Origin of the sequence: Streptomyces sp. CB03238 (genome assembly GCF_002099185.1) — a bacterium.
Lineage (GTDB): Bacteria > Actinomycetota > Actinomycetes > Streptomycetales > Streptomycetaceae > Streptomyces.
On record NZ_NBCN01000013.1, the window covers coordinates 113,034 to 211,392 of the forward strand.

73 protein-coding genes and 3 pseudogenes (1 of these 76 running past the window's edge) are annotated in these 98,359 nt (G+C 70.7%); 25 read left to right on the top strand and 51 right to left on the bottom strand.

Annotated elements, in window-relative coordinates:
* The 7 genes from BKD26_RS24370 to BKD26_RS24400 all read right to left on the bottom strand — a co-directional run.
* On the bottom strand, positions 1–1,192 hold the 5' portion of the coding sequence (locus BKD26_RS24370; RefSeq protein ID WP_084902004.1) for a tryptophan halogenase family protein. Its footprint begins 323 nt before the window's first position; the window shows 1,192 of its 1,515 coding nt (coding positions 1–1,192); its start codon is at positions 1,190–1,192; its stop codon lies off the left edge, out of view.
* Between the two features lie 11 nt (positions 1,193–1,203).
* Complete coding sequence (locus BKD26_RS24375; RefSeq protein ID WP_277622409.1) at positions 1,204–2,028, bottom strand: tryptophan 2,3-dioxygenase family protein; 825 nt, start codon at positions 2,026–2,028, stop codon at positions 1,204–1,206.
* Complete coding sequence (locus BKD26_RS41515) at positions 1,952–2,800, bottom strand: alpha/beta hydrolase (protein WP_084902009.1); 849 nt, start codon at positions 2,798–2,800, stop codon at positions 1,952–1,954. The genes BKD26_RS24375 and BKD26_RS41515 overlap by 77 nt, the downstream gene beginning before the upstream one ends.
* Before the next feature lie 32 nt (positions 2,801–2,832).
* Positions 2,833–4,044 (bottom strand): cytochrome P450, encoded by a 1,212-nt coding sequence (locus BKD26_RS24385; RefSeq protein WP_084902011.1) that lies wholly within the window; start codon positions 4,042–4,044, stop codon positions 2,833–2,835.
* A gap of 28 nt (positions 4,045–4,072) precedes the next feature.
* The gene (locus tag BKD26_RS24390; protein WP_241518805.1) at positions 4,073–4,573 is read right to left on the bottom strand and encodes a flavin reductase family protein; all 501 of its coding nucleotides are present in this window, start codon (positions 4,571–4,573) and stop codon (positions 4,073–4,075) included.
* Positions 4,574–4,662: 89 nt separating this feature from the next.
* A complete protein-coding gene (locus BKD26_RS24395) occupies positions 4,663–4,956 on the bottom strand; it encodes an acyl carrier protein (RefSeq protein ID WP_179166673.1) in 294 nt (97 codons plus the stop codon).
* Positions 4,943–6,442, bottom strand: coding sequence for an AMP-binding protein (locus BKD26_RS24400; RefSeq protein WP_084902019.1), 1,500 nt, complete (start codon positions 6,440–6,442; stop codon positions 4,943–4,945). Before BKD26_RS24400 ends, BKD26_RS24395 begins: the two co-directional genes overlap by 14 nt.
* A 505-nt stretch (positions 6,443–6,947) precedes the next feature.
* Here BKD26_RS24400 and BKD26_RS24405 point away from each other — a divergent pair.
* The 7 genes from BKD26_RS24405 to BKD26_RS24435 are packed head-to-tail and all read left to right on the top strand — an operon-like array spanning position 6,948 to position 15,037.
* A complete protein-coding gene (locus tag BKD26_RS24405) occupies positions 6,948–8,138 on the top strand; it encodes a cytochrome P450 (RefSeq protein ID WP_084902021.1) in 1,191 nt (396 codons plus the stop codon).
* Positions 8,139–8,180: 42 nt separating this feature from the next.
* Positions 8,181–9,038, top strand: coding sequence for a fumarylacetoacetate hydrolase family protein (locus BKD26_RS24410; protein ID WP_179166674.1), 858 nt, complete (start codon positions 8,181–8,183; stop codon positions 9,036–9,038).
* Entirely contained in the window at positions 9,035–10,066 is a 1,032-nt protein-coding gene (locus BKD26_RS24415) for a polyprenyl synthetase family protein (RefSeq protein WP_084902026.1), read from the top strand. The genes BKD26_RS24410 and BKD26_RS24415 overlap by 4 nt, the downstream gene beginning before the upstream one ends.
* 1 nt (position 10,067) lies before the next feature.
* The gene (locus BKD26_RS24420) at positions 10,068–11,087 is read left to right on the top strand and encodes a UbiA family prenyltransferase (RefSeq protein WP_084902029.1); all 1,020 of its coding nucleotides are present in this window, start codon (positions 10,068–10,070) and stop codon (positions 11,085–11,087) included.
* Between the two features lie 17 nt (positions 11,088–11,104).
* Complete coding sequence (locus BKD26_RS24425; protein WP_084902032.1) at positions 11,105–12,859, top strand: prenyltransferase/squalene oxidase repeat-containing protein; 1,755 nt, start codon at positions 11,105–11,107, stop codon at positions 12,857–12,859.
* Positions 12,856–14,148 (top strand): NAD(P)/FAD-dependent oxidoreductase, encoded by a 1,293-nt coding sequence (locus tag BKD26_RS24430; RefSeq protein WP_084902034.1) that lies wholly within the window; start codon positions 12,856–12,858, stop codon positions 14,146–14,148. Before BKD26_RS24425 ends, BKD26_RS24430 begins: the two co-directional genes overlap by 4 nt.
* Positions 14,149–14,170: 22 nt before the next feature.
* Entirely contained in the window at positions 14,171–15,037 is an 867-nt protein-coding gene (locus BKD26_RS24435; protein WP_084902037.1) for a TauD/TfdA family dioxygenase, read from the top strand.
* Positions 15,038–15,107: 70 nt separating this feature from the next.
* On the opposite strand, the gene BKD26_RS24440 is transcribed toward BKD26_RS24435, so the two are convergent.
* The 5 genes from BKD26_RS24440 to BKD26_RS24460 form a co-directional block, all read right to left on the bottom strand.
* A complete protein-coding gene (locus BKD26_RS24440) occupies positions 15,108–15,326 on the bottom strand; it encodes a helix-turn-helix transcriptional regulator (RefSeq protein ID WP_073755313.1) in 219 nt (72 codons plus the stop codon).
* Positions 15,327–15,417: 91 nt separating this feature from the next.
* Positions 15,418–16,713 (bottom strand): cation:proton antiporter, encoded by a 1,296-nt coding sequence (locus BKD26_RS24445; RefSeq protein WP_084902039.1) that lies wholly within the window; start codon positions 16,711–16,713, stop codon positions 15,418–15,420.
* A 701-nt stretch (positions 16,714–17,414) separates the two neighbouring features.
* On the bottom strand, positions 17,415–18,791 hold the full coding sequence (locus tag BKD26_RS24450) for a vanadium-dependent haloperoxidase (protein ID WP_241518806.1): 1,377 nt from the start codon (positions 18,789–18,791) through the stop codon (positions 17,415–17,417).
* A 409-nt stretch (positions 18,792–19,200) separates the two neighbouring features.
* Positions 19,201–19,953 (bottom strand): alpha/beta fold hydrolase, encoded by a 753-nt coding sequence (locus BKD26_RS24455; RefSeq protein ID WP_084902044.1) that lies wholly within the window; start codon positions 19,951–19,953, stop codon positions 19,201–19,203.
* 19 nt (positions 19,954–19,972) lie between these two features.
* Positions 19,973–20,773, bottom strand: a complete 801-nt coding sequence (locus BKD26_RS24460) for a winged helix-turn-helix domain-containing protein (protein WP_143662703.1) — start codon at positions 20,771–20,773, stop codon at positions 19,973–19,975.
* Positions 20,774–21,055: 282 nt separating this feature from the next.
* Between BKD26_RS24460 and BKD26_RS24465 the strand changes: the two genes are divergently transcribed.
* Genes BKD26_RS24465 through BKD26_RS24475 form a run of 3 tightly spaced genes read left to right on the top strand, consistent with a single transcriptional unit; the run spans position 21,056 to position 23,489 of the window.
* Entirely contained in the window at positions 21,056–21,514 is a 459-nt protein-coding gene (locus BKD26_RS24465; protein ID WP_084902048.1) for a hypothetical protein, read from the top strand.
* A 53-nt stretch (positions 21,515–21,567) separates the two neighbouring features.
* Positions 21,568–22,176: an ImmA/IrrE family metallo-endopeptidase gene (locus BKD26_RS24470; protein WP_107417972.1), complete on the top strand. Its 609-nt coding sequence runs from the start codon at positions 21,568–21,570 to the stop codon at positions 22,174–22,176.
* Positions 22,173–23,489: an MAB_1171c family putative transporter gene (locus tag BKD26_RS24475; protein ID WP_084902053.1), complete on the top strand. Its 1,317-nt coding sequence runs from the start codon at positions 22,173–22,175 to the stop codon at positions 23,487–23,489. Before BKD26_RS24470 ends, BKD26_RS24475 begins: the two co-directional genes overlap by 4 nt.
* Here BKD26_RS24475 and BKD26_RS24480 read toward each other — a convergent pair.
* From BKD26_RS24480 to BKD26_RS24510, 8 genes and pseudogenes are all read right to left on the bottom strand, one after another.
* Positions 23,404–24,663, bottom strand: coding sequence for an MFS transporter (locus BKD26_RS24480; protein WP_084902056.1), 1,260 nt, complete (start codon positions 24,661–24,663; stop codon positions 23,404–23,406). The two genes, BKD26_RS24475 and BKD26_RS24480, sit on opposite strands and share 86 nt — an antisense overlap.
* Positions 24,664–24,704: 41 nt before the next feature.
* Positions 24,705–25,685, bottom strand: a complete 981-nt coding sequence (locus tag BKD26_RS24485; RefSeq protein ID WP_241518807.1) for a TauD/TfdA family dioxygenase — start codon at positions 25,683–25,685, stop codon at positions 24,705–24,707.
* Between the two features lie 16 nt (positions 25,686–25,701).
* A complete protein-coding gene (locus tag BKD26_RS24490; RefSeq protein ID WP_084902060.1) occupies positions 25,702–38,058 on the bottom strand; it encodes a non-ribosomal peptide synthetase in 12,357 nt (4,118 codons plus the stop codon).
* Between the two features lie 134 nt (positions 38,059–38,192).
* Positions 38,193–44,138, bottom strand: coding sequence for an amino acid adenylation domain-containing protein (locus BKD26_RS42090; protein ID WP_347105451.1), 5,946 nt, complete (start codon positions 44,136–44,138; stop codon positions 38,193–38,195).
* Positions 44,139–44,283: 145 nt separating this feature from the next.
* A pseudogene (locus BKD26_RS42095) lies at positions 44,284–48,414 on the bottom strand (amino acid adenylation domain-containing protein); the annotation flags it as partial.
* A gap of 134 nt (positions 48,415–48,548) precedes the next feature.
* Positions 48,549–49,934, bottom strand: a complete 1,386-nt coding sequence (locus tag BKD26_RS24500) for a serine hydrolase domain-containing protein (protein WP_347105437.1) — start codon at positions 49,932–49,934, stop codon at positions 48,549–48,551.
* Between the two features lie 141 nt (positions 49,935–50,075).
* Positions 50,076–50,804, bottom strand: a complete 729-nt coding sequence (locus BKD26_RS24505) for a response regulator transcription factor (RefSeq protein ID WP_084902065.1) — start codon at positions 50,802–50,804, stop codon at positions 50,076–50,078.
* A complete protein-coding gene (locus BKD26_RS24510; protein ID WP_179166675.1) occupies positions 50,792–52,768 on the bottom strand; it encodes an FtsX-like permease family protein in 1,977 nt (658 codons plus the stop codon). The genes BKD26_RS24505 and BKD26_RS24510 overlap by 13 nt, the downstream gene beginning before the upstream one ends.
* A gap of 175 nt (positions 52,769–52,943) precedes the next feature.
* Here BKD26_RS24510 and BKD26_RS24515 point away from each other — a divergent pair, with 175 nt between their 5' ends.
* From BKD26_RS24515 to BKD26_RS24550, 8 genes are all read left to right on the top strand, one after another.
* The gene (locus tag BKD26_RS24515; RefSeq protein ID WP_084902157.1) at positions 52,944–54,284 is read left to right on the top strand and encodes a sensor histidine kinase; all 1,341 of its coding nucleotides are present in this window, start codon (positions 52,944–52,946) and stop codon (positions 54,282–54,284) included.
* The gene (locus BKD26_RS24520) at positions 54,272–54,943 is read left to right on the top strand and encodes a response regulator transcription factor (protein WP_084902070.1); all 672 of its coding nucleotides are present in this window, start codon (positions 54,272–54,274) and stop codon (positions 54,941–54,943) included. The genes BKD26_RS24515 and BKD26_RS24520 overlap by 13 nt, the downstream gene beginning before the upstream one ends.
* A 129-nt stretch (positions 54,944–55,072) precedes the next feature.
* The gene (locus BKD26_RS24525; protein ID WP_084902072.1) at positions 55,073–56,086 is read left to right on the top strand and encodes a TauD/TfdA family dioxygenase; all 1,014 of its coding nucleotides are present in this window, start codon (positions 55,073–55,075) and stop codon (positions 56,084–56,086) included.
* Positions 56,083–57,087, top strand: a complete 1,005-nt coding sequence (locus BKD26_RS24530; RefSeq protein WP_084902075.1) for a TauD/TfdA family dioxygenase — start codon at positions 56,083–56,085, stop codon at positions 57,085–57,087. Before BKD26_RS24525 ends, BKD26_RS24530 begins: the two co-directional genes overlap by 4 nt.
* Before the next feature lie 77 nt (positions 57,088–57,164).
* Positions 57,165–58,469 (top strand): glycosyltransferase 87 family protein, encoded by a 1,305-nt coding sequence (locus BKD26_RS24535; RefSeq protein ID WP_241518808.1) that lies wholly within the window; start codon positions 57,165–57,167, stop codon positions 58,467–58,469.
* A complete protein-coding gene (locus tag BKD26_RS24540) occupies positions 58,466–59,236 on the top strand; it encodes an FkbM family methyltransferase (protein WP_241518809.1) in 771 nt (256 codons plus the stop codon). The genes BKD26_RS24535 and BKD26_RS24540 overlap by 4 nt, the downstream gene beginning before the upstream one ends.
* A gap of 27 nt (positions 59,237–59,263) precedes the next feature.
* Positions 59,264–60,460, top strand: a complete 1,197-nt coding sequence (locus BKD26_RS24545; RefSeq protein WP_084902080.1) for a glycosyltransferase family 4 protein — start codon at positions 59,264–59,266, stop codon at positions 60,458–60,460.
* 57 nt (positions 60,461–60,517) lie between these two features.
* Positions 60,518–61,264 carry an ABC transporter ATP-binding protein gene (locus BKD26_RS24550; RefSeq protein WP_084902162.1) on the top strand — a complete coding sequence of 249 codons (747 nt, stop codon included), beginning with the start codon at positions 60,518–60,520 and terminating at the stop codon, positions 61,262–61,264.
* A 43-nt stretch (positions 61,265–61,307) separates the two neighbouring features.
* Here BKD26_RS24550 and BKD26_RS24555 read toward each other — a convergent pair whose 3' ends face one another.
* From BKD26_RS24555 to BKD26_RS24630, 16 genes and pseudogenes are all read right to left on the bottom strand, one after another.
* Positions 61,308–62,471 carry a pyridoxal phosphate-dependent aminotransferase gene (locus tag BKD26_RS24555; RefSeq protein WP_084902083.1) on the bottom strand — a complete coding sequence of 388 codons (1,164 nt, stop codon included), beginning with the start codon at positions 62,469–62,471 and terminating at the stop codon, positions 61,308–61,310.
* Positions 62,468–63,493 (bottom strand): isocitrate/isopropylmalate family dehydrogenase, encoded by a 1,026-nt coding sequence (locus tag BKD26_RS24560; RefSeq protein WP_084902086.1) that lies wholly within the window; start codon positions 63,491–63,493, stop codon positions 62,468–62,470. The genes BKD26_RS24555 and BKD26_RS24560 overlap by 4 nt, the downstream gene beginning before the upstream one ends.
* A 37-nt stretch (positions 63,494–63,530) precedes the next feature.
* Positions 63,531–64,130 carry a 3-isopropylmalate dehydratase small subunit gene (leuD, locus tag BKD26_RS24565; RefSeq protein ID WP_084902088.1) on the bottom strand — a complete coding sequence of 200 codons (600 nt, stop codon included), beginning with the start codon at positions 64,128–64,130 and terminating at the stop codon, positions 63,531–63,533.
* Positions 64,118–65,560 (bottom strand): 3-isopropylmalate dehydratase large subunit, encoded by a 1,443-nt coding sequence (gene leuC / locus BKD26_RS24570; RefSeq protein ID WP_084902091.1) that lies wholly within the window; start codon positions 65,558–65,560, stop codon positions 64,118–64,120. Before leuC ends, leuD begins: the two co-directional genes overlap by 13 nt.
* The gene (locus tag BKD26_RS24575) at positions 65,557–66,732 is read right to left on the bottom strand and encodes a pyruvate carboxyltransferase (RefSeq protein ID WP_084902094.1); all 1,176 of its coding nucleotides are present in this window, start codon (positions 66,730–66,732) and stop codon (positions 65,557–65,559) included. Before BKD26_RS24575 ends, leuC begins: the two co-directional genes overlap by 4 nt.
* 57 nt (positions 66,733–66,789) lie before the next feature.
* A complete protein-coding gene (locus BKD26_RS24580) occupies positions 66,790–68,028 on the bottom strand; it encodes a cytochrome P450 (RefSeq protein WP_084902096.1) in 1,239 nt (412 codons plus the stop codon).
* A gap of 40 nt (positions 68,029–68,068) precedes the next feature.
* Positions 68,069–68,284 (bottom strand): MbtH family protein, encoded by a 216-nt coding sequence (locus BKD26_RS24585; RefSeq protein ID WP_084902097.1) that lies wholly within the window; start codon positions 68,282–68,284, stop codon positions 68,069–68,071.
* Positions 68,285–68,295: 11 nt separating this feature from the next.
* On the bottom strand, positions 68,296–68,718 hold the full coding sequence (gene panD / locus BKD26_RS24590; protein ID WP_084902100.1) for an aspartate 1-decarboxylase: 423 nt from the start codon (positions 68,716–68,718) through the stop codon (positions 68,296–68,298).
* 1,265 nt (positions 68,719–69,983) lie between these two features.
* Positions 69,984–70,118, bottom strand: a complete 135-nt coding sequence (locus tag BKD26_RS42100) for a hypothetical protein (protein WP_277622410.1) — start codon at positions 70,116–70,118, stop codon at positions 69,984–69,986.
* A 16-nt stretch (positions 70,119–70,134) separates the two neighbouring features.
* Positions 70,135–70,429, bottom strand: a pseudogene (locus BKD26_RS24600) (RNase A-like domain-containing protein).
* A 9-nt stretch (positions 70,430–70,438) separates the two neighbouring features.
* Positions 70,439–70,996: a hypothetical protein gene (locus tag BKD26_RS24605; protein ID WP_143662705.1), complete on the bottom strand. Its 558-nt coding sequence runs from the start codon at positions 70,994–70,996 to the stop codon at positions 70,439–70,441.
* Between the two features lie 17 nt (positions 70,997–71,013).
* Entirely contained in the window at positions 71,014–71,409 is a 396-nt protein-coding gene (locus tag BKD26_RS24610; RefSeq protein ID WP_143662706.1) for an RNase A-like domain-containing protein, read from the bottom strand.
* A gap of 252 nt (positions 71,410–71,661) precedes the next feature.
* A complete protein-coding gene (locus tag BKD26_RS24615; protein WP_084902108.1) occupies positions 71,662–71,901 on the bottom strand; it encodes a hypothetical protein in 240 nt (79 codons plus the stop codon).
* 106 nt (positions 71,902–72,007) lie between these two features.
* A complete protein-coding gene (locus tag BKD26_RS24620; RefSeq protein ID WP_241518810.1) occupies positions 72,008–72,610 on the bottom strand; it encodes a hypothetical protein in 603 nt (200 codons plus the stop codon).
* Positions 72,611–73,402: 792 nt separating this feature from the next.
* Complete coding sequence (locus BKD26_RS24625; protein WP_084902110.1) at positions 73,403–74,728, bottom strand: class I SAM-dependent RNA methyltransferase; 1,326 nt, start codon at positions 74,726–74,728, stop codon at positions 73,403–73,405.
* A gap of 54 nt (positions 74,729–74,782) precedes the next feature.
* Positions 74,783–76,834 carry an APC family permease gene (locus BKD26_RS24630; protein ID WP_084902113.1) on the bottom strand — a complete coding sequence of 684 codons (2,052 nt, stop codon included), beginning with the start codon at positions 76,832–76,834 and terminating at the stop codon, positions 74,783–74,785.
* Between the two features lie 382 nt (positions 76,835–77,216).
* On the opposite strand from BKD26_RS24630, the gene BKD26_RS24635 reads away from it, so the two are divergent.
* Positions 77,217–77,885, top strand: coding sequence for a TrkA family potassium uptake protein (locus BKD26_RS24635; RefSeq protein WP_064071475.1), 669 nt, complete (start codon positions 77,217–77,219; stop codon positions 77,883–77,885).
* On the top strand, positions 77,885–78,562 hold the full coding sequence (locus tag BKD26_RS24640) for a TrkA family potassium uptake protein (RefSeq protein WP_084902114.1): 678 nt from the start codon (positions 77,885–77,887) through the stop codon (positions 78,560–78,562). Before BKD26_RS24635 ends, BKD26_RS24640 begins: the two co-directional genes overlap by 1 nt.
* 475 nt (positions 78,563–79,037) lie before the next feature.
* Here BKD26_RS24640 and BKD26_RS24645 read toward each other — a convergent pair whose 3' ends face one another.
* The 8 genes and pseudogenes from BKD26_RS24645 to BKD26_RS24680 form a co-directional block, all read right to left on the bottom strand.
* On the bottom strand, positions 79,038–79,823 hold the full coding sequence (locus tag BKD26_RS24645) for a DUF3159 domain-containing protein (RefSeq protein WP_084902118.1): 786 nt from the start codon (positions 79,821–79,823) through the stop codon (positions 79,038–79,040).
* A 3-nt stretch (positions 79,824–79,826) separates the two neighbouring features.
* Positions 79,827–80,225 carry an OB-fold nucleic acid binding domain-containing protein gene (locus tag BKD26_RS24650; protein ID WP_073755380.1) on the bottom strand — a complete coding sequence of 133 codons (399 nt, stop codon included), beginning with the start codon at positions 80,223–80,225 and terminating at the stop codon, positions 79,827–79,829.
* 34 nt (positions 80,226–80,259) lie between these two features.
* The gene (locus BKD26_RS24655; protein ID WP_084902120.1) at positions 80,260–80,946 is read right to left on the bottom strand and encodes a response regulator; all 687 of its coding nucleotides are present in this window, start codon (positions 80,944–80,946) and stop codon (positions 80,260–80,262) included.
* On the bottom strand, positions 80,943–83,501 hold the full coding sequence (locus BKD26_RS24660) for a sensor histidine kinase KdpD (RefSeq protein WP_084902123.1): 2,559 nt from the start codon (positions 83,499–83,501) through the stop codon (positions 80,943–80,945). Before BKD26_RS24660 ends, BKD26_RS24655 begins: the two co-directional genes overlap by 4 nt.
* Positions 83,502–83,629: 128 nt before the next feature.
* A pseudogene (locus BKD26_RS41525) lies at positions 83,630–83,909 on the bottom strand (ABC transporter ATP-binding protein); the annotation flags it as partial.
* A 153-nt stretch (positions 83,910–84,062) separates the two neighbouring features.
* A complete protein-coding gene (locus tag BKD26_RS24670) occupies positions 84,063–84,827 on the bottom strand; it encodes a DUF3710 domain-containing protein (protein WP_084902124.1) in 765 nt (254 codons plus the stop codon).
* A gap of 1 nt (position 84,828) precedes the next feature.
* Positions 84,829–85,341 (bottom strand): dUTP diphosphatase, encoded by a 513-nt coding sequence (gene dut / locus BKD26_RS24675; protein WP_073755384.1) that lies wholly within the window; start codon positions 85,339–85,341, stop codon positions 84,829–84,831.
* Positions 85,341–85,916 carry a PaaI family thioesterase gene (locus BKD26_RS24680; RefSeq protein ID WP_084902127.1) on the bottom strand — a complete coding sequence of 192 codons (576 nt, stop codon included), beginning with the start codon at positions 85,914–85,916 and terminating at the stop codon, positions 85,341–85,343. Before BKD26_RS24680 ends, dut begins: the two co-directional genes overlap by 1 nt.
* A 58-nt stretch (positions 85,917–85,974) precedes the next feature.
* On the opposite strand from BKD26_RS24680, the gene BKD26_RS24685 reads away from it, so the two are divergent.
* The gene (locus BKD26_RS24685) at positions 85,975–86,472 is read left to right on the top strand and encodes a DUF3093 domain-containing protein (protein ID WP_084902129.1); all 498 of its coding nucleotides are present in this window, start codon (positions 85,975–85,977) and stop codon (positions 86,470–86,472) included.
* A gap of 21 nt (positions 86,473–86,493) precedes the next feature.
* Here BKD26_RS24685 and BKD26_RS24690 read toward each other — a convergent pair whose 3' ends face one another.
* The 4 genes from BKD26_RS24690 to BKD26_RS24705 form a co-directional block, all read right to left on the bottom strand.
* Positions 86,494–87,420: a hypothetical protein gene (locus tag BKD26_RS24690; protein ID WP_084902132.1), complete on the bottom strand. Its 927-nt coding sequence runs from the start codon at positions 87,418–87,420 to the stop codon at positions 86,494–86,496.
* Positions 87,421–87,432: 12 nt separating this feature from the next.
* Positions 87,433–87,729 carry a DUF4193 domain-containing protein gene (locus tag BKD26_RS24695; protein WP_003955561.1) on the bottom strand — a complete coding sequence of 99 codons (297 nt, stop codon included), beginning with the start codon at positions 87,727–87,729 and terminating at the stop codon, positions 87,433–87,435.
* A gap of 394 nt (positions 87,730–88,123) precedes the next feature.
* Positions 88,124–89,347 (bottom strand): ATP-binding protein, encoded by a 1,224-nt coding sequence (locus tag BKD26_RS24700; RefSeq protein WP_084902134.1) that lies wholly within the window; start codon positions 89,345–89,347, stop codon positions 88,124–88,126.
* Positions 89,348–89,350: 3 nt separating this feature from the next.
* On the bottom strand, positions 89,351–90,004 hold the full coding sequence (locus BKD26_RS24705; protein ID WP_084902137.1) for a response regulator transcription factor: 654 nt from the start codon (positions 90,002–90,004) through the stop codon (positions 89,351–89,353).
* A 338-nt stretch (positions 90,005–90,342) separates the two neighbouring features.
* Between BKD26_RS24705 and BKD26_RS40475 the strand changes: the two genes are divergently transcribed.
* The gene (locus BKD26_RS40475) at positions 90,343–90,513 is read left to right on the top strand and encodes a hypothetical protein (RefSeq protein ID WP_179166677.1); all 171 of its coding nucleotides are present in this window, start codon (positions 90,343–90,345) and stop codon (positions 90,511–90,513) included.
* Between the two features lie 230 nt (positions 90,514–90,743).
* Here the strand turns inward: BKD26_RS40475 and BKD26_RS24710 are convergent, their stop codons facing one another.
* The gene (locus BKD26_RS24710; RefSeq protein ID WP_084902139.1) at positions 90,744–91,553 is read right to left on the bottom strand and encodes an inositol monophosphatase family protein; all 810 of its coding nucleotides are present in this window, start codon (positions 91,551–91,553) and stop codon (positions 90,744–90,746) included.
* 9 nt (positions 91,554–91,562) lie between these two features.
* Positions 91,563–92,726 (bottom strand): ferrochelatase, encoded by a 1,164-nt coding sequence (locus BKD26_RS24715; RefSeq protein ID WP_241518811.1) that lies wholly within the window; start codon positions 92,724–92,726, stop codon positions 91,563–91,565.
* A gap of 150 nt (positions 92,727–92,876) precedes the next feature.
* Between BKD26_RS24715 and BKD26_RS24720 the strand changes: the two genes are divergently transcribed.
* Both BKD26_RS24720 and BKD26_RS24725 read left to right on the top strand, forming a co-directional pair.
* Entirely contained in the window at positions 92,877–94,139 is a 1,263-nt protein-coding gene (locus BKD26_RS24720; RefSeq protein WP_084902142.1) for an MFS transporter, read from the top strand.
* On the top strand, positions 94,087–95,418 hold the full coding sequence (locus BKD26_RS24725) for a D-arabinono-1,4-lactone oxidase (RefSeq protein ID WP_084902145.1): 1,332 nt from the start codon (positions 94,087–94,089) through the stop codon (positions 95,416–95,418). The genes BKD26_RS24720 and BKD26_RS24725 overlap by 53 nt, the downstream gene beginning before the upstream one ends.
* 19 nt (positions 95,419–95,437) lie before the next feature.
* Here BKD26_RS24725 and BKD26_RS39295 read toward each other — a convergent pair whose 3' ends face one another.
* Positions 95,438–96,256, bottom strand: coding sequence for a hypothetical protein (locus BKD26_RS39295; RefSeq protein ID WP_241518812.1), 819 nt, complete (start codon positions 96,254–96,256; stop codon positions 95,438–95,440).
* A 500-nt stretch (positions 96,257–96,756) separates the two neighbouring features.
* Between BKD26_RS39295 and sepH the strand changes: the two genes are divergently transcribed.
* A complete protein-coding gene (sepH, locus tag BKD26_RS24735) occupies positions 96,757–97,797 on the top strand; it encodes a septation protein SepH (RefSeq protein WP_084902149.1) in 1,041 nt (346 codons plus the stop codon).
* Positions 97,798–98,359 lie beyond the last annotated feature (562 nt).

Here is a 98,359-nt window from a genome sequence, read left to right on the forward strand (position 1 = left end):
CCGCGGCGTAGTAGTGCAGCACGAGGAACTCCCGTACGCCGTCCATGACATGGCCGACCTGCCGGTTGTACGCCCGCCGGAGCCGCTCGTCGTCCCGGCCGTCGGGGAAGTGCCGCACCAGCTGCTCGATGCCGTTCTGGATGAAGAAGATCCCGGTCGACTCGAGCGGCTCGACGAACCCGCTGGACAGGCCGATCGCCACGCAGTTCCCGGCCCAGGACCGGGCGCTGCGCCCGATCCTCATCCGGATGTGGTTCGCCGTCACGTCGTCCGCCTCCGGGCCGACGAACTCCCGCAGCGTCCGCTCCGCCTCCTCCGGTGAGCAGTAGTCGCTCGCGTACACGTACCCGGTGCCGAGCCGGTCGAGCAGCGGGATCGTCCAGATCCACCCGGCGGCCCGGGCCGTGGCCGTCGTACACGGCCGCATGCCCCTCCTGGCGACGTCCACCGGCACCCGCAACGCGACCGCGCTGTCGTTGGGCAGGCTGTCCTGGTACGACAGGAACGGCACCCCAAGGGCCTTGTTCAGCAGCATCCCGCGGAAGCCGGTGCAGTCGACGAACAAGTCACCGGCGAGCTCGCCGTGTTCCTTGGTGAGGACGTCGCGGATGTGGCCGCGTTCGTCGAGGCGGACGTCGAGGACGTCGTCGACGACGTGCCGGACGCCGCGCCGGGTGCCGTACCCGCAGAGGAAGCGGGCCAGCAGCGTGGCGTCGAAGTGGTAGGCGTACGGGAACTGTGTGGAGTCCTCCCCCGCCATGTCGAACAGGGTGCCGTCGAGGTACTTGGGCGAGCTCCGCGCGTCACACAGCGCGGCCAGTACGGAGGCGTCCCGGTCGAACCGGTCCCCGGGCCGCAGGTGCTGCCACCAGTCCGCGAGCGAGAAGCCGTTCACCGTCCGCGGGCGCTCGAAGGGGTGGTAGAAGTAGTGGCCCCTGGCCCGCCAGTCCTCGAACCGGATGGCGAGCTTGTACGAGGCGTGGCATTCCGGCATCCACTCGTGCTCGGCCAGTCCCAGGAACCGGAAGAAGTGCCGCACGGTGCTGAACGTGGCCTCGCCCACGCCGATCGTCGACACCTGCTTGGATTCGACGAGCGTCACCTGGATCCGCTCGCCGAACGCCGCCTTGAGGTAGGTGGCGGTCATCCATCCCGCGGTTCCGCCACCGACGATTACCACATGTGACATCATTTTCCCTCTTCTCAGCCCGCGCTCTGCGCGAGGGGGGCGTGCACCTGCTCGCGGTGCGTGCGCAGTTCGGAGAACGGCTGGGTGATCCGGCGCAGCAGGTGGTCGACCCCGTCGGTGGCACCCGTGCCGGGCCGGCCACCGAGCATCTTGGACGTGAGGCCGAGATGGGCCACCTTCCATCGCCAGTACCCGTTGCCGATGTCGAGCAGCCCCTCGGCGACCCGGTGGAGTGCCCCCGCACCGGTCCCGCGCCGGCACACCTCGGCGACGGTGGTGCCGAGGTGCGTCACCGCGGTCGCGAAGGCCTCGTACAGCGTGCCCGTGCGCCGCTCATCGCCGATCAGCCGGGCGAGCGTCCTGAACTGCTCGGACTGGGCTCCGCTCGCGGTGCCGAGGTAGGGCCGGAACGCGGCGAAGTGGCGCAGCGGCAGCCGCTCCAGCACGATCACCTGGTCGTGCAGCACCCGTAGCACCTCGCTCGCCCGCTGCAGGTACTCCGCGCTCAGCTCCAGGTCCTCGGCGCCGCTCGCCGACGACAGCGTGCCGGCCACGGCCTCCAGGTCGGCGACGACCTGCTTGAGCCACAGCTCGCACGACTGGTGCGCGACGATGAAGAAGTGTTCCGCCAGCAGCACCGCACGATCGGCCGTGGGCGGCGTCCGGGTGCGCTGCAGTGAGAGCAGGGTGTCCGTGCGCAGGTAGTCGGAGTAGGTGAAGGCGGTCATGAGTCTCTCCACGTCGCGGTTCCCTGGGCGTCGTTCATGCCGTTTCGGTGAGCACCCGGCGCAGGGTGGCGGCGAATGCCTCGGGTTCGCCCTGGAAGCCGGTGTGGTCACCGGGGAAGTCGACGACGTACGTGCCGAGTCGCCCGGCCAGTGCGACCGCGGCCCGGTGGGACAGCTGCCCCTTGGACGTGGTGCCGCCGCCCACCGCGACAGGGGCGGAGGCGGCCCGCAGCGCCGCGATGTCCGGGGCATAGCAGGCGGTGGGGCGGAAGATGTGCAGGAAGAAGCGGTCGAGGATGGCCCGGACGTCGTCCGGCGGGGTGAACGAGTCGAGGTCGGTGACCTCGTGCCGCCCGCCGCCGGGTGGCCGGGAGAACCGCTCGACACCGGTCAGGGCCGCGTACTTCTTCAACGCCTCGTTGCGGCCCACGTTCACGTAGGTGTCGTACACCTCGTCGGCCGCGGCACGCAGCTGGGCGCTGTCGGGCAGCAGTTCCATCAGCGGGGGTTCGTGGGCCACCAGGGCGCGGACCTGTTCGGGGTGCCGGGTGAGCAGGTCGAGGCCGATGGCGGCGCCTCCGCTGTTGCCGAACACGTAGGCCGGTTCGGTGCCGAGGGCGGACAGCAGGCGGTGGACGTCGTCGGTGAGCACCTCGAGCGTCCCTTCCCGCGCCGGGTCGTCGACGGTGCTGCGCAGGATGCCGCGCGGGTCGTAGGTCACGACGGTGTGGTCCTCGGCGAGCAGGGGCGTGATCGTCGCGAACCCTCTGCTGCCCATGGGGGCGCCCACCAGCAGGAGCAGTGGGCCGGAGCCGTGGGTCTCGTAGCACAGGCGTGCGCCCGGGACGTCCAGCGTGTGGGTGGTCGAGTCGGTGTTCGCCATAATCGGCTCTTCCTTTCCTTCCGTCTCCAAGGTCAGGCCCAGCGCAGGTGGAGGGGGAGCCGCCTGGGGCCGAAGATCCCTCGTGGATCGTGGAACTCGACTCCGGGGCCGGCCGTGAAGTCGCTCCAGCGGCCGAGCATCGCCTCCAGGGCGATCCGGGCTTCCAGCCGGGCCAGTGGGGCGCCGAGGCAGAAGTGGATGCCCTGCCCGAAGCTCAGGTGCGGATTGGGCCGGCGGCGGAAGTCGAAGCGGTCCGGCTCGTCGAACTGCCGCTCGTCCCGGTTGGCCGAGGCCAGCCAGGTGACCACCACCTGGTCCGCCGGAACGGTGTGCTCACCGATCCGGGCCTCCCGGGCGGTCCTGCGCGTGGTCGGGGCCAGCGGTGCGCGGTAGCGCAGTACTTCCTCGATCAGGGTGGGCAGGCCGCTCGGATCGGCGCGCAGCGCCGCGGCGGCCTCGGGGTGGTCGGCCAGGCACAGCACGGAGTTGCCCAGCAGCACCGTGGTCGTGATGTGGCCGGCGAGCAGCAGCAGGCTCACGAACCCGACCATCTCCGCGTCGTCCAGGCGCTGCCCGTCCACCTCCGCGGCCACGAGCCTGCTGATCAGGTCGTCCTTGGGCGCGGCGCGGCGGGAGCGGATGTGGTCCAGGGAGTAGGGGTTCATCTCGCGCATGACGGTCGCCATGGACCGCACGCGCTGCTCGTTGGGCACGAGGCCGGACTGGCCCTCCGGTGACACCAGGGCCTCGGCCCAGCGCCGGAACGTGGCGCGGTCCTCGGCGGGGATGCCCAGGAGCTCGGTGATGACGATCACCGGCAGGGGATAGGCCAGGCCGGAGATCAGCTCGGTCCGGTCCGACCCCTTCATGGCGTCCAGCAGCTCGCCGGTGATGGCGGCGATACGGGGCTCGAGCCGGGCCACCACGCGGGGGGTGAACGCCTTGGCGACCAGGGTGCGCAGCTTGCGGTGCTGGGGCGGGTCCATCCGGACGATGTTGCCCCGGGAGAAGAGGTCGACGTCCTCCTGGGCGGAGGTGAGGCCGCTGAAGTCGGACGAGAAGGTGTCGGGATCACCGAGCACCTGAACGGCCTCGGCGTACCGGAAGACATACCAGACGCCGGTCTCCTGGTCATGGCTGACAGGGTCCTCCGCCCGCATCCGCCTGAACCAGGCCAGTGTCGTCTCGATGTCGTCGAACTGCTGGGCGGCGGCCGGTCCGACGGCACGTTCGGTCCCGGTCATGGGCGGCACCTCTCCTCCTGATCGTTGGTCATGGGCCGGCCGGTTCACGGGTGTCGGCCGACCACGCCGAGAACCGCCGCATCCCGTAGAGGAGCGGCACGTCCGGCAGGACCTCGACGCCCGCCACCCGTCCGACGGCGACGGTGTGGTCGCCGACGGTGAAGAGCCCGGCGACGGCGCATTCGGCCACGGCCAGGGCGTCCCTCTCCAGCCAGGGCAGCCCCTGCCCCCGGGTCGGCCGCCAGCGGACCTCGGCGAAACGGTCCGCCACGGGGGACGAGAAGATCTCCGCGGTGCGGCGCGCCCGGGCGTTCAGGAGGTTCACGGCGAACCAGTCGCGCCTCCGGATGGCGTCCAGGGTGCTGCTGTGCGACGTCAGGCACACGAGCAGGGTCGGCGGGTCGAGGGTGACACTGCTGAGCGAGGAACACGTGGCTCCGCGTGGCGACATGTCCCCGTCGGTGCTGGTCACGACGGCCACACCGGTGGGGAACGAGCTCATCAGGGACCGGTAGTCGTCCGCGTCCACGTGGTGTCGTGTGTCGCGGAGAGGGAGAGGGGCGGGAACGGCGGCGGGAAGGGGTTCCACGGAATGCGGCCTCCGCTGGAGCATGGTGGTTACGGTTTCCCCGCGGTGTCCGGATTCCCCGCGGTGTCCGGGCTTCCCGCCGCGACCAATTCCGCGAGGGAGCACAGTGAACTGAAAGCGCCGGGAGGATTGTCGGGGTCCCATGCGACACGGAATTCACTTTCGATCCTGTCGAGCAGAATCACCAGCGTGAGCGAGTCGACTCCGAGGCTGAACAGCGATGCGTCCCTGTCCACCGGCTCACCGGCGGGAGGCTCGTCCCAGACTTCCCTCAGCAGGGATTCCAGACGGGCCAGGACGTGAACGGCTTCAGTCTTCTCCATGCACATTCCCCCTGTCACTGCCGGCTGCCCGGTTGCGGAGATTCCGCCGGTCGACCTTTCCGGCGGCATTGCGCGGCAGACTCGCAACGACCTCGAAATGAACGGGGCGTTTGTACCGGGCGAGATGCCGGCGTGCGAGTTCCCGCAGGGAGGCGTCGAGCGCCGTGGTGTCGTCATCCGCCGCGACCACATAGGCGAACGGAAGCTCGCCCCACTCCTCGCTCGGTGTCCCGACGACGCAGGCCTCGCGCACGGCGGGATGGCCGAGGAGCACGCGCTCGACTTCCGTCGGGAAGATTTTCTGGCCGCCACGGATGATGACGTCCTTCACGCGCCCCGTGAGGTGGACGTACCCCTGCTCGTCGACCGTCCCGAGGTCGCCCGTACGCACCCAGCCGTCCCGCAGGGCTTCTTCCGTGGCGCCGGGATCGTTCCAGTACCCGTTCATGACGCCGGGACTGCGCACCCACAGTTCGCCGTGGCGGCTCCTGATGGCCGTGCCCATGAGGGCCCGGCCCACGGACGCGGCCGGGCCCCGGGCTTCTCCGGTCGTGTAGTCCTGGTCGGAGGGCGAGAGCGTCGCGACGACTCCCCCGGCTTCCGTCAGACCGTACGCCTGGCGGAAGGCGCATCCCCACGCCGCCCGCGCCTCCAGGAGCAACGGCCGCGGCATCGGCGCCGCGCCGTAGACGACCTCCCGGAGGCGGCCCAGGCCGGTTCGTGAGGGCCCTTGGGCCTTCAGGACGAACCTGAGCATGTCCGGTACGAGGAACAGATGCGTCACCTGTGCGCGGCGGATCGTGGCGAGGCACTCCAGCGGGGTGAACATCCGCATGAGCGCCACCGTCGCACCGGCGGCCATGTACATGAGCGGGAACACCATCGCCCCGTGGGACAGGGGGCCGCAGTGCAGGAAGACGATGTCCGTCTCCGGCGTGACCTCGGCCAGGTATCCCAGGGTCACCGAACGCAGCGAGCGGTGGTCGACACAGACGCCCTTGGGCCGGCCCGTGGTCGCCGAGGTCTGCAGGACGAAGAGCAGCTCGTCGTCGGGGACCTCACGCTCCGGGAGGCGGGGCCGGCACGAGACGGCCTCCGCGTAGGCGCTGCTTTCGTACAGCAGGACGGGGCAGTCGAAGGGGTGGCCTGCCGTCCCCGGGAGTCCCTTTTCCCCGACGACGGCGGAAACGCCGTACTCCGCGACGACGGTGGCCACTTCGTCCGCGACGGCCCCGTAGTGGACGGGGACCGCCGCCGCCCCGATCTTGCCGAGGGCGAAGTAGGTCTCGAGCACCTCGAGGCGGTTGTGCGAGACGACCGCGACCCGGTGGCCGCGCTCGACGCCCATGGCCAGGAAGGTGGTGGCCAGGCTGTCGGTCCGGCGGTCCAACTCGGCGTAGGTGACCTGTCGTTCACCGTCGAGGATCGCGACCCGGTCTCCGTGGCGCTGCCGGCCCCTCTCCAGAAGCTGTTCCATCCAGGACATGACGAGATCTCCCCCCTGACTCGGCCTGATTCCCGGCGCAACACCTCTGGGTGGATATCTCGCCAGTTGATCGCCAGTCGATCGCCAGTGGCACGTTGCCGGACAGCTCCCCGCGCCAACAACCCTCATTTTGCGGGGGTACCTTCGCAGCGGTACATCTGCTAAAGGGATCGCTTGCCGGGTGGAGGGTGATCGAGGGGGCGGGACTTTAACATACGTACCGACCCATAGGTACCCCCTCAAAATCAGGGTTGTTGTGGCCAACGCTGTCCGGCAACGTGCCTTTGGTACACAAGCGATCCAAGCGTGAGTCGATTCCGGCGTGGCCGCATCGCAACCGGGCGATGCGGCCACGCCATCATCACGCTTGTCCATTCGTTGCGGGGGACACTGATGACGTCGCGCACGTCCGTGCTGCTCTTCCGGCCGGCTTCGGGTGTGACCTCCTCCCGATCGCCTTTCTTCATTCCGTCATAGGCCGCACCGCACAGATCGGAATGACGCCATGGACCACATACTCGACTACCCACACGCGGCGGACCACGCGGGCGACCTGCCACCGGAGCTGGACGAGCTGCGGGCGCGGGAGCCCGTCTCCCGCGTCCGCCTCCCGGACGGCAGGACCGCCTGGCTCGTGACGCGTCACGACGACGTGCGCACCGTGCTCTCCGGTGAAAAGTTCACCCGCGACATGTCGGCGGTGAGCGGCGCGGCGGCCACCGACCCGGGCCCCGGCACGATGCGTACCGTCAACATGGACGGCCGTCCACACCTCGAACTGCGGGGACTGGTGTCGAAGGCGTTCGGCGTACGGCGGATCGACGGCATGCGGCCGCGGGTCCAGGAACTGACGGACCAACTGTTCGACTCCTTGGAGGAGGCGGGGCCGCCCGCGGACCTGGTCCGGCACGTCGCCGCTCCCCTGCCGGCCCTCGTCATCTGCGAGCTGCTCGGATTCCCCACCGAGGACCATGCCGCGCTCAGCCGGTTGTGCGACCGCATCACCACGGTGGGCGGCGGCCTCGACCAGTCGGCGTGGCTGGAGCTCAGCGCCTTCGTCGACCGCACCGTCCGGGCCAGGCGCGCGGAGCCCGGACAGGGCGGCGCGTCGGATCCCGATGTGCTGAGCGTGCTGATCCGCGCCCACGACGAGGCACGCCTCACCGAGGAGGAGCTGGTCTCCCTCACCGTCGTCATCCTGGCCGGCGGGCTGGAGACGACGCAGACCGCGATCAGCGCCGGACTGCTCAGGCTCTTCCGCAACCCCCAGCAACTGCAGAGGCTGCGCGACGACCCCGGACTCCTCGATCCGGCGATCGAGGAGATCCTCCGCTACCAGCCGGTCGTCGATCTCAACCGCCTCCAGATGGCGACCGAGGACGTGTGGCTGAGCGGTCGGCTTGTGTCGGCGGGCGACCTCGTGCAGATATCCATCAACTCCGCCAACCGCGACGACCAGCTCTTCCCCGAGGCGGCGCGGTTCGACATCGCGCGGCAGCCGAACCCGCACCTCGCGTTCGGCCACGGAGCGCACCACTGTCTCGGCGCGGCCCTGGCGCGGCTCGAACTGAGGACGGTGTTCTCGACGATACTCCGGCGCTTCCCGGGACTCTGCCTGGCGGAGCCGCCGGAGAGCCTGCGCTGGCGGGGCGGCCACGTGACGTTGGGCCTGGAGGAACTGCCAGTGAGCTGGTGAGGCCCTCCTCGCGCCCCCATGGCCAGGAAGGAACGTTCCATCATGCTTGTCTGCAGATACAGCGACGGTGGTCGGCGCGGATACGGCCGCGTCGACCGTGATCACGACGGTGACCGCGTGGTCCCCGTCGCGTACGACGGCCCGACCGGGCGCTGGGTGCCGCGCGTGGGCCGCGCACGCCCGGTCGGTGAGGTCACGCTCCTGCCGCCCGCCGAACCGACCAAGATCGCGTGTATCGCCCTCAACCACACGTCCGGCGGCGGGCCGGCTGCCGGGGGCGGGCGCCCGGCGGGCGCCGCCTCCTCCGCCGTCCTGCTGAAGCCGCCGTCGTCACTGGCCGGCCCCGAGGACACCGTCGGCCATCCGGGAGCCGCCTGGGAGCTGAAGCACGAGGCCGAGCTGGCCGTCGTGATCGGGGTGCGCTGCAAGCGGGTTCGCCCTGAGTACGCGGCGGAGGTCGTGGCGGGCTACACGTGCGCGAACGACCTGACGGCATACGCGAAAGCCCCCTCGGGCGCGGGCGACGGTTCCGCGCCCGCGGCGTACCCGCCCGTCTGGGCGAAACACTTCGACCGCTTCACGCCCCTGGGTCCCTGGCTGGCGACGGACCTGGACCCGGCGGGCGTCGGGATCACCTGCCGGGTGGACGGCGAGACCAGGCAGCGTGGCAGCACCAGCGACCTCATCACCCCCGTCCACGAGGTCATCGGCGTGGTCAGCGAGCACATGACGCTGGAGCCCGGTGACGTGATCCTCACCGGGACGCCCGCGGGCTCCGGACCGCTGTCGCCCGGCGACCGGGTCGAGGTGTCGATCGGGGGCATCGGCACGCTCCGCAACACCATCGCCGTGGCCGTCGCAGATCACGCAGCGAGTGAAGAAAGGCCGTGCGAACGATGACGACGACTGACTACGAACCCCACATAGGCAGGACAGGCCTGCCGGACTTCCCCGCGTCGCCCGCCGGGCACGACCTCCTGCACCGGGATCTGCTGAGAGTCTGGGGCGGACAGGACGACCAGTTGGGCCGGATCGCCGAGTACGCCCTGGTGCCGCCCGGGAAGATGCTCCGCCCGCTGCTGGTGCTCGAATCGGCGCGGTGTGTCGGAGGCCGTCCGGAGGACCTCACCGAACTGGCCCTGGCCGTCGAGTACCTGCATGTGGCCACCCTCATCCACGACGACATCATCGACGGCGACGACATGCGCCGTGGCCGCCCTTCCGTCCAGGCCGCCTTCGGTGTGCCCTCGGCCATCGTCGCCGGCGACGGGCTGATCCTGGAGACCTTCGCCGCGTTGACCGGCACGCGGCCCGAGGGTGTCCCGGACGCCGCCGTCGTGGCGGTGGTCTCCGTACTGGCCAGGGCCGGAGTGAGCCTGTGCCGCGGCCAGTTGCTGGAGTCGGAGTACGTCGGCGACCTGAACTGCACCGTGGACCAGTACCTGGTGATGGCCCGGCTGAAGACCGGTGTGCTCTTCGAGTCGGCCTGCCGCATCGGGGCGCTCCTCGGCACCGACCGGCCCGAGTGGATCGACGGCCTGGGCGTGTTCGGGGAGCAGCTGGGCACCGCGTTCCAGATCCGGGACGACCTGCTGGCGTTCGACGACTCCTCCGCGCTCCTCGGCAAGCCCCGCGAGAGCGATCTGCACAACCGCCGCCCCACCCTGCCGGTGCTGCTGGCGTACGAGCGTGCCGGCGACGACGACCGGAAGGAGCTGGAGAGCGTCTTCCGCGACGAACGCCCCCATGACGACGCCTACGCGCTGGTGCGTGAGGTCGTGGAGAGGACCGGCGCCCGTGAGGAGGCCGGGGACCACGCCGCGCGGATGATCGGCCGGGCCAAGGACAGCCTCACGGGGCTGCCCGCGGGGAAAGGCCCCGACACCCTGGGAGCCATCGCGGACTACGCGTCCGGGAGAAGGTTCTGACATGGGACGCGGCAGCCGTTTCGGGAACGTCCTCGCCGCGCACGTGCGGACGTGGCGCCCCTACACCCTCTGGTACGTCGGTCTGGTCGGCCTGGCCGGCGCGGCCCTGGCCGCCGACCGGCACACGCCCGGGCGCCTGGCCGCGGCATGGCTCGTGCCCACCCTGGTGTGGCTGGCGGCGCACTATCTGGGCGACTACCTCGATCGCGACCTCGACGCGATCAGCAAGCCCCAACGCCCCATACCGTCGGGCCGGCTGCGACCCTCCACCGCGGTCGTCTGCGGCGTGGTCCTGACCTGCGGCGGGCTGGCCGTCGGCTTGAGCGTCAACGGGCTCACGGTCTTCCTGCTGGCCGGCGGGGTCGGCGGGGCGATGGCGTACAACGGGTTCTTCAAGGCGCGGGGGCTGTGGGGAAACGTGGTCCGCGGCGCGCTCACCGGCGCGGCCTTCGTGTTCGGCGCGATGATGGCCGTACGGACGCCACCGCTCGAACTGCTGCTGTTCGTGGTGGTGTTCTGGGCCCACGACGCCGCGTCCAACCTCGTCGGGACGCTGCGGGACGTCGCCGGGGACCGCGAGGGCGGATACGTCACCTTCGCGGTGCGCCACGGGCTGCGGCGGGCGGCGGGCACCGCGGCGGCCCTCTACGCCCTGGCCGTCGCGACGGCGGTGGCGGGGACGTTCCTCGTGCCGCGCGACCGGGCGGCGTACCTCCTCGGGATCCTGCTCGCCGCGGTGCTCGGGGCGTGCGCCTTCCGGCTGCTGTACGCCGCGGGGCGTGCCCTGAGCTCGCGCACCGCCCTCCGCTCCCACGAAGTGCTCGTCGTCGAGCGGCTCGTCCTGGCCGCCGCCCTGCTGGTGCCGGGCCTCGGACTGCCCACGGCGCTCGGGCTCCTCGTACCCGTACTCGTCGTCACTCTCACCACTCAGCGTGTGATGCGGTCCCGGCACGAGTTCTCGCCGGACGGCCGCGCACACTCCGCCGACGGCCCCGCGGCTCCGCCCGCCTTCCAGCACTAGAGAAGGAGGACACCCCCATGTGCTCAGCTGTGGACGGTCGCTCCGAGAAATCGGTCACGAAGTCGGTCGAGAAGTCGGTCGCGAAGGCCGCCGAGGCCCTGTTCGAGGTGCAGCGGGCCGACGGCTCCTGGCCCAACCGGCGGCCCACCGCCGTGCTCGGTACGGCCGGCGCGCTGGCCGCGCTGCACTTCGCCGACCGCGAGCGCTCGAACGACCTCATCGAACGGGGAGCCGCCTGGCTGGCGGGCGCCCAGAACGCCGACGGCGGCTGGGGCGGGGTCGCCGGTGCCTCCACCCAGCTCGTGCCCACCGTGATCGCGGCGGCGTCGCTGCACCTGGTGTCCCCGAACACCTCCCGGGAACCCGTACAGCGGGCCCTGGACCTGGTGAAGTCCTACGGCGGGACCGAGGCGCTCACCGATCCGGGCATGGCCCACATGGCCGCGACGTTCCTCGCGCTCGCCGGGCTCCAGGACCCGCACGCCTCCCGGCGTATCCCGCTCGAACTGCTCCTGCTGCCCCAGCGGCTGTGGCGACGCCGCCTGTCCTTCCGCGTCGCGCCCTTCATCGCGATGGCCTTCATCCAGGCGCGCCACCGCCCGCCGGAAGCGCGGCTCCAGCGCCTGCTGAACCGGCTGGCCAGGCCCGCCGGGCTGCGCACGCTCGCGCGGGTGGAACGAGGCGAGAACGCCCGCGGCGGCTACGGCGGGGACAACTGGCTGGCCGCGGTGGTGTGCCTGGGCCTGACCTGTGCCGGGGCCCCGCGCCGCGCGGTCCTCGACGCCGTCGACTACCTGCGGGCGAACGTGCACCCCGACGGGTCCTGGCACATCATGCAGGGCCTCGACCTGATCGGCGGGTCGTACGTGGCACGCGGGCTGGCGGACGCCGGCTACCGCGCCGACCCCCGGCTGGTGCGGGCGAGGCAGTGGCTGCGCGGCTGTCAGCAGGAGGAGGCGTTCGAGGTCTACGGCGCTCCGCCCGGTGGCTGGGGCTGGGAGGGGCCGCGAGGATGGCCCAACTTCCTCGACAGCGCCAACGTGCTGGCCGCGCTCGCGGCCGGCGGCGAGGCGGGCGAGGGCGACGCGGGCGACGCACACCTGCGCCGCGGGCTGCGCTGGCTGGCCTCGCGGCAGGACCGCCAGGGTTCCTGGGGGACCTTCGTCCCCGACACCACGCTCCCCAACGACGGCCCCTGCCCCTACGTCACCGCACAGTGTGCCGAGGTCCTGCTCGACGGCGGTGTCTCCCGTCGGCACCCCGTGGTACGCAAGGCACTCGACTGGCTGCTCGCCCACCAGCGTTCCGACGGCAGCTATGAGGCGCTGTGGTACCGGGGGCTCACCCCGGGTACCGCCATGGCGCTCGTGGCCCTCAGCCGCGCCGGACTCGCCGGCCACCCCGTCGCCCGGCGCGCCCGCGACGCCCTGCTGCGCAACCAGCTCCCGGACGGTTCCTGGGGCCCGGGCGAGAAGGGCACGCCGGGCGACGACCCTTCGCCGGGGACCGTGGAGGAGACGGCGTGGGCGCTGCGGGCGCTGCTGGCCTGCGGGATGCCGGCCGACGACCCGCGCGTGCGGCGCGCGGCCGAATGGATCACGACCGCGCAACGGCCGGACGGCCGGTGGGACGCGAGCGCGGTGTGCATGCACATCCGCGGCTTCGCCTCCTACGTGGACGGCCTGATCGTCGACGGACTCGCCCTGAAGGCGCTCGGGGACTACCGGAGCGCGGTGGCCGGACACCCGTACGAAAAGCAGGAGGCGTCATGACGACAGGGCACACGCCTGCGGGCGCCGTGGACGCGGACGTGGTGGTCTGCGGGGCGGGGGTGGCCGGCCTGGCGGCGGCCTGTGCGCTGGGGCGGCTGGGGCTGGACGTCGCCCTGCTGGAGAAGAACCGGCGGCAGCCGCCGGTCTGGAAGGGCGAAGTCCTCCAGCCCGGCTCCCTGAACTCCCTGCACTCCTGGGGCGCGCTCCCCGCCCTGGAGGCCAGGCGGGCGGTCCGCCTCAACCGGCTCGTCACCAGGAGGGCCGACGGCGCCGAGCTGCTGACGATGGACTTCGGGATGCTCGGCGGCGAGCGGTCCTGGATGCTGTCCCACGACTACACGACGATCCTGGAGTGCCTCGGGGAGTCGCTCGGCACGACCGTCCACTGGCAGCGCGGGGTGCTGGTGAAGGATGTCGTCAAGGACGGCGACGGCCGCGTCGTCGGCGTACGGGCGGTGAGCGACGGGAGCGAGTACGACGTCCGTGCCCGGCTCGTGGTGGCCGCCGACGGCATGTCCTCGCGCGTGCGCCGCCTGTCGGGGCTGAGCGCGAGCCCCGTCGCGTACGGCCACAAGCTCCTGTCGTTCGAACTGCCGGGTACGCCGGACATGGACGACGAGGTGTCCGCGTACGTCACGGACCGCGGGCTGGTCATGGTCTATCCGCTGCCGGACGAACGGACACGGGTCTACGTCCAGGTGGCGCCGGACGAGATCAGGAGCGCGGACCGGGCGCGGTTGCAGCAGTGGTGCGACGAACTGATCGCCGGCGTACCCGCGCTCGGGCCGCTGGCCCCGGCGTTCAAGGAGGGACTGGACCGCAGGCAGCTGCTGCCGGTGTGGCAGTACCGGGCCCCGTCCCTGGTACGGCCGGGCATCGCCCTGATCGGCGAGGCCGCACACGGCGTACACCCGCTGGCGGCGCAGGGGATGAACACGGCCATCGGAGACGCCCGGGTCCTCGCGGACCGGCTCGCCGGCGCCGGCATCACCGGGCGGGGGGCGGTCGACCGGGCGCTGCGGGCGTACGAGGCCGGGCGTCGCGACAGGATCCGGGACGTCCACGTCATGAGTCACCGTGCCGCGCGCATGATGACGAGCACCTCCGGGCTGGGCAGGGCGCTGGGCCTGCGGCTGCTGAGCGGGACGGCCAGGAGCGCGCGCCTGCGCCGGCTGACCACCTACAACATGTCGGGCCTCGGTATGCGTCCTCTCGGCACCGTGGACCGGCTCGTTCAGCTGGGGGTACTGCCCGACCGCAAGGCGCCCTGGCTGCCGGTGCCGAAGTGATCCACGAGGGAAGGGTGGGAAGATGTCAGATTCACTCAGGACGGCCTTCGATGTCCGTCCGCTGTCCGGTGCTCTGGGCGCCGAGGTGCTCGGCGTACGCCTGGAGGACATCAACGACGAGGAGTTCGCCGAACTGCGCCGGCTGCTGCTGCGGTATCTGGTGCTCTTCCTGCCGGAGCAGGAGGGGTGGTCGTCCGCGTCGCGCATCGCCTTCGGCCGCCGGTTCGGGGAGCTCGAGGTCCATCCGTATCTGCCGCACCTCGACGGGCATCCGGAGATACAGATCATCGACTCGGAGCAGGACGGCAAGATCCCGATCTGGCACACCGACATGACGTACTCGCCGAATCCGCCGATCGGGTCCGTCCTGCAGATCGTCCGCAGCCCCGGGCGGGGAGGCGACACGATGTGGTCCAACCAGTATCTGGCCTACGAGTCCCTGTCCGCCCCGATGCGCGAGCTGCTCGACGGCCTCACGGCGATTCACGCCATCCACATCCCGGGGCTGGACAGCCGGGCGGAGCACCCCGTGGTGCGGGTCCACCCGGAGACGGGCCGCCGGGCGCTGTTCGTCAACCGCGCCCACACCTCGCACATCGTCCAGCTCAGCCGGAACGAGAGTGACGCGCTGCTGCAGTTCCTCACCGAGTTCTCCACCTCACCGCAGTTCACCTGCCGGTACCAGTGGCGGCCGGGCGACGTGGCGATCTGGGACAACAGGGTCACGCAGCACTACGCGGTCGACGACTACGAGCAACGCCGTACGGGCCTGCGGGTGGTGGTGCTCGGCGACAACCCGACCGGGAACCGGCCCCGGTGGGCCCCGTACCGGCCGAAGCAGGGTGAGCGCTACGCGCCGGCCCGGGTGAACGCGAAGGAGCCCTACTGACAGCACATCGAGCGGCGGCCGACCGGCCGTTCGTCAGGCCGGCCGCCACTCGATGAGGGGCCTCCTGCCTCTAGAACGGGACGATCCCGGAAGCGACGGCCCAGCCGATGAGCCGGGATTTGGTGGCCGCCCCGACGCGGTGTCTGGCCTCGCGCAGGTGTTCGTCCACCGTGTTCTTGGATATGCCCAGTCGACGGGCGGTCTCCTTCGCGGTGAGGCCCAGAACGGCGAGCCTCACCACTTCCGTCTGCCTCGGGGTGAGTGATGGTTCGCTGGCTAGCCTGGTCACTGAACACCTCGCATTCGCATGTACGTGAGACTGGCTGTCGTTGTTCCGGCAGGCCGCGGCCCCCGGACCAGTTCTCCGGGGCCCTGCCGGCTCACCCCGGTGGGGGTGAAGTCCGGGTGGGGGCGTCCGGTCGCGCGTCGGTGGAGTCGGCGGAGACGGATTCCCTGGCGGCTTCCGCCTCGATGAGCCGCCGGGGCAGGAGCCACCGCAACAGCGGTCCGGCCATCGCCGTCGTCACGACCGCCATGACGACCATGAGCGAGTACAGGTCCTGCTGGATGATTCCCAGGTTCAGCCCGACGCTCAGGGCGATGAGCTCGGTCAGGCCACGGGTGTTCATCAGGGTGGCCAGTGCCGCGGACTGCCGCGACGGCATCCCGTGCGCGCGGGCGGCGAGGAACGCGCCGGCGAACTTCCCCCCGATGGCCACCAGGAGGATCAGGCCCAGGTCGCCGAGTCCGCCCGCGCTCAGCCCCGACAGGTCGACGTTGAGCCCGGCGACCACGAAGAAGACCGGCAGGAGCAGTACGTCGCTGAGCCGGCCGAACTGGTCGCGGATCCCGGCTCGCAGCTGCGCCGTCCGCTCACGCGGGATGACGGCGCCGAACAGGAACGCCCCGAAGATGAAGTGCAGCCCCACCCACTCCGTCGTGGCGGCGGACGCCAGCATCCCCACGAGGGCGCACGCCGACCACGCCGGGGTGAGCCGGGCGGTGCTCCCGTACGCCAGGACCTGGCGCAGCAGGGGCCGCAGGACGAAGAGCATGCCGAGCACGTACGGCAGGGCGAGGAGCATCCTCGCGGGGCCCGGGCCCGCCGCCCCGCTCAGGGCGGCCACCCCGGCGAGTACCGACCAGGCCAGTACGTCGTCGATGGAGGCGCAGGCGAGCGCCAGCACGCCCAGCGTCGTCCGCTCCATGCCCCGGTCGGTGAGGATCCGGGCCAGCACCGGGAACGCGGTGATCGACATGGCGATGCCCATGAAGAGCACGAACGCGGCCCTGTCGGGGGTGTCGTACTCCCGCATGAGGTACACGGCCAGTGCCGCGCCCAGGCCGAACGGCAGGAGGACGGAACTCAGGGACACGGTGACCGCGAACCCCCCGGAGCCCCTGGCCAGGGCCGGGTCCCACTCCAGGCCGACGACGAACATGAAGACGGCGACCCCGACGGCGGCCAGGACGCCCAGGCCCGGCCGGATACCGGCCGGGAAGAGGTGGTCGGACACCGCGCCGCCGAACAGTGTCGGCCCCATCAGGATGCCGGCCAGCACCTCACCGATGACCGCCGGCTGGTCGAACCGGCGCGCCACGGCGCCGAGCAGTCGCGCCAGGAGCACGACGGCCGCCAGGGCGAAGAACAGTTCCGTGAGGTGCTGGGCGTTCATGGGATCCGTTTCCGATTCCGGCGGGGAAGCAGCGGGTACGGCAACCGTGAACGATCCGGGCCATGACGGCAGGGAGGCGAGCGGCGGCTCGCCCTGCCCGGACCAGGGGCCGGTGGAGGGGGGTCAGGCGGCGACAAGCCCTGGGGAAACGTGCCCACGTGTCCAGGGCACCAGCCCGGCCCGGCCGTAGCGTTCGGCCGGGGAGCCCAACGGCTCCGGCGACGGCCGGTGTTGACGAGATTCGGGTGCGGAGGGTCTCGTGCGCGCTAACGGTACGATGGACATGATCGAACACTAATGGGCGTCCGCCCACTCGTCAACGGCATTATTGCGCAGGCGACAGCGGCAACGGTGAGTCCACCCAAGGCCATACGCGTCGTCGGTGCGCGGCCGGTGCGGTCCGGTGTCCCGGTCACGCGCACGGTAAAGCCGGTACCGCCGGACACCTCGATGTCGCCGCCGCGGTTGTGCACCGCGCGTGTGGTGTCCGCCCGCGGGCGGCCGGGTGAACGGCCTGTGCCCGCCCCGCCGGCGCTTGCGCACGCCTCGCTCCTACGGGACTGCACGCGCCGGGGTATCAGGCCCGGCGCCGAACCCGGCGGGGCGGATGTCCGACACGGGGCCACCGGGCGGCTCCACGGCCGAACGGGACGGCCCCGCAGGTGCGCTGCGCGCCCGCGGAGCCGTCTCGTGAGCGGCTGTCAGAACTTGCGGAGCTTGTTGGTGAAGACGTGAGCGGCGACCTGGTCACCGAGCTTGAGGCCGTCCTCGGCGTCCCAGGGGAAATGGACACCGAGCCAGACACGGCTGTAGGCGTCCTCGCGGGCGGCGGAGCTGAAGCTGGTGAAGTGGCGGGTCTTCACGGGCGACTGCGGGTCGTCGGTGGTCATGTCGAACGCGATGCCGTCGCTGCCGAAGTACCGCTGCATGATGCCGGCCCACGCCGCGCCGAACGTCGCGTGGCCCGAGGCCCACGCCGGGAAGCACGGGTTGACGTTCACCCCCGCCCGGGTCTTGAGCAGCGGCTTCCACTCGGGGTCGAGCCCGCCCTCACGTATGGCGGAGACCGGGCGCCAAAGGTCGATGTTCGTCAGGAACTTCACGTCCCGGACCGCGATCCCCGCGTCCGCCATCGCGATCGAGACCAGGGCGAAGAGCCTGGCGTTCTCGTAGGTGTCCAGTCCGCGTGCGTGCGCCACCTCACGGGTCGCCTGGAGCAGCTGGCCCGGCGGCTTGTACGTGCCGTCCAGGTCGTTGGCCCAGAACCAGGCGGCGGCCTCCTGGTCCGCGGTGCGGTTGACGACGGGCGTCTTCGCGGTCGGCCCGTCCGCGCCCGCCGAGCGGACTGCTTCCACCTGCGCCTTGTACGCGTCGCCGGCGAGCAGCTTCGCGTACGTTCCGTACAGCCCCGGCGTCGGCGGGCGGAACTGCGATCCGGAGCTGAGGGCGAAGGGCGTGACCAGCCCCCAGTAGGGCGAGACCGCCTGGCTGTGCTGCGAGCAGGACGGGTCGGGCATGTCCGGGTAGCTCGTCGGCCGCCAGGCCCCCGGTTCGAACGAACCGGCGTACACCCGGTCGTCGTCGGAGCCGTCCCCGTTCCGCGCGTCCATCATCTGCGTCACCATCTTGTTGACGACGGTGACGTCGAGGAGGTCGAACTCAGTGGGCTCGGTTCCGAACCGCTCACGGAACTTCGCGTCCAGGAACTGGGCCTGGTTCTTGCCGTACAGCTTCAGCAGGATGTTGTAGGCGGTCCGCCCGATCACCCGTTCTTCCTCGTCCGGTCCCTCGACCCAGCCGGCGTACTTCTCGGCGTGGATGTAGGCCTCGGAGGTGATCTTGCCCTTCCACTTCAACTGGTACGAGCTCTCCGCGTCGTAGATCGCGGCGTTCATCATCGCGGCCGCACGGGCCATCGGCCCGGGCCCACCGCCCTCGCGGCGGATGACCTGCAGAAGAACGTCATTCCAGTAGTGCACCGGATCGGCTATGGGGTGCGCGGGCAAGGCAGCCTGCGCGGGCTGCGGGGCGACGGTGAGCACGCTCCCCGTCGCCGCCACCACCGCGGCGGCCGCCAAGGCCCGTCTCCATGTGCCTCTGCTGCGCCTGCTGGATGGAACGCGTGCGGGCATCTCTCGCTCCTCGTGACCAAAACTCGTTTGATCACCACCCGAGCGGTGGCGGCGAGATCATGCCGCGCACACGTGCCGCAGCGGAATGCTCCGGCCGACGGCAAGGCCGGAATGGCTCATGCCGGGGCCTTTCCTGTCCGGTTCCCGCCGTGGCTGCCCGACGGGCAGCGCAGAGGCGGCTCCGTCAGAACGCGTCCCACGGCTCTCCAGGGTCACCCGAGAATCAGGGACACGTTGTGCCCGCCGAAACCGAAGGAATTGGCGAGCGCGGTGTCCCAGCTGCCGCCGCGGGCCCGGCCGGTGGCGACGGTGCGCTCCGAACTCGCCCAGAGACTCCAGAGGCGCAGGTGACCTGTCAGCTCGAGCCGACGCGTGCGGCGGTGGCCACTCGCAGCACGCTTTCCGTGTGCTCCGCGAGGAAGAAGTGACCACCGGTGAAGACGTGGAGTGCGAACGGCCCCGTCGTCACCGAGGACCACTCCTCCATGCGCTGCGGAACCGTCTGGGCGTCCTTGTCCCCCATCAGGGCCACCACCTCCGCCCCGAGCCGCGCGGCAGCGGGGGCTCGCCGGTAACTGTCGATCAGGTAGTAGTCGTTGCGGGCGATGCCGAGGACCATCGCCCTGAGGTCGGGGTCGTCCAGCACGGCTGACCGAGTACCGCCGAGTTCACTCATCGAATCGAGTAGCTCACGATCGGTCCGAAGGCGTGGGACCGTGAGCGTCTCCGCGCCGTCGGGCTGCCGGCCGGAGACGCAGAGGCGGGTGACGGCAGACGAGCCGGAGGCCTCCAAGAGGCGGAGGGTCTCGTAGGCCACCGCGGCGCCCATGCTGTGACCGAAGAGAATGGTCTCCCGTCCGGTTCTGTCCGCGTGGAGCGCCTCTGCCACGGCAGTCGCCAGCTCTGCCATGGAGGGCACCAGTGGCTCTGACATCCGCCCTTCCCTGCCGGGGTACTGGACCGCACTCAGTTCCAGAGTGCCGTCGAGGTGGGACGCCCAGGGTCGGAAGAAGCTCGCGCTTCCGCCGGCGTGCGGGAAGGTGATCAGGCGGCGTTCCGCTGTCGAGCGGGCCTGGAAGGTCACAAGCCAGGGAGATTTCGTGATCATGATGCTTTCAAGCCAATCGTCATCCGAGGACTGCTTCGCCCAACTGTGTGAGCCTGTGCACGACGAAACCCTTCCGGCGGGACGTGGACACGAGCCCGGACCGGCGCAGAACGCCGACGTGCTTGCTCGCGGAGGGGTTCGAGATGTGAAGAGAGCGGGAGATCTCGCTGGTGGTCTTGGGATGGCGTACGGACGCCAGGACGCTGGCCCGTGTGTGGCCGAGGAGCTCGCGAAGCGAGGCGTCCCTGTCCTCCTCCTCTTCCTGCCAGATGCTTGCGGCGGAGTCGGTGTCCAGGCAGATGCTGTAGGCCAGGGCCGGGACTCCCTGGTGGGTCCTGTCGGCCGCCAGGATGAGGGGTTGCGCCGCGAACAAGGAGGGCGTGATCAGCAGCCCCCCACCGGCGAGTTCGATCTCCTCCGGCCCGGAGGCGGTGTCCACCCGGAGACAGGGCGCCTGCCAACTGATGGCGGGATGAAGCTGGTTGAGCACACCCTCGACGCCTTCGGACATCACCGAACGGAGCCTCGCGTTGTTCTCCTGCTCCAGGTGGCTGTGTATCCGCTGCCAGAAGGGTTCCACGGCGGCGGCCTGGAACAGGCGTCCATCGGCGGGGGGTGGCGGCCCTGACAGGCCTTGGAGTGCCGGCGCCGGCGCACGGTGACGAAGGCGTCTCTTCACCTTGCGCCGCCACTCGGAGAACGCGTCCTGTCGCGTGTCCGAGTATCTGGCCTCGGCCAGGTGGGTTTCGAACGCGGCGCCCAGCGTGCTGGCGAAGCGCACGCGGGAAAGATCTTCAACCGAGAGGCGCAGGGCAACCAACGAAGGATCTCCTCATGATCAGGGGCGGCTGCCCGCCAGTCGTCGAGTCGAAGTCCGGATGAGTAGTCTGTGGAGCTGCGACAACGCGTCCGACCTGCAGGTATGACCGCCGGAGAGATCTCGAACAAGCCCGGCCATTCACCTAAGTTGATGACTGAAGTAAGACTAGCCCGTCGGTGACGGCGAGGGAGGGACTCTTTAGGCCAATTGATCACTCGCAGTTCGCCCTTTGGGTAGGGTTTCCACCGCGGGGTTTCGGAGGTCCGGAAGGAGTACGGCTGGATGAGCGACGTAGCTGCGCATCACGATGCTGTCGGTCTTGCACGCACCCTTGCCGAAAAGCTTGATCACCTCTTCAACGCGCGACCAGGCGGCCGTCCGCCCTCCCACGAGGAGGTTGCGACCTCGATCAACATCGCAGCCGGCGAGAAGACCATCAGCGCCACCTACATCTGGCAGTTGCGCACGGGGCGCAAGACCAATCCGACCAAGAGGCATCTCGAAGCGCTGGCACGCTACTTCGGCGTGCAGCCGGCGTACTTCCTCGACGACGTCCACGCGGAGCGCGTCGACGAGCAACTGGCACTCCTCGACGCGCTCAAGGAGGCGGACGTGCGGAGTCTGGCGCTGCGCGCCAGCGGTCTTTCGCAGTCGAGCCGGCAGAGCATCGCCAAACTGGTCAACCAGTTGCGTGACGTGGAAGGTCTGGGTGCCGCCGACGACGGTTCACCACAGGCGTGACGCGACGCCGCGAAGCTGCCGGCCTGGAAGGAACTCGGAAGGAGTACGTGTTCATGTGGGGGATGGACATACTGGCAGCACTGCGCTTCGGCAGAGGGGCCCACCTGGCGCCCTCCGCCGGCCGCAGGGCGAAGTTCAGGCGCTTACGGCGTCACTGCCAGAAGGTGATCGACGGTCTCGGCATCCCCTACAACTCCGGGATCGAGGAGCTGTGCGACGAGGTGAGCCGCCGCACCGGACGCCCCATCCGCCTGGCGCCCGTGGATCTGGAGAGTTCCTCCCTGCACGGACTGTGGATCGCCACGTCCGAATCCGATCTGATCGTCTACCAGGCGAACACCAGCAGGGCACATCAGGAACACATCGTTGCCCATGAACTGTCCCACATCCTCTGTGAGCACGCTCTCGACGGAGGGCAGAAGCACGGCGTCCCGCTGGGGCTCTTCCCCGACCTCTCCCCCGACCTCGTCCAGGGGGTACTTCAGCGCTCCACGTACTGCGAGCGGGACGAGCAGGAGGCCGAACTCATGGCCTCGCTCATGCTGGCCCGGTCCCGCAAGCGCGCGCCGGGCAACCGCCCGCCCCTCCCACCCGAAGCGGCGGCCGTCCTGGCCCGGGTGGAGAACACCGTCGGGCACGTCACCCGGTCGTCCTCCGAGTGAATACGGTCGACGCCTTCTTGATACACCTGTGCGCCGTGGCGGGTCTGGCGGCATTCCTCTACCGCCTGCCGGAGCTCATACGGAGGCGGGCGGACCCCACTCTCCGCGCACTCGAGGTCTACTTCCTCGCCACCGGGCTCTGCTTCCTGCTGAACGTCAGCTGGCTGCGTTCAGCGGTCTCCGAGTTCCTCCGCTATCCCGAGATCACCACGGTCATGACACACGCCGCCGTGGTGATCTTCTCGGCGGCCCAGCAGGTGGTCCTCATCTACTGGTCCCAGCCGCCCGATGAGGCGAGGAACCGGGCGAGACGACGCGTCCACATCTTCCAGTTCATCCTCCTCGCCCTCGTGTGCATGTACTTTCTGGTGGATCTCCACCGGCTGAGCATCTCGGCCGGCGGAACGCTCCTCCACGGCATGTACGAAGCCGAGAACGCCGCCTACATGCTCTTCTACCTCTCCGTCTGCGCCGGCGGGCAGGTGGGCGCCCTGCGCATGTGCCATCGCTATTCGCGCATCGCGCACGCCAGGGCCCTGCGCATCGGATTGGTGACCGCCTCGCTGGGCGCCGCCTTCCTCCTGACGTACTGCGTGATCCGCGGCACTCAGGTGATCGGTACCCAGCTCGGCTTCGACATGAGAGCTCTGGAACCCCTCTACTGGTTCTTCGCGTGTGTCGGGTCCCTCCTCCAACTGTTCGGCCTGACCGTCCCCTCCTGGGGGGCGGCGACCAGGCTGTGGTGGACCAACTACCGCTCCTACCTGCGGCTCTATCCGTTGTGGCGTGCGATCTACCGGGAGATCCCCACGATCGCGCTGGAACCGCCGCCCAGAGCGGGGCTGGGGTGGATTCCGCCGACGGGGCTCGAGTACAAGCTCTACCGGCGCGTCATCGAGATACTCGACGGCTGTGTCGAGCTTCGCCCCTACCTGCCGGGGCCTCCGTGCGAGGGCCCGGTGCCGATCGTCGGTGGGGAGTCGCCGGACGAGGAGGCACGACGGCTCCGCTGCGCCCTGCACGAGAGGGGCAAGGAGGCGGCGGTCGGGCTCATGGCCGACATCTCCTCCCCCGCGTCGACGGCCAACCGGGAGGCGGCCTTCGCGGAGGAGGTGGAATGGCTCGTCAGGGTATCGGCGGCGTTCGTACGGGACTCCCGTACGCCCGTACGCCCGTACGCCCTGACTCAGCATGGCGGACGTGCCGTCCAGGCCACGGCTTCCTGCCCTACGCCTGTGCGGCGCTGGACGGTTCGGGGGCCTTCCCTCTTTCCTCGTCGTCCCGGGCAGCGGCGCGGGGAGGGTTCCGCATGACGGGGCTCAGCACTGCGGACAACGCGATGCCGACCAGGACGGTCGCGCACGCCAGCAGGCTGGGAGCCCGTCCGGCCAGGTCGTAGGCCACCCCGCCCACCAGCGGCGCGGCCGCGGCGCTGCTCCCGGACACCTGGGCCACGCTCATCACCCGGCCCCGGTGACTGTCCGGCGTCAGGAGCAGCTGGTGGGTGGTGAAGTACGCGCTCGCCGTGGGTGCGGCGAACGCGGCCACGCCGAGAAGCACTCCGGGGGTGAAGCGGCCCGGCAGCAAAGCGATTCCGAAGGTGAGGACCCCGAACAACCACAGCACCAGGAAGACGGGCCGGGATCCTGTCAGGACCCGCAGGAGCTTCGGTGACACGAGTGCGCCCAGCAGCCCACCCACGCCGAGGAGGGCGGCCATCAGACCGATGAGCCCCGAGTCCATGCCGCTCTGCTTCGCCGATGCGATGACGATGAAGTACACGGTTCCGTAGGCGAAGTTGGCGACCGTCGCGTACAGAAGGCCGAGCCGGAGAAACGGTTGCCCCGCGATCCACCGGATCCCCTCCACCAGTTCCTGGCCGGGCTTTCCACGGGGCTTCTGCCGAGGGACGGAGGGCTGCGGCCTGAGGAACAGGAGCACCACCAGGCCGACGGTGTGCGCCACGGCTCCCAGCGCGAAGGGAAGGGAGTTCCGCATGGATTGCAGAAAGCCGCCGGCCGAGGTGCCCAGGAGCTGTCCGGCGTAGGTGCGTGCCGCGTTCGCGGCCACGGCGCCCGACAGCTCCTCCTCGGGAACCAGGGACGGAACCATGGCGGAGGCGGTGGTGAAGAGCACCGCCGTGAGGGCGCCGTTGGCGACGGCGAACGCCGCCAGGACGCCGAGGGAGGCCGCCCCCGCCCACAGTGCCACCGCCACGCCGACGAAGACGAGGACCAGCCCGGCCTGACACCACAGCATCACGGTGCGCCGGTCGTAGCGGTCCGCGACGGCGCCGGCCGGCAGCCCGGCCAGCACCATCGTCGCGGCGTCCACGAACCCGATGAAGCCGGCCTGGGACGGCGATCCGGTCACGGTGAGAACGATCAGCGGCAGTGCGAGCAGTGATGTGCTGTAGGCGAACTCACTGAACGTCTGGCTTGCCCACAACAGGGTGAAATCTCGTTTCCCGGCGGGCGGGCGAGTCACAGCGGCCTCTCCTTCGGCAGTGATGGTCGGCTGGCCCGAAATCAGCCCAGAATCCGTGAGCGTGATCCGGTGTGCACATACGTGCGCCGGAGATCCCGCACCATGCTGGTGCGCTTCAGCCACCGGTCCGTGCCGTCGTAGCGGGGAGTGAACAGATCCCGGCCGTGCACGACCTGGTAGTTGTCCAGAAAGACCGCCTCGCCCGGGCTGAGCACCACGCGCTCGGCGGATCCCGCCAGCTGTTCCGCGCACTGCCGCATCGCCGCCTCGGCCTCCAGATCACCGGGCAGAGGGCTGGTGAAGTCCTCGTCCATACGGAGGTAAGGAGCGTCCGAGGGGCCGAAGAGCACCGAGGCGGTCTCGTGCTCGCGCTCCCCGCGCGCCACGAGTTGGCCGCCGGCGTACTGCGGCGCCGTCTCGTGCGAATCGTCCGGGAAGAAGCGGAACCGGTTCTGCTCGAGCACCTTCCGGACCTCTTCGGGCAGCGTCAGTACGTCGAGGCCGGCCACCGTCGTGCCCACCCGGTCCGGGTTGCGCAGGCACAGCAGGGCCACGTAGTCACCACGGCAGGCGTGGAAGACGTCCTCCGTGTGCAGGGCGAGCTGGGCCTTGCTGCTCGCGCTGGTGAGGGAGTTCTCCTTGCCCTTGGCCGGGCATACGTCGTGCACGAGCCGACCGTTCTGCTGGTTCGCCCAGCCGAACGGGTCACCGAGCACCGAGGCGAGCAGCAGGAGCACCACCTCCTCCCGGATCGCCGCGCCCTCCTTCTCCGCTATCTCCCAGCCGGGCGGGGTGGGGACGAGCTCTTCGCTGAGCGGAAGGTTCGACACCGAGATGATCGGGTCCTCGCCCGTGCGACCGGCGGCGAGGAACTTTCTCACTCCGACGGGGAGTTCCTCGGACCAGGCGCGGACCTCATCGGCGTCCCGCAACGGATCCCAGGTCTGGTGGGCGGCCAGGAACCGGTCCGCGATGTCGCCGACCGTAGCCGACTCTGTCCGGGTCAGGGTGTAGCGAGCCACGGGATCATGCGTCCTTTCAGTCATGGAGAACCTGCGCGGTGATCTGTCGCAGGCCCAGAAGGAACTCCTGCGCCAGCTGCTCGACAGTGGCGGTGCTGTGGTTCGCGGGAGAGTGGATCCAGTCGACGCGCAACTCGCCTCCGGTGACGGCCGCGACGACGTCGATCAGGTGGGGGCGCGGCTGGTCCGAAGCCCGGTCACGGCCCAGGCCGTCCAGCTCACCGCGGATGAGGCCGTCCTCGCCGCCCGACGGATCCCACTGGCCCAGGTAGTTGAAGCTGATACGCGGGTGCTCCTGCTCCGCCAGGACGCGCCCCGGTCCCTCGGCCGGGGAGAGATGGCGCAGCGCGCCGTAGCCGAGGCCGCGGCCCGGGACCGACCGCAACTGCCGCCTGACCGTCCGGAGGGCGGTGGCCCACTCCCCGTCGGGCACGTCGAGGGTGACGGGATAGATCGTGGTGAACCAGCCGACGGTACGGGCCAGGTCGATCTCCTCGAAGAGCTCTTCGCGGCCGTGTCCCTCCAGGGCCACCGTCACCGGGCGGCCTGCCCAGGCGCCGAGTGTCCGGCCGAGGACGGCGAGCAGGACATCGTTGATCTGTGTACGGAACAGCCCGGGCACCCGCTTGAGCAGGGCTTCGGTCTCGTCGCGCCCCAGGCGGACCGAGACCGTCTCCGCGCTGCCGGCCGTGTGCGGCGCCGTGCCGTCCCGGGGGATGGCACGCGAACCGGTGACGCCCTCCCAGTACGCCACTTCGTGATCGAGACCGCCGGAGCGGACGTGGTCCGCCAGGCGCCGCGCCCAGTCCTGGTAGCTGCTGGTACGGACGCCCGGATCAACGGGTCGGCCCTGGGCGAGCTGTGCGTACACGGCGCTCAGGTCCTCCAGGAGGATGCGCCACGACACACCGTCCATCACCAGGTGGTGGACGGCCAGGAACAGCTGCGGCAGCCGCTCTCCGCCCAGGTGGAAGAAGGCTCCCCTGATCATCGTTCCCGTGGACAGGGTGAGTCCTTGCTGGGCCGCCAGTGCCGCGTCGGCCAGAGCGGTGTCCCACAGCGCGGGGTCCACCCCGGTGAGGTCGTGCACCGTGAGCAGTCCGTCCGGAGCGTCCCCGTACTCCTGGCTCCATCCGTCCGGGCCGGAGACGTAGCGCATGCGCAGGGCGTCGTGGCGGGCGACCACGGCGGTGAGGGCCCTGCCGAGGAGCTCACTGTCGGTGCCGGGGGCCAGTTCGAGCCGCACGGACATCGCGTGGTGGTCCGGATCGACCGGGTGCTCGGCGAAGAACCATCGCTGGATCGGGGTGAGCTCGACCTCGCCTCGGACCGCCGTGGCCTGCTGCTCAGGCACGGGGGCCGATACGGGTGCCTGCTCCAGCACCCCTGCCAGGGCCGCGATCGTCTGGTGCAGGAACAGGGACTTGGACGTCAGGGGCAGTCCGGCCTGCCGGGCGCGCGAGGTGAGCTGGATCGAGAGGATGGAGTCACCACCGAGAGCGAAGAAGTTGTCGTGGACGCCCACCTGCCCGACACCCAGGACGTCCGCCCAGATCTCTGCCAGGAGCTTCTCCGTCTCGGTGCGCGGAGCGACGTGGTCGGTGCTGACCCCGTCCGCCGCCACCTGCGGGGCGGGCAGGGCACGCCGGTCGACCTTGCCGGTCGGTGAGAGAGGCAGCCTGTCCAGCGTGACGAACACGGCCGGGACCATGTGGTCCGGCAGCCAGGCGGAGAGATGCTCGCGCAGCACGGGCGTGGACAGCCCCCGATCGGTCACCACATGGGCGACCAGCCGGCGGTGGCCGTCCTCCTCCTGGTGGGCCACCACGACGGCCTCGCGGATGTCGGGATGGCGCATCAGCGCCGTCTCGATCTCGCCCAGCTCGATGCGGAAGCCACGGATCTTGACCTGGTCGTCGATCCTGCCCAGGTACTCCAGGGTGCCGTCCGCGCACCATCGGGCGATGTCGCCGGAGCGGTACATTCGCTCGCCCGGCGCGGCGTAGGGGTTGGGCGGGTAGCGGTCGGCGGTCAGCTCCAGGTCGTTCAGATAGCCGCGGGCGAGCCCGGCACCGGCAACGTGGATCTCACCGGGGACACCGATGGGCACCGGCGTACCGGAGGCGTCGAGCAGCAGCACACGGTAGCTCGGCAGGGGCCGGCCCGCCGGGATGCGTCGCCCCGTGGACAGATGTACGGGGAGAATCTCCTGGTACGTCACGTGGACCGTGGTCTCGGTGATGCCGTACATGTTCATCAGCCGGGTGCCGGTGGATCCGAAGCGGTCGAACCAGGGGACGAGGTGCTTGGGCTCCAGGGCCTCACCGCCGAATACCACCCAGCGCAGGGCGGGAAGCGGCTCGCCGGCGGTCAGTACCAACTCGCGGAACGCCGTGGGGGTCTGGCTGAGGATCGTGACGCCCTCGTCGCGCAGCAGGGTCCACATCGACTCGGGGTCGCGTGCCACGTCCTGCGGCACGATGACCGCACGGCCCCCGGTGAGCAGGGATCCCCACAGTTCCCAGACCGAGAAGTCGAACGCGTAGGAGTGGAAGACCGTCCATACGTCCTGCTCGTCGAATCGGTACAGCCCGGAGCTGTTCGCCAGCAGGTTGAGCACCGACCGGTGTTCCACGGCCACCCCCTTGGGGCGGCCGGTGGACCCGGACGTGTAGATCACATAGGCGAGATCCGTGCCGTTGACCGCTGTGCCCGGGGCATGGACCGGGTAGCCGGCGAGAGCCGGCCGGTCGTGCTCCAGATCGACCACCACGGCCTCGGCGACGGGGAGTCGGCCCTCGGCGACCCGGTGGGTGACCAGTATCTTCACGCCGGAGTCACGCATCATGTGATGCAGACGGTCCACCGGATAGGCCGGGTCCAGCGGCACATAGGCGGAGCCGGACTTGAGGATGCCGAGGAGGCCGACCACGAGCTGCGCGCCGCGCTCGGCGGAGAGTCCGACGAGCACGCCGGGGCCTGCGCCCAGGGTGATCAGATGACGCGCGAGCTGATTGGCCTGCTCGTCCAGTTCCCGGTACGTCAGGGTGGCGTCGCCGTGCAGGACGGCGATGGCATCGGGCGCTGCGGCGGCCCGCGCGGCGATCTGCTCGTGGAGAGTGCTGTTGGGGAAGGCGGCTCCGCCCGTCCGGTTCCACGTGTGGACGACCTTCTCGAACTCGTCGTCCGAAAGCAGGGGAAGCCTGGACACGGCACGTTCCGGATCCACGACGGCGACTTCCAGCAGGACCCGCAGGTGCTCGGCGAACCGGGCGATCGTCGCCTCGTCGAACAGCGCGGTGCTGTACTCGACAAGGGCTCGTACCCCGCCCTCGTGCTCCTCGAATTCCAGGGTGAGGTCGTACAGGGCCGTCCTGCGTTCCAGTTCCACGGCCGACGCGCGCAGGCCCGGCAGCTCCAGGCCGGAGCCGAGCAGATCCTGCATGACGACCATGACCTGGAACAGCGGGGTGCGGCTGGTGTCGCGCTCGTGCTGTACCGCCTCCACCACCTGCTCGAACGGCACCTCCTCATGGGCGAAGGCGTCCAGGACCGTCGTCCGGATCCGGCCGAGCAGATCGTTGAAGGACATGGCGGGGTCGATGTGCGACCGCAGTGCCACGGTGTTCACCAGGAAGCCGATCAGCCGTTCCAGCCCGGCATGGCCGCGGCCCGCGGTAGCCGTTCCCACGGTGATGTCCTGCTGCCCCGAGTACGTGGCGAAGACGGTCTTGACCGCCGCCGTCAGAGCCATGAACAGGGTCGCCTCCTGCCCACGGGCCACCTCCTTGACCTGCGCGACCAGGGATCCGGGCAGCTCGAAGCGGTACGCCGCCCCGTCGGTGGACCGCACCGGCGGACGCGGACGGTCCAGGGGCAGGTCCAGCGGAGCGGCATCCCGCAGCCGCTCCCGCCACCAATCGAGCTGTTCACCCAGCAGGCCTCCGTCTTCGAGGCGGCCGCGCTGCCAGGCGGCGAAGTCCGCGTACTGGACGGGAACCTCGGGAAGTGCCGCGGCAGTGCCGCGGACCCGGCCGGCGTACAGCGCGCCGAGCTCCTCCGTGACGATCCCGGTCGACCAGCCGTCCGTCACGATGTGGTGAGTGCCGAGGGCCAGGACGTGCTCCTCCTGGGCGCACTTCACGAGCAGCACCCGAAGCAGCGGCCCGCCCTTGAGGTCGTACGGCCGGCCGGCCTCCGCCCGGATCAGCTCCCGGAGCCTCTCCTCCTGCTCGGCGGCGGGCACCGCGGACAGGTCGGCGTCCTTCCAGTGCGGTTCCAGGAGCGGGTGGACGATCTGCACTCCCCGGCCGTCGACCATGTCGAAGGTCGTACGGAACGACTCGTGCCGTGCGACGAGATCGCCCACCGCACCGCGCAGAGCGGCGGGGTCGAGCCGGCCCGTCAGCCGGATCGCGGCCGACGAGTGGTACTCCGTGCTGTCCGCGTTGAAGTCCTGGAGGAACCACAGCCGCTGCTGCCCGAAGGACATCGGCAGTTCGCCCTCCCGCGACACCTTGGGAATCGCGAGTTCCGTCGTCTCGGGAACCAGGGCCCCGGCAAGCTCGGCGACGGTCGGTGCGTCGAAGAGCAGGCGCGGCGACACCTGGACGCCCAGCGCCTTGTGGGTGCGGGACACGACCAGGATGGACAGGATGGAGTTGCCGCCCAGTTCGAAGAAGTTGTCGTGGACGCCGACGCGCTCCACCCGCAGCGCTTCGGCCCAGATCGCGGCGAGGGTCTCCTCGGTCGGGTTGCGCGGCGGGACGTAGGAGGAGCTCACCTGCTCCTCCACGGCCTCGGGCCGCGGCAGTGCCTTCGTGTCGATCTTGCTGTTCGGTGACAGCGGCATCCGTTCCAGGGGGACGAACACCTCCGGCAGCATGTACTCCGGCAGGGACTTGGCCAGCGCGGATCGCAGCTCTCCGCTGGTCTGGGCGCGCTCGGCGGTGTAGTAGGCGACCAGTCGCCGCTCGCCGGGGGTGTCCTCGCGGGCGAGCACCGCGACCTGCCGCACCGTCGGCAGCCGGTCCAGTGCGGACTCGATCTCGCCGAGCTCGATCCGGAAGCCGCGGATCTTCACCTGGCGGTCCGTACGGCCGATGAAGTCGAGTCGGCCGTCCGCCCGGCGCCGCACCAGGTCACCCGTGCGGTACATCCGCTCCCCCGGAGGCCCGAAGGGACAGGCGACGAAGCGCTCCGCGGTCAGTCCGGGCCGACGGAGATATCCCTGGGCCAGGACGGGGCCGGCCGCGTACAGCTCGCCGGCCACACCCACGGGCACCGGCCGCAGCTCGGGGTCCAGGACGAACAGCGAGGCGTTGGCGATCGGGCCGCCGATCGGGACGGTCTCCTCCCCCGCGGCATCCGCCTCGTGGTCCGCGACGGTGATCTGGATGGTCGCCTCGGTCGGGCCGTACTTGTTCACCAGGGGCACGTCCCACGCCGACCGGACCTCGTCCGCCAGCGATTTCGGCAGCGGTTCACCGCCGACGAAGATCCGCCTGAGCGCATGTGGCCTGCGCTCCAACGGCACCGCACCCAGCAGGGACGGGACGAACTGCGCGAGGGTGATGCCGTGCCGGTCCATCACGTCCACCAGATGGGCCGGATCCCTCGACACGTCCGAGGAGACGATGTGGGCCGTCGCACCGGAGAGGACGGACAGCATCAGTTCCCACACGGACACGTCGAAGCTGATGGAGGTCCGCAGGAGGACCTTGTCGCCGGGGTCGACGGGGTAGGCCTGCTCAAGCCACGGCATCAGATTGGCGACGCCGGCGTGGGCGACCGCGACGCCCTTGGGCTGCCCGGTGGAGCCGGACGTGTAGATCACGTAGGCCAGGTCGTCACCGCTGAGCGTGACGTCGGGCTGCCAGGTCGGCCATTCGGCGATGCCGGACCAGTCGCCGTCCAGTTCCAGCTCCTGTGCCCCGGAGACCGGCAGCCGGTCCCGCAGGTCCCGCTGCGTGAGCAGCACGTGCGCCTCGGAGTGGCGCAGCATGTAGGCCAGTCGCTCCGCCGGATAGGCCGGATCGAGCGGCACGTACGCGGCGCCGGACTTCAGGATCCCCAGCGTTCCGATGATCATGTCGGGGCCGCGCTCGACCGCGAGACCCACGAGCCGGCCCGGCCCCGCCCCCAGCGAGACGAGGTGATGGGCGAGCTGGTTCGACCGCTCGTCCACCTCCCGGTACGTGAGGGACTGCCCTTCGAACTCGACGGCGACGGCGTCCGGGGACCGCTCCGCCCACTGGGCGAACCGCACGTGGGCGAAGTCCCCCGACCCCTGAACCACGCCCGCCGCGTTCCAACCGTGGAGCTCCTGGTCGATCTCGGCGTCCGTCAGCATCGCGATCCGGTCCACCACGGCCTGCGGATCCGCGACGATGCCCGCGATCAAAGCCTCGAAGTGGCCGGCCAAGCGGGCGATGGTGGCGTCGTCGAACAACTCCGGGTCGTAGGCGAGCGAGTAGTCGAGGACGTCGTCCGCGAAGGCCCGGAGGACCAGCGGGAAGTTGGTCACCTCCACACCTTCCAGGGCCCGCAGCCGCAGTTCCCCGGTGCCCTCCCTGCCCCTGTCCATCGGGAAGTTCTCGAACGTGAGCAGGGAGTCGAAGAGGTTGCGGCTCCCCTCGACAGCGCTCCAGCTGCGGATCTCCGACTGCGGGACGTACTCGTACTGCCGCGCCTCGGCCTGGGCGCGCTGCACCTCCCCCAGCCATGCCGAGACCGGGAGCGCGCCGTCGATCCTGACGCGTACGGGCTGGGTGTTGAGCATCATGCCCACCATGGAATCCACACCCGGCAGATCGGCCGGCCGGCCCGACACCGTCGCGCCGAAGACCACGTCGCGCTCGCCCGCGTACCGCGAGAGGAGCAGCGCCCAGGCGCCCTGCACCACCGAGTTCACCGTGACCCGGTGCTGCCGTGCGAAGGCGAACAGCTCCTGCGAGGCCTCCGGGGTCAGGTGCTTGACCAGGCGGGAGGAGGACCGTGCCCGGTGGGACGAGGAAGGCCGCCGGTCGTACGGCAGCCGCGTCGGCTCGGAGAACCCGTCCAGGAGCGACCGCCAGTACGTCTCGGCCTGCTCGAGATCCTGAGCCTCCAGCCATTCGACGTAGGCGCGGAACGGCCGCCGCGAGGGCAGTGCGGGAGACTCTCCCGCCGCCAGCGCCTCATGGGCCGTGAAGAGCGCGGCGAGCAGCTGAGAGGCGCTCCAGCCGTCCAGGAGCACGTGGTGAGAGGTGCGCACGACTCGGACGGCGCTGTCGGACGTACGGATCAGGGCCAGCCGCGCCAGCGGTGCCGTCGAGAGATCCAGGCCCTGTGCGCGGTCCTCGGCCAGGAAGCGCCGCAGCGACCGCTCCTGCTCCGCCTCCGCCATGTCCCGCCAGTCCAGGTGCCGTACGGGCAGCGGCGCTTCTCGGTGGATCACCACGAGCGGCCGGGGCACCTGGTCCCACAGGAGCGAGCCGCGCAGGATCTCCAGGTGGTCGTTCACCTCCTGCCAGGCGCGTGCCAGCAGGTCCGGGTCGCGCACGCCGTCGAAGTCGAACACCATCTGCTCGAAGTACGCGGGGTGCTCGGGGTTCGCCAGGGAGTGGAAGAGCATCCCGGCCTGGGCCGAGGTCATCGGATAGATGTCCTCGACCGTCTGCCCGGAGCCGACGATCCGGTCCACGTCCGCCTGGCCGAGTCCGGCGAGCGGGAAGTCGGAGGGGGTGGCCCCGCCGCTCCCGCTCTGCAGGCAGTGGCCGATCAGCTCGCCCAGCGCCGTGATGAACCCGGTGGCGACGCGCTCGATGGTGGCAGGGTCGAAGACCTCGTCGGAGAAGGTCCAGTGCACGCCCAGCCGGCCGTCGTCGACCAGGCCCACCACGTCCAGCAGATACGGGCGCGCCTGTGCGGGAGCGTGGTCGCGCCCCAGTCCCGGCAGGAGATCGCGCAGCAGGCCGTCGTCCCCGGTGGTTCCCTGCCACTGCCCCATGTAGTTGAAGCTGATGTCCGGCAGCCGGTCCGGGTGCAGCGCGTGGCCCGGGGTGCCGGGACCGGACAGGAAGCGCAGGGCGTCGTAGCTGAGTCCGCGGTGGGGTACGCCGCGCAGCTGTTCCTTGATCGACTTGATCGTCGCGCCCCAGTCGCCGTGCGTCGGCAGGGTGAGCGCGACGGGGAAGTGGGAGGTGAACCAGCCGACGGTGCGGGTCAGGTCGACGTCGTCGAACAGTTCCTCGCGGCCATGGCCCTCCAGCCCGACCACGATGCGGTCCTGACCGGTCCACTCCGCCAGGACACGGCCCAGCGCGCTCACGAGCAGATCGTTGATCTGCGTCCGGTAGACGTGCGGGACCCGGTGGAGGAGCGCCTCGGTGTCCTGCGCGCCCAGCCACACCTCCACCGTCCGCTCGTGCGCCGTGAGGTTCTCCCCGTCACGGTCCCTGGGCAGGGCCGGCGCGGTGTCCGGCCGCACGGCCGCCCAGTGCTCGATCACGTGGTCGAGACCGCCGGAGCGGACGAGGTCGGTCAGCCGTCGGGACCACTGCTGGAAGCTGGTGCTCCGCGGGCCCAGGTCGACGCTCCGGCCCGCCGCGATCTGCTCGTACGCGGTGGACAGGTCGGTGAGCACGATGCGCCATGAGACGCCGTCCATCACCAGGTGGTGCACCGCGAGGAACAGACGCGACGGCCGGTCTTCTCCCAGCCGCAGGAGAACCCCCTTCACCAGCGCGCCGGCCGCCAGGTCGTGCGAGCGCTGTGCGTTCAGGGCCGCGTCGTGCGCGGCGCGCTCCTGCCCGGCGGGGTCCATGGACGTCAGGTCGCGGATGTCGAGCAGCCCGGGAGGGACGAGGTCGCCGTACTCCTGGATCCACCCGTCGTCCTCCCGCCGGAAACGCATGCGCAGGGCATCGTGGTGGGAGACCACGGCCTGAAGCGCGCGGTCGAGCACGTCCCCGTCGGTGTCCGGGGCCAGCTCCAGCTGGATCGACATCGCGTAGTGATCCGGCTCTTCGGGGTGCGCGTCGAAGAACCACCTCTGGATCGGGGTGAGTGCGACGGCCCCCTCGGCCGGGCCCTCGGCGATCGCGGGCGAGGCGACGGCGACCTGCTCCGCGGCCGCGGCGAGCGCGGCGACGGTCTGGTGCAGGAAGAGCATCTTCGACGTCAGTCCGAGGCCCGACCGGCGTGCCTTGGAGACGACCTGGATGGAGAGAATCGAATCGCCACCGAAGTCGAAGAAGTTGTCGTGAACGCCGACCTGCTCGACCCCCAGGACCTCCTCCCAGATGTCGGCGAGGATCTGCTCGGTCCGGTCCCGGGGCGCCACGTACTCCGCATCGGGCCGGGCACCATCGGCCTCGGGGGTCGGCAACGCCCGCTTGTCGACCTTGCCGCTGGGTGTCATGGGGAGCGCGTCGAGTGTCATGAACAGCGCCGGCACCATGTAGTCGGGCAGCAGTCCCCGGAGATGGCTGCGCAGCTCCGCGACCGGCACCTCACGGCCGGTGACCAGGTAGGCGACGAGCCGCTGCCGGCCGGACGGGTCCTGCCGGGCGGCGACCACCGCGCTGCCGACTGCCGGGTGCGACAGCAGTGCCTTCTCGACCTCCCCGAGCTCGACCCGGAATCCACGGATCTTGACCTGGTCGTCGGCCCGGCCGAGGAACACCAGGTTGCCGTCGGCCAGGAGCCGGGCCCGGTCCCCCGTCCGGTAGAGACGGTCCGTACGGTCGAAGGGGCTGGTGAGGAAACGCTCGGCGGTCAGGTCGTCGCGCCGGTGATAGCCCCGGCTGACGCCCTCGCCACCGATGTAGATCTCCCCGGGAACGCCCACCGGGACGGGCCGCAGCGCGTCGTCGAGCACGTACACCCGGGTGCCCGGCAGAGGGCGTCCGACGGGGACGAACACCTCGTCCCGCAGCGAGTCGAGCGTGGGGGTGAAGACGGTCGAGTCCACCGTGGCCTCGGTGCCGCCGTAGGCGTTGACGATCGTGGTGTCGTCCCCGGCCAGGCGGAGCAGATCGCGGCAGTCCTCGACCCGCCATCCCTCGGAGCCCACCGATATCAGCCGCAGGGGCGGGAATTCCCCTCCGCGCTGCTCCACCTCGTGTACGACGGCGGTCATCAGGGACGGCACGATCTCGATGCCGGTCGCTCCGGTGCGTTCGATGAGGTCCAGCAGGGCCGACGGCTCCGTGGTCACCTCCCGGGACGCGATGATCAGCGTGCCGCCGAAGGGGAGGGAGCGGATGAGATCCGCGAAGAAGAGGTCCACGGAGAGGCTGGAGACCGACAGGAAGCGCAGCTTCAGCTCGGCGAGGCCGTACCGCTCGCCCCAGGCGTTGCAGATGTGCCGCACGTTGCGGTGCTCGACCGCCACGCCCTTGGGAGTGCCCAGCGAACCCGAGGTGTAGATGACATAGGCCAGATCCGATGGGGCAGGGGTGACCTCGGGAGCGGTGACGGGCTGCTGCGCCAGGAGGGCCCGGTCCGTGTCCAGCGCCACCGTCGCGACGCCGGCCTCCGGGAGGAGAGACCGGGTGTTCTCCTCCATGACGACCAGGTCGGCCCCGGAGTCCTGGAGCATGTAGGTGATGCGGTCGGCGGGAAAGCCCGGATCGAGCGGGACGTACGCCGCACCCGCCTTGAGGATGCCGAGCAGACCGACGGCCATGCCCACACCACGCTCCACGCACAGCCCGACGAGGGTGCCGGGTCCGGCACCCCGGGCCGCCAGGAGGTGGGCGAGCCGATTGGTCCGCTCGTCGAGTTCGCGGTAGGTCAGTGTCTCGTTCTCATGGACCACCGCTGCCGCGTCGGGCGTGCGCACGGCCTGCTCGGCAACGCGCTCGTGCAGCGACGCCGCCGGGCCGGGGGCGCTTCGCGTCGCGTTCCACTCCTCCACGACCTGCCTGTACTCGCTGTCGGCGAGCATCGGCAGCTCGGCCACCGACCGTGTGGGGTCTGCGACGGCCGCCGCCAGGAGGGTGGTGAGATGACCGCACAGGCGGGCGACGGTCGCGGCGTCGAAGAGGTCGGTGCTGTACTCGGCCATACCGAGCAGAGCGCCGTCGCGTTCGGCGAAGTCCAGGGTGATGTCCCACTGCGCCGTCTCCCGGTCGAGCGGGTACTCCGAGGTCTCGACACCGGGGAAGACGGCAGCGTTGGCCGGGGTGTTGTGCAGCACGATGCCCGCCTGCACCAGGGGGGTACGGCTGGGGTCCCGCTCCGGACGCAGTGCCTCGACGAGCCGGTCGAACGGCACGTCCGCGTGGGCGAACGCGTTGAGCGCGTTCTCCTTCACCCGCTCCAGGAGCGCGTCGAACGACATCGCGGCATCGACGTGCGACCTGAGGACCACCGTGTTGACGAAGAACCCGACGAGCTGTTCCAGCTCCTTCCGATCGCGCCCGGACGAAGAGGTGCCCAGCGCGATGTCCTCCTGGCCCGACCAACGGGCGAAGACCGCCTTGACCGCTGCCGTCAGCACCATGAAGAGCGAGGCGCCGTGGGTGCGCCCCAGCTCCTGGATTCCGGCATGGACGGCCTGGGGAATGTCGAAGAAGTGGGCGCCGCCGGCCGAGGTGCGGACCGCAGGGCGCGGCCGGTCGGTGGGCAGTTCCAGCGGCGCCAGCCCGTCCAGGCGCTCGCGCCACCACTCGACCTGTCCGTCCAGCAGCCCGTCGTGCTCGACCTGCTCCCGCTGCCAGGCAGCGAAGTCCGGGTAATGGAGGGGCATTTCGGGAAGACGGGCCGTACGCCCCTCCACCTGGGCGGCGTAGAGCTCCCCCCACTCGCGGGCCACGATCCCCATCGACCAGCCGTCGGACACCATGTGGTGCATTCCGAGGACGCACACATGGTCCGTGGCCGACAGCGTCACGAGAAGGACGCGGACCAGCGGCCCGTTCCGGAGGTCGTACGGACGGCCCATCTCGCTCCGGACCAGATCGCGGACCCGCGCCTCACGGTCCGGCTCGGGGGTGTCCGACACGTCCACGGCCGACCACTGCGGTGCCAGGTCCGGGCGCAGCACTTGAACGCCCCGACCTTCCACCATGTCGAACGTGGTGTGCAGCGCCTCGTGCCGCGCCACCAGCTGCCCGGCCGCCGACCGCAGCGCCTCGGTGTCCACGGCGCCCGAGAGCCTGAGGGGCAGCGCCATGTGGAAGTCGGTGCCGCCCGGCGCGAAATCCTCCATGAACCAGAGACGCTGCTGGCCGTAGGACATCGGCGGCGTCGCGTCGCGGGGACGCGCGGGGATCGGCTGATGGGTGGATGCGTCCTGTCGGCCCGCGAGACGCTGGGCGAGTGCCTCACGCAGCGGGGCGGGCAGCGCGGCGATCCGGCTCTCCGACTGAGAGGGCCTGTTCATGCGAACTCCTTGAGGACATGTCATGGGCGCTGCGCCGAGGCGCACCCGGGAACGCATACGGGAGGGCAGGGCCCCCGCCGGCCGGGGGTGGACCGGCGGGGGCTGCTTGGGGAGGGAGGAAGGGACGGAACCCGTCAGGGTGTGCCGGCGCCCGCTTCGAACTCGGCCAGAATCTGTTCCTCGATCTCACCGGCGGTCTCGGCGATGGTCGGGCGGTCGAAGAGCACCCTGGGCGAAAGGCTGGTCCCGAAGGCCGCGTTGATCCGCGAGGCCATGCGCACCGCGAGCAGCGAATCGCCCCCCGCCGCGAAGAAGTTGTCGCGGACGCCGATCCGGTCGGAGCTCAGCAGCTCCTGCCAGATCGCCACGAGGGCCTCCTCGGTGACGGACCCGGGCGCCTGATAGTCCGACCGGTTCTCCCACTGCTGCGGCTCCGGGGCGGGCAGCGCCCGCCGGTCGATCTTGCCGCTCGGGGTGACGGGCAGGGCGTCCCGGAGCAGGAAGACCGCCGGCACCATGAACTCCGGCAGTGTCAGCAGGAGATGACCGCGCAGCCGGTCGAGGTCGGCTTCTTCCCACCCCGGGGCCACCACATGCCCGACCAGGAACGTCCGGTCGCCTTCCGAGTGCGGCACGACAGCGGCGTCGGACACCTCGGCATGCGAGGTCAGTGCCGCCTCCACCTCTCCTGTCTCGATGCGGAAGCCTCGGATCTTGACCTGGCCGTCGGCCCGGCCGAGGCACATGAGGGTTCCGTCCGTCCGCCACCGTGCGAGGTCACCCGACCGGTACAGCCGCTCTCCGGGTCCGCCGAACGGGTTCGGCAGGAACGCCTCGCGGGTCAGCTCCGGTTGGTTGAGGTAGCCCCGTGCCAGGCCGGCGCCGGCGATGTACACCTCGCCGGTGACACCGACCGGTACCGGCGCACCGGTGCTGTCGAGCACCAGCACCCGGTAGCTGGGCAGCGGGCGTCCGATGGACATGGCACCGCCCGCCTTCACGTCCTGCTCGGTGATCACCTTGTGCGTCACGTAGACCGTGGCCTCGGTCGGCCCGTACATGTTCACCAGCTCGGCCTCTCCTGAACCGAAGTGGTCGAACCAGGTGGTCAGGTGCTTCGGTTCCAGGACCTCACCGCACAGGAACACCAGCCGCAGAACGGGCAGCGCCGGCTGGCCGGAGGCGGACGCCGTCTCCACCAGGGCCCGGAACATGGCGGGCGTCTGGCTGAGCACCGTGACCCCCGTCCGCCGGAGCAGGGCCCAGGTCGCTTCGGGGTCCCGCACCCAGTCGCGCGCCACTATCTCCAGGCGGCCACCAGATGTCAGGCATCCCCACACCTCGGAGACGGAGACGTCGAAGGCGTACGAATGGAACATCGTCCACACGTCGTCCTCACCGAACCCGTAGGCGTGGCGGACGTTCGCCAGCTGGTTCAGTACGCAGCGGTGCTCGGTGGCGATGCCCTTGGGGCGCCCGGTCGAACCCGAGGTGTAGATCATGTAGGCGAGATCGTCACCGGACACCTTCACGTCGGGCGCGGTCGTCGGCTGCTTCTCGATCGTGGACCGGTCCCGGTCCAGATCAACCACCGTCATCCCGTCGACGGGCAGCCCGTCCGGCTGCGGGCGGACGACCAGGATCCGGGCCCCCGAATCGCGCAGCATGTACGCGAGACGATCGGCCGGGTAGGCCGGGTCCAGTGGCACGTACGCCGCTCCGGACTTCATGATGCCGAGCAGCCCGACCACCATCTGCGCACCGCGCTCGATCGAGAGGCCGACCGGCCTGCCGGGGCCCGCGCCCAGCGCGATCAGGTGGTGGGCGAGGGCGTTGGCCTGCTCGTCCAACTCCCGGTACGTCAGTGATTCCCCACCGGAGCGGACCGCCGTGGCGTCCGGCGTCGCGGCGGCCTGCGCCGCCACCGCCTGGTGGACACAGCCCTCCGGCACCGGGACGCCCGGTGTCTCACTCCACTCGTGCAGCACCCGCTCGAACTCGCCGTACCGGAACATCGGAACCGACGCCAGGGCGCGGTCGCCGTCCTCGACGACTCCTTCCAGGAGTGCCGTGAAGTGGCCGGCCATCCGCTCGATCGTCGCCGAGTCGAACAGGGAGGGGTCGTAGACCAGCGAGCAGTGGAATCCGGCATCGGTGTAGGCGAACAGGTTGAGCGGGAAGCTCGTGATGTCCATGCCCTCGAGCCCCCGCAGCCGCAGGCCGTCCTCGCCCGAAGGCTGTTCGTCCCTGGGGTAGTTCTCGAAGACCACGAGGCTGGCGAAGAGATCGGTCCCGGGGCCGATCCCGGTGGCGCTCTGGATGCGGGACAGCGGCACGTACTCGTACACCCGGGACTCCACCTGGGACCGCTGCACCCGGACCAGCCATTCGGCGGCCGGAGCGGTCTCGTCGATGTCGATGCGCACCGGCAGCGTGTTGATGAGCAGGCCCGCGATCGTGTCGACGCCGGCCAGCTCGGTCGGCCGGCTGGAGACCGTCGCGCCGAAGACCACGTCGCGCTCACCGGAGTAGCGGGAGAGCAACAGCGCCCATACGCCCTGCACCACCGCGTTGACCGTCAACCGGTGGCGCCGCGCGAAGGCGAACAGCCGCTCCGAGGCCTCCGGGGAGAGCGCCGCCGAGAGGCGCTCGGTCGACAGGGACTCGTGCCCTGCCTGCGGGTGCCGGTCGTAGGGCAGCGGCGTGGGACTGTCGACGCCGTCCAACAGGTCGCCCCAGTACGCCTCCGCCCGGGGCACGTCCTGCCGCTCCAGCCACTCGACGTAGCTCCGGAACGGTGTACGGGCGGGCAGCGCGGGTGTTTCACCCGAGCGCAGCGACCGGTAGGCGGTGTGGACCTCGGTCAGCACGCTGAAGGCGCTCCAGCCGTCCAGCAGGAGGTGGTGGAAGCCGGCGATCACCCGCACGGAGGTGTCGGAGACTCGGATCAGCGCGATCCGCACGAGCGGAGCGGTGGCCAGATCCAGGCCGCGAGCACGGGCTTCGGCCAGGTGCAGCCGCAGTGCCTCGTCCTGCTCCGCCGCGTCGAGGCCGCGCCAGTCGAGCCGCTCGATGGGCAGGGCCGTCCTGCGGTACACGACCATCAGAGGCCGGGCGACGTCCTCCCAGGCGACGGAGGCGCGCAGGATCTCCAGACGGTCGGCCACGAGCTGCCAGGCGCGGGCCAGCAGGTCCAGGTCCGACACCCCGTCCAGGACGTAGGTCATCTGCTCGAAGTACGTCGGGGCCGAGGGGTCCGCCAGGGAGTGGAACACCATGCCGGCCTGCATGGGTGTCAGCGGATAGATGTCCTCGACATCGCGTCCGTCCCCTGCGATCCGGTCGACACCGCTCTGGTCGAGCCCCGCAAGCGGGAAGTCGGAGGGGGTGGCGCCGCCGCTGTCCGGCAGCAGACAGTGGCCGATCAGTTCCCGCAGTGCGGTCAGGAAGTCGTCCGCGAGGTGTTCGACGGTCGAGGGCGTGTGGTTTCCAGGGGAGTAGATCCAGTCGACCTTCAGCGTGCCGTCCGTGACGGCGGCCACGATGTCGATCAGATGCGGACGGGGCAGCCCTGGTGCCTGCTCCCGGCCGAGGCCCGGCTGCCTCCCGTGGATCAGCCCGTCCGTGTCGGCGGAACTGTCCCACTGGCCGAGGTAGTTGAAACTGATCTGTGGGGAGGGCCTGTCCGAGAGGGTGCGGCCCGGCCCGTCCTCGGCGGACAGGTGGCGCAGCGCCCCGTAGCCGATGCCTCGGTTCGGTATGGCCCGGACGAGTTCCTTGACCGTCTTGAGGGCGGTGCCCCAGTCCTGCTCCGGGACGTCCAGCGAGACCGGGAAGGCGGTGGTGAACCAGCCCACGGTGCGTGCCAGGTCGATGTCCTCGAAGAGGTCCTCGCGGCCGTGACCCTCCAGAGCGATGGTGACCGGGGACGAAGCCCACCGGTTCAGGACCCTGGCGAGCGCGGTGAGCAGCACGTCGTTGATCTGGGTGCGGTAGACCGGCGGCAGTTGCTGCAGCAGCGCCTTGGTCTCGGCACGGTCGAGGGAGACGGAGGCGACCGCGGCGGAGCCGAAGGTGTTGGTCGCCCGGCCGTCACGCGGCAGCGCCGTACCCACGTCGACGCCTTCCCAGTAGGGCACCTCGTGATCGAAGCCACCGGAAAGGGTGTGGTCCGACAAGCGCCGCGCCCAGTCCTGGTAGCTGCTGGTGCGTGCCCCGAGACCGGCGTCCTCGCCGCGGGCGATCCGGGCGTACGCCGTCGCCAGGTCGTCGAGCACCACACGCCATGAGACCCCGTCCATGACGAGGTGGTGCGCGGTCAGGAACAGACGCGGCTTCCGCCCTTCCCCGAGTCGGGCGTGGACACCCGCGAGGAGCAGGCCGGACGTGAGGTCGAGCGAGCTCTGGGCCGCCAGCGCAGCCTGGTCGAGGGCTTCCCCCTGGGCGTCCTCGGGGAGATCGGCGAGATCGGCTTCCGCCAGGGTCACGGTCGACTCGGATGCGTCCGCGTACTCCTGGATCCACCCCTCGCTCCCGGAGCGGAACCGCATGCGCAGTGCGTCGTGGTGCGCCACCACCGCCTGCAGCGCACGCTCCAGCACCGCGGTGTCCGTGTCCGGTGCCAGTTCGACCTGGATCGACATGGCGTAGTGGTGCGGCCCCTCGGGATGCTGAGCGAAGAACATCCGCTGGATGGGGGTGAGTTCTGCTGTGCCTGTCGGGGCCGCCCCGGAGCCGCGCCCACCGTCGTCGGCGAGGACGCCGACCGCCGGGGCGAGAGCGGCGATGGTCTGGTGGACGAAGAGCAGCTTCGAGGCGAGTTCGAGACCTGCTTGGCGTGCGCGCGACACGACCTGGAGGGACAGGATCGAGTCACCGCCCAGGTCGAAGAAGTTGTCCTGGACACCGACGCGTTCCAGGCCGAGGACATCGGCCCACACGGAGGCCAGCGTCTCCTCCGTGCCGTTGCGCGGGGCGACGTACTCCACGGCAGACCGGTCGGCATGGATCTCGGGATCCGGAAGGGCCCGGAGGTCGACCTTGTCCTGAGACGTCAGCGGCAGCTTGTCCATGACGACGAAGATCGAGGGCACCATGTGGTCCGGCAGCAGGCCGGCGAGATGGGTACGGAGTTCCTGGGTGGTCACCCTGCGGGAGCTCGCCACGTAGGCGACCAGTCGGCGGTGTCCGGAGGCGGCCTGGTGCGGGATCACGACGGTGTTCACCACGGTCGGATGCTGCTTCAGGGCGCTCTCCACTTCGCCCACCTCGATCCGGAAGCCCCGGATCTTGACCTGGCCGTCGGCCCGGCCCAGGAACTCCAGCGTGCCGTCGGCCCGCCAGCGGGCCAGATCGCCCGAGCGGTACATGCGCTGGCCCGGCTCGCCGAACGGATCGGCCACGAAGGAGCCGGCTGTCAGGCCCGGCCGCCACAGGTAGCCGCGGGCCAGGCCGGGGCCGGCGATGTGCAGCTCGCCCGGTACGCCGATCGGCGCGGGCGCCAGATGGTCGGTGAGTACGTACACCCGGGTGTTGCCGATCGGCTTGCCCAGGGGGACCGCGCCGTGCCGGTCCACCGCCGGGTCGATCACGTGCGCCGTCGTGACGGACGTCGCCTCGGTCGGACCGTAGGCATTGCTCAGACGCACGTGCGGATGGGCGTCGAGCAGACGGATGGAGTGCTCGGGAGACATCTTGTCGCCGCCGACCGCCACCAGCCGCAGCCGGCCGAGCGCCTCCATGTCGTCCTCGACGACCTGGTGGAACAGACCGGTGGTGAGACCGGCCACGGTGACCCCCTCCCGTTCGAAGAAGACACCGAGCTCGGCACCGGTGGGCGGCGCCGGCGGATGGATGGCCAGAGTTGCGCCCTTCAGCAGCGTTCCCCAGACCTCGACGGTGTTGGCGTCGAAGGAGACGGAGGCGAACTGCGGGACGACATCGGTGTGCCGGACGTCCATGAGTCCGGAGTTGTGGACCAGACGTGTCACCGCCCGGTGCGAGGTCATCACGCCCTTGGGGGCGCCCGTGGACCCCGAGGTGTAGATGACGTACGCGAGGTGGTCGGCGGAGAGGGCGATCCCGGGGGGGTGTCGCCGGCCTGGCCGCGACGGACGCCGCGTCTCCGTCCACGTCCACGATGCGCAGACCGGCGCCGGTGGTCGCGATCCGGTCGCGCAGGTGCCCCTGCGTGATCAGCAGTCGCAGGCCGGCGTCCTCCCGCATGTACGAGAGGCGGTCGGCGGGGTAGGCCGGGTCGAGTGGCACGTAGGCGGCTCCGGCCTTGAGCACCGCGAGCATCGCCACGATGATCTGCGTGCCGCGCTCCATGCACAGGCCGACGAGCCGATCCGGGCCGGCGCCCGCAGCAACGAGCTCGTGGGCGAGCCGGTTGGCGCGTTCGTCCAGTTCCCTGTAGGTCAGCCGCTCGCCGAGATAGGAGAGGGCGCAGGCGTCCGGGTACCGGGCCGCCTGCTCGGCGAACAACTCCGGCAGCGTCAGTCCGGGCAGCGGCCTGGCCGTGTCGTTCCAGGCGTGAACGACCTGGTGCAGCTCGCGGTCGGTGAGCATCGGGAGCGCCGCGACCGCCCGGTCGGGCTCCTGCGCCGCCGCACCGAGCAGCGCCGTCAGATGCTGTGAGAGCCGCTCCACCGTCGCTTCGTCGAAGAGCGCCGAGCTGTACACGATCCGGCCCACCACGGCGTCACCGCGCTCGATGAACTCGAAGGACAGGTCGAACGGTGCGCCCACCTGTTCCACCTCGTAGGCACGCACGTCGACATGGGGCAGCCGAAGGTCTCCGGCGGGGGCGTTCTGCAGGACGACCATGGTCTGGAACAGAGGCGTGCGGCTGATGTCCCGCTCCGGCTGCACCACCTCGACCAGCCGCTCGAACGGCATGTCCTCGTGGGTGAACGCCTCCAGTACCGTCTCCCTGACCTGGTCCAGGATCTGGCCGAAGGACGCGCTCCGGTCGATCCGGGAACGCAGGACGACCGTATTGACGAGGAATCCGACGAGCTGCTCGAGATCGCGATGGGTACGCCCCGAGGAGGCGGTGCCGACGGTGATGTCCTCCTGCCCGGAGTACCGGGCGAGAACGGTCTTGACCGCGGCGGTGAGCGCCATGAACAGCGTCGCTCCTCGGTCGCCGGCCAGCTCCCTCACCGGCCCGGCGATGCTCGCCGGGATGTCGAACCGGACCTCGGCTCCGTGGGACGAGCGCACGGGCGGGCGGGGGCGGTCGGTGGGCAGCTCCAGCGGGGACAGACCGCTCAGCTTCTCCCGCCACCACTCCGCCTGTCTGTTGACGATGGCGTTGTCGGCGAGCCGCGTGCGCTGCCATACGGCGAAGTCGGCGTACTGGATACGGGGGTCGGGCAGTTCGGCCGGCCGTCCTTCCACCCGGGCCGCGTAGAGCTCGCCGAGTTCCCGAGTGATCACCCCGGTCGACCAGCCGTCGGTCACGATGTGGTGGACGCCCAGCACGCAGACGTGGTGGTCGGCGGACATCTTCACGAGCAGGACACGGACGAGCGGGCCGCGCTGGAGGTCGTAGGGCCGTGCGACCTCCGTCCGTACCAGCTCGCGCAGCCGGTCCTCACGGAGATCCCCGGGGACGGAGGACAGGTCGACGCTGTTCCACTGCGGTTCGAGGGCCGGGTGGATGACCTGGACACCCTGGCCGCCGACCACACCGAAAGTGGTGCGCAGCGACTCGTGACGCTCCGTCAGATCGGTGAGGGCACCCCGCAGAGCAGCGGTTTCCAGAGCGCCGGAGAGCCGCAGCGCCACGGAGGTGTGGTACTCGGCGCTGCCGGGATCGAACTCCTCGAGGAACCACAGACGCTGCTGGCCGTGAGACATCGGCAGCGCCGCGTCCCGGGCGGCCGACGGGATCGGGGCGTCTCCGCCCTGCTCGTTGGACGGCATCGAGGCGGCGAGCGCGGCCACGGTCGGGGTGTCGAAGAGGACACGGAGCGAGAACCTGACGCCCAGGACCGCCTGGAGACGGGAGACGGCACGGGCGGAGAGGATCGAGTTGCCGCCCATGGCGAAGAAGTCGTCGTGCACGCCCACCCGCTCGACGTCGAGTACCTCGGACCAGACGGCCGCGATGGTCTCCTCGACGGCGTCACGCGGGGCGACGTAGCCGTGCCCCTCCTCCTGGACCGTTCCCGGCACGGGAAGCGCCTGCCGGTCGACCTTGCCGTTCGGGGTCTGCGGCAGGGCGGAGAGGACCACCACGGCCGAGGGGACCATGTACTCGGGTAGCTGGTCACCGAGTTCTGCGCGCAGCTCCTCCGGCGACGGGCGGACCGCGCCCGAAGGAGTCACGTACGCCACCAGGTTGGTGTTGTGGGTCACCGCCACCGCCTGGGCCACATCGGGGAGGCGCGTCAACGCCTCCTCGATCTCGCCGAGTTCGACCCTGAAACCCCGGAGCTTCACCTGGTCGTCGGCGCGGCCCAGGTACTCCAGTGAGCCGTCGGGCAGGCGGCGGACGATGTCGCCTGTGCGGTACATGCGGCTGCCCGGACCGCCGAACGGGTTGGCGGTGAACCGCTCGGAGGTCAGTCCCGCGCGGCCGTGGTACCCACGGGCCAGTCCGGCGCCGGCGATGTAGAGCTCACCGCGTACGCCGACCGGTACCGGGCGCAGCATGTCGTCGAGCACGTGTACCTGCGTGTTGGTGATGGGACCGCCGATCGGCGGCACCGTGGCGCCGCTCAGCGGGGAGCTCATCGTCGCGCACACGGTGGTCTCGGTGGGCCCGTACGCGTTGACCATCCGCCGCCCGGCGGACCAGCGTGCGACCAGGTCCCCGGTGCTCGCCTCGCCGGCGACCACCAGGGTCGCCCCGGCGGGCAGTCCGCGTCCCTCGGGCAGCACGGAGACCGTCGTCGGGGTGAGCGTGGCGTGGGTGACCCCGTGCTCGGCGGCGTATGCCGCCAGCGGCTCACCGGGCTGGAGAGTGGTCTCGGAGCCCATGATGAGCGTGGCGCCCGTGAGGATGCCCATGCAGATCTCCCAGAACGCCGCGTCGAAGCTGACGGAGGCGAACTGGAGGACGCGGCTGTCGGGCGTGACGTCGAAGTGCTCGGTCTGCGCGGCCACCAGGCTGCTGATGCCCGCGTGCGAGACGAGCACGCCCTTGGGGGTACCGGTGGATCCCGACGTGTAGATGACGTAGGCCAGGTCGTCGGGGACGGGCCCGTCGTCCGGCGCGGTATCGGGCCCGGCCTCGGGCGAGGCCGGGTTCCGCTCCAGGTGCACCACGACCGCGTCGGTCGGGGGCAGCAGACCCTCCAGGCTCTCCTGCGTCACGACGAGCTGGGCGCCGGAGTCCGCGAGCATGTACGCCAGCCGGTCCGCCGGGTAGTTGGGGTCCAGCGGGACGTAGGCGGCCCCGGCCTTCATGATGCCGAGCATCCCCACGATCACGGAGGCGCCTCGCTCCACGCAGAGGCCCACCAGCACGTCCTGGCCGGCTCCCTTCCCGCGCAGCCGGTGCGCGAGGCGGCTGGAGCGCCGGTCCAGTTCTCCGTAGGTGAGCGGGCCGTGCTCGTCGACGACCGCGACGGCGTCCGGGCGGGCTTCGGCCTGCGCACGGAAGAGTTCGGGGAAGCTGCTCCTGGGCACGGTCCGGCCGGTGGCGTTCCACTCCCGCACGGCCTGGTAGAACTCGCTCTCGCCCAGGACGGGCAGTGCGCCGACCGGCTGGGTCGGGTCTTCCAGGCCACCGGCCAGCAGAACGGCGTAGTGACGGGCGAGGCGGGCGATGGTGCTCGCGTCGAAGAGCGCCGTGGAGTAGTGGACGACCGCGGTGACGTGGTCCGCCTCGACCTGGAACTCGAGCGCGAGGTCCAGGGGGTCGAACGGCACCGCGTCGGCGACGTCCGCGTCGCGCACCACGATCATCGCCTGCACGAACGGGGTCATGCTCGTGTCCTGCTCCGGGGCGAGGGCCTCGACGAGCTGGGCGAGCGACACCCCGTCGTGGCGGAGTGCCTCGTCCGTACGCTCCTTCACCTGTCCGACCAGGGACGTGAAGGACGCCCCGGCGTGGACGTCACCGCGCAGGACGACGGTGTGTCCGGTACGCGGGGAGAGGGTGCCGACAGCGATGTCGTCCTGGCCGGAGTAGCGGGTGAACAGGGCGAGCGCGGCGGCGGTGAGGACGCTGAGCAGGCCGGCGCCGTGCGGGTCGGCGAGATGGCGGGCCGTCTCGGCGAGACCCCGCGGCAGGGCGAACGTATGGGTGGCGGTCTGCGACGAGCGTACGACGGGGCGGCGGCGGTCGGTCGGCAGGTCCAGAGGGCTGATGCCGGTGAGCCACTCTCGCCAGAACTCCACATGCTGGGACAGCGGTCGGTCAGCCGATGCTGCGGCGCGAGTCAAGCTGTGCCTCCAAGATGGGCTGATGTGCCGCGACAGGCCCGCTGTCGGGCTGCCGGGAAGAGAGGTGGACGGGGAAGAAGGGCCGGGAGTCAGCCGCCGGTGGACACGCGCTTCGCGGTGCGCCCCGTCAGCTGCAGGAGACCGATGCCGTCGTTGTCGTGGTCGGGAAGGAAGCGCCCCGGATAGGGCGGTGCGGCGGTGTCGACGCGCCGTGCGGTGAACACCAGGTCGTCGTGGAGGATGAGGTCGGCCACCAGTCCCGTACGGTCGCTGAGGCGCAGACCGTCACCGTGCGGACGGACGGAGAAGACGGTGTCCCCGTTCGCGTAGTCGCCCACCAGCAGGGTGAGAAGGCTCCGGTCGGTTGCCGCCGACGGCGCCGCGGGGGCCGGCAGCCGGTACTCACCGACGTCGAGGCCGAGCGAGCGGAGCTCCGCGACGACGTCGAACCACAGGCTGGTGCCGCTGGTGGCGTTGGTGGTGAGCGCAACGGCCTCCCCGGTCCCGGGGTTGAACCGGATGTGGCAGGCGGCGCCGTCCACCGTGCCGTCGTGGCCGAGCCAGTCACTGCTGGGAGGGCCGTACCGGGCCAAGCCGTGGGCCCAGCCGTCGGCCATGCCGAAGGGGTCGGCGACCGGACAGGGATCCTGCATCGCCGAGCGGTGTTCCTCGGCCAGGAGACGGTTGGCTGCGGGGTGCGTTCCCGTGTGCAGACGGCAGAAGGCGATCAAGTCCTCGGCGCTTCCGCCGAGCCCTCCCGCCGGTGCCCAGGTGGGAGGCAGCGCCGGCTCCACCGGTTGGGGCAGGCCACGCCCGGGCCGTACGGCATGCCCCTGGGCCAGGGACCGGTCACCGGAACGGGGACCGTGGAGGAAGTGCGGGCTGATGTCCAGTGGCCGCAGGAGGAAGCTCTGCAGCGCTTCCCGCCACGTCCCGCCCGTGGCCTCCTCGACGAGCCGGCCCAGTACGGAGTATCCGGCGTTGGAGTAGGAGAACTGGGTTCCGGGGGTGTGCAGCAGGGGCAGGGACGACAGGCTCGCCGTGTACCGGAGCAGCGACGGGGAGGCGGAGTCGTCGGTGTGGTGCTCGCCGATCAGGCCACCCGTGTGCGTCAGCAGGTGTCGGGCGGTGAGGGGGGTCGCCGCCCCGTTCCCCGGCCCTCGCCACTCGGGCAGGACCTCTCCGAGCGCCTCGTCGAGGTCCACCTCACCGTCCGAGGCGAGCTGAGCCACCAGAGTCGCGGTGAACGCCTTGGTCACCGAACCGAACGGGAACGCGGTCTGTGTGTCCACCGGTTCGGGTCGTCCGTGACACCGGACCCCGATGGCCACGGATATGTCGTCCGTGGAACTCACATACGCGAGCTGCGCACCGGGAACGGCGTTTTTCTCCGCCAATTCTCGCAGCCGATCCGTAATCTGCTGCGCGTCCATTTCCAACCCATCCGTCGACCGGTTCCGCCGTGCGGCACACATGAGACGAACAGTGCGGCCGGCCTTGCCCGTACGGCTTCCTGCACCATCGGGGTGCGGGCAGCCGTACCCCTTCATCGTTGATGGAGGGGCCGGTCAGAGGCAAGATGTTTCCCTGGCAGGAAAGATGCCAGGTCAGAAGTATTACGTGCCGGATCCCGTGGGTGTCGGGGCATCTTCGCCGTGGGGCGGCTCGGGCTCGTGCCGCCCCGCCTCCGGCATCCGGCCAGTGAGCCTCAAATGGGCCAGCACGGCCAGTACCCTGCGGTGACCCGCGCTGGACTGAGGGACTCCGAGCTTCGCCAACATCGAGGTCACGTGCTTCTCGACGGCCCGGTCCGAGATGCCGAGCCGGCATCCGATGCTGTTGTTCGTCATGCCTGCCGCTATGAGCTCAATGATTTCACGCTCCCTCTCGGTCAGTTTGTACGTGCCGTTGATGCCGTAAGGGCCGTTTATCAGCGACTCACTCAGCTCGGTATCCAGAAACACCTGGCCCCGGGAAACCCTGTCCAGTGCCACGAGAACGTCGCCGATGCCCTCGACCCGCTGCTTCAGTAGGTAGCCGACGCCTCGGGGAGCGTTCCGGACAAGTTCCTTCACCTGCTCGATGTCGGCATACTCGGTGAGCGCCAGAACCGCTGTTTCCGGACAGGACGCCTGAATGGCCCGGGCCACACGGATTCCTTCATCGGTGTACGCGGGATGCGTTTTGACGTCGATGACGGCCACCTGCGGTTCCAGTTTCCGTACCGCCTCCATGACGTTCGACACGCTGGCCAACGAGGCCACGACCTCGACTCCCGCGTCCTCCAGGAGCCGGGCCAGTCCCATCCGCAGCAGCGCGGATCCATCGGCGATCAGGACGCGCATGCGGTTCCCTGCTCCCTGCCGAGGAATCGCTGTACGGAGAGCAACCCGGCGGCCGATGCGACCGCCAGACAGGCGCCGGTCAGCCCCAGGAGCACTCCCCACGGCACACCGAGCACGGTCGTGCCGTAGGCGGCGTCCAGCGCCGACCGGTAGGCGAGGAGCGAGACCGCGGCCAGAACGGCTGCCACCGCGACGGCGACCACGGTCGTGGCGACGGCCTCCCAGAGCGCCGTCATCCGTACCTGGCGGCGGCTGGCGCCCAGCAGGCGCATCGACGCGATCTCGGAACCGCGCCGGCTGTAGGCCATCAGCCGGCCGCACCCGACGGCGATGAGCGCGTACGTCGCGGCCGGCACGGCGAGCACCATGAGCAGCACCAAGGTGGCCCGGTCCTGGCCGCTGGACGACTCGGCGAACCACTGAGGGGTCGTGGTGACGCGCACGTGGCCGGGGCCGAGGAGAGCGGTCAGTTCCCGCGCCACGTCACCGGGCGCGTCCTTCCCCGGATCGGCCAGCAGTACGGTGGCCCGCTGGGGCAGCGGAGCGCCGGGCGCGCCGGCGGGCACGAGCACGTGCGGCACGGCCGATCCGCCTTCGAGGACCGCGCTCACCCGTGCGGTGACGGGCTTGCTGTGCGGGAGACCGTACGTCAGCCGGGTCCCCACGTGATACCCGTACCAGTCGGAGAACTCCTTGGAGATCGCGACCGTGTCCGCGGCGAGGGCCGTCGTCGCCCCCTCTCTCACATCGATCCGGTGCGTCCGGGCCAGCGCCGGCAGGTCGACCGCGGCGCCCTTGTCCTGCCGTGCGGTGGTCTCGTCCGCCACGGCCAGCTCGACGGAGGCCGGGGCCGAGACCTCGGCCACCCGCGGATCACCGCGCAGCGCGGCCAGCACGCCGTCGTCGAGCCCTCCGCCCGAGACCGGCTCGACGAGCAGCTGCCCCAGGGTCCGCTGCCGGTCATCGGCCCCGGCCGTGGCGGACGTGGCGGCGAGAACCGAGCTGAAGACGGCAATGACCGTGAGCACGACGAGAACCGGCACCGTGAGCGCACCCGTCCTGAGCCGCGCGGTCCGGGTGGCCTCCACGGCAAGCCGGACGGGCACCGAGCGGGTACCCCGCAGCGGCACGGCGGCCAGCCGTACGACGGCGGGCAGAAGAAGCGGCGCGAGCGATGATGCCGCCAGGGTCAGGGCAAGCGTGCCGCACAGCGTCAACGGCATGGCGGCCTCCAGGCCGGCCCCAGGAGTCAGCGCGAGCGCGGTGCAGCCCGCGGCCAGCGCCACCGCACCCGTCACCGACCGGCCGGCCGTCATCACTCGTGTGTCGAGCCGGGCCTCCCTCAGCGCCTCCGCGGGCCGTACGCGCGCCGCGCGCCGGGACGAGGCGCGCGAACCCAGTACGGCCAGGACGAATCCGCTGCTCGCGGCCACGATCAGCGGACCGACGACGGGACCGGTCCGCAGCTCGGCGGGGGACAGACCGGTGGCGTTGAGGGCGCTCACGGCCCACGGTGCCGCGACCGACGCCAGCAGGCACCCCATCAGCGCGGCGGGCGCTGCCACCGCCACGCACTCCCAGGTCACCATGCGGCGCAGCTGGCGCCCGCTCATGCCGGCCAGCCGCAGCATCCCGAGTTCCTGGCGGCGGAGCGCGGTGCTGAGCGCGCAGGTCCCCGCGACGACGAAGCAGGTGAGAAAGGCGGCGACCACCCCCGTGAGGATCAGCACGGTCTGCACGCCTCCCATGTCCAGGCCTCCCGGGGCGAACACATGGGTGGTGCCCTGGCCGTCTTCGACGGTGATCGGGGGCGGGCTCTGGTCCGGGGGCCGCTCCACGTTCCACGTGGCCGTCAGCGCGATCACCGACAGGCCGATCAGCGTCACTCCGAGCATCAGCGAGACAAAGGTGCCGGCGAAGAGCAGCGCCCGGTGACGCACGGAACTGAGCGACAGACGCCACATCGGATCTCCAGAAGGCGGGGCAGGGTCGGGAGTTCCACCCCACCACCCGGGCGCGCCCCGCGCAGTGAGCCTGAAAGGAGTCATGGGAGGTGGGTTTTCCCTACCGACAGCGTGCGGAGCGCCGACTAGAGTGCTGAAGATCGAACGTGCTCGGCCGTACGAGGAGGGAATCCGGATGACAGGGGAGCCGCGGGAGGACGGTGAAGTGCCCCACACCGAGCCCTCCTTACCGGACGAACGGCCTGTCGCCGTCTGGGAGGCCGTGCGCCGACGTCCGCTGCGGTTCCTGCTCTCCGGCTGGCCTCTTCGCAGCTGGGGATTCCTGCTCAGCGGCGCACTGTTCGGCCTGGGCATTCTGGTCGCCCTGATCGTCCTGGTCTCCGTCGGTATGCTGCTCAGCGTCATCGGCGTGGGCCTTCTGCTCCTGACCGGGGCCGTTCTCCTGGGGCTGCCCGTCGCACGGGCGGAGCGCCGGCGTCTGCACATGGTCGATCCGGTGCGGCTGACCGACCCGCACGGTTCGCTGTCGGGAGTGAGTACCAGGACCTGGCTGCGCGCCCGGCTGACGGAGCGGGCCACCTGGCGGGAGCTCGCCTACACCGCACTCCTCGCGATCGTCTTCTCCGGGGCCGGTCTGGGCGTCGCCGTGCTCCTGGCGTCGTCCGTGATCCTGCTGGTCTCTCCGCTCATCGTCTGGCTGAACGCCCCGGGCACCGTCAACCTCATCCCCGGGCAGGCCATCCCGCATCCCCTGGCCGCGCTTCCGTACTGCGTCGCGGGCATCGCGGGCTTCGCGCTGTCGGCCTACGCGGCGGCGCTGGTGACCGGTGCCCAGGTGAGAACCGCCCGGCTGCTGCTGTCCCCGCGTGACGAGCAGTACAAGGAGCGCGTCATCGAGCTCACCCGCTCACGGGTTCGGTTGGCCGACGCCTTCGAGGCCGAGCGCCGCCGGATCGAGCGCGATCTGCACGACGGGGCCCAGCAGCAGCTGGTGGCGCTCACGATGACCCTGGGGCTGGCCGAGATGGAGCTCGACGGCGACAACACCGCGGCCGCGCAGCTCATGGCGCGCGGCCGGGGAGAGGCCCGGCAGGCCCTCGACCAGCTGCGCGCGCTGGTACGGGGAATCCACCCGCAGGTGCTGACCGACCACGGACTGGCGGCAGCGGTGTCCGAAGTCGCCCTGCGCAGCCCGATCCCCGTGACCGTCGACATCGACATCGAGGACCGGCTACCGGGACTGGTGGAGACCACGGCGTACTTCACCATCACCGAAGCCCTGACCAACGCGGCCAAGCACAGCGCCGCCACCAAGATCGCCGTCGTCGGCCGGCGCGAGGGCGGGCGGCTGATCCTGCTGGTCACCGACGACGGCCAAGGAGGAGCCGACCCCCGGCGGGGAACCGGCCTATCCGGTCTGGCCGACCGGGTGGCGATCCTCAAGGGGAGACTCGTCGTCTCCAGTCCCCTGGGCGGACCGACACAGGTCCGGATGGAGGTTCCGTGCTCCGGGTAGTCCTCGCCGACGACGCCGTCCTGCTCCGTGCGGGACTCGTCGAACTGCTTTCCCGTAGCGGCCACGAGGTGCTGGCCGCCGTCGGCGATCCGGAGGCGCTGGTGCGCGCCGTGGACGACGACCGTCCGGACGTCGTGATCACCGATGTACGGATGCCGCCCGGTTTCCGGGACGAAGGGCTCAAGGCCGCGCTGGAACTGCGCACCCGCCATCCGGGACTGCCGGTCCTGGTCCTGTCCCAGTACGTGGCCACCGCCTACGCGACCCAACTGCTGAGCGGCAGCGGGCAGAGCGGCGCCGGCACGGTCGGGCTCGGCTATCTCCTCAAGGACCGGGTCGGGGACGTCTCGGAGTTCCTCGACGCCGTCCGGCGGGTCGCCGGCGGCGGCACGGTGATCGACCCCGAAGTGGTGCGCACGCTCCTCGTGCAGCAGACGGCGGGCCGACCGCTGGACAAGCTCACGCCCCGGGAACGAGAGGTGCTCGCCCTCATGGCCGAGGGCCTCAACAACCAGTCGATGGCCCAGCGGCTGACGGTCACCGAAGCCGCCGTCGTGAAGCATGCCAGCAACATCTTCATGAAGCTGGACCTCGATCCCGTCGAGGGCAATCGACGGGTGCTGGCCGTGCTCGCCTACCTGCGAGGCGAATCCGCGTAGCACACCCCCACACACCTCTGGCCTGCGGTCTTTCCCTCCAGGGAAATTTCTTGTCTCCGAATGGCCATTCGATCAACGATGAGGGAGTCCGGCTCCCCTCAAGCTTCCCGTTGATCCGGAGACTTCTTCATGACCCAGTTGAACGAGGCACCGGCCGGGGCTCCCTCCGCGACCGTGACACCGTGGCGGGACGGGCACACGCTGCCCGCGCTGGTCCGTGCGGACGCACCCGGAACGGACCTGGCCGCCTGGATCCGCGGGAACGGACCGCTGATCGACGACCTTGCCCGCCAGGCCGGAGCCGTTCTGTTCCGGGGCTTTCCCGTGACCGGTTCCGACGCCTTCCGCTCCGTGATGGACGCCCTCTCCGACCAGGTCCTGGAGTACGGCGAGCGCTCCTCGCCCCGCACGGAGGTCGAGGAGGGCATCTACACCTCCACTGAACACCCCGCCGACCAGCACATCCTGCTGCACAATGAGCAGTCCTACACGGACAACTGGCCCCTGCGCATCGTCTTCTGCTGCGAGCGCCCCGCCGTCCGCGGCGGCCGTACCCCGCTCGCGGACTCCCGCGGCGTGCTGGCCCGGCTCCGGCCCGAGACCCTCGAGAAGTTCGAGCGGCTCGGCGTGCAGTACGTACGCAACTACATACCCGGCATCAGCCTGTCCTGGCAGGAGACCTTCCAGACCGAGAGCCGGGACGAGGTCGCCGCGTACTGCGCGGCGAACGGCATCACGGCCGAGTGGGTCGACGGTGACCAGCTGAGGACCCGCCAGAGCCGGCCCGCGCTGCGCAGCCATCCGGTCACCGGGGAGCGGACCTGGTTCAACCACGCGCTGTTCTTCCATGTCACCTCGCTGCCCGAAGAGGTCAGCGCCGGGCTCCGCGCGGCCTTCGGCGACGAGAACGTTCCGTACAACACCTACTACGGTGACGGAACCCCCATCGAGGACGAGACCCTCGCCGAACTGCGAGCCGCCTACGCGGCCGAGACCACCGGGTTCGACTGGGAACAGGGCGACGTCATGCTCGTCGAGAACATGATCACCGCGCATGCCCGGGAGCCCTTCGAAGGCCCCCGCCGCATCCTCGCCGCCATGTGCGATCCCATCGGCACCCACCGGGCGGAGGCGGGCGCATGACCACGCGGACGACCGGATCGGCCTTCACCGCCGGGCGGGTGGTGGCCGAGGCAGTGAACCCGGAGCCCTTCCTCCTGCTCGTCGAGGCCACCGAACCGGAGCTCCGTCTGGATCACTGGATCCGGGCCAACCAGGCGCGGCTCGCCGAAGAACTGCTCCGGCACGGAGCCATGCTCCTCCGCGGCTTCGCGGTCGGCAGCCCGGAGGAGTTCGGAGCCGCGGCCCGCGCCTTCTCACCCCAGCTGCTCGACTACCTGGAGCGGGCGGCGCCGCGCACCGAGATCGCGGACAAGGTCTTCACCTCGACCGAGCTCAGCGAGGACCAGTGGATCGCCTTCCACCACGAGATGTCGTACTCCCACAACTGGCCCAGCAGGCTCTACTTCTACGGTGACCGGCCGTCACGTACGGGCGGCGCCACCCCCGTGGCCAGTGAGCGCGCGGTCCTGCCGAGGATCCCCGCCCAGCTGCGAAAGCGGTTCGAGCGACACGGGGTGAGCTACGTCCGCAACTACAGCCCCGAACTCGACATCCCCTGGCAGACCGTCTTCCAGACCACCGACCGGGCCGAGGTGGAGGCGTACTGCCGGGCCTCGCACACCGAGTTCACCTGGGTGGGCCGGGACGGGCTGCGCACCCGGGCCGTCCGCCAGGCCCTCACCCGCCATCCGCGCACCGGCGAGACGGTGTGGTTCAACCACGCCCACATGTGGCACATCTCCACGCTCCCCGACGAGGTGGCCGAGTACCTCCTGGCCGCATACGGCCCCGAGGGCGTACCGCGCAACGCGTTCTACGGCGACGGCACACCGATCGAGGACGAAGCCGTCGAGCTGATCGGAAACCTCTACCAGGAGGCGGCCGTCTCACTGCCCTGGCAACGCGGCGACGTCCTGATCGTCGACAACTTCCTCGCCACCCACGCCCGCGAGCCCTTCCACGGTGATCGCCGCATCCTCGTCGCCATGTCCGACCTGCATGTGAACCGCGACCTGGCGTAGGGGTGGGGAAAACCCGACCGTCAACTGTCGACCTGCGTCCAGTGATTCGACTGCGCCGCTGGACTGCAATGGATGACGTGCCGATCAAACTGAGGTTACCCCTGAAGCGCGTCCAGCCCGGCGCGATACGCCGGCCCGATCGCCGCGCGGTGTGGGCCGGCGGCTGGACGGTCGCCGCCCTGTGGGCCGCGGTCTTTCCCCTCTTCTCCTCGCTGGAGACGCACCGTGTGTGGGGAACCAGTGCTGCCGTCGGGTACGCGGCAGCGGCGATCGCGGCCTGCCTGTCGTCCCGCCCGCGCGGACGGGTGGTCTCCCTCTCCCTCGCGCTGACGGGCGCGATCGTGGTCCCCTTCCTGTACCTGGTCCTGTCCGGGGCCGCGCAGAGCGAAGTCGGTGTGATCGAGCGCTCCGGCGCCCTCTGGCTCCAGCACGGCACGCCCTACCTGGCCGACCCGCGGACGGTCACCGAATACACCCCCTACCTGCCGGGCATGGCCGTCCTCGGCTTCCCGCGGGCGCTGCTGGGCGACGACGGCTGGGTCCCGCGCCTGCTCGGCGACGCCCGCCTGTGGTGCGCGGCGGTACTCCTGGTCTGCCTGTGGGCGGGCCGAGCAGCGCTCCGCCGGGCCGACGCCGACAGTGCTCGGAACGCCCCGTACCGGACCGCCATGGCCGTACTGATCGCCTCGCCCGTGGCGGCGCTCCCCCTCTGCACCAGCGGTGTGGACCTTCCCCTCACCGGGCTGTGCGCCCTCGCCCTCGCCCTGGCCGCGAGCCGCCGGCCCGCGGCGGCCGGCCTGGCACTCGCCGCCGCGTGCGCCCTCAAGTGGACCGCCTGGCCCGCCGTCGCGGTCGCCGTGGTGCTGCTGGCCGCCCTGGCCGGACGGCGGGCCGCCCGCACCTGTGCCGCGATCGCGGTCCTCGGCGCGGCCACCCTGATCCTGCCGAGCGCGCTGCTGTCACCCGGTCCCATGGTCCAGCAGGTCCTGGCCTTCCCCACCGGCGCGGGCGACGTGGAGACCCCGGCCGGCAGTCCGCTGCCGGGGCACCTCCTCGCCGAGCTCGGTCCGCTCGGCTGGTACGCCGCGGTGGGCCTGCTGCTCTGCGGAGGGGCCGCGGTCGCGGCGTCCCTTCTCCTGCGACCGCCGACCAGCCTGGTGTCCGCCGCCGACCGCCTGGCGATCGGACTGTGCGTGGCCTTCCTGCTCGCTCCGGCAGGCCGCTTCGGCTACCTCGCCCTGCCGGCCGTACTGGCCGTGTGGCCCCGGCTCGTCGCCGCGTTCGGCGCGACCCGCTCCCGGCCGGTGCGAACGGTGCTCGCCGCCCGCTCCCCGGAGCCGGCCACCGTGATCGCCTCCCCCACCGCAGGAGGCCGGAGGTGACCTCCCACCGCCCTGCGGCAGAGCGGGCACTCACCGGCCGGCGCGCCGCCGGCCTGGCCGCGGTACTGGAGTGGGCCGCGCCCCGGGCGCCCTTCATCGAGGACGAGATCGCGGGGCTCCGCACACTCGTCCGGCCAGGAGACGTCTGCGTCGACGTCGGAGCCGAGTACGGCCTCTACACCTGGGCCCTGGCCTCCCTGGTCGGCCGTACGGGGCAGGTGCACAGTGTGGAACCGCTGCCCGGTCCCGCCCGCTGGCTCACCTTCGCCGCCGGCGCGCTGGGCTGCGGCAATGTGTCCGTGCACCGGACAGCCCTCGGTGCGCGGCCGGGTCGCGGACATCTCAGCCTCCCGCGCCGGCGCGGACTGCCCGTGCACGGGCGCGCCTACCTGGACGTGGATGCCCACGGGCCGGGCCCCAACGTCGAGTTCCGCACGTCCAGGCCGGTCCGTACCCGCATCCACACCCTGGACCAGCTCACGCACACCCTCGGGATGCGCCACGTCGCGTTCGTGAAGGCCGACATCGAAGGCGCCGAACTGGGGCTCCTCCGCGGGGCCGACGAGACCCTGCGGCGCTTCCGCCCCGCGCTGCTGCTGGAGATCGAGAGCCGGCACCTCGCCAGGTACGGAGCCCGTCCCGCCGACGTCGTCCGCCACCTCCAGGACTACGGCTACCGCCTGCGGCGCTGGCACCGGGGCCGCTGGGCGAACACCTCACAGATCAGCCCCGATTGCCGGAACTACCTGTTCACCGTGACCGCATGACTCCCGACGAAAGCAGCGACGCATCCCATGGGCACCACTCTGATCGTCACCAACGACTTCCCGCCCCGGCAGGGCGGCATCGAGACCTTCGTGCATGCCATGGCCGTACGCATTCCCGGCAACGACGTGGTCGTCTACACCTCGTCCGAGCCCGGAGCCGCGGAGTACGACGCCACCCTGCCCTTCCCGGTCGTCCGCGACGCCGCCAGGACCCTGCTCCCGACCCGCCGCGTCACGGCGCGAGCCCTGCGGATCGCGCGCGAACACGGCTGCGATCAGGTCTGGTTCGGTGCGGCCGCCCCGCTCGCCGCGATGGCACCGGCGCTACGCCGCGGGGGCATCCGCCGCATCGTCGCCACCACCCACGGCCATGAGATCTGGTGGGCCCGCAGCCCCGGAGCCCGCCAGGTCCTGAGGCGTATCGGCAACAGCGTCGACGTGGTGACGTATCTCGGCCCCTACACGCGTTCCCGGATCGCGCCCGCGCTCGGCCCCAAAGCCCGGCTGAGCCGTCTCGTGCCCGGAGTCGACACGGACGTGTTCCGCCCCGCCCCCGACCCCGACGAGGCGCGCGACCGGTACGGCCTGAGCGGCCGGAAGGTCGTGCTGTGTGTGTCCAGGCTGGTGGCCCGCAAGGGACAGGACACGCTCATCCGCGCGCTGCCCGTCATCCAGCGGAGCGTCCCCGAGGCGGTCCTCCTCCTGGTCGGCTCCGGCCCGGACGAACAGCGGCTGCGCCGACTCGCGCGGACCTGCCCGGAGGGCTCGGTGGTGTTCGCCGGCGGCAAGGAGCACACGCAGACGGTTCCCTACTACGCGGCCGCCGACGTCTTCGCCATGCCGTGCCGCACCCGGAAGGCGGGTCTGGAGGCCGAAGGGCTCGGCATCGTCTTCCTGGAGGCCGCGGCGAGCGGGCTGCCCGTGGTGGTGGGCGATTCGGGCGGCGCGCCGGACACCGTCGTCGACGGCGAGACCGGGCACGTGGTCGACGGCCGGAGCGTCCAGGACGTGGCCCGGGCCGTCGTGACGCTCCTGCGGTCCCCCGACCGCCGCGCGATGGGCACGGCCGCCCGCCGGTGGGCCGAGAAGCAGTGGACATGGGATGCCTCGGCCGCCCATCTGGTGAGCCTGCTCGGCTCCGACGGGAGCCTCCCCGCACGGACGCCCTCGGCGGGCGAAGGCCACCACACCCCGACGGCTCCGTCCTCTCCGACAGAACCGTAGACCCGGACCGGGAAGCCTCCTGCTCCCGGCGACTCCAGGAAGGACCGAGTGGCCGACATGTCTCTGCTCACCGACATCCACCTCCCCGCCGTCCAGCTGGCCTCCGTCACCAAGAGCTACCCGGGCACACCGGGCCGGGATCCCGTCCTGAACGACGTGACCCTGGGCTTTCCCGAGCGCGCCATGACCGCGGTGATGGGCCCCTCGGGGTCGGGCAAGACGACCCTGCTCCACTGCGCCGCCGGACTCGACCGGCCCGACAGCGGGCAGGTGTACCTGGGCGCCACCGACCTGGCGGAATGCGACGAGAACGCGCTGACGCAGATCCGACGCAGCCGGATCGGGTTCGTCTTCCAGCAGTTCAACCTGCTGCCCATGCTCACGGCGTACGAGAACGTCGCACTGCCGCTGCGGCTGCGCGGCCTCCGGGTCAGCCGCTCCGCCGTCGAGGAGGCGCTGCGCCGCGTCGGTCTGGAGGACCGGGCGGGCCATCGACCCGCACAGCTCTCCGGAGGGCAGCAGCAGCGGGTCGCCATCGCCAGGACGCTCATCGGGGAGCCGGAGATCGTCTACGCCGATGAACCGACCGGCTCTCTCGACCGAGCGAGCGGCCGGCAGGTCATGCGGCTGCTGCGGGATCTCGTCGACGTGGACGGCCGGACCGTGGTCATCGTCACCCACGATCCGGTGGCGGCCGCGTCCGCGGACCGGGTCGTCTTCCTCATCGACGGAGGCATCCGCGGAATGCTCGAACAGCCCACCCCCGAACGGGTCGCCGCCCGCCTCAGCGCCTGGGAGAAGTGAGAGGGACGCCCTCCGGCCGGGGAGCCGGAACGGTTCCCCGGTCTCACGGCACGTATGCGGCGAGGCGACCGCGCGCCTCCTCCATGGTCGACACGGACCGGTTGAAGGCCAGGCGGACCAGGTGGTCACCCCTCTCCCCCGCGCCGGAGAAGAAGTACTTCCCGGGCGTCAGGAGAACGCCCGCCTCCCGGGCCGTACGGAAGGCGAACTCCTCGCAGTCCTCGGAGGTCAGCGGGCTGATGTCCGCCATGACATAGCAACCGCCCTCGGGAGCGGCGCAGTGTGCGCCCATCTCACGCAGGGCGGACAGGGCGATGTCACGCTGGACGGCCAGATCGTCGCGCAGTGCCCAGAACCCCGGTTCGGCCGCCGCCACCGCCACGGCCTGCTGGAGGGGCGTGGCCGCCATTCCCGCGACGGCCACGTGCACCTCGCGCAGGGCTGGGGTCAGCCGCGCGGGAGCCTTCAGGTACCCCAGGCGCCATCCGCTGACGGCATGGCTCTTGGAGAGACTGCGGATCACCACGGTGCGCTCGGCGAGTTCGGGCAGGGCGGCGGCCGACAGGTGGCTCCTCCCGTCGAAGACGAAATCGGCATAGACCTCGTCGGCGATCAGAGCCACGTCCCACCGCTCGCACAACTCGGCGATCTGCCGCAGCTCTTCTCTGCTCATGATGTGACCGGTCGGATTGCCCGGGCTGTTGATCACGATCGCGCGGGTTCGCGGCCCGAAGGCGGCAGCCAGGTCGGCGGGGTCTGCTCGCCAGTGCGGCGCGGCGACGGGGACGTACCGAGGTACGGCGCCGGCCATCGCCACCGCGCTGAGGAAGTTCTCGTAGCCGGGATCGAAGAGGATCACCTCGTCGCCCGCGTCCACCAGGGTCAGCATCGCCACGGCGAGTGCCTCCGTGGCGCCGGCGGTGACCGTGATCCCGGTCTCCGGATCTCCTCCCGCACGTGCCGCGATCGCTTGCCGGAGCCGCGGATCTCCATGCGGCAGCCCGTACTGATTGGTCCCGCCGCGCAGTGCCCGGCAGGCGGCCTCGATCAGCTCGGGGGCCGTCTCCGGCGCTGCCGGAGTGCCCACCGCCAGATCGATCGCGGAGTACTTGGCACCCTCGGCCAGCAGCCCGAACAGCCGACCGCGCGGGAACCTTGACAGCCGTGCGGAGACGAGTCCCTGCCTCGCGGCCTCGACCGTGCTCACAGGGCCGCCCGGATCGCCGCGCCCACGTCCCGGGTGCCGAGGGTTCCTCCGAGGTCCGGGGTCGTCCGGCCGGCCTCGATCACCTCGTCGACCGCCCGTCGCACGGCCCCGGCCTGTTCCGCATGGCCAAGGCGCTCCAGCATCAGCGCGGCGCTGAGGATCGCGCCGATCGGATTGGCCACACCTTGCCCCGCGATGTCCGGCGCCGTCCCGTGAACCGGCTCGTACAGCCCGAAGCCGGTGTCCCCGTTGATGTTGGCCGATATGGAGGTGCCGAGGCCGCCTGCCAGTTGCGAGGTGAGGTCGCTGAGGATGTCGCCGTGCGAGTTGTTGGCGACGATCACGTCGTAGCGGGTCGGGTCCTCGACCAGCTTCATCACGGCCGCGTCCACGTAGAGGTGGGACGTCTCGAGGTGAGGATGCCGGTCGGCTGCTTCCCGCCAGTGCCGCTGCCACAACCGGCCGCCGAACCGCACCGCGTTCGACTTGTCGACCATGCACACGGAACGGCGGGCGATGGAGAACGCGTAGTCGATGATCCGCGAGACCCCGTGATGGGTGTTGATCTCCGCGTCCATCGTCATCTCGTAGGGGGTCTCCGGGCGCAGCACCCCGCCCACACCGGCGTACAGCCCCTCGGTGTTCTCCCGTACGACCACGCAGTCGATGGCCCGTCTGGTTTCGTCGCGCAGGGGACTGAGCCGGTCGTTGAGCAGCTTCGCCGGCCGGTAGTTCACGTACAGGTCGAGATCGAAGCGCAGTCGCAGCAGCACGCTGCGCGCATAGTCGGTATGGGTCAGCCGGGCATCGCCGACCGCACCCAGCAGGACACCGTCCGTCTTTCGGATACGGTCGAAGTCGGCGTCGCTGAGCGCGGTGCCCTCCGACAGGAACGTCTCCGCGTTGACGTGGTCGAAGCGTTCGAAATCAAGGTCGAGGCCCAGCGCCTCCACGGTGTCCAGCGCTTGCTCGACAACCTCTGGACCGATCCCGTCGCCCGGGATGACAGCGATCGTGGTCACATTCTCTCCTTGGCTCTGCGGTCGCGCGACCCGGTACTCACAGGGCGACGGTGTCGGTCCGAGGCAGCCAGGGCGGCCGGCTCGCCTCGTAGGCGGAGATGGCCTCGGCGCGGCCGAGGGTCACCGCGATGTCGTCGTACCCGTTGAGCAGCAGCCACCGGGCGCGGGGATCCACCTCGAAGGAGTGGCCGCGCCCGGCGGCACGCAGCTCGCAGGCCTCCAGATCGACGACGATCTCGAAGTCCGGGTCCGCTTCCACGGCCGAGGCGAGGCCGGAGACGACCTCTTCGTCCAGCTGAACGGCCAGCAGGCCGTTCTTGAAGGCGTTCCGCCGGAAGATGTCTCCGAAGCTGCTCGCCACGACGACCGAGAATCCCCAGTCCCGCAGCGCCCACACCGCGTGCTCGCGCGAGCTTCCCGTGCCGAAGTTGTGCGCCGCCACCAGCACGGTGGCGTCCTGGCGCAGGGGATCGTTGAGGGGGAACGCGGGCTCCTCACGCCACTTGGCGAAGAGCGTGTCCTCGAAGCCGCTCTTGGTGAGCCGCTTGCAGAACTCGGCGGGGATGATCTGGTCGGTGTCCACGTCGTTGCGCCGCAGCGAGATGCCCCGGCCGGTGTGCAGGGTCAGCGGTTCCATGTCTGGGAGGCTCCAGCTTCGGTGCGGCGGGGGAGACTGCTCGGCGCGGTCAACCGGCCGGCCACGGCGGTGGCCGCCGCGACCTCCGGGGAGACGAGATGCGTGCGCGCCTGCGCGCCCTGGCGCCCCTCGTAGTTACGGTTGGAGGTCGACGCGCAGCGCTTGGCGCCGATCAGGCGGTCCGCGTTCATGCCGAGGCACATCGAGCAGCCGGAGAGCCGCCACTGGGCGCCGGCCGCGGTGAACACCTCGTGCAGCCCTTCCTCTTCGGCCTGCCGGCGGACGTCCATCGAGCCGGGGACGACGAGCATCTCCACGCCGTCCGCGACCTTCCGGCCGCGCAGCACCTCGGCCGCCGCGCGCATGTCCTCCATACGGCCGTTGGTGCAGGAGCCGATGAACACCGTGTCGATCTCGACGGTGTCCATCCGGATCCCGGGTACCAGCCCCATGTAGTCCAGGGCCCGTTCGGCGGCTGCCCGCTGCACCGGGTCGGCGAAGTCGTCCGGCTCCGGCACCGTGTCCTTCAGAGCCACTGCCTGACCGGGGTTGGTACCCCACGTGACGAACGGCGAGAGCTGCGTGACATCGAGCGTGACCGTGCGGTCGAACCGCGCACCGGGGTCGGTGCGGAGGGTTCTCCAGTGGGCGACGGCCTTCTCCCACAGCTCGCCGCTGGGCGAGGCGGGCAGCCCTTCCAGGTACGCGAAGGTGGTCTCGTCGGGCGCGATCATCCCCGCTCGCGCACCCGCCTCGATGCTCATGTTGCACATGGTCATCCGGCCCTCCATCGACAGCTGGGCCAGTGGTGCGCCCCGGTACTCGATGATGTGGCCGTGCGCGCCGTTGGCGCCGATGCGGGCGATGAGGGCGAGGATCAGGTCCTTGGCGCCGACGTCCGGCGGCAGTTCGCCGGTGAACTCGACCGCCATGGTCTTCGGCCGGGTGAGCGGCAGCGTCTGGGCGGCGAGCACGTGCTCCACGTCGCTGGTGCCGACGCCGAACGCCAGCGCGCCGAAGGCGCCGTGCGTCGAGGTGTGGCTGTCCCCGCAGACCACCGACATACCGGGCTGCACGAAGCCGTACTGCGGTCCGACGACGTGCACGATGCCCTGCTGGCGATCGCCGAAGCGGAACAGCCGGACGCCCGACTCGGCGCAGTTCTCGCGGAGCTGCTCGACCTGCTTCCTGCCCAGCGTGTCCGAGATGATCAGCGAGTTGGTGGGGACGTTGTGATCCTCCAGGGCCAGCGTCAGGTCCGGGCGCCGGACCTTGCGCCCGGCCGTCCGCAGCCCGTCGAAGGCCTGCGGCGAGCTGGCCTCGTGGATGAGATGAAGGTCGATGTACAGCAGGTCGGGCTCGCCGGGGGCGGACTGCACCACCTTGCTGTCCCAGACCTTCTCGATCAGCGTCCTGGGCCGCCCGGTCATGCCACGACCTCCGTCGCCCGCTCCCCGGCGAGGATCACCCGGAGTTCGTCGAGGGTGATGCACTCACCGTTCGTCCGGTTCTCGACGTACGTCTCGTACACCGAGTCGACGAAGACGTCGTCCGCCTCGACCTTGAGCTCTTCGAGGAGATGGCGCAGCACCGTCCGTCCCGAGTGCCGGCCGACGAGGATGGCCCGTTCCCGGCCGAAGTCGGCCGGCTGTACGTACTCGTAGGTGATCGGGTCGCGCAGCATGCCCGCCTGGTGGATGCCTGCCTGGGTGGCGAAGGCGTTCACCCCGAATATGGCCTTGTTGCGGACCGGCTGCAGACCGATGGTCCAGCACAGCAGTTCGTACACCTCGTAGAGGCCCTTGGTGGTGGCCGTGGTGAAGACGCCGAGCTCCTCGCCCTTGTAGGTGAGGACGGCGAGCAGTTCCTCCAGCGCGGTGTTTCCCGCGCGCTCGCCGATGCCGGCGACGGTGGCCTGCACCTCGTCCGCGCCCGCGCGGACTCCGGCCAGCGCGTTGGCGAGCGAGAGCCCGAGGTCCTCGTGGCAGTGGACGCCGAGCGTGATGTCAGCGCCTATCCAGCCGCGGACCCTGCCGACCTGCGCGCCGTACTCCTCGGGGATCAGGCAGCCGGTGGTGTCGGCGAGCGCCACACAGTCGGCACCGGCCTCGATGGACGCCTCGATCAGCGGACGCAGCAGGGCATCCGATCCGCGGGACGCGTCCTCGATACCGAGCGTGATGTGCTGGGCTCCGAGCGCCTTCCCGTAGCGGATGGCGTCGATGACCTCCGCCTGCGCTTCGGCCTGACTTATGCCCCGTTTGTATGTGAGATGGGTCTCGCTGCCGGTCGCCATGATCTGCACATGGTGGTTCTCCCGGCCTCCCGCCTCCACCGCGAGGCGGACGTCCTCGCGCACGGCGCGGTTGAGCGTGGCGATACGGGCCGTGGTGACCGCCCCGGCGATCCGCTTCGTCGCCTCGAAGTCGCTCCTGGACGAGCTGGGAAAGCCGGTCTCGATGACGTCGACGCCCAGGGATTCGATGGCCAGGGCGATTTCCAGCTTCTGGTCCGGGCTCATGGCATTGCCCGGAGCCTGTTCGCCGTCGCGCAACGTGGTGTCGAATACGGAAACACGACGCGCCTGGTTGTTCCTGGACAAGATCGGACTCCTTTGTCGATTCACGTGTCGTACGCAAGAGAACAATCGGCCGTCTCGTCAGTCCTGCCATTGGCGTGAAGCATCCGGGCGGGGCGTGACAGTGATGGGCAGACTGCTGATTCCCGAAAGGAAGTTGGAGTAGATGCGCTTCTCGTCACCGGTTTGCTCGATGCTCCCGACGAACGTGCGCAATCCGTCGAGCATCGCGTTGATTTCCACTCGGCCGAGATACGCGCCCAGGCAGAAATGAGGGCCGTAGCCGAGGGTCAGGTGCTTGTTCGGGCTCCGGAGGAGGTCAAACCGGTACGGCTCGTCGAAGACGCTCTCGTCCCGGTTCGCGGCGCACAGCCAGAGCGTGACCAGGTCGCCGGCGGCGATGGTGCGGTCGTGCAGCGTGACCTTCTCGGTGGCCACCCGGCCGAAGTGCAGGGTGGGCGTGGTCCAGCGCAGCACCTCCTCGGTGGCCTCCTTCAGCGGCGCACTGCCGGTGCTGAGCGCGCTCCACTGCTCCGGGTCGTGGGCCAGCGTCCGGACCGCGCCGATCATGGAGAGACGGCTGGTCTCGTCGCCGCCCATGATGAGGCTGTAGCAGTTGAGGACGATGTCGTCGTCATCGAGGAACGCTGCACCGGCGGGCTCGGTCGCCATCAGGCTGATGACGTCGTCGCCCGGGTACCGGCGCCGGTGCTGGACCAGTTCGTGGAAGTAGAGGAGCAGCTCGCCCCGTGCCAGACGGTCCTCACCGGCCTCGGGCTGTGCGTAGTCCGAGGCCAGCGCCGACTTGGTCAGCGTGAGGATGTGCTCCCGGTCGGACTCGGGAACGGCCAGCAGGTCGCAGATGGTGGCCAACGGGACGTGCGAGGCGATGTCCTGGGCGAAGTCGCAGCGTCCGCGCTCCAGCGCCTCCAGGAGCAACCGTCGGGTGGTGCGGCGTACCTGCTGGACGACACCTTCGAGGGCACGCGGTGAGAACGCCCTGAGCAGCAGGGTACGCAGGGCGGTGTGGTGCTCCCCGTCCGTCACGGCCAGCATGCGCCCGGCGCCGCTGTCTCCGCCGTGCATCATGGTGGCCAGCACGTTGCCGCGCTCGGAGGTGAAGCGGGCGCTGTCGCGGAGCACGGCGGCCACGTCGCGGTGACGGGTCACCACCCAGAAGCCCGGAGTGTCCTCCGTACCGGGGTGCCAGTGCACCGGGTCGTCCCGGCGGAGGTCTGCCCAGACCTCTTCCAGCCCGTCGGCGGGCAGATGGGTGAGGGGGGAGGTCAGGTCCGGGACGGTACGGGTGGATGAGGTCATGAGATGGCCGAGTTCTTCCCGCGGTCGGGGGACGGAGACGTCACGAGGAGGCGCCCGCGGAATCCGCGAGGCTCCGGGGCCGCATGTCGGTCCAGTGCTCTTCGACATAGGCCAGGCAGGACTGCCGGTCGGCCTCGCCGTAGACGCTCTCCCAGCCCTCGGGCACCTCGGCGAAGACGGGCCACAGCGAGTGCTGGCCCTCTCGGTTGACCAGGACGCGGAACGAGGCATCGTCGTTCTCGAAGGGGTTGCTCATGTCTGTCCCTCTCAGTGGCCGGTACGGGGTGCCGCACCGGACAGCAGACCGCTTCCGGGGAGCGCTTCGGCCCGGTCGCTGCCCACCTCCGTGATGCGGTTGGCGTCGTCGACGAAGACCACCCTGGGCTCCAGGGCCTTGGCCTCGTCGTCGGTGTACGCGCCGTAGGCGATGATGATCACCAGGTCGCCGGGGCTGATGAGCCGGGCCGCGGCACCATTGATGCCGATAATTCCGGAGCCCGCCGGTCCGGCAATGAGATACGTGGTGAGACGGGCGCCGTTGTTGATGTCGACGATGTCGACCCGCTCACCCGGCAGAAGACCCGCAGCATTGAGGAGATCCTCATCGAGCGTGAGGGATCCGACATAGTGCAGGTCCGCCTGAGTGACCGTGGCACGGTGAATCTTCGATTTCATCATGTGTCGCAGCATTGCGCTCCCACCTCGGTGGCCGCAGAGGCCGACGATGAACTCCCGTTCAGGACGTCTTATTTCGCACACGTACGGCTACCCGTACCGGTGAGGTGGGGGTGACCGTAAGAGCCATATCGTTGAACGAACTCCTGCTCACGGGCAAGGAGTTGCCTGAGGAGGAAATGCTGCAGTTGACGGGCGACCTGTCACCGGGCGACAACTGGTGGCGCGGAGTACTCGGTACGGGATGACCGAGGACCGGCCCAACACATTCTCAATCTGCGGGAACCGTCGTTGGCGACACTGGACTACGCGTCGGACTAAGTGGACAAAAGGGTAGACTCAGCGCACATGACTTGAAACGTATGGAGCAAACGGCTCCGCAGCCGCTGTCCGCCCCCTTCACGTCACACCGAACACACGTGACGCCCGCACCGCGCATAATGTGCACACGCAAGACCGCAGGTCAGGGTGGCACGCGCCTACGTGGCCCAGGCGCTGATTCCGGCCGGTGCCGGCATCGCCCTGGGAGTCGTCCTGGGAAATTTTCTGGCAGTGCCGCTGCTCTCGGACACCGAGGCGGTATGGCACCGCCTCGCTTTCGGTGGCCTGGTGGGTGGACGTCACGGTGCCGGCCGCCGCCCTGGTCATCGTGGGGCTCGCGGCGCTGATTCCCGCACTGCGGGCCGGAAGACTGCGTACGGTCGAAGCCATCGCGGTCGGCCGGTCGCCGCGCACGGGGCGCGGCCGGTGGGCACATCGGGCGATGGGGCTGCTGCCGCTGCCCCGACCGGTGACCTACGGCCTCGCCACCCCCTTCACCCATCCGGTCCGTACCCTCCGCCACGCTGCTCGCGGTGGCGTTCGGTACGGTCGCGGCAACCTTCGCGGTAGGGCTGACCTCGTTTCTTACCGCGGTCGGCACCTCGCAGGACCCCGAGAGCCGTGCCGCGGTCACGGTCACCACCACCAAGCTGAACAACGTCGCTCCCCCCTCCGCCTCCTCCTGCGGGGGGCAGCGTGGCAAGCCCGTCCCCCGTGGGCGGCAGCGTGACAAGCACGTCCGAACCCAAGGTCGCCGACCCTGCGAAGGTGCGTCTGCCATCACGTCACAGGCGGGCACGGGGTCGTACTACGGCAAGACCCGGACCGAGGTCGCCGTGGCCGGAATCTCCGGCCCGGTTCAGGCCAGCCTCTACGAGGGCGATTCCCGCTCCGGCAGCTACGAGATGTTTTCCGGGCACTGGATCACCGGTACGGGGCAGGTGGTGGTGCCCACGCGCTTAGGTGTGCCGGAGGTAGGCCTGAAGGGCCGGCGGCGGCAGGTCCGGGTCCGGACTTTCGGGTTTCTGTCCGACGAAGGCTGTGACGACGACGTCCAGTTCGCCGTACCGGCGGTCGAACTCAAGGAGCTTCATGGACACTACGGCACCCTCAGAGGTAGATCGGGTAGGTGGCGTGCACGACGAAGCCGTGCGGACTCGACGCTTCGCGCCGCAGCGTCACCCGTGCGGCCCGCCCATCGACGGGCTCGCGGCCGGCGAGCATCATCGCCTGCAGCAACACGCGCCCGACGGGCTCCGCACGGGACGGCCAGGCGGCCTCGAAGCCTCGGGCGCGTGCCCTGGGCCAGCCAGCGGTGTACGGCCTGCTCGTTGCGTGTGACGACCTGCTGGGTACACCACTGTGCGGTCGCGCGGTCGGGATAGGTGGCGGAACGGGTACGCACGGGAAAACCTCAGTCGATCGTGAGGCCCCAGAAGATACCGACTTCCGTGGCGGAGACAGCGATTACACCACAGTCCAATACGTGGCCGGTGAAGCCCTCATAAGCACCCTCTCGGCGGAACATGTCGGCGTGGGGATCCTCGCGCGCCGTCGCCGCGTTGGTGAAGAACAGCGCGTCGGCTCCGAACCTTTTCAGGATCACGTGCGCGTGGGAGGTGAGTTCCGCCTCTCGCGCAGCAAAATCCGGGATGTCCTCCACCTGGAACCAATCCCCCTGGAGTGTGACCAGGATTTGTTCCGCCCCTGCGCGGGACACGGGGAAAGCTCCGTTGAAGTCGCCCGGCGTGACAGCGCTGAACGGATTCTCCGGCCCGGTTCCGTAGTCACCTCCTTCCGGCGCCACGGCAAGCCTCGGCCAGCCGCGCGGGTCGTCCGTCCGCAGCTGCATGACGTCGAGGGCGTCCATGCGCCAGTCATCGCGCCGCCGCCCGCCCACGGCCGCGAACATGCCGTCCCCGAACAGCTCCCGCACGGAACGGCTCCACGAGGCTTCGTCGATCTGATTCACGGGCTGTGTCCCCATGTTCAAAGAGTGCGCAACGGGTGTTGGGTCTTATCGGTGGGCAGCGAGGTGAGCACGACGAACGGCGGCGTGCTCCCCGGGTTGGGCCGCAGGACGACCCACACCTTGGTCACATCACGCGCTGCGGTGTCGCCCCGGTCCCACGACCGTCCCACGGTGTCGTTCGTCGTCAGGAGAAGTGAGCGCGACGAGTTCGGCCCGGGATTGCCCGCGAGCCAATTGCCGATCTTCCTTTGATTCGACGGTTCGTCCAGAGCCGCCTGAGTATACCGCTGGGCGTCCGCGAGGTTCTCGAAGGACGAAATGGCCTCGGGCCGGATGCCGTTGGGCCTGACGATCTGGCGGTCCCTCAGCTGCTGCTCCAATTGCTCGTCCGTCTTGCCCACGTGCTTGTCCACGACGTGCGACCCGACCATGCCCTCTTGGTTCGCGACGTCGATCGGGTATTTGTGATTGCTTTCGTCGTCCCCGGCCGCGCTGCAAAGGGGATCGTCCGTGAAATCGGTCAGAGCTCGGGCACCGAAGGACTCCGCCCGCGTCGACTCGGCCTGGAACGGCGCTCTTGTACGCCTCTTCCAGGGCCTCGTGCAATTTGTCGAGTTCCGCGACCTGCCGGCGGACGCGGTTGTTGTAGCCCTCGACCGCCGAGTTCATCGCCTCCTCGTCACCTCCAGGGCAAAGCCCGCCGCGAAACCCTTGCCCATGTTGAGGAGGCCGAAGCTCTTGACGTCCTTCATACCCAGACCGTCACTGGTATCGATGTGCGGCAGAGCCTTGATGACGCCTTCGTAGTGGAGCGTGCGAAGGTCGTCCCGCACATCACGTGCGGCCTCCGCCCAGGCGCGCAGAGCGTCACTCATGGCGTCGCAGGTCTTGACCAGCACCTCCATGACGGGGTGGCTGCTGGCCGGGCTGCGCCGAGTCAAGTTTCCACTCGTAACCGACGGGCACCGCCCGCCACCAGTCGTCCCAGCCCACCTTGGCCAGCCGCTCACGTCATCGTCCGTCGCGTCGTTCCGATCCGTAGGGGCTCCATCCCCTGAGGTATGGCTTGAGTTCCTCCGGCGTGGGCTCACGTGTGTGCGGCATTCCTGCAAGCCGGGTCAAGGGGTCGATCGATCCCACGTACCCTCTTGCCCACTGCAACCAGCGTCGGGCCGAGTCCAGAGCCGACTCGTCCACAGCACCGTCCAGCTCGCCGATACGACGTTCCAATGCCGTGCAGTACGCGCTGAGGACAGCGGCCTCTTGCCAGCGCCCGGCCTCTTCGCGAAGCACCTCAGCGAGTTGACTGCGAACAGCTCGTTCCTTCGCCACGTCCATGGCCGCTTGCCACCGAACTTCGCGTTCTGCCCTTGCCCGCTGCTCATCCTGCCTGCGCCGAGCGTCCTCCACCGCCCGCGCCTCGATCTCTCCAAGGATCACGCCCAGGGCTTCTTCAAGCGTCCGGCTCTTCCGGTCCCGCCAGCGACCGGGCCGACCGGTGAGACCATGGGCGAGCTCTACGACGAGACGAGCAGAGCGCTCCGGATCTGTGGACTCCGAGAACTCCTGCCTGACCGAGACGGTGTACGCGAAGCCGGCGACAGCGACGTCCACTCCGCCCTCGCGCGGGACGAAGGACGACCGCGCCTTCCGCACCTCGTGCCCTCGCCGTACCGCCTCAGCCGCAGTCCCTGCAGCAACAGGAGCGACCTGCGGCGCAGCGCAGACGGCAGCACCAGCCGACTCGCGTCGTCAATGAGCGCGCGGCCACCATCGGGTGCAGGTGCCCCAGTCGAGCGGGGACAGGAACCAGCCCCGGCGCCGTACGGGACCCTCTCGATGCGCTTGCCCACCGGTTCCAGGCCGTGCCGCTTCGCGTAGTTGACGACGCGCCGCCACTTCGCGACCTCGTCGTCATCGGGATCAGCAATCCGGACGCGCCCTTCGGTGACGAGCCGATCGATCAGTTCCTGTGCCTTCGCCCGCAGGGCCCGCGCGACGGGCCGCTCGCTGTAGGGCGTCCGAGGCTTGGCGGGCACCACCGACTCACTGGCGCCGGCGTACGCAGAATCGTCGTCGATCATCAGGAGCCCACGATCCCGCAAGGCATCGGCCGAGCGCCAGTCACTCGCGGTCCAGGTCCCAGGGCCTTGGCCGACAGCGGGGCAGGTCACGAGGCCGCCCGGCCTCTTCCGGGACATCTGACCAGCAGGACTCAGCAGGTCTGCGCTCAGCGTCGCCTGCCCTCGGCGCCCCCCATCGCTGCTCACCGCCCCGACAGGGGCCCCACCTACCCAATAAGCGATCTGACGCCCCATCAGAACGAGTGTCACGAGCGTCATTTCAGCGTCAAGATATCGCCCGCACGCCCACACCGCACATAATGCGCACAGGCAAAGCCGCAGGTCAGGCGCCCTTTGCGGCCGGCTCAAGGATCGCCACGCACTCCACGTGGTGCGTCATCGGGAACAGGTCGAACGCCCGCAGCGTCCGCACCCGGTAGCCCGCGTCGCGGAAGTAGGCGATGTCCCGGGCCAGGGCCGCCGGGTCGCAGGCGACGTAGGCGATCTTCCGCGCGCCGAGACCCGCCAGGTGCTTGACCGTCTGCTTGCCGGCGCCCGCGCGGGGCGGGTCGAGGACGATGAGGTCCACCTCCGTGATGCCGGTACGCGGGAGCGCCTGTTCGACCTTGCCCTGCTCGATGCGGACGCGCTCGAAGTGCTGGAGGTTGTGGCGGGCGTCCTCCACCGCGCGCTTGCCCGACTCGATGCCGAGGACCGCGCCCTTGTCGCCCACCCGGTCGGCGAGGGCGCCGGCGAAGAGGCCCACGCCGCAGTAGAGGTCCAGGGCCGTGTCGCCCTTGCGGGGCAGCAGGCCCTGCATGACGGCGCGGACCAGGGTGTCGGCGGCCTTCGGGTGGACCTGCCAGAAGCCTCCGTTGCCCACGCGGTACGTGCGGTCGTCGGCGCGCTCGCGCACGAAGGGGCGGCCGTGGACGCGGTGCACTCCCCCGTCCTCGGCGACCCGCAGGACCGAGACCGGCTTGTCGAGCTCCACCAGAGGGAGGCGGGCGCCGGGGCGCGGGTTCAGGACGACCTGGCGGTCCTGCGAGCCGGTCGCGGCGATGGCGTCGACCGATGCCATTCCGGACCAGTCGCGCTTCTCGATGCCCAGCTCGGTGACGCCCGGCGCCGCGATCAGGCAGCGGTCGATGGGCTGGACGTCGTGGGAGCGGTGCTTGCGCAGGCCCGCGTGGCCCGAGGCGTCGACCGCGTACTGCACGCGCGTGCGCCACGCCGGCACCTCGCCCGCCGGGACCTTGTCGCCCTCGGCCGGCATGACCGTGCCGTCCCAGCCGGCCTCCTCGGGCGTCAGGCCGGCGAGCCGCTTCAGCTGCTCGGCGACGACCTCGCCCTTGAGGCGGCGCTGGGCACCCGGCTTGGCGTGCTGCCAGTCGCAGCCGCCGCACTTGCCGGGTCCGGCGTACGGGCAGGGCGCCTCGACCCGGTCCTTGGAGGCCTCCAGGACGCGGACGGCGTCGGCGCGCAGGAAACGGGAGTCCGCCTCCCCCTCCGTGACGCGGACGACGACCTTCTCGCCGGGCAGCGCGTGCCGGACGAACAGCACGCGGCCTTCGTCGGTACGGGCGATGCAGTGCCCGCCATGCGCGACGGGGCCGACTTCGACCTCGTACTCGTCCCCGACGAGGGAGGACTCGGGTGCGTTCGGCATGAAGGGGTGACTCCAGGGAGTGAGACGAGGGCTGCCAGGCGGCAGCCCACCAGTCTACGTGCTCTTGGAGGTCGGTTCCTTCGGCCGTTCCACGGCCGGGCCGCGGCGCACCGAACCGGGCGCGTTCCACTCCTGGCGCTTCTTCTCCCGCTTCTTCGCCAGCTCGGAGGACTGGAGCTGGTACGGGACCGAGGTCACCATCACGCCGGGGGTGAACAGCAGCCGCCCCTTGAGGCGCAGCGCGCTCTGGTTGTGCAGCAGGTGCTCGTACCAGTGACCCACCACGTACTCGGGGATGATCACGCTGACCGCGTCGCGCGGGCTCTCGCGGCGGATGCCCTTGACGTACTCGACGACCGGCCGGGTGATCTCGCGGTACGGGGAGTCGAGGATCTTCAGCGGTACGTTGATGCCGCGCCGCTCCCACTCCGCCTTGAGCGCCTTGGTCTCGGCCGGGTCGACGTTGATGCTGAGCGCCTCCAGCTTGTCGGAGCGCATCAGCTGCGCGTACGCGACGGCCCGCAGCGTCGGGCGGTGGAGCTTGGAGACCAGGACGATGGAGTGGACGCGGGAGGGGCGGACGGTGTCGTCCGTCGGGCCCTCGGGAGCGGCGATCTCCTCCGCGACCCGGTCGTAGTGCTTACGGATCGCGCTCATCGTCCCGTAGAAGATGACCATGCCGAGCAGGGCGACCCAGGCGCCGTGCGTGAACTTGGTCGCGAGCACGACGACCAGCACCAGGCCGGTGAAGAAGGCGCCGAAGGTGTTGATCGCGCGGGAGCGGATCATGCGGCGGCGGACGGCGGAGTCGCGCTCGGTCTTCAGGTGACGGTTCCAGTGCCGCACCATGCCGGTCTGGCTGAGCGTGAAGGAGACGAAGACGCCGACGATGTAGAGCTGGATCAGCTTGGTGGAGTCCGCCCCGTACATCCACACCAGCAGCATGGCGGCGCCGGCGAGGAGCACGATGCCGTTGGAGAACGCGAGCCGGTCGCCGCGCGTGTGCAGCTGGCGCGGCAGGTAGCGGTCCTGGGCGAGGATCGAGCCGAGGAGCGGGAAGCCGTTGTACGCGGTGTTCGCGGCGAGGAACAGGACGAGGGCCGTGGCCGCGGCGAGCAGGATGAAGAAGAACGTGCCGTCGCCGAAGACGGCGGCCGCGACCTGGGAGATCACCGGGTTCTGTACGTATCCCTCGCCGACCGGCACGCCGTCGCGGATCAGGTCGTGGGCGGGCTGCTCGGCCATCTTGACGTCGGTGGCCATGGCGAGGCCGATGATGCCGCAGAACATGGTGACGGCCAGGCCGCCCATGAGGGCGAGGGTGGTGGCGGCGTTCCTGCTCTTGGGCTTGCGGAAGGCGGGTACGCCGTTGCTGATCGCCTCGACGCCGGTGAGCGCGGCGCATCCGGAGGAGAAGGCGCGCAGGAGAAGGAAGACGAGTGCCAGGCCGGCGAGGCCTTCGTGTTCGGGCCGGATCTCGAAGTCGGCGGTGGGGGCCTTCATGGTCTCGTCGAGGACGATTCCCTTGTACGCGCCCCACGCGATCATGATGAAGACACCGGCGACGAAGACGTACGTGGGAATCGCGAAGAGCTTCCCCGATTCCTTCACACCCCGGAGGTTCATGAGGGTGAGGAGCAGGATTATCACCAGGGCCGAGAAGACCTTGTGCTCGACGACGAACGGAATGGCCGAGCCGAGGTTCTCCACGCCGGAGGAGATGGAGACGGCCACGGTGAGTACGTAGTCGACGAGGAGCGCGCTGGCGACGGTGAGGCCGGCCTTCGGGCCGAGGTTGGTGTTGGCGACCTCGTAGTCCCCGCCGCCGCTGGGGTAGGCGTGGACGTTCTGCCGGTACGAGGCGACGACCGTGAACATCAGGACCACGACGGCGACCGCGATCCACGGGCTGAAGTGGTACGCCGACACACCCGCGATGGAGAGGACCAGCAGGACTTCTCCCGGCGCGTACGCCACCGAGGAAAGCGGGTCGGAGGCGAAGACGGGGAGCGCGATGCGTTTGGGGAGAAGGGTCTCTCCCAGCCTGTCGCTGCGCAGCGCCCGGCCGATCAGGATCCGTTTGGGCACGTCGGTCAGTTTGGACACGCAGAGGATCGTAAGCGCTCGAAATAGGCCCCGCCCACCCACCACCCCTCCTTCCGCCGGAAACTTGCGTTCCCTTAACGCGGACGGCACAGAAAGCTGTGATACGTACCACCGTCCCGTCGGTTCCGGCGGCAACCGCGCGGAAGGCGGCGGCGTCCTTACGAAGGGTTCCGTCTCGGTTGAGTGGCCGAAAGCTGCCGGGACCCGCGCGGCCGCCGGGGCGGGGAACAGGAGAAACGCGTCGGCCGTATCCGATGAGGGCAACAGCGCGGTGGCGGCATAAGCTCGTCATCAGGCAACACCGCACGCAGGCTGAGAGAGAAGAGTGAGCAGGGTGTTTTCGCAGGTCAGCAAGATGACCAGGAGTGCGGGGTAAGCGGACGTGCACATCGTCATCATGGGCTGCGGGCGAGTGGGAGCCGCACTCGCGCAGACCCTGGAACAACAGGGGCACACGGTCGCCGTCGTCGACCAGGACCCGACGGCCTTCCGGCGCCTGGGCTCCGGCTTCGGCGGGCGGCGTGTCACCGGTGTCGGGTTCGACCAGGACACCCTGCGTGAGGCGGGGATCGAGGAGGCCGGGGCGTTCGCCGCGGTGAGCAGCGGCGACAACTCCAACATCATCGCGGCGCGGGTCGCCCGCGAGATGTTCGGCATCGAGAACGTCGCCGCCCGGATCTACGACCCCCGGCGTGCCGAGGTGTACCAGCGCCTGGGCATCCCGACGGTCGCCACCGTGCGCTGGACCGCCGACCAGATGCTGCGGCGGCTGTTGCCGTCCGGCGCCGAGCCGCTGTGGCGCGACCCGAGCGGCGGTGTCCAGCTGGCCGAGGTCCACACGTCCCCGTCGTGGATCGGGCACAAGGTGAGCCGGCTCCAGGAGGAGACGGGCGTACGCGTGGCCTTCCTCACCCGGTTGGGCGAGGCGGTCCTGCCGACGTCACAGACGGTGCTGCAGGAGGGCGACCTGGTGCACGTGATGATGCGGACGGACGAGATCGAGAAGGTCGAGGCGGCGTTCGCCGAAGGCCCTGAGGAGGGCGGTCACTGATGCGGGTCGCTATTGCGGGCGCCGGCGCGGTGGGCCGTTCCATCGCTGGTGAGCTGCTGGAGAACGGGCACGAGGTGCTGCTCATCGACAAGGCGCCGACCGCGATCTCGGTGGAGCGGGTGCCGCAGGCGGAGTGGTTGCTGGCGGACGCGTGCGAGATCACCTCGCTGGACGAGGCGGCGCTGCAGCGCTGCAACGTCGTCATCGCGGCGACCGGCGACGACAAGGTGAACCTGGTCGTCTCGCTGCTCGCGAAGACCGAGTACGGGGTGCCCCGGGTGGTCGCCCGGGTGAACAACCCGAAGAACGAGTGGCTGTTCAACGAGGCGTGGGGCGTCGATGTCGCGGTCTCCACGCCGCGCCTGATGTCGGCGCTGGTGGAGGAGGCGGTGAGCGTCGGCGACCTGGTCCGGCTGCTGCGCTTCAGCCACGGCGACGCGAACCTCGTGGAGCTGACGCTTCCGCCGGAGTCGGCGATGGCCGGTACGTCGGTGGGCGACGTGGCCTGGCCGCAGGACACCTCGCTGGTGACGATCATCCGCGGCTCGCGCGTGCTCACGCCCGGCCCGGAGGAGACCCTGGAGGCGGGCGACGAGCTGCTCTTCGTCGCGGCCCAGGCCCGCGAGGAACAGCTGGAGGACCTGCTCTCGGTCCGCCGCGAGGACGCCGCCGGCTGAGCCGGCCGGATACGACGAGGGGCTCGGGACCACGCGATGGTCCCGAGCCCCTCGTCGTCCGCCCCGGGGCGAGGCGGGGGTACGGGATCGGCAGGCTGCCCTTCCAGGGGTACGCGGGCGGGGCGGCCCCCGGCCGGACCCGGCCCGGACGGGCGCGGGTCCCCCTTGGCCGGTACGCCCCCGACCGAACGCCCCCCGACCGAGCGGCTCGGCGCCGCGGGCGGGGATGGGGCTGGGCAGGGGCGGCCCCACGCCGACTGCGGTCGCCTACCCGTGCGGGGGCGCACGGGGCGGGTCCGCGCGGCGCCGCCGGGGTCAGGGTGCCGGCGAGCGCGGGGGCGGCCCCAGGCCGCGCGCGGTGGGGGCGGCCGGGCCACGCCGGGGCGCGGGCCCGACGCGGCGCCCCGCCGGGCGGGGCGAGGTGGGTGCGGCGCCCCGGGTGCGGGGCTGTGCCGTGGGCCTCGGGCGGGAGGCGTCAGGCTTCGCCGTGGTGGGGGTGGGGCTGCGGCTGGGTGGTCGCGGCGGCGGCGGCCTTGCGTTCCTTCTCGGCGCGCTCCTCCGCCTCCATCTCCGCGAACACGTCGATCGGCGGCGGCGCCTTCGCCAGGAACACCCACGTCAGGTAGACCGCGAGCAGGAACGGCGGGATCTTCAGGGTGACCAGCACCCAGCCGAGCTGGGTGGTGTCCGCCCACCAGTACAGCGGGAAGAGGATCGCGCACTTGGCGAGCAGGATCAGGCCCCACGCCCAGCTGGCCTTGGCGTACGCCTTCTTGCGGCCGGGGTTGCGGGTGCGCCAGGAGAGGTTCTCCTTGAAGACCGGGCCCAGGATCAGGCCGATCAGCGGGACGCCCGCGAGCGTCGTGGCGATGTACGCGACGCCCAGCCCCAGCGTGTAGAGCATGCCCGGCAGGTAGAAGTCCTTGGCGTTGCCGGTCATCATCGCGAAGACCACGCCGAAGGCGACGCCGAAGACGCCGCTGAAGGCGTGCTTCATCGTGTCGCGGCGGATCAGGCGGACCGCGACCATCAGCAGGGACACGCCCAGCGCGGCGATGGCCGACAGGTGCAGGTCCTTGTTGATCGTGTAGATCGTGACGAAGAGCAGGCCGGGGAGGACTGTCTCCACCATGCCGCGTACTCCGCCGAAGGCGTCGAACAGGGCCGCTTCCGTCACGGCCTTCGCATCATGCGCGCCCTGGGGGGTTGTGCCCTGGGTGGCGTCCTGGTCCGTGGTGGTCGGCTTGTCGAGTGACGTCACCGGCTACTCCTGTCCGAGCGGTCGGAGTTCGTATTTGGGATTGAAGAGGACCCTGCGGCCGTGGCTCATGGAGATCCGGCCGGAGGCGATGAGCTTGCGGCCCGGCTCTATGCCCACGATGGAGCGCCGGCCCAGCCACACCACGTCCAGCGGGGCCGTCCCGTCGAAGAGCTCCGCCTCCAGCGCGGGCACACCGGCCCGCGGGCGCAGGGTGACCGTCCGCAAGGTACCAGTCACCTTGACTATCTGCCGGTCGTCGCAGTCCGAGATACGGATGCACCCCGAAGCCTGCGTGTCCTCCCGCAGCTCCTCCGACTCGAGATCCCCCTGGGAGCTGGACAGCCGGTCGAGCATCCGGCGGAAGCGGCCGGTCTGCTTCTCGGTTCGTGGTGCAGCACTCATACAGAAAGCGTACCGGCCCCCACTGTCAGGGGAATCAGCGCTCGAAGCGGTATCCCATGCCGGGCTCGGTGATGAAGTGCTTGGGGTGCGAGGGGTCCGCCTCCAGCTTCCGGCGCAGCTGGGCCATGTAGACCCGCAGGTAGTTGGTCTCGGTGCCGTACGACGGCCCCCACACCTCCTGGAGCAGCTGCTTCTGGCTGACGAGCCGACCCCCGTTGCGTACGAGCACCTCCAGCAGGTGCCACTCGGTGGGCGTCAGCCGGACGTCCCGCCCGTCGCGCTGCACCTTCTTCGCGGCGAGGTCGACCGTGAACCCCGCCGTCTCGATCACGACCGTGCCGTCGTCGCCGCCACCCACCGGCTCGGTCCGGCGCACGGCGGCGCGCAGCCGCGCCAGCAGCTCGTCCATGCCGAAGGGCTTGGTGACGTAGTCGTCGGCACCGGCGTCCAGGGCCTCGACCTTCTCGTCGGAGGTCTGGCGGGCGGAGAGCACCAGGATCGGTACGCGGGTCCAGCCGCGCAGGCCCTTGATCACCTCGACGCCGTCCATGTCGGGCAGGCCGAGGTCGAGGATGACGACGTCGGGGTGGCGGCCGGCGGCCAGCTCGAGCGCGGTGGCGCCGTCGGGGGCCGCGTCGACCTCGTACTTCCGTGCCTTCAGGTTGATCACGAGGGCGCGTACGATCTGCGGCTCGTCGTCGACCACGAGCACCCGCGTCATGAGGGGCCTGCTTTCTCCAGCGAGGGGACTTGGGGGGTGGTGGGAGCGGTGGCCGGGGTGGTGGCCGCCTTGAGCGTGAGGACCATCGTCAGGCCGCCGCCGGGGGTGTCCTCGGCCGTGATGGTGCCGCCCATCGCCTCCACGAACCCGCGTGCGACGGCGAGGCCGAGGCCCACTCCGGCGCCGCGCGGCGCGTCGCCGTAGCGCTGGAAGGGGGCGAATATCCGGTCCTTGGCGACGTCGGGCACGCCGGTGCCCCGGTCCGCCACCCGCAGCTCGACGCGGTCGGCCATGGCGCTGGCCGACACCAGGACCGGTGCGGCGGCGGGGCTGTACTTGACGGCGTTCTCCACGACGTTGGCGACGGCCCGCTCCAGCAGGCCCTTGTCCACCTCGACCATCGGCAGGCTCTCGGGGATGTCCAGCTCGGCGCTGCCGTCCGGTACGCCGCCGAGCGCCATGGGGACGACCTCGTCGAGGTCGATGGCCCGGATGAGTGGCGTGACGGTTCCGGTCTGGAGACGGGACATGTCGAGCAGGTTGCCGACCAGGTGGTCGAGGCGGTCCGCGCCCGCCTCGATGCCTTCCAGCAGCTCGGCGCGGTCCTCCTCGGACCACTCGACGTCGTCGGACCGCAGTGACGACACGGCCGCCTTGATGCCCGCGAGGGGGGTACGGAGGTCATGGCTGACGGCCGCCAGCAGCGACGTACGGATCTTGTTGCCCTCGGCGAGCTTACGCGCCTCCTCGGCCTCGCCGACCAGCCGCTGCCGGTCCAGTACGACGGCGGCCTGCGCGGCGAAGGCGCCCAGCACCCGGCGGTCCTCGGCGGGCAGGACACGGCCGGACAGCGCGAGCGCCATGTGGTCGCCGACGGGCATGTCGACGTCGGCGTCCTCGGGGCGTGCCACGGGCCGGCGTCCGACGCTGCCCGCGCGGGTCCACGGCTCGATGTCGTTCTCGCGCTCCAGCAGCGCCACGGACTCCATGGAGAACGTTTCGCGGACCCGTTCCAGCAGGGCGTCCAGGGCGGTCTCGCCGCGCAGCACGCTGCCCGCGAGGAAGGACAGCACCTCGGACTCGGCCCGCAGCCGGGCGGCCTGGTGGGTGCGGCGCGCGGCCAGGTCCACGACGGACGCCACCGCGACGGCGACCCCGAAGAAGACGGCGATCGCGACGATGTTCCGGGGGTCGGCGATCGTGAACCGGTACAGGGGCGGGGCGAAGAACCAGTTGAGCAGGAGGGAGCCGAAGGCGGCGGAGGCGAGGGACGGGACCAGGCCGCCGAGCAGCGCGGACGCCACGGTCAGCGACAGGAACAGCAGCATGTTGTTGGCGATGCCGAGGTCCGCGTCGACGTGGGTGAGCAGCAGGGTCAGCAGGGCGGGGCCGGCGACGCCGGTCAGCCAGCCCCAGATGATCCGGGAGCGGCCGAGTCGGGCCCCGCGCGCGACGGGCAGGCCCCGGCCCCTGGCGACCTCCTCGTGGGTGACGATGTGGACGTCCAGGTCGGGGCCCGAGTCGCGGGCCACGGTGGCGCCGACGCCGGGCCCGAACACGTACTGCCAGGTCTTGCGGCGGCTGGAGCCGAGGACGATCTGGGTGGCGTTGACGCCGCGGGCGAACTCCAGCAGCGCGGAGGGGATGTCGTCGCCTATGACGTGGTGGAAGGAGCCGCCGAGGTCCTCGACGAGGGTGCGCTGGACAGCCAGTTCCTTGGGGGACGCGGAGGTCAGGCCGTCGCTGCGGGCGATGTAGACGGCGAGGATCTCGCTGCCGGAGCCCTTGGCGGCCATCCGCGCGGCGCGGCGTATCAGGGTGCGGCCCTCGGGGCCGCCGGTGAGGCCGACGATGATGCGCTCGCGGGCCTGCCAGGTGGTGCGGATGTTGTGCTCGCCGCGGTACTGCTGGAGGTACTCGTCGACCCGGTCGGCGGTCCAGAGGAGGGCCAGCTCGCGCAGGGCGGTGAGGTTGCCGGGGCGGAAGTAGTTGGAGAGGGCGGCGTCGACCTTGTCCGGCTTGTAGATGTTGCCGTGGGCCATGCGGCGGCGCAGCGCCTGGGGCGACATGTCGACCAGCTCGATCTGGTCGGCGCGGCGGACGACCTCGTCGGGGACGGTCTCCTGCTGTCGTACGCCGGTTATGGACTCGACGACGTCGCCGAGCGACTCCAGGTGTTGGATGTTGACGGTGGAGATGACGTCGATGCCGGCGGCGAGCAGTTCCTCGACGTCCTGCCAGCGCTTGGCGTTGCGCGAGCCGGGGACGTTGGTGTGGGCCAGCTCGTCCACCAGGGCGACGGCCGGGCGCCGCCGGAGCACGGCGTCCACGTCCATCTCGGTGAAGGTGGCGCCCCGGTGGTCGATGGTCCGGCGCGGTATCTGTTCGAGGCCGTGCAGCATCACTTCCGTACGGGGGCGGTCGTGGTGCTCGACGAAGGCGACGGCGCAGTCGGTGCCGCGTTCGACGCGGCGGTGCGCCTCGGAGAGCATCGCGTACGTCTTGCCGACGCCCGGTGCCGCACCGAGGTAGATCCGAAGCTTGCCGCGTCCCATGGCCCCATTGTCGTGAGTGTTCGTTCGACTGCTTGTGCGTAGACCTTACGACCAGGGGCACGGGCAAACCGGACGGGGAGGTCGGTTCCCGGGCGTCTTGACGGGATTCTGATGCGTGCCCGGGCGGAGCGCGGATCGGCCTTGCGCAGCCGCAGCGGTACGCCGACGTTCTCGGCGGCGGTCAGGATCGGGATCGGTCCGGACGCCTGGAAGACGAAACCGCGCCCGTCGCGGCGCAGCTCCAGCAGTACCGGAGCCGGAGCGGCCCTTGAAGGAGACGCCCCGCAGCGCGTGGACGGCGGCGGCCCCCGTCCCGTACGCCCGGTGCACGTTCTCCACGCGGACCATGGGCGCCCGGCCCTCGGCGGCGGCCGTGGCGGTGCCTTTACCGATGTGCTGCTCACGCATCAGCTCTCCCCCCGTCACTGTGCGCGTTCAGTATGTGCGGGCCGGAAGAAGGGCCGCAACGCCTGTGGACGACGGCCTGTGGAAAACGCGGCGGGCCGCACCCCGTCGTACGGGATACGGCCCGCCCACCATCCGTGGCGGTGAGGCGACGGCTCAGCGGACCTCGGTGATCTCCGGGCCCCGCTGCAGCTGACCCATGCCGCCCGAGAAGCGCGACGTCTCCTGGTCCTCCTGCTGCACGCCCTCGGGCACCATCTGCGCGTCGTTCGGCAGCTTCAGGACGATCGGGTCGCGCGGCGCCATCGGCCCCTCGCCCCGTACGACGACGGTGTCCCGGAAGATCTGCTCCAGCAGGCCCGCGGCCTCCGGCTGCACCGCGCCCTGCCCGGAGATGACCCCGCGCAGGAACCAGCGGGGGCCGTCCACGCCGACGAAGCGCACCAGCTGCACGCCGCCCGTGCCGTCCGGCAGCTTGACCGGGACCTGGGCCCGCAGCTCCCAGCCCAGCGGGCCCTCGACCTCGTCGATGACACCGCCCTGCTGGGTGATGCCGGAGGCGATCTCCTCGCGGACCTCGCCCCAGATGCCCTCCTTCTTGGGGGCGGCGAACGCCTGCAGCTGGATGGCGCTGTCGCGCAGTACCACCGTCGCCGCGACGATCGCGTCGCCCGCGACCTCCACGCGCAGCTCCATGCCCTCGATTCCGGGCACGAACATGCCGCCCAGGTCGACCCGGCCCTCTTCGGGCCTGGAGACCTCTGAGACGTCCCAGGGACCGTCGGGCCGGGGCGCCGGCGGAAGGTTCACCCGGCGCGGCTCGCTGTCCGCCGCGTCGTCAGTGCCGACCTCGTCGACGACCTGCTCGGCCTCGCCCGCTGCGTCGGCAGCGGCACCGCTCTTCTTGCGACGTCCGAACACGTCACTGTCCTTCCCGGTCGGATACGACCGAAGCGTATCGATTCCCACCCGTCCAGCCCTCCGTGGCGGCATGACCGCCGGTGGACCCGAAGCCCCCCTCGGCCCGCGCCGAGCCGGGAAGCTCCGCCACCTCGTGGAAACGGACCTTCTCGACTTGCTGAACGACCAGTTGGGCGATCCGGTCGAACCGTTCGAACCGCACGCTCTCGCGCGGGTCCAGGTTGACCACGATCACCTTGATCTCCCCACGGTACCCGGCATCCACCGTCCCTGGGGCATTCACGAGGGCCACTCCGCAGCGAGCTGCGAGCCCCGAACGCGGGTGCACGAAGGCCGCGTACCCGTCGGGCAGCGCGATGGACACCCCGGTGGGCAGGATCGCGCGCTCGCCGGGGGCCAGTTCGGCGGCCTCGGTGGTGACGAGATCGGCGCCCGCGTCACCCGGGTGCCCGTACGACGGGATCGGCACCTCCGGGTCCACGCGGCGGATCAGGACGTCGACAGGGTTACGCATCAGGGGTTCACCTCGAAGGCGCGGGCGCGCCGGACCTGGTCGGGGTCGGCCATCGCCGCCTGGATCTCCTCCGGGCGGCCGTTGTCGATGAAGTGATCGACCTTGACCTCGATGAAGAGGGCGTCGGCGCGGACCGCCACGGGCCCCTCGGGGCCGCCGATCCTGCCCGTCGCCGTGCAGTAGATCTTCCGGCCGTGTACGGCGGTGACCTGGGCCTGGAGGTGCAGCACCGTGCCGACGGGCACCGGGCGCACGAAGTCGGTCTCCAGCCGGCCGGTCACCGCGATGACGCGCAGCAGCCAGTTCAGCGAGCCCAGCGTCTCGTCGAGCGCGGTGGCGAGGATGCCGCCGTGGGCCAGGCCCGGAGCACCCTGGTGGTCGGTCGTCACCGTGAACTCGGCCGTGATGGTCACGCCCTCGCCGGCCCTGGCCTCCAGGTGCAGCCCATGGGGCTGTCCACCGCCGCAGCCGAAGCAGTGCTCGTAATGGGCGCCCAGGAGCTCGCCGGGGGCGGGCGCGTCAGGGTGCCGTACCGGCGGTATGGCCTCGGCCGGGGGCGTCAGTGCAGTGCTCACAGCGGGAGACCTTACCCGCGCTGCGGACCACCGGTCGCGCCGTGCCAAGCTTGGGTGTATGCAGCCTGACGCAGCGGCTTCCGTCCCGGCCTCCGCCCCCGCTTCCGCCCCGCAGTACGACGAACGTCTGACCGTTCCCCGCTCCTGGTGGCTGCTGGCCGCCCTGGTGGGCGTCTCGGGCGGACTGATCATGCTGCCGCTGGGCACCCTGCCCATGCTGGGCGGCGTGATCATCGCGGGCGCGCTGGCGGCGATGGGCGTCAGTTCGTACGGCTCCGCCCGCATCCGGGTGGTGGCGGGCTCGCTGGTCGCCGGGGACGCCCGCATCCCGGTGTCGGCGCTGGGCGAGCCGGAGGTGCTGGACGCCGAGGAGGCGCGCGCCTGGCGTACGCACAAGGCGGACGCGCGCGCGTTCATGCTGATGCGCGGCTACATCCCGGCGGCGGTGCGCGTCGAGGTCACGGACCCGGCCGATCCGACGCCGTACGTGTACCTGTCCAGCCGTGCCCCGGAGGCGCTGGCCGCGGCGCTGACGAGCGTACGGGCACAGGCCTAGAGCAGGGCCCCTGGGAGGGGCCTAGAAACCGAGTTCCTTGGGGTGCTCCGGCTGGTCCAGCGGGGGCAGCTGGGGAAGGGCCTCCCAGGGCACCTGGCGGCTGCGGAGGTCCTTGCGGATGCGCTCGGCGAGGTTCTTGGTGTCGCGCCGGTTCATGACGGCGCCGACGGCCGCTCCGACCATGAACGGCATCAGGTTCGGCAGGTTGCGCACCATGCGCTTCATGATCCGCTGGCGCAGTTCGCGCTTCATGCGGCCACCGAGGGCCGCGTTGATGGTGGCGGGCTTGGTGACGTCGATGCCCCGCTCCTCCGTCCAGGAGGTCAGGTACGCCGTCGCCCGTTCTTTGAGGGTGCCCGGGGGCCGCTGTCCGTAGACCTCGTGGAGTTCGGCGATCAGCTTCAGCTCGATCGCCGCGACGCCCGTGATCTCGGCGGCCAGTTCGGCCGGCATCGCGGGCGGTACGGGCATCATGGCGGCCGCGCCGACGCCGGCGCCCACGGTGGAGGTGGCGTTGGCCGCGCCCGCGATCAGCTTGTCCGCGAGCTGCTCGGGCCCGAGGCCCGGGAACTGCCTGCGCAAGGTGGCCAGGTCCCGGACGGGTACGCGCGGGGCGTTCTCGATGAGCCGGTCGGCGAGATGGGCGAGGCCCGCCCTGGCGCCCTCGCGGCTCCTGGCGACGCCACGCCTGACAGCGTCCAGGCGCCGCGCCTTGACCGGCGTAGCGGACGTCGTGGTCCGGTCGGCCGGCGTCCCCGCCCTTCCGGCCGCCTCGAGCGAGGCCGAAGGGCCTCGCTCGTCGTCACGCGCGCCGGGGGAGGGCAGGAGGGCGGAGTGCTCGGCGGGCGCGTCGTGAGCGCCTGGTGCCGGGTCTGTGCCGCCCTGGTACGCCTCCGGCTTCCTATGGAGCCGGAAGCGTCGCTTCCGAGACGGGGTGTCGCCTGCCACGGCCGACGGACCTCAGTCGCAGTCTCGGCAGATCGGCTGGCCGTTCTTCTCGCGGGCCAGCTGGCTGCGGTGGTGGACCAGGAAGCAGCTCATGCAGGTGAACTCGTCCGCCTGCTTGGGCAGCACCCGGACGGCCAGCTCCTCGTTCGAGAGGTCCGCGCCGGGCAGTTCCAGGCCCTCGGCCGCTTCGAACTCGTCGACGTCGACGGTCGAGGTCGACTTGTCGTTGCGCCGGGCCTTCAGTTCTTCAAGGCTGTCCGAGTCGACGTCGTCGTCGGTCTTGCGTGGGGTGTCGTAATCCGTTGCCATGTCGCTCTCCCCCTCTGGGTGGTTGCGGTGTCTCCAGCGCACGTAACGCGTGAGAGGCCGGACTTGTGCCCGACCTGAGGCGGAGATTTTGCCTCACATCAAGGTCTGTTACTCAATCGACACCCAACCGGACCCCTCGAGAGTGATCGGGTTTGGATGGCGAACGGGACCGTACACGGTCCAGAGGCCGCGCCCAGCAGGCGCCACCCCGTGTACTTCCCGTAATCCCACCCCCTGGAAACCCGGACTTTTCCTGGTTTTCCGGGGGAATTCTTGATCACGGAGAGTAGATGGCCGGAAAAGGTCTCTTGTGATCGATCACACACGGAACTCCCGGGAACAGGTCACGAAAATTCCGCGCAAAGCGAACACCATTGACAGCTCGACCGGCGTGTCACAACGGAAGCGTGACACGCATGACGAGGCCGCCGCCCTCACGGGGCTCCGCGATGATACGGCCCCCGTGGGCCCGCGCGACCGAGCGGGCGATCGACAGACCCAGTCCGACGCCCTTGTCGCTGCCGGTGCGCTCCTGCCGCAGCCGCCGGAACGGCTCGAAGAGGTTGTCGATCTCGTACGCCGGAACCACCGGCCCCGTGTTCGACACCACCAGCACCGCCTGACCCGCCTGCGTCTCGGTGGTGACGTCCACCCAGCCCCCGTCCACGTTGTAGCGAACGGCGTTCTGCACCAGGTTCAGGGCGATCCGCTCCAGCAGGACGCCATTGCCCTGCACGACGGCGGGGGCCCGCTCGCCACGGATCTCCACGCCCTTCGCCTCGGCCTCGGCCCGGGTCTGGTCGATGGCCCGTGAGGCGACCTCGGCGAGATCCACCGGCTTGCGCTCCACGATCTCGTTGTCGCTGCGGGCCAGCAGCAGCAGGCCCTCCACCAGCTGCTCGCTGCGCTCATTGGTGGCCAGCAGCGTCCTGCCCAGCTGCTGGAGCTCGACGGGCGCTCCAGGGTCCGAGAGGTGCACCTCCAGCAGTGTGCGGTTGATCGCCAGCGGCGTACGCAGCTCGTGCGAGGCGTTGGCGACGAACCGCTGCTGGGCGGTGAAGGCCCGCTCCAGCCGGTCCAGCATGTCGTCGAAGGTGTCCGCGAGCTCCTTGAGCTCGTCGTCCGGGCCGTCCAGCTCGATCCGGCGGGAGAGGTCCGTGCCGGCCACGTTGCGGGCGGTACGGGTGATCCGGCCCAGCGGGGACAGGACCCGGCCCGCCATCGCGTAACCGAAGGCGAAGGCGATGACGCTCAGGCCCAGCAGCGCGAACAGCGACCGGCGCAGCAGGTCGTCCAGGGCGTGCTGGCGCTGTTCGTTGACGCAGGCGTTCATCGCCCGGTTGAACTCGTCGGGCGCCGCCCGCTCCGGGAAGTTGCAGACGTTGCTCGTCACCTGGCCGTCCACGATCTTGAACGGCAGCTCGCTGCCGATGTGGAGGGCCTGGGCGGCCAGCAGGTAGATGATCGACAGCAGCAGGATGCCGGCGATCAGGAACATCCCGCCGTACAGCAGCGTGAGCCGTATGCGGATCGTCGGGCGCAGCCAGGGGCGCACGGGCTCCCTGGGGTCCCAGGTCGGCTTCGGGGGCGCCTGTGGTGGCGCGGGCGTGGCGGCCACGGGTCAGATCCGGTAGCCGGAGCCCGGCACGGTGACGATCACCGGCGGTTCGCCGAGCTTGCGGCGCAGGGTCATCACGGTGACGCGTACGACGTTGGTGAACGGGTCGGTGTTCTCGTCCCAGGCCTTCTCCAGCAGCTGCTCGGCCGAGACGACGGCGCCCTCGCTGCGCATCAGGACCTCCAGGACGGCGAACTCCTTGGGCGCCAGCTGGATCTCCTTGCCGTCCCGGAAGACCTCGCGGCGGTTGGGGTCGAGCTTGATCCCGGCCCGTTCGAGGACGGGCGGCAGCGGGACCGTCGTACGCCGGCCCAGCGCCCGCACGCGGGCGGTGAGCTCGCTGAAGGCGAAGGGCTTGGGCAGGTAGTCGTCGGCGCCGATCTCCAGGCCCTCCACGCGGTCGCTGACATCGCCGGAGGCGGTGAGCATCAGGACGCGGGTCGGCATGCCCAGGTCGACGACCTTGCGGCAGACGTCGTCCCCGTGGACGAGCGGCAGGTCGCGGTCGAGGACGACCACGTCGTAGTCGTTGACCCCGATGCGCTCCAGAGCGGCCGCCCCGTCGTACACGACGTCGACGGCCATGGCCTCCCGGCGCAGTCCGGTGGCCACCGCATCGGCGAGCAATTGCTCGTCCTCGACGACGAGTACGCGCACGGCGTTGTTCCTTCCTCCGAGCCCGGTTCCGGGCAGGTCTTTCGCACTGACTGTGCGTATCCATCCTGCCCCTTACGCGCGTAAACCGGCGGTAAGGCGACCTGGGGCCACCGGCGGCCACCAATGGGAGTCCCGTGAGGCGATACGGGAATCAACCGAATTCACGGACGAGTTGAGGTTTCCGTGAGGAAGCCTCTGGGGAGGACGACTGCACACCCGAGATCACGCCCCGTATGTGGCGCGCCACAAACCGCTCTGCCTCCAGATGTGCAGTGCGTGATCGACCGACAACCCTCGGCACACCCCCGTGCCACCGACCCATGACGAGGGGGCGCACGATGGACGCTTTCACCGCAGGACTGCTGCAGCGCATAAGGGCCACGGAGACCGACCTCACACGGGCTCGCGAGACGGGAGACGACTTCCTGGCCGACGTCGAGCAGGCGGAGCTCGACGACCTGCACCGCCTCGCGGCGGAACACGGCGTGGAGATCACCGCGAACGCCTGACCTGAACGGCGCGCGGGCCCCGGTCTTCCTGCAGATCCCTGCGGGAGGCCGCGGGCCCTTCGTGTGTCGGGCCCGGCACCGGTCGTCCCCCGGCGCGGACGCCGTGCGGCCCGTACGGGACCGGAGTCAGGCCGAGGGCGGAGGGCCGGACACGCCCGGGCCCGGGATGCCTGGTCCCGGGGACGGTGTGCCCGGGCGGGGCCGGCCCCGTTCCCCCGGGGTCCTGCCGGTCAGTCGTGCCAGGCGCCGAAGTCCTCCAGAAGGGCCTGGAGCGGTTCGAAGACCCCGGCCGGCGCCGCCACGGTCAGGTCGCGCGACGGCGGCGTGCCGGGGCGGCCGCCCGTAAGCGCGCCGGCCTCACGGGCGATCAGGGCGCCGGCCGCCATGTCCCAGGGGCTGAGCCCGCGCTCGTAGTACCCGTCCAGGCGGCCCGCGGCGACGTCGCAGAGGTCGACCGCGGCGGAGCCGCTGCGGCGGATGTCGCGCAGCCTGGGGATCAGGCGCTGCGCCACGTCCGCCTGGTGGGCGCGGACCTCGGCCACGTAGTTGAAGCCGGTGGAGACCAGGGCCTGGTCCAGCGGCGGGGCGGGGCGGCAGCGGATGGGCCGGTCGTTCATGAACGCGCCGCCGCCCAGCACCGCGCGGAACGTCTCACCGCGCATCGGGGCCTCGACGACCCCGACGACGGCCTCGCCGTCCCGCTCGGCGGCGATCGACACGGCCCACGTCGGCAGGCCGTACAGGTAGTTGACCGTGCCGTCCAGCGGGTCGACAACCCAGCGGACACCGCTGACGCCCTCCGTGGCGGCCCCCTCCTCGCCGAGGAGACCGTCGTCGGGGCGGTGCTCGGCGAGGAAGGCGGTGATCAGCTTCTCGGCGGCGATGTCCATCTCGGTGACGATGTCGATGGGGCTCGACTTGGTGGACTGGACGCCGAGGTCGGCCGGGCGGCCGTCGCGCAGCAGCGCACCGGCCCGGCGCCCTGCCTCCAGGGCCAGTTCCAGGAGTTCGGTCAGGAGCGGGTCACGCGGGTCGGTCACAGCGTCTCCTTACGCGTACGGGCTGTCGGCGCCGGCCGCCGCGGGCCGCTCGGTGCGGGCCGGGCAGCAGCCGATCGGGCACAGGTCGTGCGACGCGCCGAGGGCGCCGAGGGCGCAGCGCTCCACCACTGTCCCCCGCTCGGCCGCCGCGCGCTCGAGGACCAGGTCGCGGACGGCGGCCGCGAAGCGCGGGTCGTCGCCCACGGTGGCCGACCTGCGCACCGGCAGGCCCAGCTCGGCGGCCTTGGCGGTGGCCTCCGTGTCCAGGTCGTACAGGACCTCCATGTGGTCCGAGACGAACCCGATGGGGACCATCACGACGGCCGGGGCCCCGGCGCCGTGCAGGGCCTCCAGGTGGTCGCAGATGTCCGGCTCCAGCCACGGGATGTGCGGGGCGCCGCTGCGGGACTGGTAGACGAGCTCCCAGGGGTGCTCGAGGCCCGTCTGGTCCCGTACGGCATCCGCGATGAGCCGGGCGACGTCCAGGTGTTGCCTGACGTACGCGCCGCCCTCGCCGTGCTCCTCGACCGGGCCGGAGGTGTCGGCGGCGGAGGTCGGGATGGAGTGCGTGGTGAAGGCGAGGTGGGCGCCCGCGCGGACGGACTCGTCGAGCTCGGCCAGCGACTTCAGGACGCCGTCGACCATGGGCCGGACGAACCCGGGGTGGTTGAAGTAGTGCCGCAGCTTGTCGACCCGGGGCCGCGGCAGCCCCTCCGCCTCCAGCGTGGCGAGGGCGTCGGCCAGGTTCTCCCGGTACTGGCGGCAGCCGGAGTACGAGGCGTACGCGCTGGTGGCGAGGACCGCGATATGGCGGTGGCCGTCGGCGACCACCTCACGCAGCGTGTCCGTGAGGTACGGCGCCCAGTTCCGGTTTCCCCAGTACACGGGCAGGTCCAGGCCCGCGTCCGCGAAGTCCTTGCGCAGGGCGGCGAGCAGCGCGCGGTTCTGGTCGTTGATCGGGCTGACGCCGCCGAAGAGGAAGTAGTGCTGCCCGACTTCCTTGAGGCGTTCCTTGGGGATGCCCCGGCCTCGGGTCACGTTCTCCAGGAACGGGACCACGTCGTCGGGGCCCTCCGGGCCGCCGAAGGAGAGCAGCAGCAGGGCGTCGTACGGGGCGGGATCGCGCTGATCGGACGCGGGGTCGGACACGGGATCGGCCATGGCATCGGACATGGGATCGATCCTGCCACCCGGGTCCGACAGCCGGAAAACCGCCGTGCACTGTCACCCGTTCGGACGTAACCTGTGAAGGCTGCCCATACGCCTTACGTGCCGTCACGGTTCACGCCTGTACGTTTCACGCCTTACCGGCCGGAGTGCCCCTTGCCCAGTCCCTACCGCGCGATCTTCTCCGCCCCCGGCACCGTCGGGTTCTCCGCCGCAGGCTTCTTCGGCCGGATGCCACTGGCCATGATGGGCATCGGCATCGTCACGATGATCTCCCAGCTCACCGGCCGCTACGGGCTTGCGGGCGCGCTCTCCGCGACGCTCGCCGTCTCCGCCGCCGTCCTCGGTCCGCAGGTCTCCCGCCTCGTCGACCGGTACGGCCAGCGACGGGTACTGCGCCCGGCCACGCTGATCACGGTCGTGGCTGTGGCGGGCCTGCTGATATGCGCGCAGCAGGGATGGCCGGAGTGGACGCTGTTCGTCTTCTCGGCCGCCGCCGGCTGTGTGCCGAGCATCGGTGCGATGACCCGCGCCCGCTGGGCGACGATCTACCAGGGGTCGCCGCGCGAGCTGCACACCGCGTACTCCTTCGAGTCGATCATCGACGAGGTGTGCTTCATCTTCGGCCCGATCGTCTCGATCGGGCTGTCGACCGTCTGGTTCCCGGAGGCGGGCCCGCTGCTGGCGGCGATCTTCCTGGCGGTCGGTGTGTGGTGGCTGACCGCGCAGCGGGCCACCGAGCCGAAGCCGCACCCGATCGAGCAGCACACCGGCGGCTCGGCGCTGCGCTCCCCCGGCCTTCAGGTGCTGGTGGCCGCGTTCGTCGCCACCGGCGCGATCTTCGGCGCGGTGGACGTGGTGACGGTGGCGTTCGCCGAGGAGGAGGGCCACAAGGCCGCGGCCAGCCTGGTGCTGGCGGTGTACGCGCTCGGCTCGTGCCTGGCGGGTGCGGTCTTCGGGCTGCTGCACCTCAAGGGCGAGCCGTCCCGCAGGTGGGTTCTGGGGGTCTGCGCGATGGCCGTGAGTATGATCCCCCTCCAACTGGCCGGGAACCTGCCGTTCCTGGCCGTGGCGCTCTTTGTCGCGGGCCTTGCCATCGCGCCGACGATGGTGACGACCATGGCCCTCGTCGAGGCCCACGTACCGCGCACCAAACTGACCGAGGGCATGTCCTGGACGGGTACCGGGCTCGCGGTCGGCGTGGCGCTCGGCTCCTCGGCCGCCGGCTGGGTGGTCGACGCGCACGGGGCGGCCGCGGGGTACGCGGTGCCCGGCATCGCGGGAGTGCTCGCGGCCGTGGTGGCGTTCCTGGGGTACCGCCGGCTGCGCAGCAAGCCGGTGCCGACGCGGGAGGGGCAGGGGCAGCGTGAGCAGCGCGAGCAGGACCCGGAAGAGCCGGAGCAGCAGCACGTGGCGTAACTGGGCGGGCAACGTGGCCGCCAGGCCCGTACGGGAGGCCCGTCCCGCCTCGGTCCAGGAGCTGGCGGACACGGTGCGCGGCGCCGCCGAGGAGGGCCTGCGGGTCAAGACGGTCGGTACGGGTCACTCGTTCACGTCCATCGCCGCCACCGACGGCGTGCTGATCCGCCCGGACCTGCTGACCGGCATCCGGCGGATCGACCGCCGCGAGCTGACCGTGACGGTGGAATCCGGCACCCCCCTGAAGCGGCTGAACGCGGCTCTCGCGCGGGAGGGCCTTTCGCTCACGAACATGGGCGACATCATGGAGCAGACCGTCGCGGGCGCCACCAGCACCGGTACGCACGGCACCGGCCGTGACTCGGCGTCCATCGCCGCGCAGATCAGGGAACTGGAACTGGTCACGGCGGACGGGCGGGTGCTGACCTGCTCGGAGAAGGAGAACCCGGAGGTCTTCGCGGCCGCCCGGATCGGGCTGGGTGCGCTGGGGGTCGTCTCGGCCATCACCTTCGCCGTGGAGCCGATCTTTCTGCTCACCGCGCGTGAGGAGCCGATGACCTTCGACCGGGTGACCTCGGAGTTCGACGCGCTGCACGCGGAGAACGAGCACTTCGAGTTCTACTGGTTCCCGCACACCGGCAACTGCAGCACCAAGCGCAACAACCGCAGCGCGGGCCCGGCCGCCCCGCCCGGGCGGATCAGCGGCTGGATCGAGGACGAGTTCCTCTCCAACGGGCTCTTCCAGGTGGTGAACTCGATCGGCCGGGCGGTGCCGGCGTCCGTCCCCGCGATCGCCAAGGTCTCCAGCCGTGCCCTGTCCGCGCGTACGTACACGGACATTCCCTACAAGGTCTTCACAAGCCCGCGCCGGGTGCGGTTCCTGGAGATGGAATACGCGCTTCCGAGGGAGGCCGCCGTCGCCGCGCTGCGCGAGCTGAAGGCGATGGTCGACCGGTCGCCGCTGCGCGTCAGCTTCCCGGTGGAGGTCCGGACGGCGCCCGCGGACGACATCACGCTCTCGACGGCGTCGGGCCGGGACAGCGCGTACATCGCGGTGCACATGTACAAGGGCACGCCGTACCGGTCGTACTTCACGGCGGCCGAGCGGATCATGACGGCGCACGGCGGGCGGCCGCACTGGGGCAAGCTGCACACGCGGGACGCCGCGTACTTCGCGGAGGTCTATCCGCGGTTCGGCGAGTTCACCGCGCTGCGTGACCGCCTGGACCCGGAGCGGGTGTTCGGCAACGACTACCTGCGGCGGGTGCTGGGCGTCTGACCGCCCGCCCCGTCTCGGCTCACTCGGCCGGAGCGTCGTCCGGGGACGGTGTCGGAGTGGGGGTCGGGGTCGGGGTCGGCGTGGGGGTCGGCGTTGGCGTGGGAGTGGGGGTCGGTACCGGCGTGGGGCTAGTGGGGGCGGGCGTGGGCGTCGGGGTACCGGCGGTTCCGTCCTGTCCGGTCCCTGGGGCGCTCGGTGTCGGCGTCCGCTCCGGCCGGTGCTGCCGCTGGTCCGGGTGGGCGGGGGGTGGGGTGGACGGCCGGGGCGCGGAGTCGCCGCCGCGTACGACCGTGCTGATGGTCGTCCCCTTGCCGCCGCTGAAGTCCTGACCGGATATCAGCTCGTACACGGTGATGCCCGCCATGGCCACGCCGAAGACCAGCGCCGCCGCGATCGCCGAACGCTTCCAGCCGCGGACGCGGGTGCCGTACGTCGTGGCCCCGCCGAACTCGCCAGCGTCGCCGTCGGCGCCGCCGTCGGCGCCGCTGCCGGGGCCGCTGTCAGCGCCGGCCGGCGGGTGGGCGGGTGCGGACAGGCGGACACCTTGCGGCGCCTGACGGGCCTTCGGACGGGCCGCCGCCTGCACCGTGACCCCGCGTACCCGCTCCCCCGTGCTCCTGAACAGGTGCTGGAAGACCGATCCGCCGCAGGTGGCGATGACGCTGATCACACCCGCCCCGAGGACCGTGCCGTACACGCCCATCTTGGAGGCCAGTTTGGCGGCCACGACAGCCGCGACCGCGCTGCCCGCCACCTGGGCAGCGTTCAGGTCGAGCCGCTTCCGCTTCTCCGGCGCCTTCCTCTCTACCCCGTTTATACCGGTATTACGCGTGTGCACCTTGTCATCCATTTCCGTCCTCGGTTCACCCATCCGTCCTAGCATGCAAGGAGAAGGGGCCTTTGAGCGAAGCGAAAAGTTCCATTTCTGCGGATTCCGTGAAGAACACCACGCGTGACGACCGGTCAGGGGGACTCAACTGCCGTACGGGGGGAGAACTTCGGCGGCGCGCCGGTCCACCCAGGTGGCCCGAATGGAGTACTGTGGCGAGCCCTGGGCCCCGATCCCTTTCGGGTGTCCGGGACCAACGGGAGGGGGCCGAAAGCGGCACTCGTTCCGGCGGCGCCGCAGCACCGCACGGCCACCTGCTGCACAGAGTGACCACACCGGTCACCCTGCGTGGCAAATAGGTAACCGTGCCATAACGGCGTTCCAGGGCCCATGCCCGACACGCCGGGCAACTCGGCAAGGTTGTGGCAGGCTGCACCCGGGCAGGCCACACTCGACTAGCGGAAGCAGCGACGCAGGTGACGTCGGCAGGCACCACCCGGGAGGTCCCCATGCCCGAACTGCGTGTCGTGGCCGTCTCCAACGACGGCACACGACTGGTGCTGAAGGCTGCTGACAACACGGAGTACACGCTTCCGATCGACGAACGGCTGCGCGCCGCCGTACGCAACGATCGTGCCCGCCTCGGCCAGATCGAGATCGAGGTGGAGAGCCATCTCCGGCCCCGTGACATCCAGGCGCGTATACGCGCGGGTGCCTCCGCCGAAGAGGTCGCCCAGCTCGCCGGCATCCCCGTCGAGCGCGTACGCCGCTTCGAGGGCCCCGTCCTCGCGGAACGCGCCTTCATGGCCGAGCGGGCCCGGAAGACCCCCGTACGCCGGCCCGGCGAGAACACCGGGCCGCAGCTGGGCGAGGCGGTGCAGGAGCGGCTGGTGCTGCGCGGCGCGGACAAGGACACGGTCGTGTGGGACTCCTGGCGCCGCGACGACGGCACGTGGGAGGTCCTGCTGGTCTACCGCGTCGCGGGTGAGGTGCACTCGGCGAGCTGGACCTACGACCCGCCCCGCAGGCTGGTCCAGGCCGTGGACGACGAGGCGCGCGCGCTGATCGGCGAGACCGACGACGCGGTGGCCGTCCAGGAGCCGAGCTTCCCGTTCGTCCCGCGCATCGCACGCCTCCCACGCGACCGGCCGCTGGACCGTGCCCTGGACCGGCAGATCGAGCGCCCGGCACCCGTCCCGGCGCCGGAGCCGGAGGAGCCCGAGCGCGACTCGCTGACCAGCCTGTTGGAGGCGGTACCGAGCTTCCGCGGCGACATGGTCGTCCCCGAGCGCCCGGCGGCCGAACCCCCGGCGCCCGAACCCGCCCAGGAACCGGACGCGGAGGAACCCCCGGCCCCGGCGGCTTCGGCGGGCGCCGGCTCGGCGTACGCGGACGTGCTGATGCCGCGCGCGGTGAGCGGTCACCGCGACCGCCTGACGGGCACCACCGACCGCCAGGCCGAAGCGGACGGCGTCCGCCCCGGCCGCCGGGCGGCGGTCCCGAGCTGGGACGAGATCGTCTTCGGCACGCGCCGCAAGAAGCAGGAGTAGCGACCGGGCCGGGTGCGTCGCCTTCGCCACCCGGCTGCGCGGCGGCCGCGGTGTGGGCGGCCGCGTGGGGGCCGTCTTGAGGTCCGCGGGGCGCGGTTGCGCGCGTCCAGTGGCGGCGAACCGTAGGCCCGTGCGGGCGGGCTCCCCTGGTGGGCCCCGCGGGGCTTCGGGCCTGTCCCCGCGGGCCGAGGTTTGTACGGTACGTACGGGCTTCGGACCTGCCCATAGGGCCGGGCTTTGGGCGGCCCGTGCGGGCCGCGCCTTGCACGTGTTCCGTGCAGGCTTCGGACCCGCCCATAGGGCGGGCCTCAGGTGGCCCGTGCGGGTCGGTCCTTGGCCTGTCCGTGCGGTCCGAAAAGACTGGCACCGTACGTGCGGGCTTCGGGCCTGCCCATAGGGGCGGGCCTCAGGTGGCACGCGTAGGGACGGGCCTCCGGGGCGCCCGCCCGGCAGGGGGCCTGCGAGGCGGGCGTCACGGCCAGGGGCTGGAACGGAGCCGGTGCCGGGGGGCTAGCTGTTCTGTCTCGGGAGGTTGTGGACGGGTGAGCCAGGTCTCGGCTGA

Bases quoted from the DNA above. Each gene is read 5' to 3' on its own strand.
- BKD26_RS24405 (WP_084902021.1), top strand. From the start codon at position 6,948: ATGGACCACATACTCGACTACCCACACGCGGCGGACCACGCGGGCGAC.
- BKD26_RS24385 (WP_084902011.1), bottom strand. From the start codon at position 4,044: ATGACCGGGACCGAACGTGCCGTCGGACCGGCCGCCGCCCAGCAGTTC.
- BKD26_RS24550 (WP_084902162.1), top strand. From the start codon at position 60,518: ATGTCTCTGCTCACCGACATCCACCTCCCCGCCGTCCAGCTGGCCTCC.
- sepH (WP_084902149.1), top strand. From the start codon at position 96,757: ATGCCCGAACTGCGTGTCGTGGCCGTCTCCAACGACGGCACACGACTG.
- BKD26_RS24580 (WP_084902096.1), bottom strand. From the start codon at position 68,028: ATGACCTCATCCACCCGTACCGTCCCGGACCTGACCTCCCCCCTCACC.
- BKD26_RS24435 (WP_084902037.1), top strand. From the start codon at position 14,171: ATGTCAGATTCACTCAGGACGGCCTTCGATGTCCGTCCGCTGTCCGGT.
- panD (WP_084902100.1), bottom strand. From the start codon at position 68,718: ATGCTGCGACACATGATGAAATCGAAGATTCACCGTGCCACGGTCACT.
- BKD26_RS24465 (WP_084902048.1), top strand. From the start codon at position 21,056: ATGAGCGACGTAGCTGCGCATCACGATGCTGTCGGTCTTGCACGCACC.
- BKD26_RS24530 (WP_084902075.1), top strand. From the start codon at position 56,083: ATGACCACGCGGACGACCGGATCGGCCTTCACCGCCGGGCGGGTGGTG.
- BKD26_RS40475 (WP_179166677.1), top strand. From the start codon at position 90,343: ATGGACGCTTTCACCGCAGGACTGCTGCAGCGCATAAGGGCCACGGAG.
- BKD26_RS24650 (WP_073755380.1), bottom strand. From the start codon at position 80,225: ATGAGTGCTGCACCACGAACCGAGAAGCAGACCGGCCGCTTCCGCCGG.
- leuC (WP_084902091.1), bottom strand. From the start codon at position 65,560: ATGACCGGGCGGCCCAGGACGCTGATCGAGAAGGTCTGGGACAGCAAG.
- BKD26_RS24455 (WP_084902044.1), bottom strand. From the start codon at position 19,953: ATGATCACGAAATCTCCCTGGCTTGTGACCTTCCAGGCCCGCTCGACA.
- BKD26_RS24585 (WP_084902097.1), bottom strand. From the start codon at position 68,284: ATGAGCAACCCCTTCGAGAACGACGATGCCTCGTTCCGCGTCCTGGTC.
- BKD26_RS24400 (WP_084902019.1), bottom strand. From the start codon at position 6,442: ATGTCCTGGATGGAACAGCTTCTGGAGAGGGGCCGGCAGCGCCACGGA.
- BKD26_RS24615 (WP_084902108.1), bottom strand. From the start codon at position 71,901: ATGGAGGTGCTGGTCAAGACCTGCGACGCCATGAGTGACGCTCTGCGC.
- BKD26_RS24510 (WP_179166675.1), bottom strand. From the start codon at position 52,768: ATGTGGCGTCTGTCGCTCAGTTCCGTGCGTCACCGGGCGCTGCTCTTC.
- BKD26_RS24655 (WP_084902120.1), bottom strand. From the start codon at position 80,946: ATGACGCGGGTGCTCGTGGTCGACGACGAGCCGCAGATCGTACGCGCC.
- BKD26_RS41515 (WP_084902009.1), bottom strand. From the start codon at position 2,800: ATGGCGAACACCGACTCGACCACCCACACGCTGGACGTCCCGGGCGCA.
- BKD26_RS24415 (WP_084902026.1), top strand. From the start codon at position 9,035: ATGACGACGACTGACTACGAACCCCACATAGGCAGGACAGGCCTGCCG.
- BKD26_RS24470 (WP_107417972.1), top strand. From the start codon at position 21,568: ATGTGGGGGATGGACATACTGGCAGCACTGCGCTTCGGCAGAGGGGCC.
- BKD26_RS24660 (WP_084902123.1), bottom strand. From the start codon at position 83,501: ATGGGACGCGGCAAGCTTCGGATCTACCTCGGTGCGGCACCGGGCGTC.
- BKD26_RS24490 (WP_084902060.1), bottom strand. From the start codon at position 38,058: ATGAACAGGCCCTCTCAGTCGGAGAGCCGGATCGCCGCGCTGCCCGCC.
- BKD26_RS24430 (WP_084902034.1), top strand. From the start codon at position 12,856: ATGACGACAGGGCACACGCCTGCGGGCGCCGTGGACGCGGACGTGGTG.
- BKD26_RS24410 (WP_179166674.1), top strand. From the start codon at position 8,181: ATGCTTGTCTGCAGATACAGCGACGGTGGTCGGCGCGGATACGGCCGC.
- BKD26_RS24505 (WP_084902065.1), bottom strand. From the start codon at position 50,804: ATGCGCGTCCTGATCGCCGATGGATCCGCGCTGCTGCGGATGGGACTG.
- BKD26_RS42100 (WP_277622410.1), bottom strand. From the start codon at position 70,118: ATGAAGCTCCTTGAGTTCGACCGCCGGTACGGCGAACTGGACGTCGTC.
- BKD26_RS24625 (WP_084902110.1), bottom strand. From the start codon at position 74,728: ATGCCGAACGCACCCGAGTCCTCCCTCGTCGGGGACGAGTACGAGGTC.
- BKD26_RS24545 (WP_084902080.1), top strand. From the start codon at position 59,264: ATGGGCACCACTCTGATCGTCACCAACGACTTCCCGCCCCGGCAGGGC.
- dut (WP_073755384.1), bottom strand. From the start codon at position 85,341: ATGCGTAACCCTGTCGACGTCCTGATCCGCCGCGTGGACCCGGAGGTG.
- BKD26_RS24525 (WP_084902072.1), top strand. From the start codon at position 55,073: ATGACCCAGTTGAACGAGGCACCGGCCGGGGCTCCCTCCGCGACCGTG.
- BKD26_RS24640 (WP_084902114.1), top strand. From the start codon at position 77,885: ATGCGGGTCGCTATTGCGGGCGCCGGCGCGGTGGGCCGTTCCATCGCT.
- BKD26_RS24425 (WP_084902032.1), top strand. From the start codon at position 11,105: ATGTGCTCAGCTGTGGACGGTCGCTCCGAGAAATCGGTCACGAAGTCG.
- BKD26_RS24695 (WP_003955561.1), bottom strand. From the start codon at position 87,729: ATGGCAACGGATTACGACACCCCACGCAAGACCGACGACGACGTCGAC.
- BKD26_RS24715 (WP_241518811.1), bottom strand. From the start codon at position 92,726: ATGTCCGATGCCATGGCCGATCCCGTGTCCGACCCCGCGTCCGATCAG.
- BKD26_RS24395 (WP_179166673.1), bottom strand. From the start codon at position 4,956: ATGGAGAAGACTGAAGCCGTTCACGTCCTGGCCCGTCTGGAATCCCTG.
- BKD26_RS24685 (WP_084902129.1), top strand. From the start codon at position 85,975: ATGCAGCCTGACGCAGCGGCTTCCGTCCCGGCCTCCGCCCCCGCTTCC.
- leuD (WP_084902088.1), bottom strand. From the start codon at position 64,130: ATGGAACCGCTGACCCTGCACACCGGCCGGGGCATCTCGCTGCGGCGC.
- BKD26_RS24420 (WP_084902029.1), top strand. From the start codon at position 10,068: ATGGGACGCGGCAGCCGTTTCGGGAACGTCCTCGCCGCGCACGTGCGG.
- BKD26_RS24445 (WP_084902039.1), bottom strand. From the start codon at position 16,713: ATGAACGCCCAGCACCTCACGGAACTGTTCTTCGCCCTGGCGGCCGTC.
- BKD26_RS24500 (WP_347105437.1), bottom strand. From the start codon at position 49,934: ATGTGTGCCGCACGGCGGAACCGGTCGACGGATGGGTTGGAAATGGAC.
- BKD26_RS24515 (WP_084902157.1), top strand. From the start codon at position 52,944: ATGACAGGGGAGCCGCGGGAGGACGGTGAAGTGCCCCACACCGAGCCC.